This is a genomic window from Virgibacillus sp. CM-4 (assembly GCF_000445495.1).
In the GTDB taxonomy this organism is placed as follows: domain Bacteria; phylum Bacillota; class Bacilli; order Bacillales; family Amphibacillaceae; genus Virgibacillus; species Virgibacillus salexigens.
The window spans coordinates 115,344-230,686 of sequence record NZ_AUQA01000005.1; the positions used below are offsets into that span (position 1 = coordinate 115,344).

At 37.8% G+C, this 115,343-nt stretch carries 99 protein-coding genes, 2 pseudogenes and 3 riboswitches (2 of these 104 cut by a window edge); of the genes and pseudogenes, 26 read left to right on the plus strand and 75 right to left on the minus strand.

Annotation, left to right across the window (positions count from 1 at the left end; all coding sequences use genetic code 11):
* Positions 1–3,391, minus strand: partial view of a GH92 family glycosyl hydrolase gene (locus M948_RS32725; RefSeq protein ID WP_021290688.1) — the 5' portion only. 794 nt of this gene lie to the left of the window's left edge; only the first 3,391 of its 4,185 coding nucleotides appear in the window; the start codon lies at positions 3,389–3,391; its stop codon lies off the left edge, out of view.
* 357 nt (positions 3,392–3,748) lie between these two features.
* On the opposite strand from M948_RS32725, the gene M948_RS32730 reads away from it, so the two are divergent.
* Entirely contained in the window at positions 3,749–4,930 is a 1,182-nt protein-coding gene (locus M948_RS32730) for an MFS transporter (protein WP_051170061.1), read from the plus strand.
* Between the two features lie 66 nt (positions 4,931–4,996).
* On the opposite strand, the gene M948_RS32735 is transcribed toward M948_RS32730, so the two are convergent.
* The 3 genes from M948_RS32735 to M948_RS32745 form a co-directional block, all read right to left on the minus strand.
* On the minus strand, positions 4,997–6,178 hold the full coding sequence (locus tag M948_RS32735; RefSeq protein ID WP_308436505.1) for a bis-aminopropyl spermidine synthase family protein: 1,182 nt from the start codon (positions 6,176–6,178) through the stop codon (positions 4,997–4,999).
* Between the two features lie 477 nt (positions 6,179–6,655).
* Positions 6,656–7,342: a DUF421 domain-containing protein gene (locus tag M948_RS32740; protein ID WP_021290692.1), complete on the minus strand. Its 687-nt coding sequence runs from the start codon at positions 7,340–7,342 to the stop codon at positions 6,656–6,658.
* A 69-nt stretch (positions 7,343–7,411) separates the two neighbouring features.
* Positions 7,412–8,353, minus strand: a complete 942-nt coding sequence (locus M948_RS32745; RefSeq protein ID WP_021290693.1) for an aminoglycoside phosphotransferase family protein — start codon at positions 8,351–8,353, stop codon at positions 7,412–7,414.
* A 480-nt stretch (positions 8,354–8,833) separates the two neighbouring features.
* On the opposite strand from M948_RS32745, the pseudogene M948_RS43630 reads away from it, so the two are divergent.
* Positions 8,834–8,986: pseudogene (locus M948_RS43630) on the plus strand (helix-turn-helix transcriptional regulator); the annotation flags it as partial.
* Between the two features lie 213 nt (positions 8,987–9,199).
* On the opposite strand, the gene M948_RS32750 reads toward M948_RS43630, so the two are convergent.
* From M948_RS32750 to M948_RS32800, 11 genes are all read right to left on the minus strand, one after another.
* Positions 9,200–9,847: a peptidylprolyl isomerase gene (locus tag M948_RS32750; protein ID WP_031335413.1), complete on the minus strand. Its 648-nt coding sequence runs from the start codon at positions 9,845–9,847 to the stop codon at positions 9,200–9,202.
* 103 nt (positions 9,848–9,950) lie between these two features.
* Positions 9,951–10,202: a GlsB/YeaQ/YmgE family stress response membrane protein gene (locus M948_RS32755; protein ID WP_021290695.1), complete on the minus strand. Its 252-nt coding sequence runs from the start codon at positions 10,200–10,202 to the stop codon at positions 9,951–9,953.
* A gap of 94 nt (positions 10,203–10,296) precedes the next feature.
* Positions 10,297–11,265 carry an LLM class flavin-dependent oxidoreductase gene (locus M948_RS32760; RefSeq protein WP_021290696.1) on the minus strand — a complete coding sequence of 323 codons (969 nt, stop codon included), beginning with the start codon at positions 11,263–11,265 and terminating at the stop codon, positions 10,297–10,299.
* A gap of 101 nt (positions 11,266–11,366) precedes the next feature.
* Positions 11,367–11,834 (minus strand): nucleoside deaminase, encoded by a 468-nt coding sequence (locus tag M948_RS32765; protein ID WP_021290697.1) that lies wholly within the window; start codon positions 11,832–11,834, stop codon positions 11,367–11,369.
* A gap of 256 nt (positions 11,835–12,090) precedes the next feature.
* Positions 12,091–12,972, minus strand: coding sequence for a helix-turn-helix transcriptional regulator (locus M948_RS32770; RefSeq protein ID WP_021290698.1), 882 nt, complete (start codon positions 12,970–12,972; stop codon positions 12,091–12,093).
* A 135-nt stretch (positions 12,973–13,107) separates the two neighbouring features.
* Positions 13,108–14,874 (minus strand): L-lactate permease, encoded by a 1,767-nt coding sequence (locus tag M948_RS32775; RefSeq protein ID WP_031335414.1) that lies wholly within the window; start codon positions 14,872–14,874, stop codon positions 13,108–13,110.
* 93 nt (positions 14,875–14,967) lie between these two features.
* Complete coding sequence (locus M948_RS32780) at positions 14,968–15,756, minus strand: fumarylacetoacetate hydrolase family protein (protein WP_021290700.1); 789 nt, start codon at positions 15,754–15,756, stop codon at positions 14,968–14,970.
* Between the two features lie 24 nt (positions 15,757–15,780).
* Positions 15,781–17,241, minus strand: a complete 1,461-nt coding sequence (locus M948_RS32785) for an FAD-linked oxidase C-terminal domain-containing protein (protein ID WP_021290701.1) — start codon at positions 17,239–17,241, stop codon at positions 15,781–15,783.
* Between the two features lie 12 nt (positions 17,242–17,253).
* Positions 17,254–18,630: a (Fe-S)-binding protein gene (locus M948_RS32790; protein WP_021290702.1), complete on the minus strand. Its 1,377-nt coding sequence runs from the start codon at positions 18,628–18,630 to the stop codon at positions 17,254–17,256.
* Positions 18,631–19,950, minus strand: a complete 1,320-nt coding sequence (locus M948_RS32795; protein ID WP_021290703.1) for an FAD-binding oxidoreductase — start codon at positions 19,948–19,950, stop codon at positions 18,631–18,633. It abuts the gene before it with no gap.
* Positions 19,951–20,213: 263 nt separating this feature from the next.
* Complete coding sequence (locus M948_RS32800; RefSeq protein WP_021290704.1) at positions 20,214–22,391, minus strand: malate synthase G; 2,178 nt, start codon at positions 22,389–22,391, stop codon at positions 20,214–20,216.
* Between the two features lie 154 nt (positions 22,392–22,545).
* On the opposite strand from M948_RS32800, the gene M948_RS32805 reads away from it, so the two are divergent.
* Entirely contained in the window at positions 22,546–23,439 is an 894-nt protein-coding gene (locus M948_RS32805; protein WP_021290705.1) for a LysR family transcriptional regulator, read from the plus strand.
* A gap of 115 nt (positions 23,440–23,554) precedes the next feature.
* Positions 23,555–23,863: a hypothetical protein gene (locus M948_RS32810; RefSeq protein WP_021290706.1), complete on the plus strand. Its 309-nt coding sequence runs from the start codon at positions 23,555–23,557 to the stop codon at positions 23,861–23,863.
* Positions 23,864–23,963: 100 nt separating this feature from the next.
* On the opposite strand, the gene M948_RS32815 is transcribed toward M948_RS32810, so the two are convergent.
* The 7 genes from M948_RS32815 to M948_RS32845 form a co-directional block, all read right to left on the minus strand.
* Positions 23,964–24,179 carry a hypothetical protein gene (locus M948_RS32815; protein ID WP_021290707.1) on the minus strand — a complete coding sequence of 72 codons (216 nt, stop codon included), beginning with the start codon at positions 24,177–24,179 and terminating at the stop codon, positions 23,964–23,966.
* The gene (locus tag M948_RS43205) at positions 24,172–24,333 is read right to left on the minus strand and encodes a hypothetical protein (protein ID WP_155974793.1); all 162 of its coding nucleotides are present in this window, start codon (positions 24,331–24,333) and stop codon (positions 24,172–24,174) included. Before M948_RS43205 ends, M948_RS32815 begins: the two co-directional genes overlap by 8 nt.
* A gap of 416 nt (positions 24,334–24,749) precedes the next feature.
* Complete coding sequence (locus M948_RS32825) at positions 24,750–25,517, minus strand: hypothetical protein (RefSeq protein ID WP_021290709.1); 768 nt, start codon at positions 25,515–25,517, stop codon at positions 24,750–24,752.
* The gene (locus tag M948_RS32830; protein ID WP_021290710.1) at positions 25,450–25,842 is read right to left on the minus strand and encodes a hypothetical protein; all 393 of its coding nucleotides are present in this window, start codon (positions 25,840–25,842) and stop codon (positions 25,450–25,452) included. The genes M948_RS32825 and M948_RS32830 overlap by 68 nt, the downstream gene beginning before the upstream one ends.
* Before the next feature lie 313 nt (positions 25,843–26,155).
* Entirely contained in the window at positions 26,156–26,410 is a 255-nt protein-coding gene (locus M948_RS32835) for a hypothetical protein (protein WP_021290712.1), read from the minus strand.
* Between the two features lie 382 nt (positions 26,411–26,792).
* Positions 26,793–28,619, minus strand: coding sequence for a hypothetical protein (locus tag M948_RS32840; protein WP_021290713.1), 1,827 nt, complete (start codon positions 28,617–28,619; stop codon positions 26,793–26,795).
* A 4-nt stretch (positions 28,620–28,623) separates the two neighbouring features.
* The gene (locus M948_RS32845; RefSeq protein ID WP_021290714.1) at positions 28,624–30,567 is read right to left on the minus strand and encodes an efflux RND transporter permease subunit; all 1,944 of its coding nucleotides are present in this window, start codon (positions 30,565–30,567) and stop codon (positions 28,624–28,626) included.
* Between the two features lie 268 nt (positions 30,568–30,835).
* On the opposite strand from M948_RS32845, the gene M948_RS32850 reads away from it, so the two are divergent.
* A complete protein-coding gene (locus M948_RS32850; protein WP_021290715.1) occupies positions 30,836–31,408 on the plus strand; it encodes a TetR/AcrR family transcriptional regulator in 573 nt (190 codons plus the stop codon).
* Between the two features lie 44 nt (positions 31,409–31,452).
* Here M948_RS32850 and M948_RS32855 read toward each other — a convergent pair whose 3' ends face one another.
* A complete protein-coding gene (locus M948_RS32855) occupies positions 31,453–31,929 on the minus strand; it encodes a DUF4181 domain-containing protein (protein ID WP_306465039.1) in 477 nt (158 codons plus the stop codon).
* Positions 31,930–32,034: 105 nt separating this feature from the next.
* Here M948_RS32855 and M948_RS43210 point away from each other — a divergent pair, with 105 nt between their 5' ends.
* A complete protein-coding gene (locus M948_RS43210) occupies positions 32,035–32,469 on the plus strand; it encodes a hypothetical protein (protein WP_155974795.1) in 435 nt (144 codons plus the stop codon).
* 28 nt (positions 32,470–32,497) lie between these two features.
* Positions 32,498–32,803 (plus strand): RNA polymerase alpha subunit C-terminal domain-containing protein, encoded by a 306-nt coding sequence (locus tag M948_RS32860; protein WP_021290717.1) that lies wholly within the window; start codon positions 32,498–32,500, stop codon positions 32,801–32,803.
* Positions 32,804–33,009: 206 nt separating this feature from the next.
* Here M948_RS32860 and lhgO read toward each other — a convergent pair whose 3' ends face one another.
* The 3 genes from lhgO to M948_RS32875 are packed head-to-tail and all read right to left on the minus strand — an operon-like array spanning position 33,010 to position 36,207.
* Positions 33,010–34,191, minus strand: coding sequence for an L-2-hydroxyglutarate oxidase (lhgO, locus tag M948_RS32865; protein ID WP_021290718.1), 1,182 nt, complete (start codon positions 34,189–34,191; stop codon positions 33,010–33,012).
* Positions 34,192–34,205: 14 nt separating this feature from the next.
* Entirely contained in the window at positions 34,206–35,495 is a 1,290-nt protein-coding gene (locus M948_RS32870; RefSeq protein ID WP_021290719.1) for an Nramp family divalent metal transporter, read from the minus strand.
* A gap of 16 nt (positions 35,496–35,511) precedes the next feature.
* Positions 35,512–36,207, minus strand: coding sequence for a FadR/GntR family transcriptional regulator (locus M948_RS32875; protein WP_021290720.1), 696 nt, complete (start codon positions 36,205–36,207; stop codon positions 35,512–35,514).
* Positions 36,208–36,737: 530 nt separating this feature from the next.
* Between M948_RS32875 and M948_RS32880 the strand changes: the two genes are divergently transcribed.
* The 4 genes from M948_RS32880 to M948_RS32895 all read left to right on the plus strand — a co-directional run bounded on the left by M948_RS32880 (position 36,738) and on the right by M948_RS32895 (position 40,531).
* On the plus strand, positions 36,738–38,486 hold the full coding sequence (locus tag M948_RS32880; protein WP_021290721.1) for an alkaline phosphatase D family protein: 1,749 nt from the start codon (positions 36,738–36,740) through the stop codon (positions 38,484–38,486).
* Positions 38,487–38,595: 109 nt separating this feature from the next.
* Entirely contained in the window at positions 38,596–38,790 is a 195-nt protein-coding gene (gene tatA, locus M948_RS32885; protein ID WP_021290722.1) for a twin-arginine translocase TatA/TatE family subunit, read from the plus strand.
* Positions 38,791–38,894: 104 nt separating this feature from the next.
* Entirely contained in the window at positions 38,895–39,596 is a 702-nt protein-coding gene (gene tatC / locus M948_RS32890; protein ID WP_369759874.1) for a twin-arginine translocase subunit TatC, read from the plus strand.
* A 368-nt stretch (positions 39,597–39,964) separates the two neighbouring features.
* Positions 39,965–40,531 carry a DUF4256 domain-containing protein gene (locus M948_RS32895; protein WP_031335421.1) on the plus strand — a complete coding sequence of 189 codons (567 nt, stop codon included), beginning with the start codon at positions 39,965–39,967 and terminating at the stop codon, positions 40,529–40,531.
* A 216-nt stretch (positions 40,532–40,747) separates the two neighbouring features.
* Here the strand turns inward: M948_RS32895 and M948_RS0121860 are convergent, their stop codons facing one another.
* The 3 genes from M948_RS0121860 to M948_RS32905 form a co-directional block, all read right to left on the minus strand.
* The gene (locus tag M948_RS0121860) at positions 40,748–41,113 is read right to left on the minus strand and encodes a cupin domain-containing protein (protein ID WP_031335422.1); all 366 of its coding nucleotides are present in this window, start codon (positions 41,111–41,113) and stop codon (positions 40,748–40,750) included.
* A 239-nt stretch (positions 41,114–41,352) separates the two neighbouring features.
* On the minus strand, positions 41,353–41,673 hold the full coding sequence (locus M948_RS32900) for a hypothetical protein (protein ID WP_021290726.1): 321 nt from the start codon (positions 41,671–41,673) through the stop codon (positions 41,353–41,355).
* 32 nt (positions 41,674–41,705) lie between these two features.
* Positions 41,706–43,103 carry an alpha/beta fold hydrolase gene (locus M948_RS32905; RefSeq protein WP_021290727.1) on the minus strand — a complete coding sequence of 466 codons (1,398 nt, stop codon included), beginning with the start codon at positions 43,101–43,103 and terminating at the stop codon, positions 41,706–41,708.
* A gap of 112 nt (positions 43,104–43,215) precedes the next feature.
* Here M948_RS32905 and M948_RS32910 point away from each other — a divergent pair, with 112 nt between their 5' ends.
* The 3 genes and pseudogenes from M948_RS32910 to M948_RS32920 all read left to right on the plus strand — a co-directional run bounded on the left by M948_RS32910 (position 43,216) and on the right by M948_RS32920 (position 45,145).
* A complete protein-coding gene (locus tag M948_RS32910) occupies positions 43,216–43,494 on the plus strand; it encodes a hypothetical protein (RefSeq protein WP_031335424.1) in 279 nt (92 codons plus the stop codon).
* A 75-nt stretch (positions 43,495–43,569) separates the two neighbouring features.
* Entirely contained in the window at positions 43,570–43,839 is a 270-nt protein-coding gene (locus M948_RS32915) for a DUF1433 domain-containing protein (RefSeq protein ID WP_196806072.1), read from the plus strand.
* Between the two features lie 358 nt (positions 43,840–44,197).
* Positions 44,198–45,145, plus strand: a pseudogene (locus M948_RS32920) (L-lactate dehydrogenase).
* A 938-nt stretch (positions 45,146–46,083) separates the two neighbouring features.
* On the opposite strand, the gene rlmD reads toward M948_RS32920, so the two are convergent.
* The 29 genes from rlmD to M948_RS33060 all read right to left on the minus strand — a co-directional run bounded on the left by rlmD (position 46,084) and on the right by M948_RS33060 (position 80,338).
* Positions 46,084–47,466, minus strand: coding sequence for a 23S rRNA (uracil(1939)-C(5))-methyltransferase RlmD (gene rlmD, locus M948_RS32925; RefSeq protein WP_021290736.1), 1,383 nt, complete (start codon positions 47,464–47,466; stop codon positions 46,084–46,086).
* 74 nt (positions 47,467–47,540) lie between these two features.
* Positions 47,541–48,395: an SDR family oxidoreductase gene (locus tag M948_RS32930; RefSeq protein WP_021290737.1), complete on the minus strand. Its 855-nt coding sequence runs from the start codon at positions 48,393–48,395 to the stop codon at positions 47,541–47,543.
* Between the two features lie 109 nt (positions 48,396–48,504).
* The gene (locus M948_RS32935) at positions 48,505–49,419 is read right to left on the minus strand and encodes a diacylglycerol kinase (protein WP_021290738.1); all 915 of its coding nucleotides are present in this window, start codon (positions 49,417–49,419) and stop codon (positions 48,505–48,507) included.
* A gap of 204 nt (positions 49,420–49,623) precedes the next feature.
* Positions 49,624–51,054: an Asp-tRNA(Asn)/Glu-tRNA(Gln) amidotransferase subunit GatB gene (gene gatB / locus M948_RS32940; protein ID WP_021290739.1), complete on the minus strand. Its 1,431-nt coding sequence runs from the start codon at positions 51,052–51,054 to the stop codon at positions 49,624–49,626.
* The gene (gene gatA / locus M948_RS32945; protein ID WP_021290740.1) at positions 51,051–52,520 is read right to left on the minus strand and encodes an Asp-tRNA(Asn)/Glu-tRNA(Gln) amidotransferase subunit GatA; all 1,470 of its coding nucleotides are present in this window, start codon (positions 52,518–52,520) and stop codon (positions 51,051–51,053) included. Before gatA ends, gatB begins: the two co-directional genes overlap by 4 nt.
* A gap of 11 nt (positions 52,521–52,531) precedes the next feature.
* Positions 52,532–52,822, minus strand: coding sequence for an Asp-tRNA(Asn)/Glu-tRNA(Gln) amidotransferase subunit GatC (gene gatC / locus M948_RS32950; RefSeq protein WP_021290741.1), 291 nt, complete (start codon positions 52,820–52,822; stop codon positions 52,532–52,534).
* Positions 52,823–53,036: 214 nt separating this feature from the next.
* Positions 53,037–54,557, minus strand: a complete 1,521-nt coding sequence (gene putP / locus M948_RS32955; RefSeq protein WP_021290742.1) for a sodium/proline symporter PutP — start codon at positions 54,555–54,557, stop codon at positions 53,037–53,039.
* Between the two features lie 512 nt (positions 54,558–55,069).
* On the minus strand, positions 55,070–55,210 hold the full coding sequence (locus M948_RS43215) for a hypothetical protein (RefSeq protein ID WP_021290744.1): 141 nt from the start codon (positions 55,208–55,210) through the stop codon (positions 55,070–55,072).
* 13 nt (positions 55,211–55,223) lie between these two features.
* Positions 55,224–56,504, minus strand: coding sequence for a helix-turn-helix domain-containing protein (locus M948_RS32960; RefSeq protein WP_021290745.1), 1,281 nt, complete (start codon positions 56,502–56,504; stop codon positions 55,224–55,226).
* Positions 56,505–56,854: 350 nt separating this feature from the next.
* Positions 56,855–57,973: a CamS family sex pheromone protein gene (locus M948_RS32965; protein ID WP_021290746.1), complete on the minus strand. Its 1,119-nt coding sequence runs from the start codon at positions 57,971–57,973 to the stop codon at positions 56,855–56,857.
* Between the two features lie 2 nt (positions 57,974–57,975).
* Positions 57,976–59,988, minus strand: a complete 2,013-nt coding sequence (ligA, locus tag M948_RS32970) for an NAD-dependent DNA ligase LigA (RefSeq protein ID WP_021290747.1) — start codon at positions 59,986–59,988, stop codon at positions 57,976–57,978.
* Positions 59,989–60,001: 13 nt separating this feature from the next.
* A complete protein-coding gene (gene pcrA, locus M948_RS32975; protein ID WP_021290748.1) occupies positions 60,002–62,236 on the minus strand; it encodes a DNA helicase PcrA in 2,235 nt (744 codons plus the stop codon).
* A 15-nt stretch (positions 62,237–62,251) separates the two neighbouring features.
* Positions 62,252–62,932, minus strand: a complete 681-nt coding sequence (locus M948_RS32980) for a heptaprenylglyceryl phosphate synthase (RefSeq protein ID WP_031335426.1) — start codon at positions 62,930–62,932, stop codon at positions 62,252–62,254.
* 302 nt (positions 62,933–63,234) lie between these two features.
* A complete protein-coding gene (locus tag M948_RS32985; RefSeq protein ID WP_021290750.1) occupies positions 63,235–63,537 on the minus strand; it encodes a YerC/YecD family TrpR-related protein in 303 nt (100 codons plus the stop codon).
* A gap of 21 nt (positions 63,538–63,558) precedes the next feature.
* Complete coding sequence (locus M948_RS32990) at positions 63,559–64,695, minus strand: DUF3048 domain-containing protein (protein WP_021290751.1); 1,137 nt, start codon at positions 64,693–64,695, stop codon at positions 63,559–63,561.
* A 46-nt stretch (positions 64,696–64,741) separates the two neighbouring features.
* A complete protein-coding gene (locus M948_RS32995; RefSeq protein ID WP_021290752.1) occupies positions 64,742–66,484 on the minus strand; it encodes an adenine deaminase C-terminal domain-containing protein in 1,743 nt (580 codons plus the stop codon).
* A 256-nt stretch (positions 66,485–66,740) separates the two neighbouring features.
* Entirely contained in the window at positions 66,741–67,997 is a 1,257-nt protein-coding gene (gene purD / locus M948_RS33000; RefSeq protein ID WP_021290753.1) for a phosphoribosylamine--glycine ligase, read from the minus strand.
* Between the two features lie 17 nt (positions 67,998–68,014).
* On the minus strand, positions 68,015–69,547 hold the full coding sequence (gene purH, locus M948_RS33005; RefSeq protein ID WP_021290754.1) for a bifunctional phosphoribosylaminoimidazolecarboxamide formyltransferase/IMP cyclohydrolase: 1,533 nt from the start codon (positions 69,545–69,547) through the stop codon (positions 68,015–68,017).
* A gap of 2 nt (positions 69,548–69,549) precedes the next feature.
* Positions 69,550–70,119: a phosphoribosylglycinamide formyltransferase gene (gene purN / locus M948_RS33010; RefSeq protein WP_021290755.1), complete on the minus strand. Its 570-nt coding sequence runs from the start codon at positions 70,117–70,119 to the stop codon at positions 69,550–69,552.
* Positions 70,116–71,132, minus strand: coding sequence for a phosphoribosylformylglycinamidine cyclo-ligase (gene purM, locus M948_RS33015; protein WP_021290756.1), 1,017 nt, complete (start codon positions 71,130–71,132; stop codon positions 70,116–70,118). Before purM ends, purN begins: the two co-directional genes overlap by 4 nt.
* A gap of 26 nt (positions 71,133–71,158) precedes the next feature.
* Entirely contained in the window at positions 71,159–72,568 is a 1,410-nt protein-coding gene (gene purF, locus M948_RS33020; RefSeq protein ID WP_021290757.1) for an amidophosphoribosyltransferase, read from the minus strand.
* Positions 72,544–74,772 (minus strand): phosphoribosylformylglycinamidine synthase subunit PurL, encoded by a 2,229-nt coding sequence (purL, locus tag M948_RS33025; RefSeq protein WP_021290758.1) that lies wholly within the window; start codon positions 74,770–74,772, stop codon positions 72,544–72,546. Before purL ends, purF begins: the two co-directional genes overlap by 25 nt.
* Entirely contained in the window at positions 74,756–75,439 is a 684-nt protein-coding gene (gene purQ, locus M948_RS33030; RefSeq protein WP_021290759.1) for a phosphoribosylformylglycinamidine synthase subunit PurQ, read from the minus strand. Before purQ ends, purL begins: the two co-directional genes overlap by 17 nt.
* Positions 75,436–75,687, minus strand: a complete 252-nt coding sequence (gene purS, locus M948_RS33035; protein ID WP_021290760.1) for a phosphoribosylformylglycinamidine synthase subunit PurS — start codon at positions 75,685–75,687, stop codon at positions 75,436–75,438. The genes purQ and purS overlap by 4 nt, the downstream gene beginning before the upstream one ends.
* Positions 75,684–76,397 carry a phosphoribosylaminoimidazolesuccinocarboxamide synthase gene (purC, locus tag M948_RS33040; RefSeq protein ID WP_021290761.1) on the minus strand — a complete coding sequence of 238 codons (714 nt, stop codon included), beginning with the start codon at positions 76,395–76,397 and terminating at the stop codon, positions 75,684–75,686. The genes purS and purC overlap by 4 nt, the downstream gene beginning before the upstream one ends.
* A 10-nt stretch (positions 76,398–76,407) precedes the next feature.
* Positions 76,408–77,703, minus strand: coding sequence for an adenylosuccinate lyase (purB, locus tag M948_RS33045; RefSeq protein WP_021290762.1), 1,296 nt, complete (start codon positions 77,701–77,703; stop codon positions 76,408–76,410).
* Entirely contained in the window at positions 77,700–78,833 is a 1,134-nt protein-coding gene (gene purK / locus M948_RS33050; RefSeq protein WP_021290763.1) for a 5-(carboxyamino)imidazole ribonucleotide synthase, read from the minus strand. Before purK ends, purB begins: the two co-directional genes overlap by 4 nt.
* Positions 78,817–79,305, minus strand: a complete 489-nt coding sequence (gene purE / locus M948_RS33055) for a 5-(carboxyamino)imidazole ribonucleotide mutase (RefSeq protein WP_021290764.1) — start codon at positions 79,303–79,305, stop codon at positions 78,817–78,819. The genes purK and purE overlap by 17 nt, the downstream gene beginning before the upstream one ends.
* A gap of 178 nt (positions 79,306–79,483) precedes the next feature.
* Positions 79,484–79,584, minus strand: a riboswitch (purine riboswitch).
* A 124-nt stretch (positions 79,585–79,708) separates the two neighbouring features.
* The gene (locus M948_RS33060; protein ID WP_021290765.1) at positions 79,709–80,338 is read right to left on the minus strand and encodes a DUF2179 domain-containing protein; all 630 of its coding nucleotides are present in this window, start codon (positions 80,336–80,338) and stop codon (positions 79,709–79,711) included.
* A 215-nt stretch (positions 80,339–80,553) separates the two neighbouring features.
* On the opposite strand from M948_RS33060, the gene M948_RS33065 reads away from it, so the two are divergent.
* A complete protein-coding gene (locus tag M948_RS33065; RefSeq protein ID WP_021290766.1) occupies positions 80,554–80,988 on the plus strand; it encodes an Hsp20/alpha crystallin family protein in 435 nt (144 codons plus the stop codon).
* Between the two features lie 45 nt (positions 80,989–81,033).
* Here M948_RS33065 and M948_RS33070 read toward each other — a convergent pair whose 3' ends face one another.
* On the minus strand, positions 81,034–81,603 hold the full coding sequence (locus M948_RS33070; RefSeq protein ID WP_231378675.1) for an MOSC domain-containing protein: 570 nt from the start codon (positions 81,601–81,603) through the stop codon (positions 81,034–81,036).
* Positions 81,604–81,816: 213 nt separating this feature from the next.
* Between M948_RS33070 and msrA the strand changes: the two genes are divergently transcribed.
* Together msrA and M948_RS33080 are read left to right on the plus strand one after the other, a co-directional pair.
* Positions 81,817–82,341, plus strand: a complete 525-nt coding sequence (msrA, locus tag M948_RS33075; protein WP_021290768.1) for a peptide-methionine (S)-S-oxide reductase MsrA — start codon at positions 81,817–81,819, stop codon at positions 82,339–82,341.
* Positions 82,342–82,421: 80 nt separating this feature from the next.
* Positions 82,422–83,597, plus strand: a complete 1,176-nt coding sequence (locus tag M948_RS33080; protein WP_021290769.1) for an MFS transporter — start codon at positions 82,422–82,424, stop codon at positions 83,595–83,597.
* Positions 83,598–83,674: 77 nt separating this feature from the next.
* Here the strand turns inward: M948_RS33080 and M948_RS33085 are convergent, their stop codons facing one another.
* The 9 genes from M948_RS33085 to M948_RS33125 all read right to left on the minus strand — a co-directional run bounded on the left by M948_RS33085 (position 83,675) and on the right by M948_RS33125 (position 95,547).
* Complete coding sequence (locus M948_RS33085) at positions 83,675–85,009, minus strand: NCS2 family permease (RefSeq protein ID WP_021290770.1); 1,335 nt, start codon at positions 85,007–85,009, stop codon at positions 83,675–83,677.
* A 189-nt stretch (positions 85,010–85,198) separates the two neighbouring features.
* A riboswitch (purine riboswitch) is annotated at positions 85,199–85,299 on the minus strand.
* A gap of 73 nt (positions 85,300–85,372) precedes the next feature.
* On the minus strand, positions 85,373–86,908 hold the full coding sequence (gene guaA, locus M948_RS33090) for a glutamine-hydrolyzing GMP synthase (protein ID WP_021290771.1): 1,536 nt from the start codon (positions 86,906–86,908) through the stop codon (positions 85,373–85,375).
* A gap of 138 nt (positions 86,909–87,046) precedes the next feature.
* Positions 87,047–87,148: riboswitch (purine riboswitch) on the minus strand.
* A gap of 41 nt (positions 87,149–87,189) precedes the next feature.
* Positions 87,190–89,379, minus strand: a complete 2,190-nt coding sequence (locus M948_RS33095) for a DUF4129 domain-containing transglutaminase family protein (RefSeq protein ID WP_021290772.1) — start codon at positions 89,377–89,379, stop codon at positions 87,190–87,192.
* On the minus strand, positions 89,376–90,641 hold the full coding sequence (locus tag M948_RS33100) for a DUF58 domain-containing protein (RefSeq protein ID WP_021290773.1): 1,266 nt from the start codon (positions 90,639–90,641) through the stop codon (positions 89,376–89,378). The genes M948_RS33095 and M948_RS33100 overlap by 4 nt, the downstream gene beginning before the upstream one ends.
* A complete protein-coding gene (locus M948_RS33105; protein WP_021290774.1) occupies positions 90,638–91,600 on the minus strand; it encodes an AAA family ATPase in 963 nt (320 codons plus the stop codon). Before M948_RS33105 ends, M948_RS33100 begins: the two co-directional genes overlap by 4 nt.
* A gap of 256 nt (positions 91,601–91,856) precedes the next feature.
* Positions 91,857–93,005: an alanine racemase gene (alr, locus tag M948_RS33110; protein ID WP_021290775.1), complete on the minus strand. Its 1,149-nt coding sequence runs from the start codon at positions 93,003–93,005 to the stop codon at positions 91,857–91,859.
* 28 nt (positions 93,006–93,033) lie between these two features.
* A complete protein-coding gene (gene dat / locus M948_RS33115; protein WP_021290776.1) occupies positions 93,034–93,882 on the minus strand; it encodes a D-amino-acid transaminase in 849 nt (282 codons plus the stop codon).
* An 11-nt stretch (positions 93,883–93,893) separates the two neighbouring features.
* Complete coding sequence (locus tag M948_RS33120) at positions 93,894–94,865, minus strand: pyridoxal-phosphate dependent enzyme (RefSeq protein ID WP_021290777.1); 972 nt, start codon at positions 94,863–94,865, stop codon at positions 93,894–93,896.
* A 28-nt stretch (positions 94,866–94,893) separates the two neighbouring features.
* Complete coding sequence (locus tag M948_RS33125; RefSeq protein ID WP_021290778.1) at positions 94,894–95,547, minus strand: GntR family transcriptional regulator; 654 nt, start codon at positions 95,545–95,547, stop codon at positions 94,894–94,896.
* Positions 95,548–95,753: 206 nt separating this feature from the next.
* Between M948_RS33125 and M948_RS33130 the strand changes: the two genes are divergently transcribed.
* Positions 95,754–96,728 carry a 2-hydroxyacid dehydrogenase gene (locus tag M948_RS33130; RefSeq protein ID WP_021290779.1) on the plus strand — a complete coding sequence of 325 codons (975 nt, stop codon included), beginning with the start codon at positions 95,754–95,756 and terminating at the stop codon, positions 96,726–96,728.
* Positions 96,729–96,844: 116 nt separating this feature from the next.
* On the opposite strand, the gene M948_RS33135 is transcribed toward M948_RS33130, so the two are convergent.
* Positions 96,845–98,032 (minus strand): M24 family metallopeptidase, encoded by a 1,188-nt coding sequence (locus M948_RS33135; RefSeq protein ID WP_021290780.1) that lies wholly within the window; start codon positions 98,030–98,032, stop codon positions 96,845–96,847.
* Between the two features lie 590 nt (positions 98,033–98,622).
* On the opposite strand from M948_RS33135, the gene M948_RS33140 reads away from it, so the two are divergent.
* Positions 98,623–99,975, plus strand: a complete 1,353-nt coding sequence (locus tag M948_RS33140; RefSeq protein ID WP_021290781.1) for an aspartate aminotransferase family protein — start codon at positions 98,623–98,625, stop codon at positions 99,973–99,975.
* A gap of 340 nt (positions 99,976–100,315) precedes the next feature.
* On the opposite strand, the gene M948_RS33145 is transcribed toward M948_RS33140, so the two are convergent.
* The 6 genes from M948_RS33145 to M948_RS33165 form a co-directional block, all read right to left on the minus strand.
* Positions 100,316–101,839, minus strand: coding sequence for an AbgT family transporter (locus M948_RS33145; RefSeq protein ID WP_021290782.1), 1,524 nt, complete (start codon positions 101,837–101,839; stop codon positions 100,316–100,318).
* Positions 101,840–102,118: 279 nt separating this feature from the next.
* Complete coding sequence (locus M948_RS33150; protein WP_021290783.1) at positions 102,119–103,615, minus strand: amidase; 1,497 nt, start codon at positions 103,613–103,615, stop codon at positions 102,119–102,121.
* A 61-nt stretch (positions 103,616–103,676) separates the two neighbouring features.
* Complete coding sequence (locus tag M948_RS43220; protein ID WP_021290784.1) at positions 103,677–103,850, minus strand: hypothetical protein; 174 nt, start codon at positions 103,848–103,850, stop codon at positions 103,677–103,679.
* 1 nt (position 103,851) lies between these two features.
* Positions 103,852–105,045, minus strand: coding sequence for a Ger(x)C family spore germination protein (locus M948_RS33155; protein ID WP_021290785.1), 1,194 nt, complete (start codon positions 105,043–105,045; stop codon positions 103,852–103,854).
* Positions 105,032–106,141 carry a GerAB/ArcD/ProY family transporter gene (locus M948_RS33160; RefSeq protein WP_021290786.1) on the minus strand — a complete coding sequence of 370 codons (1,110 nt, stop codon included), beginning with the start codon at positions 106,139–106,141 and terminating at the stop codon, positions 105,032–105,034. The genes M948_RS33155 and M948_RS33160 overlap by 14 nt, the downstream gene beginning before the upstream one ends.
* A complete protein-coding gene (locus M948_RS33165) occupies positions 106,138–107,700 on the minus strand; it encodes a spore germination protein (RefSeq protein ID WP_021290787.1) in 1,563 nt (520 codons plus the stop codon). The genes M948_RS33160 and M948_RS33165 overlap by 4 nt, the downstream gene beginning before the upstream one ends.
* 168 nt (positions 107,701–107,868) lie before the next feature.
* On the opposite strand from M948_RS33165, the gene M948_RS33170 reads away from it, so the two are divergent.
* From M948_RS33170 to opp4C, 7 genes are all read left to right on the plus strand, one after another.
* On the plus strand, positions 107,869–108,861 hold the full coding sequence (locus tag M948_RS33170) for a DUF3231 family protein (RefSeq protein ID WP_021290788.1): 993 nt from the start codon (positions 107,869–107,871) through the stop codon (positions 108,859–108,861).
* 8 nt (positions 108,862–108,869) lie between these two features.
* Positions 108,870–109,367 carry a hypothetical protein gene (locus tag M948_RS33175; protein WP_031335440.1) on the plus strand — a complete coding sequence of 166 codons (498 nt, stop codon included), beginning with the start codon at positions 108,870–108,872 and terminating at the stop codon, positions 109,365–109,367.
* A gap of 179 nt (positions 109,368–109,546) precedes the next feature.
* Positions 109,547–110,518 (plus strand): ABC transporter ATP-binding protein, encoded by a 972-nt coding sequence (locus tag M948_RS33180; protein WP_021290790.1) that lies wholly within the window; start codon positions 109,547–109,549, stop codon positions 110,516–110,518.
* 14 nt (positions 110,519–110,532) lie between these two features.
* Positions 110,533–111,570, plus strand: coding sequence for an ABC transporter ATP-binding protein (locus M948_RS33185; RefSeq protein WP_021290791.1), 1,038 nt, complete (start codon positions 110,533–110,535; stop codon positions 111,568–111,570).
* An 87-nt stretch (positions 111,571–111,657) separates the two neighbouring features.
* Positions 111,658–113,448 (plus strand): peptide-binding protein, encoded by a 1,791-nt coding sequence (locus M948_RS33190; RefSeq protein WP_021290792.1) that lies wholly within the window; start codon positions 111,658–111,660, stop codon positions 113,446–113,448.
* Between the two features lie 108 nt (positions 113,449–113,556).
* The gene (locus M948_RS33195; RefSeq protein WP_021290793.1) at positions 113,557–114,525 is read left to right on the plus strand and encodes an ABC transporter permease; all 969 of its coding nucleotides are present in this window, start codon (positions 113,557–113,559) and stop codon (positions 114,523–114,525) included.
* 10 nt (positions 114,526–114,535) lie between these two features.
* Positions 114,536–115,343: the 5' portion of an oligopeptide ABC transporter permease gene (gene opp4C, locus M948_RS33200; RefSeq protein WP_021290794.1), read on the plus strand. It continues 116 nt past the right edge of the window; only the first 808 of its 924 coding nucleotides appear in the window; the start codon lies at positions 114,536–114,538; the stop codon falls past the right edge of the window.

The following is a 115,343-nucleotide window of genomic DNA, read 5'->3' on the forward strand; positions in this document are numbered from 1 at the left end:
CACCTTCCAAAATTCTTTGATGGGAAATGGTTAATTTATTATGATCTTCCCCATTTATAGTGACATTTTGAATATATTTATTCGTATCACTAACCTCAGGAGCAAGAATTTCCAAATCTTTCCCATTCTCTAAATGAATCGTCATTTTTTCAAAGAAAGGCGCTCCTATGGCATACTCCCCTGTTCCCATCGTTAAAGGATAAATTCCTGCAGCACTTAATAAATACCAGGCAGACATTTCACCATTGTCTTCATCACCTGCATAACCTTGACCTATCTCACTACCGATATACTGTCTAGATAAGATTTCCCTTACTTTGCTTTGGGTCTTCCAAGGCTCTCCAGCATAATTATACATATATACAATATGATGAGCAGGTTGATTACTATGGCCATACATGCCCATCCTTACATCTCTTGCTTCACGCATTTCATGAATAACACCACCATAATGACCTGGATACGTAGCTGTCTCCTTGGTGGAAAAGAATGCGTCTAGTTTATTAGCAAGTCCTTCCCTGCCTCCATAAAGATTCGCTAAACCTTGTCCATCATGCGGAGCATGAAATGCCATATTCCAAGCATTTGTTTCTGTATAATCCCCTCCCCAACTTCGTGGATCGAAGGTTTCTTTTGTTTCACGCCATTTTCCATCTTCAGCTCTTCCCATGAAAAATTGAACTTGTTCATTAAAGAGGTACCGATACTGTCTGGAACGATTTAAGAAATACAGATAGTCATCATCCAGCTGATCATAATATGGATTCGTACCATTTTCTTGTTTCTTCATCGCTCGCGCGAAGTTTGCAATGCCAAAATCATTGATATAACCGTCCATGGACCAAGACATTCCTTCACTTATAGCCGTACTGGTATAACCATTAAAGATAGACGTTTCTAATCCCTTTCTTCCAGTAGCCTGACTCGGACTAACCACCGCGGCATTTTTTAATGCCGATTCATAAAATGACGTCACATCAAAATTCTTAACCCCTTTTGTATAGGCATCTGCAAATGCAATATCCGAACTTGTACCTACCATCAGATTTGCATAGCCAGGAGAAGACCATCTAGAAATCCATCCACCATCTTTGTAATGCTGAACAAATCCGTCGATCATTTCTCCGGTTTTCTGTGGAGTTAATAATGTATAAGCAGGCCAAGCTGTTCGATAAGTATCCCAGAACCCATTATTCACATATGGTTTACCATAATTCACCTTTGCACCAGTCTCTGTAGGTGTATCTTCACCAACTGGTTCAGAGAAAGGACTTGCATATTGATATACTGGTTCTGCCACCGAGCCAACATTTTCATATGCTATATTGGGATATAGGAATAAGCGATACATATTCGAATACAGGGTAGTTAGTTGATCATAATTTGCTCCTTCTACTTCAATTCGACGTAACTTGTCGTTCCATTGTTGATTTGCTTTTTCTTTTACATCTTCCAAGCTATCCTCTTGCGATATTTCCTGCTGTAGATTCTTCTTTGCTTGCTCCACACTAATTAGTGACGTAGCTATTTTCATATTAACTTCCTTGCTATTTCCAATATCAAATTTATAATAACCCGCCACATTATCTCGATCATTTCCTGGAAGCTTGCTCGACTCCGCTATCGGTTTATCAAAGGTTGCATAGATAAACATTCTTGTCGCTCCTGCTGAGAGGCCACTTTTAACATCAGAGTAACCAGAAAGACTCTGTGATTCGGGATGTAAGCTTAATCCACCATTATTATTTACATTATCGAAAATTAGCTTCGATTGATTATCTGGGAACGTAAAACGAAACATCGCTGCATGGTTCGTTGGGGCCATTTCTGTGACAATGCCATTTTCAAAGCTTACTTTATAATAATGTGGTTTGGCGATCTCATTTTTATGCTGAAAAGCTAATGCACGTTCTGATCGATCAGCTGTCGGTTCTCCTTCCGTACTTGAAGGCATCACTTGAAAGGTCTGCCTGTCTCCCATCCATGGGCTTGGTTCATGACTGACGGAGAATGCCTCTAGTTCTGGAAGATTTTCCTCATTATTATCTTGATGATAACTATACAGCCAACTGGTAGAGCCAGCATCTGTAACTGGTGTCCAAAAATTAAATCCATGCGGTACAGCTACTGCCGGTATATTATTCCCCCGAGAAAATGTACCATTTGATTGAGTGCCTCTTAAAATATTAACATAATCCGTAAAGTTATCTGCTTCCTCATCAATTGCATCGCCGATTTTTATATTATCAACAGATCCTTTAAAGGTTGTCGGTCCATTTGGGTTATCGTAAGCAACTAAAATTCTTTTGATTGTCTTCCCTTTAGCTACCTCCCCAATCATTGCTTCTTTATAATTCCATTGATTTGGGTAGAGTGTGTTGGAATTCCCTTGCTTGGTCGGATGGAGTACAACTCCATGCTGATCTTTCACTCCTAGTTCACTTAAATAAGAACCATCACTAAAGGCAAGATCGATGGAAGCATACGTACTTGAATAATCATTTTCCTTCGTATCCATAAATAATGGACTAATAAAGTACGAAAGCTTTGTCTCAGCAGTTACAGGAATATCAACATCATACACCTTATTATAGGAATACGCCCTTCCTTTAGAAAGATGTGTACCCTCATACGTAAATGCCTTTAATCCTTCCCAACCGACATTCGTTTTTGCTGTATAAGACCTTGGTGGTCCATCACTTTGATACGATTTCATATCGGTTGGTGGCTCTTCCGGAGTATCCTCCCCATTGGAAAGGGCAATATCGGCCAATTGTATAATATCACCACTATGATTTTCTCGTAATTCAAAACGATAATACTTGTACGCCCGATTATTTTCAAAGGTATAAATTTTCCGTTCAAATCGGTTCTCGAAAGATTGATTTTCTCGCGAATCAATTTCGACCCAATCTTCACCGTTCGAGGAACCAAAGACGCTCCATTGCTTCGGATCTCTTTCTGGAGAGTCATTTGCCGAAGTAAACGCATATTTTACAAGTTTCTCCTTCTCAGATAATTCCATCTCTATCCAACCATCGGATTCAAATGCCAACCATTTCGTATTTTGATCATTATCGATTAACTTTTCTTCGATTTCGTTTGGGGGATTATTCGCACTTGCTGTAATGCTTTGCACTTTATCTGTTATATCCCCTTGGATTCTATCTTCATCAATATTGCCATCAATACCTGATGCTTTTTCGTCCCCCTCTCTATCCACCTCAACTGTATTTTCCCACGTAGAGGTTCTGTCATTTTCTTCAAATGAAGTAAAAAAATCCATCTCTTGTCCATGAGTCACCATATTACTTGCTGATGTAAGAAGCAAAGTTAAGAGGATTGCAAAAAACGCATACCTACCATACTTCTTAAATTGATAAAACTTCAATGATTCATTCCCTCCCAGGTTTAAATAGTATGGTTACTCAAAATCTCTCCCCCTCCCATTATTGATAACGCTTACAAACATCATGTTATAATCTCCCTTCAGAATACAACTTATTTTTAGGATTTTCTTATGAAAAGCTGGATTTTTCTATGCTCATGGGCTATATAACTACAAGAATTTAGTAATGACTGACTAGGCTAGGAATTTGTAATGATAGCTTTAGCATGATTTACCATACATTTTCATTCGTATAGGAATTCAAATCAATTGGAATTATATGAAGTAGGAAAGAATGAGGTGTCTATTGTGATAAACGAAGAAAACAACCAACAAGTAAGCAAATGGTGCATTGTAAGCATGGCATCCATTCCGCTAGTAATGACGTTAGGTAATTCGATGCTAATTCCTGTTTTACCTATATTTGAAGACAAGGTCGGAATCACTTCTTTTCAATCCAGCATGGTCATTACCAGTTATTCGATTGCAGCCATCTTTCTTATTCCGGTAGCTGGTTACTTATCTGACCGTTATGGAAGAAAAATCGTGATTTTACCTAGTTTAATACTAGCCATGATTGGCGGCATTATTGCTGGTATGGCATCATGGAGAATGGCTGATCCGTTTTCATGGATCATCGTTGGTCGTATTTTGCAGGGCATTGGCGCTGCTGGAGCAGCACCGATCATTTTACCATTAGTTGGTGATCTCTATAAAGATGATGATGAAAAGACAAGCTCTTGTTTAGGAATCGTTGAAACATCAAATACTTTTGGAAAAGTACTAAGTCCTATTCTCGGAGCACTGTTTGCTTCATTTTTGTGGTTTTTACCGTTTTTCTCCATTTCTTTTTTCAGCCTAATTTCAATTGTTCTTGTTTTTTTCTTTATAAAGGTTCCAAAACAGAAGGAAGAACCACCGCGATTTAGAACGTTTTATGAAAAGACAAAAACAATCTTTAAAAATGATGGTAAATGGCTTTATACCGTCTTTTTCATTGGGATTCATTTAATGCTTGTTTTATTTGGGGTATTATTTTTCTTATCGGATATTTTTGAAAAACAACATAGCTTGTACGATGTAAAAAAAGGGTTTGTCTTAGCTATCCCTCTCTTTTGCCTTTGTGTTGCTTCTTATATTACAGGTAGAACAATTAAAGGTAATTTAAAGATTATGAAAAGCGTAATCATGCTAAGCTTAATCATTTCCTCTGTAAGCGTTATTTTTGTAGGCTACACAAGTAATAACTTAATCCTATTGCTTATCATTACCTCGTTACTAGGTACTGCCATTGGAGCAATACTCCCCACACTCGACGCAATGATAACTGAAGGAATTGAGAAAGAGGAACGTGGCACCATTACTTCATTTTACAGCTCTTGTAGATTCATCGGAGTTGCCTTAGGTCCTCCGGTTATATCGATGACGATGAATCATTTCTTAAACCTGACTTATATGGTCATGGGAATAATTGGGGTTTTCCTTCTCCTTTTGGTATGGAAATGTATCAAAACAGACAATAAGGAACAGTCGGTTCAATAACATAGCTTATTTATACTAATAAGACAGGATAGATACCGCTTTGTAAGCAAGTATCTATCCGCTTGATTATTTATTTCCTGTTCTTTTTTTGATTAAAAGAAACGTATTGTTACAACAAACTGGACAGGTACTTTCTTTTAACTGCTCGATTGTTTTAAACGGAAAGTTGGCCCCTACCTTCCTTTCTATCCCGCAACTTTTACATCGGTAAATACGAAACGACTGCTTCATTTCTCCAGTATATATTGGGTCTTGGTATTCTTGTAATAAATCAATTGGTATCTCGGTTGAAGTCGTTGTTTTCATAATCAACATCTGACTTTGGTTAGCAATCATCTGAGCACCAAGATAATGATTAAATTGAGGTAATGTAGCTGTTACACTCAATCCTAAACGAATGAATATTTGCTGCATTTTCAGCATAAATGCTGGTGATTTGTGTGCAAATGATAAGAAAATAGGCATGCCACTCTGCCTCTTTAAGGCATGAACTCCCCGTGAAACAAATAGTTCCATCCCTTGTAAAGTATAGGGCGGATCAGTAAGAAAGCAATCATATCTGCTGACATACGCACTAGCGACTGGTTTTCGCATATCATGCTCTATACATGTAATTGGTAAGTTTTTTTCCTTTGCAATTTTATTAATAAATGCAAGAAAACGAGTATCAATATCCATTACATCAATCCATGTATGAAACTCCGATTTCCTAGGAAATAATTTTTGTAGAAGTAAACCTATAGCTACACTTACAAGATCATCATCGCCCACACATAATATTCGCTTTCCAATAAGAGAACGTTCACTTAAACATAGAATAGCTCTCCGTAAGCTTGTTTCAGGAGTACACAAAGACTGATCTAATTGCACATTTACTTGGGGACGTTTGGAAAACAAATCATGAAGAATGATAAGAATACTGTCCAAATCAGCTTCCAAGTTATCTGGTCTTGATAATAACCGTTCATGGAGCTGTTTATCTAATCCTTTATAGTCCAACGATTGTTCAACAAGGGCTTTTCCTTTTTGTGTACACCGTACTCCTCTGTCCTGCTTTAATAATCCATTTTCAATTAACTCTTTTTTTATTGCAACTGTAACAGGCACTGGTAATAAAACCTTTCTGGCCAATATTTTCGTGGAAATTCCAGGAGTTAAAAAACATTCAATCATCAAGTGCTCAATTACAAGAGAACCTTCTTCTAAATCAAGGTTTCCATTTACCTGTTCTATCACCTTTATCATCATGATACCTCCATATAATCTCGTTATTTTCCTTCCATCGGCTAACTTGCTTTTCTACATTCATCATTCATTCCTCCTTTAAATTGTAAAAGGCGTAACTGTTGTACTGGATGTAACTTTCTACCATCCCTTGCTCCCTCTATAATTATCGCTTCCACTCGAATGTAAAAAAGACAGCAAATGAACATACGCCATTCGCCGTCTTTGACTTAGAGAACCCCTAAAAAGCAGAAAAATCCGTACTCGAACAGCACGGATTTGGGTTTCACGATAGAAATAAAGACAAATTAACCGTTGTTCTTGCTAATTCAGAAGGTTAAAAATTCATCACGAAAAAACATTTATATTTACTCAAATAAAATGAAGTGAATTTTAACCTTATTTAGTTACTGAATTAGTTGAAAACACCTGTTAACATGAAATTATCTCCTCTTCATATAGAGTTGTCGTAAGCATAACATAAATACATCAACAATACAATTAGCTTTGCTTCCTTTCATTTTTTGGCTTATTCTTTATCTGAATATAAAGAGAGCCCTTTGGTTCTACTTCTGCATGAGTGATTTCCGATATGGTAGCAATGCCAATTTCCTGAATCTGCCGGTCTAACCAAGGGATATCCAAATTTAATTTAGCTAAATTAGTTACATTTATTTTTCCACTTGAAATAACTTCTACTGGTTCAGGGCTATCTTTCGTTTTTGAGAGCTGCTGCTTCGAATGTTTTTGCAATACCGATAACTTTCCACTTGTTTCAAAAATCGCCTGGTCCACATCATTTATCGAAAAGATATTTTTCTCTCGCAATAAAGATTGCAGAGAGTCAATCGTTAATCTTGTCTTGCGCAAGGACTTTTCCAGCAGTACCCCATTTTTTATGACTGTGATAGGCTGGCCATTCACCACTTTTCTTACCTTCTTTGATTTAATATCCAAATATCCCATCAGTATTGTAAACAAAGCCCATGCAATAAGAGCTATCATTCCGATATGTAAATGAGTTTGTTGATTCATAATTGTATCTGCAGCTATGGAACCAATCGTCATCGCGGAAACAAAATTAAAAAATGTCATTTGACTAATTTCTTTTCTTCCCATCAATCTAGCTAAGCATAGCAATACGAGAAAAGATACCACGATCTTTAATAGTAATTCAAAGACACTCATTCGCTCAACCTCCATCTAGTACAAGTATTTCGAAGGGAGGTGATTTTTATACCGCGAAATATCCTTGTATTAAATTAAGGTACTTAATTCTTTTTTTAATATGTTTATCGTGTGTTGCCTTGCTCTTCCTTCCAGTCTATCAATCATCAACTGTTCGAGAAACTCCCAGATGTCTTCTAGTTTTCTGCGAAGTTGATAAAATTGAAGAGCGGATTCATTGATTTTAAACTGGTTATGCCTCTGTCGATAAACATCTAGAAACTGTTTAAAGTAAGGCTTATCAACAAAGAACATTAAATCTGCTTCGACAGGTGCTAGTTTTAACCCCTCCCAATCAATTAGAATAAGTTGATTAGATGTCTGCATTAAATTCCAATAATGGAGATCTGTATGACACAATCTCATCGTTAATTTGGCATTTTTTAATGACGAAGCTAACCTTTTCATTTCAGATAGTAACTGCTCCAAAGGATCCTGATAAAACCATAGCAGTTCTCTAATGTCAGTTGGAAGCTTTTCTATTGCTTTCAAACTTTTGGTTAGCTGACTTAAAAACGGAAGATCATACGATTCCTTGAGTGCATATAAGTTCATGGGTATTTCTTTTTCACCAAACGTATGCAATTTGGATAGTAATTTCGCAAGATGGATGATTTGGGATTGCGATAATTTTGTATCACCAATCGTATCCCCCTCAATATAGTTGTATACCATATATACGGCTTGATCATCTTCACAGGTATAACTGTCATTCTTTGTTAAAATAGGGACTGGAAGATGGCCATTTAATTCCGTATTTTCTTCTAACCATTTAAGGACTGGTGCATAATCGTTGATTAACTCTGTATACTTTGGCGTGGAAGCCCGTTGCTTTTCATAGACCTTTAGAAAGTAGGCCTCAGTTCCGATCGACACTTTATAAGCAAGCGAAGCCCAACCTCCTTTTTGTTCTTGTATCGTTGGTAATTCTAAATTATAGTATGTTTTTAACATAGAAGTTAGACGGTTCATTTCATTTCACCTTCTTTTGGAATTTCCTTTATTGCCGAATACACCTTTTTCACTCTCATAGAGTACGATATTTGATGTAAATGTCGTATATGAGAATGGAACCAATAAATGCTATCTCTGTGATTCAGAAACTATTTGCGAATATTATTCGTATCCAACATTCCATTTAGTGCAATGCCAAGATTGCGAATTAGTATTTCAAGCAAAAACGGACGATATAGATGTGAGTAAACTCATTACGGATATATATAACGAGGAATGGGTAGAAATGAGAAATACCTATACAAAAAGCACATTCGATAATTTATGAAGGCGTAATCTTACACGTTTTCGGTTATATTTATTTTGTTTACTATTAAGATTGGTAAAGTAAGCTATTGAATCAATCAACGAAGGAATGGTCTTCGTTTCTACATTGCTGTATTTCTATTATTTATTTACTTAGCTTACGTTTTTTTTAAAATAAGGTTTGGAGACTAAATGAAGAATCAAATGAAACGTTTACGTAAAGCGAAGCAATGTAGCGTTTCTCGACATACCATAAATGCAATTGAAAACAGTAAATATAACCCTACACTAAAATTAGCATTTCAAATTGCTTTTGTGCTAAATACTCGAGTGGACGCATTATTTTTTACGGTGGTGATTAATAATAAGTTGGTGAATCATCTTCGCTATATTTGTATGGGGCTTTTGAGGGAGTATCCAAGCACTCTCGCTAAACTAATTTTTCATTTTTTCCGCAAGTGTTGTTTTAGGTTGAGGTGCCCCATCCAAACGTACGTATTGTTTTAATTAGTGCATACAAGTTTAATTATCCTTCCTAGGATGATATCTCATCGTACCTTATTCTACTCTTTCTGGGCTTGGGTAATCGTAACCCATGGTATCGATAGTAACAGATTTCATCGTTGGGGATTCAGCAGCATCTATACTCATCTCCACCATTTTATCTACCGCATCCATTCCATCAATGACTTTTCCAAATGCAGCATAATCTCCATCTAAGTGAGGCGCATCTGCAACCATGATAAAAAATTGAGAACCTGCTGAGTTAGGAGCATTTGATCTTGCCATGGAAATAATACCACGCTCATGCTTTAGATCATTTGTAAAATCATTCGAGCTAAATTCTCCTTCTATTGAATATCCTGGTCCGCCAGTTCCGTTTCCTTGCGGGTCACCGCCCTGAATCATAAAATCAGGAATTATTCGATGAAAAGTGAGCCCGTCATAAAACGTATCATTCGCTAAGCTAATAAAATTTGCTACCGTATTCGGTGCTATTTCTGGATAGAGCTCAATCGAAATTTGTTGGTCATTCTCCATGGTTATGGTTGCAATCGGATTTTCGCTTACATCTTCTGGATAGTTTTGATTGTTTTCTTTCTTTCCTGCTTTCCCTTCTTCCGTCATATCGCTACATCCTACTAAAGCGAATACGATAAGAAGAATAAACAGAGGCCATTTCCACTTTTGTAACAGATGGTTCATCTTTTACTCTCCCCTCATAAATATTGCTTGTCTGTATTATAACATGAAAAAAAGCAACTACCTTTCCCTTATAGAGAAAAGAGCTGCCTTTGTTTGATAATATCTAATTATTACGCATACCTTTCATAATTAAACTCGCTATGAAAATTAATACAATCGCTCCGATTAAAGCTGGAACGATATAAAAACCACCAGTTTCTGGTCCCCATTCTCCTAAAATAAGAGAACCTAACCATGCTCCTACAAAACCAGCAACAATATTTCCTATTATTCCCCCAGGGACGTCACGACCAACAATTAGGCTCGCCAACCATCCAAGAATTCCTCCAATAATTAAAGACCAAATAAATCCCATTATTCATACCTCCGTATAATATAACAATTAGGTTTAAATTGCCCAGTAATTGTTTTTTTATACATATACCAATAAATAGATTTATTCGAATTAATTATGGAAACATCTCAATGATTCGTTGATAGGACATACACTTTTCATGGTTATCGTATATATTGGTAAGGATAAGCCAATCATCACATTGATACCGTTCAGATAAGACTTGTAGTTCCTCTTTTACTTTGGATGGGCCGCCAATAATCATCCGTTTCCGGTTGTTTTGTATCCGTTGTCTGTCTTTCTCATTCCAGCTTCTTGCTTTTACTTCTACTACACTAGGCACACGACTATCCAATCCTTTTTCTACTTGAAGTAACCAAGCGTCTTGGCTTATTGCTAATTCTTCTGCATGATCATCGGACTCACCGCAAACAATAAATATTGCTGAACGTGCAAGTGGATTGTTTAGATAACCAGTAGTAAATGTTTCTTGATACGTTTGAAGGGCAGCTTCTCCTCTGTACGGATTAATGAAATGTCCATAAACATAGCCAATTCCTAACTTAGCCGCAAGTTCTGCACTATTTTCTCCCAGACCTAATGAAAAAAGTTTCGGGGATTCTTTTGTACGTGGTGCTGCTCGGACACTCCCTTCTCTATTGAGATAACGTGCTAAGGCCGCTAATTTATCAGGATATTCCTCCTGTTGATTTGGCTTTCCATCAGCCAATAGGGCCCTAATGCGCTCACTACCACCTGGAGAGCGGCCGACACCTGCCTCTATTCTATCTGGAAACAGTGCTTGTAACTGTAATAATTGAGAAGCCACTTTATATGCACTATATTGAGGAAGAAGAATCCCACCACTCCCGACCGATAATTGCTTTGTATTGCTTGCTATAGCGGCCATCATAATCTCTGGTGAACTGGATACAAGCCCCTTCGTTCCATGGTGCTCTGCGAACCAATAACTATGATATCCCAATTGTTCAACATATTGAGCAACTTTGATCGTTTCTGCAGCTACTTCCTCTGCACTACTTTGTTTTGGCTGTGCCATTTGATCCAATATGCCAAACCTCATGATCGATTTCCCCTTTTCACCTCTATCATTAACTATTATGATAGCGAAATATCAAACCATTCACCAAAGCATATGCTTTCTAATAAAAAAGGTGGTTACCCCTAGTATTCCACTTTCTTATCCGTTTCCAACCAACTTACAAACGGAAGATTGTACTTTTCAAATTGCATTTGTTTGATTGTCAGTTTCCTTTTTTCAATGGGCTTATCTAATTCCTGATAAATAAATGCATCATCAAAACCTGCATCAGCTGCTTCTTTTTTAGTTGCAGCAAAATAAACAGCTTTCGGCCGTGCCCAATAAATTGCTCCCATACACATGGGACATGGTTCACAACTCGTATAGATTTCACAGTCTGCTAATTGAAAATCATTTACATGCTTACATGCATTGCGAATAGCTTGTACTTCGGCATGTGCTGTAGGATCGTTTATCACCGTTACTTGATTACATCCCTCTCCGATAACCTTCCCATCCCTTACAACGACTGCTCCAAATGGACCACCATTGTTTGTTTTCACATTATTGACTGCCAATTCAACTGCCATCTTCATGAATTCTAACTTCATCTACTTCCCCCTATTAAAAAGGTATTTTCCATATTCTATTCTAGAATAATTGAAGCTATTTTAATTATTCCTCGTTTTTATAAAGTTATAAATCATCTCTTCCATTTTACTATCGGATACCAACCTAGTAGAAGCATACTAAAAAGTTCGGATATTTATATTATAGAAAAAAAGGATTATCCTTTTTACTATATCTGTTTATTTCTTAATATAAAAAAGAAAGCTGCGATAAATTGCAGCTTATAAAAAGAGAACATTATATTTCATCTTCAAATGTTAAGTTGATTGGCTCATTAAGTAATTGTGGTTCGATTTCTAAATTAGTTGTTGGAACGTCTTTACCTACTTCATCAAAACAAACGTGATCAACCCAAACCTGCCCTTGACCCGATAAGATTATTCCAAATGCAATCATTTTACTTTCCTTCGGTATATCTAATACGATAGTGTATCGATTCCAACCTGTATCTCCTTTTATTGGCCGATTACTCATATTATCAAATTGTAAGACATCCTCAGCAGCATCATCAACTCTCATCCACATACCAGAAAAGGATTGAACACATGCTGTTCTAAGAAAACAGGATAATCTCATTCTTTTTCCTATAAATTTATCTGCTTTAAATTGCTGCATCATTGTCGCAAAATGAGTAGCATCCAATACCTTTGTTGATTTAATATAACCTGACGCTTTCCCTTGATGGACCACCTTATGGTCCTTTCCTATTTCATAATTAAATGGGTCTACTCCGCTTAAAAACCATCCCTTTAAACCATTGTTCATATTATTTTCCTCCTTTTGTTTTGTCACCCATGACATCACCTTTCTATATTGACCAGGCGGGATTTGATAATATCTTTTAAACGCTCTTGTAAAAGCTTCCTGAGACTCAAAGCAATAATCATAAGCAATATCAATAATTCGATCCTTTGTATATAGCAACCTAATCGCTGCATTTGCGAGACGCCTTTTACGGGTATATTCTGATACAGACAAACCGATTGTTTGTTTAAAAATTCGATGGAAATGAAATTCAGAGAGTCCTGCTAGCTGAGCAATTTTTTCAGTCCCTATTGATTGATGCAAATTTCCTTCTATATACTGAATAACTTCATTAATTATTTCCTCATATCTCATGGCCCCGCTCCCTTCCCATATATAAAGCATATCAAATAGGAACAGGTATGTTTTGATAATTTTTGCGATATTAAAAAAGAAGCTTTCGTCAGTCCGAAAGACGAAAGCTTCTTGAAAGATATTACGCGTATGTCTCTAAGCAATATGACGATTTTTTTCGAGTGCGTTCAGCCGCCTGTTGTTTGTTGCAATGATGTAAATGATAATTCCCCAAATAATCATAGCTAGAATTGAGCCAATATTAAATATGCCTTTTTCAGCTGTCCACATAATCGAATAACCTACGGACCCTAATAATAATGCGTAATAGCAAAATGGCAGTAATGTTTTACGTATGACATGCCCTTCCTTTCCAACTAAACCAACTACGGCAGATGCTGCAACGACATTATGCACACATATCATATTTCCGGCAGCACCACCAACTGCTTGCAAAGCAACCATCCAAGTCGGATTTCCACCGATTTGGTCTCCAACTCCATATTGGAATAGAGAGAACATCATATTACTAACTGTATTACTTCCAGCTACAAACGCACCAAGTCCTCCAATGAACGTTGCAAATATTGGGTAAACCGAACCAGCAAGATTTGCAACTCCTTCTGCAAGTACAAGCGGCATCTCCTGATACCCCGCTGCACCACCATCAGAATTGAGGAATACTTGCACCATCGGCACTGTAAAGACAAGCGCAGATCCCGCGAGAATCATCGTTCGGGCTGAATCCTTCCATGCTCTGGCAAAATCTTGTCCTTTCATTCCATGGATATAATAGGTAATAACGGCAACAACGATAAAGATAAAACCCGGGGAGAATAAAATTTCCCAACTTGACGATATTTCTGTACCAAATATATTTGGAAGTGTAAATGTAACGGATTTTAGCCAGTCTCCGACTTCTGTCAGTCTGGAAATTAGCAATAAAATTGCAATCAGTACGTAAGGTGTCCATGCACGCCACATACTTATTTTACCAGCATAAATATCACTTTGTTTGAGTTCAATTTTCCCTGTCCAGGTAGGATCCCAACGATCTTTTGCCTCAAACTCCCAAATTTCATCATTTTTAGGCATGAGAAAACCTTTTTTAGCTGCTGGAATAACAATTAATAATCCGATAAGCCCGCCAATCATTGCTGGAAATTCTGGACCTAAGACGTTTGCAACAATCACATACGGAATGGTCATTGCTAAAGATGCAAAGAGTGCAAACTTCCACACCTTTAAACCTTCGCTAAATGATCTGTTCTTCCCGAAGAATCTAGTTAGAATACTTACTAAAAATAAAGGAATAAATAGTCCCGCTATAGCATGCAGGAGGGCTACCTTCCCTGCGACACCAAATACGAAAGTAGAAACGTCTGTGATTTGTGTAAGTGGTTCAATACCGCTGCCCACGCCTACAATCATAGGAGTTCCGACAGCACCAAAAGAAACTGGTGTGCTTTGGATAATCATCCCTGATACAACGGCTGCCATTGCTGGAAACCCAAGCCCTACCAATAATGGAACGGCTACTGCTGCTGGTGTACCAAATCCTGCAGAGCCCTCAATAAATGAACCAAATAACCAAGCAATGATAATCACCTGAATACGTCGATCCGGGGTAATGTCGGTAAAACCTCTACGAATGGTGTGAAGACCGCCGCTTTCTTGTAATGTATTCAAAAGTAAAATAGCACCAAAGATAATAAATAAGAGCGTAATGGCAACAATCAGTCCATGCACGGAAGCAGCTGCGACCTTCGGAAAAGCTACATCCCAAACAAACAAAGCTAATAACACAGCACAAAGATAAGAAAGTGGCATTGCCTTGCTTGCTGGCCACTTTAGTCCTACTAGGAATACAGCAACAACAATTATCGGCAGAAATGCTAAAATTGCTAACAACCCATTACTCATGATCATATCCCCCTTAATAAAATTTTTTATAGAAAACAACAATATCACCTCCTATAACCAAGAAAGCAACATTGTTGTTAACGGATATTTTTATTAAGCTTTACTATTCATTTCAATAGCTTGATATTGTTTCACAGCGTTTCTAAGTATTCCAATTTCTGCTATCTCACAACTAATTTCATCGCCATCCTTCATCATCTCTGCTCCGACAGGGCTTCCGGTTAGAATGATATCTCCAGGTTGGAGTGTCATCACGTTTGATAAATAAGCAACCATTTGTCTCATCGAAAAAATCATCAATTTCGTAGAACTATCCTGCTTTTTTTGTCCGTTTAAATATGCTTCCACCTTTATTTCATCTGGATCTAACTCCGTCTCAATGTATGGCCCAAGGGGGGTAAACGAGTCGAACGACTTTCCAATCGTCCAGTGACCAGCTTCGTGAAAAAATTGCGGGGCAGTTACATCATTTGCAACCGTATAACCAAAAATATAATCTGTCACTTCATTTTCATTAATATTACTCGCTTGTTTTCCTATGACAACGGCAAGTTCTGCTTCGAATTTCACTTCTCCACAGTTTTTTGGAATAATAATAGACCGATTACTACCAATTACCGAGGAGATAGGTTTATAGAAAAAAACAGGCATATCGGGCAGCTGATCTGGCAAGTCAGTTGTCTGGCTAACATAATTTGCGCCAATTCCAATAATATGCTTTGGAGTAAGCGGTGCTAATAGTTCAATCTCTTCCATTTCATAGCTTTCTCCGGTATAACTCCATTCGGTAAATAAATCACCACTGATCTGTTGGACATAATCCTTGTCCACTATCCCTTGAAGAATTCTACGATCATTTGTTTTAAACCTTGCAAATTTCATCTATCTTCACCCTCCCTACTAAAATTACAATCCTTCTTTGCTCATTTCTTGCTTTACTTCCACACAACGACCAGGCTGTGGAAATAGTTTACCAGGGTTCAATCGATCATCTGGATTAAATACAGCACGTATCTTTGTTTGAGCCTCTATTTCATCATCATGAAAAATAAACCGCATTTCATCTGATTTTTCAATACCAACCCCATGCTCTCCTGTAATGGAACCACCAACATCTGCACAAACTTTTAAACACGCTGAGCCCGCGCTTGATGCACGTTCACTTTGTCCAGGAATACGGGCATCAAACAAAATCAGTGGATGTAAATTTCCATCTCCTGCATGAAATATATTAGCGATTCTAAGGTCATATTTCTTACTAATTTCGGCGATCTTTGTTAGTACTTCAGGTAAACGAGTTCTTGGAATAACACCATCCTGTACGAGGTAATCAGGAGAAATCGCTCCCATAGCACCAAATCCCATTTTACGGTTCGCCCACCAAAGTCCACGTTCCGCCTCATCTCTTGCTACCTTCACTTCCCGAACTTGATTATCTTTACAAACAGTAAGGATTTCATCTATCTGATCTTCGATTCCAGCAGCGACTCCATCTACCTCAATAAGTAAAAAAGCAGCAATATCTCTTGGGTGCCCAACTGGATAAGCAGCAGATTCAACCCCTTCGATGGCTATCTGATCCATCATTTCAAGTGCTGCAGGAATAATGCCAGCAGCAATAATCTCAGAAACTGCCTGACTTGCATCTGCTATGTCGTCGAAATATGCTAGAACCGTTTTTTTTGCCTCTGGATTCTTTAACACTTTAACGGTTATCTTTGTTACAATCCCTAGAGTCCCTTCTGACCCAGTCAATAGACCTAACAAGTCATATCCGGGACGGTCTGGCACACCATCCTCCCCAAGTTCAATAATTTCACCAGTAGGCAGTACAACTTCAAGTCCCAAAATATGATTGGTCGTTACGCCATACTTTAAACAATGCGCACCTCCTGAATTTTCAGCTACATTACCGCCAATCGTACAGGCATATTGACTGGAGGGATCTGGTGCATAATAATACCCTTTATCTGAAATGGACTGCGTCAGTTTCAGATTAATATAGCCTGGTTCCACAACCGCTTTCCTATTTTCTAAATCAAGGTGCAGCATTTTTTTCATACGAACTAAACTGATTAATACCTCCCCACCAAGTGGTGTTGCTCCTCCACTAAGCCCTGTCCCAGCACCGCGTGCAATATATGGAATTCCTTGCTTATTCAAATACTTCACAACATCAGAAACCTGTTTGGTATTGTTTACAAATACGACTGCTTTTGGCATTCCTTTGGACATGGTATATCCATCACACTCATAGGAAATAAGATCTTCTTGTAAATAAAGCACTTCTTTTTGACCAACGATACGCATTAATTGTTGGATAATTGCATCTGGCTTTGTTGCTTTTCGATCCTTTCCAAACAACATGATTCACATCCTTTATGAAGTAGTCGCTGATTTTTCTTTCTCATATGCCCAATCAAGCAATTGAACGGTGTGAACAACTTTTTCACTTCTTCCGTATTTCGTTACACCCATTGCAATCTGAAGCATACACCCCGGATTCCCCATCGATACCATCTCTACTTGCTCTGGAATGTCATCTATCTTGCGATCAAGCAATTTGCCAGCCATTTCTGGATGCGTTAAATTATAAATTCCAGCACTGCCACAACATCTATCTGCATCTGGTAAATCTACCATTTCCACTCCTGGTATTTCGCTTAAAATATGGCGTGGTTCAAAGCGTACACCTTGACCATGTGCTAAATGACAAGCATCATGATAAGTTATTTTTGTTTTAAGCTCGGCTGTAGGCCGTTTAAAATCATTGTCATATAAAAATTTCGATACATCTTCCACCTTACTTGAAAAAGCCTCTGCTAAAGGCAACATATCTGGGTCATCTTTAAATAATTCTGGATACTCCTGTAATGCGCAACCACACCCTGCAGCATTAACAAGTACCTTATCATACTCCTTAAATGCTTCGATGTTTTGTTTTGCAAGTTTCTTCCCAGTTTCCCGTTCACCAGCATGTACATGAAGTGCCCCACAACATCCCTGCCGTTTAGGAAGACCAACCTCAAATCCGTTATGGGTTAGTACGCGAATCGTCGCTTCATTCACATCACTAAACATTACATCCATAATACAACCTGTTAGAATAGCTACACGCTGCTTAGGTATCCCTTCTGCCGGAACTACATCAGGGAATCTCCCTTGTACAGGTTTGCCTACCTCAGGAAGAATCGCTTCCATGTCTTTCAAATGGGTTGGCATTATTCGAAGAACACCCGATTTTCTTGCCAATTGTTGCATACCGCTTTTCTGATAAAACCGCATCAATCCCCCAAGTGTGTTGATACGATTTTGATGTGGAAAAATACCTCTTAAAACCGTTCTACTAAAAACACCAGCGAACCCCGTTAATGGCAGCGCCTGACGAATTTGTCCCCTAGCTTCTTCAATTAAACCTCCCACTTGCACATCAGCAGGACATGCGGTTTCACAAGCTCGACAATCAAGGCAGTCAAAGACAGGTTTTGCAAAGGCATCATTTACATCAATTTTTCCTTCTGCAACTGCTTTAATTAAATAGACTCTTCCTCGAGGTGATTGTTGTTCTTCTCCTGTTTCTTGATAGGTTGGACAAGCTTCCAAACACATCCCACAATGTACACAATCTGCCCATTTATTTTCGTCAGGGGGATCATCCCATAAGTAATTACCTAGTCTTTTTGTTTCACAAGGTGCTCCCGACTCAACATTGTCTTTGCTTAATAAATCAACTAGTCTGCCTTTGTTATCAGCCATTTATAACCCTCCTACATAGCGTTTGCGATTGAGGATGCGCTTTGGGTCATTGACTTGCTTAATACCATCTAATAGGAAGAAATGTTCTGGTTTATCCCCCCAAACAGAAATTTTCTGTCTTAAGACGAATGGTAGATGGGTACATAAGACATATCCATGTCGCTCTTCCACTTTTTTCCGTAGTAATTCAACAAAGGAGATGAATGCTTCTGGAAACCCTTCCATAAAAATTTTTGTAATCCCATGCCCCACTCCCCCATGTCCTTCTACATATACACCAATATCATCTGCAAGCTGACAAGCTATTTGTAAATTATCAAGTACATCTAAATTATTGCTTCCTATTTTCAACGCTGCTTGGATTTTCACATCGTCTGTGGTGTTACATCGACTCGCGCCTAAATGGTAAAACTGCCCCCACCATTCGCTTGCCTCATGCTGATGGAATATTGTAAGCACAGCTTCCTTGGGAATATGCTCCTGTATCCATTTTTCTTGTTCACGGACTGCACGTTCACGGTCTTCAAATGCAATTACAAGGGCATATTGATTTTTTCCAGTCATTTTTTTAGCAACAGATGGTGTTAGGACCTCCAAGCAAACCGGTTCCAGCATAGAATCTAGCAGGTGAACGGCAAACTTCCGAATAGCCATCTCCTGACCATTCTGAAAGTGTAAAATGGAGACTCCCTCATATTTAGGTATTGGTCGTAATTTCAATGTTATTTCACTAATAACACCAAGTGTCCCCATTGAACCAATAAATAACTTATTCATATCGTATCCAGCTACATTCTTAACCACTTTCCCACCTGTACGAATAATCCTGCCGTCTGCATAAACAATCCGAGTTCCAATAACAAAATCTCTGGCAGACCCATAAAGCAATCTCTTGGGCCCGCTATCATTCGCAGCTATCACACCACCGATAGTTGCTTGTTCCGGCCATGGTGGATCCAGTGCGAGGCATTGCCCAAATGGACTTAATTCGTCCGTAATTTCTTTTATTGTGGTACCAGGTCGAACTGTCATCGTTAAATCTCCAACGGAATGTTCGACAATCCCCTTGTAATGTTTTAGTGATAATAAGATATCTGCTTGTTCAATTTGTCCTCCATATCCCCGTTTTGTTCCACCTGAAATAATGTTTACCGTTCGATTAGTTTCATAGGCATATGCTAATGTTTTTGAAATATCAGCTTCACTGTAACAGTCAACGAATTCCTCACCGCCATTACCAAGCGGATGTCCTAGTTCATTATTTGTTCTAAGCACTTCAGGTTCCGTGCACAAGTCAGTATCCTGATGAGAAGAAACCATGAATCTTCCTCCTTTACTGGAAATCATACTTGAGAGCAGCCATTCGCCTGTTTATAAGTAACCGTTTTCAAAGATAACTGTTCCATTATCATCAGATATCTGATGAATGATTTGTTACTAAGTAAACCACTGGTAGATATTAAAGTCAATTATAAATTCAAAATAATGAAAATTTTTAGGTTCTATTTAGACTTTATAATATAGAAAATTCAGTAAGGAAAAGGGGGACCGCTATTCCCCCTCTTCCAATATATATTATCTATTTAGCTCTTTACTTGGTGTTTTTCTTTTGCTTCCAACCGACGTTTATGAAGAATTGGTTCTGTATAACCACTTGGTTGTTCTTTACCTTTCAACACAAGATCGCAAGCAGCTTGAAAAGCAATCGATTCATGATAGTTTGGTACCATCGCACGATATGCTGAGTCTTTTTCATTTTGCTTATCTACGATTTTCGCCATCCGCTTCAATGTATCCATGATTTGTTGCTTGGTACAAATTCCATGATGAAGCCAATTCGCTAACATTTGACTGGAAATACGTAATGTTGCACGATCCTCCATTAATGCTACATCTTTGATATCAGGAACCTTCGAACAGCCAACCCCTTGATCTACCCAACGAACAACGTAACCTAGTAATGTTTGTGCGCTATTATCCAGCTCCTCTTGTATTTCTTCAGTTGACCAATTTCTATTGTGGGCTACAGGCAATTGTAATATATCCGTTTGGTAATTCACTGTCTCTTTCTCTAACTCCGATTGCACTTTCTTTACGTCTATTTCATGATAATGAAGGGCATGGAGCGTAGCAGCTGTCGGTGAAGGCACCCAAGCCGTATTTCCACCAGCCTGTAGATGACCACCTTTTTGGGCTAGCATCTCTGACATTAAGTCTGGCATCGCCCACATTCCTTTACCAATTTGTGCTTTTCCTTTCATTCCCGTTCCTAATCCAGTTAGTACATTGTTTTTTTCATACCCATTCAGCCATTTAGATGATTTCATCTCACCTTTACGAATCATCGGACCTGCTTCCATCGACGTATGGATTTCATCACCAGTACGATCTAAAAAGCCAGTGTTAATAAATACAATTCGATCTTTTACTTCATGAATGCAATTTTTCAAGTTTAACGTTGTCCGGCGTTCTTCATCCATGACACCAATTTTAATCGTGTGACGAGGCAGTTCCAGTATATCTTCAACCCGATTAAATAATTCATTCGCAAAAGCAACTTCCTTCGACCCATGCATTTTCGGTTTCACAATATAAATGGATGCTTTTTGTGAATTTTGAAATGGGCTATTCCCTAATACATCATGTTTGGCCATCAAGCTCGTAAACACACCATCCATTATCCCTTCAGGAATTTCTTCACCATGCTGATTGAGAATAGCATTGGTTGTCATTAAATGGCCAACGTTACGGATAAACATAAGTACGCGACCAGGTAGTGTTATGTTCTCTCCATTTGTTCCAGTGTAACTTCGATCGGGATTTAAAGTTCGATTGATTTCCTTCCCATTTTTGGTGAAAGCCGAAGTTAAATTACCACGGTTTAAACCCAACCAATTTCTATATACACGTGTTTTGTCCTCTGCATCAACGGCTGCCACCGAATCTTCACAATCCATAATACATGACGTTGCAGATTCGATAAGTACGTCTTTAACTCCTGCCTTATCTGATTGACCAATGGAGTCATTTTCATCAATTTGAATTTCTATATGGAGACCATTGTTCTTGAATAATACTGCTTCCAGGTTTCCAGGTACTCCTCGATAACCAATAAACTTGGATTCATCCAGCAGTCTAGCAGTCTCACCATTCTCAAGTGATACTTCCAACTTCCCGTTTATGACAACGTATTTCGTAACTGATTTGTGGGAAGAAGCCGACAGAGGTATGTGTTGATCTAAAAACGCTTTGGCAAATGAAATTACCTTCTCTCCTCGTATTGGATTATAAGCTGCTGTCTTTTCTGCTCCCCCTGCTTCAGTAATGACATCGGTTCCATATAATGCATCATAAAGTGAACCCCAGCGAGCATTTGCTGCATTAATTGCATAGCGAGCATTATCAATCGGTACAACCAATTGTGGCCCTGATTGCATAGTTATCACATCATCGACATTCTCTGTCATAATGGCAAAATCTTCAACTTTAGGCTCGATATATCCGATTTCTTCTAAAAATAATTGATATGCTTGAAAATCATATCCATCATGATCCTTATGCCACGCATCGACCTTTTTTTGGAACATCTTACGCTCTTCTATCAAAGCATGATTTTTTGGAGTTAAATCAGAAATGAGCCCTTCAACATCTGCCCAAAACTTTGATTCATTTAGGCCAGTTTCCGGTAATGCTTCTGCATGAACAAATTGATAAAGTTCGTTGGCAACTTGTAAATTCCCTACTGTTACATATTCCGTCATGCTATTCCTCCTTTTTCAGCTATCTAATTCTTATTTTAATCTGTAGAGAATAGAAACTAAAATATATGTTTTGCATGGACACTATTCCTTTTAGCTATACCTTGCAGTATAATAAGGTACAATTACACATTCTGTTTTATAAAAGAGGGATATGATGGATATTAGGCAAGTAGAATATTTTGCAGAAGTTGCGAAGCAAAGAAACTTTACCAAAGCCGCTTCCGTTCTTCATATATCTCAGCCTTCCTTAAGTAAAACGATTAAAAACTTGGAAAACGAACTCGGGGCAACTCTATTCTTTCGTGGTTCAAAGCAGCTGGAGCTCACGGATGCTGGTCAAGCTTTTCTAATCAATGCTATGAATGTGCTTGATGCTTTTAATAATTTAACCTCGGAATTAAACGATGTCATCCATCTCAAAAAAGGAGAAATTAAAATCGGAATTCCACCGATTATTGGTGCCGCCTTTTTTTCTAAACTCATTAGTAATTATAAGGAAGCCCACCCCTCCTTTGATATGACACTACATGAGGTGGGGAGTAATAAAATTAAACAAGGTGTTAATGAGGGAGAGCTTGATATTGGATTGATATGTAATATACCAATTAAGAACGAAAGCTTCGAAATCATTAAATTACTTAAAGATCCCCTTATGTTAATTGTACATGCCAATCATCCATTAGCGAAAAGAGAATCAATCGATTTTTTCGATATAAGGCAGGAATCGTTCATCTTATATCGACATGACTTTTCCCTTCATGACCGCATTATGGAAGCATGTCAACTGCACGGTTTCCAACCAACGATCGTCTGTGAAAGCTCACAAAAAGACTTCATGATTGAAATGGTAGAGGCAAAATTAGGAATAGCTTTATTGCCGAGTAAAATCTGTAAACAGATTCATACGAAGGCAATTAAAACAGTTCCATTTACAAATCCAACCGTACATTTAGAGTTAGGCATGATATGGAAAAGAAATAAATACTTATCATTTGCTGTTAGGGAATTTATTGGTTCAGCAGAACAGTATGTTACTTATGAATATTGATAGACAGGCGTTCTTAGGGACAATTCTTCCTAAGATCCAAAGGTAAATATTTAAGGAATGGTTTTCCCATCAATTACACATAACTAATGAGACCAACTGCTCTGAGGTGATGTGTATGAAACTCCTATTGATCCTAGGAAGTATCTTCATTCCTGCATGGATGTATTATATTCAACGGCGTTATAGAAAAACACATATTATGTTTACCTTTGCTGCACTATTTGCAGCACTTGTTTTCGGTAATATCGTTGCTACATCCATTTATCAGGTCATTAAAAACAATACCGTGTTAATGACAGATATTCATGCCATCTTATTAAATCCTTTTTTTCAAATCAGCGGCCTTTATTTAGGAGCTTACTTTCTATATTTACTGTTTATTGGGTTGTTAAAGAACCTTCATCATTATAATCATCCAGACTAGCACTACCAGCTTCTGGTTACGAAAATAGCAAAAATTACTTCAGTTGATACCAGCATAAGTTCGACAATTTGCGCTTTACTGTATAACGATGTCGTTTTCCTTAATTTTTACCTTTTGCATTCTTTCTAAATTCCACATACTTTTGTGTACAGATACCTGCATTAAAAACGGATGCTATCATGGCAACATAAAACATCACATAAGGAAGATGGAACGCATCTTCTTTTATGAAATCAGTAAAATTAGATGTGTTATAAATAAAAGCGATAGCCACAAACATGGATAAAATAAACTGTCCTTTTATCGATTTAACCATTCCCCTTCTCCTCCTCAATTTGATTCTGCTTTTCTAGGATAAGGTAATCCTTTGTTTTATCAACTTTTATTTGATGCTTATTTGCAACATCCAGTAAATAATCGAAAACCTCTTCTTTGCCAAAATCAGCAACTCTCCAATTCCATCCTTTCACTCTTTTTATCTCCGCTGCTTTCGTTTTCCAACGAATCCGGAAAAATTTAATCTGACTGATTTCAACAGGAGATAATTCTTTTCGATATATAGACAAATGGAGAAATGACATCTCATAACTTATAGAAGCTTCGTTAATCGTTAATGTAATCTTTATAGAAGTTAGTATCAAAATTAAAATAAAAGAGATAGGAATGCTGATTAACCATCCATAATGATCGGTTATATAGTTGTAGCATATAATTGTCAAAACTAACTGAAAAAATGGAAGCGATATGGTCTAAGTTGGTATGCCATTTTTACCTCCTGATTACAATAATAACTATATAAAATACTCTTTTACGTTGTCTTGCTATATAAAATGTTAGATCGAGTCAAACCTATCCTCATGCAGCATTAAAATTTATCGACGTAATCCTATTTATAATAAGGCGGATCTTCTCCTTCAAAGCCTTTAGATTTTTGCCCATTCCGATCTACTTCATAATAACGTGCAAAAGAGCCTGCTTCATCAGCCTTTTTCCATCGTTCTGTAAAAGAGACAATGTACTTCTCATTTCCTAACGGCTCTACGGCGGTTTCACGCTCTACATGATAATCTCGAATGTCACCTTCCCATACGCCAACTTCAGTGGGAAAAACATTGTTTTGGACAGTAAAGTTTTTGGTAACAGTTGCGACAGCGTCTTTCTCCGTAAAAGGCGCGAATGTTTCTGAAGGTTGTCTTTGAAGCTGTGAATGAGTGGAGAGCAATAGTACAAGTGCAACCGAAACTACATTGAACATCCAAATCTTTTTTCGCTTCCGTGTCCTTGCATGAAGCCATCTATCGATACTGCCATAAAGAATAGCAACGATCATACCAAGTAAACCAAGGATCCAAAGTTGAAATAATAATCCATTTGCTAACCCAAATAGGCCATGGAGAAGTATGTATAGCCATGTAAATTTGATAAATCCTCTTTTTTTCAGGTACTCAAGTCCTACCGATACTAGATTTCCATAAATAAAAACAATTGCTCCAATATATATGCCATATAAGATAAACATCCCAAAAAAACCTTCTAAGAAATGGGCGTCTTCACTAGAATTCAAAATAAAGGTACTAGCAAACAAACTAGAAATAAATACGGATGTAACGAAAGAAGTAGTTAATTTTCTTTCTGCGATCGTTTTTACTTCCACAAAATCCCCCTAACTCATTCGTCTTTTTTCTCTGTACTACTTTGATTTTTAATAACAGTACCATGTCATGGGAGTGAATTAGTTGTTGAATCGAACTTGTATCGATTGTTCGAATACTATCTTCGTTTGATTTAATAGAAGCAGCTAATGTTTTGACTTCTCCAAGTTGTAGAGATAATTTTTCTCTTTGATCAATAATATAATCAGCCCAATTTATTGAGTATTGATCCGTTGCTAAGTCTACATTCGTCGGTGTTTGATAACTATAGGGAGAATATAAAAAGATTGATACGCCTTGTTGATTATTGATGATACCAAAACCCAATTCTCCTTCATTCTTTTCATTGGGGCTATTTGCATAGGTTAATTGCTTGATCGGAAGTGCTGCCTTCTCGCCATTAACATATTTCTCTACTCAAAGGGAAACCTCTCGCTGATCTGCTTGCGGAAGTGTAAAATCAAAGTGAAATAGGTGTCCTAAGTTCAGGTCTTCAAATGTAGTTTCATAGTTTAAACCTTCTGCAGCTGCGATGGTAGGTAAATCTTCTTGGTTATCCGCACCCAATAATGACATAATACAATGAAAGATATAGATAACTACACGCTTCCATTTCCTCCCCCTTTTGATTTTAGGCAGGTTAAGGTGTATTCCAAAAGAAAGTGGTTACAAGAAAAGGAAAAATAAAAATCATAAACACCATAATTCCGTTCCCGATCACACCAATCCATTTATGTCTTCCCTTATCGGATATAAATGCCAAGATAAATCCTACGAACGTAATTATTCCTCCAGCAACATAAAAACGATCATTTCCTAACAAAAAAACGAAATACGTTATTAAGCCAACCAAAAATAATCCAGTTGAAATAAGACCGAACGTTCTTCTCTCCACCTTTCTTCCCCTCCTTCAAACGAATCAAATTACTTCTCTTCATATAAACGTGAATAACATGTAAATCTTTTCTCCTAATAGTTAACTATTATCAAGTATTCCTGTCAATATTTACTATAAAAAAATAGCAAATAGAGGAGAGAAAAAACCCTGGTAGAAGTCAGGCAGACCATCTGATAATTGGCCCTCCCTCATCAGAGCACATTCCTACGGGGTCTTCAGACGCTTGCTTTTCCCGCTGGAGTCAGTCACCTTTCGTTTCAGTCAGATGACTTATTGCATGTCTTAAGAAACCCAAACAAAAACGGGTTCGACCATCAAAACCGATGATTGAACCCGCTTTAGCTAATTGGGCTGATTTTTTCCCAGCTTCTAAGATCACTTACCGAAAGAGATCTAAGAATCGTTCCCAAATACCTTTTTCTTCTTCTTCTGTTTTTTCGGATGATTCTGGTTCGGGAATTTCAATACTTTCTGTTTGCAAAACAAACTGTACAACTTCCACATGTTTATTTTGATCGGACACAAAGGAACTAGGTTTGTAGTCAGAGTTATCGTATTCCTCCATCATTTCATCGGTTTGCTGTTGGACTTGACCCGGTAAGTTGCTAGTTGCTTCTTGCAATTCTTCTGTACCTGAATATAATTCATTCACTCCGTCACTGGTAGAAGCAGTTCCTTTAGCCAACTCTTGTATCCCAGCATCCAATTCTTGATACGATGAAGCTAACTCATCGACACCATCCGTGTAACTTACTAAACCATTATGGAACGATTGATAGTTCGAAGAGAAGGAAGAAAGTCCTTCCTGTATTTGTGAAATCACATCCACTTCTTCCATTGTTCTCATTGTCTTCTCTATTTCAGTAGCCATTTCATTTAGATTAGATGCCATCTCTCGAGTTACACTGGAAGATTGATCCAATGCCCCTGTCACACTGTCAAATGCTCCTTTGACAGCATTATACGTTTCTTTAGCTGTAGTTGCCGCTTGGTACGTTTCAATCAATTGCTCAATAACCTGTTGGTCTGCATTACTTTCCTTCAATTCATTGAATTGTGCTTCACTTATTTGATGAGACGGAATACCATTTATTGTTTCATTCAATTGTTGGTTAGCGGTGTTGTATTCCTGCTTCATACCATCAATTGCCTGCGCGGAATCTTCTAAACCACTTGCCACTTCACGCAGGCGATTTGGAAATTCCTTTAACTTATTCAAATCTACATTTCCAGTGCTCTCCTGAACGGTTTGATTAATCGTTGTTAATGCATCTCGTATGGATGCAGAACCATTAATTAATTCACTAGAAGATTGATTTAATTCATTCATTCCATTTCGATAATCAGTCGAACCATCACTTAACTCTTGCGCACCTTGGTTCAGTTCACTAACTCCATCGTTTAATTCTCCAACACCAGAATGAACGTCACTAATTGCATTTGAAAGTTCCTGCATTTCCCCAGTTACTCCACTGGTATCAGGACTTTCAATCGACATTGAATAAGGTGCTGCACTTATTTCAATCGGATCCATTTCAAAGTTAGAAACGTCTGCCGAGATAATATATTCTTCTTCCTGTTCAGGCATAACCGAGAAGTTTATTTGTTTATTTTGACCTGCGTTTGCTTTTGTCCCTTCAGGTGCCTGAATATTATCAAACTTCGTTGGATCCAATGTAACGGCAATCTGTAACAAGAAATTCTCAAAGAATTCTGGATCAACCTCATCATTCGCGGCTGTAGATATTTGTATTTCTAAAGATCCACTCTTACCAGCTAATTCTTGCGGCTCCATCTCCTTACCATCTAGTAAATACGTAATGGAAACATCCCAGGGTAAGGATTTATTCTTCATATTTCCCTGGTAATAAAACGCTTCTTCTTCAGCTTGGAATTGGACTTTGCCTTCCTTATTTTCCAAGTTTGCTAGATTAGTAAGATTTCGTACAGAAGCATAATTACCATAATCCACAACTTTTCCAGGTTCTGTCATACGGAAAGTATTGACTACATACATATCTTCTATTTTTCCAGCTGCATCCAAATTCCCATATACAACCTCATCTTTCGTGGTATAGTCTCCTGTCTTTTCTTGATTTTCAGAGCTTTTGGCTTCCTTATCTTCATTAGCTAAGGTAATAGAAGGAAAGGACGAAAACACCAACATAGTACTCAATATCAACAGGCCTATTTTTTTGGTTCGCAACTCATCACTTCCCCTTATAAAAATTTGGTTTCCACGTGGTTTTCTTAATTATTCGATCAAGTACAATCAGAAGGGCAGGCAGCACCAACACTACCATAATGAATGCTAATAATGCCCCTCTACCTAAGAGCAATCCAATAGATGAAACTACCTGATTGGAAGATGTCATCCATAAGATAAACCCGACACTTGATAAGATAGATGCAGAGACACCAATGGAAAAGATTTTTTCATCGATTGTTTTCTTAACTGCCTTTAAGGCAGGCATTTCTTTACGATTTTCTTTATACGCTTCGGTTAATAAAATTGCGTAATCAACCGTTGCTGCTAACTGTACCGTACTAATAATTAAATAACCTACATATACCAATGTCGTATTCGTGAAATATGGAATGGATAAATTAATCCAAACGGCAGATTGGATAGTAATTAATAATACGACTGGGAAGGAAATGGAACGGAACGTAACGAGTAGTACGATGGCAATAGTAATCACCGTTAACAGATTAACAACCGTGTTATCTTTCTCCACTACATTCTTCATATCATATAAGGTGACACTTTCCCCTAATAAATGATAGTTATCACCATAGTAATCAGCCGTTAGTGACCTTAGTTGATCAATGAACGCAAACGTTGCTTCTCCTTCTTTATCTACAGTTGAATTTACGATAATTCGACTATAATTCTCTGAGAAAAATTGTTCTGTTGCCGATTCTTCCAGGTATTCAGGTGGTATAGCAGGACTAACTGCATCAACGTAAGAAACGGTACTTTTCACTTGAGATATCCCTTTTAATTCTTGAACTAAGTTCTCTTCTTTCGCGATATCTCCTTTTGGAACTAATAATACCATTGGCGTATGCTTTTCAAATACGTCTTCAATGGCTGTTGCATCACTACCCGCTCTTGTGTCATCTGGTTGATCGCCAATCCCATACATAAAGTTAGTCTGACTTTGACCCAAGAATGCAGGTACAATCAAGATGAACAGAATAATTAGCGCTGGTATCCGGAATTTCAACAATGTTTTGCCGACATTGCGTATACTTGGTAATAATTGTTTATGTTGTGTCTTATCAATCCAATGATAGAACATTAATGTTAACGCTGGAAGAAATACCATAACACTTATAAAGCTAAGTACGATCCCTTTAACCAGATTAAGTCCTAAATCTGCACCAATTTCGAAATCCATAAATGTCAATGCGATAAAACCGAAGAAAGTCGTTGACGCACTAGCAGCAATTGCTGGAAATGATCGCTTCATCGCCATTTTCATCGCTTCTTCTGGCGTCTCTGTTTGCTTACGATAATCCGAAAAGCTATGCAATAAGAAGATGGCATAATCAAGCGAGACCGCAAGTTGCAATATCGGAGCAACGGATTGCGTTATAAATGATATTTCTCCGATAAAAATATTCGTGCCCAAGTTGATAAGTACAGAAACACCAATTGCCGTAAGGAAAAATACCGGTTCGGCCCAAGATCGAGTAGATAAAATCAAAATTAGAATAATAATTGGTATCAGCAGGGCAGCAGCATACATTGTTTCTGTCCCTGTCATTTTTTGAGATGTTGCTGTATCAAGTGCTTCTCCAGACATCGCATTGTCTTCACCAATTAATTGATAAATCGCCTCTGTCGTTTCAACTTCTTTTCCTTCTTCAATGTGGAAGGAGAATAATGCATTCCCATCTTTATAATAAGATTCCACGGTATCCGTATCGGCCATTTCGATTGGTGTTTTCATATCAATTGCATCATCAAGCCAGGTCACTTCTGAAACGCCGTCGGTAGCTTCTAATTCTTTTTTAAAGGCTAATGCCTCTTGAATGCTAATATCTCTCATCATCACGCGCGTATTAGCAATGGCACCATCAAATTCCTCATTCATTGTATCCATCGCCGTTGTCGATGGTGAATCTTCTGGAAGATAATCTACCATATTATAATTAATAGATACGGCAAATTGAGCAAAAACACTAATAATTGCCAGTGTGATAAATGTAATTACGACTGACTTTTTATGTTTTAAAATCTTTGTTGTCCAACCAATCGGAGCTCATCCTCTCTTGCACCCTTAATTGAAATCATTTATTATTATAATATACACAGTGTTGGATTAACAACAAACAGTTTGTTAAGTCACGTACAAAATCCAACATATTTAACAATCGTGTCGGATAATACTAGGAAGAAAGTGTGAATTTTTTATGAACGAAAAATTAGATCGACGAAAAAGATATACGCGAATGGTATTAAAGGATAGTTTAATGACATTATTAAAATCAAAAGCCCTATCTGGAATTACTGTCAAAGAACTCTGTGAACATGCTGACATTAATCGATCCACTTTTTATACGCATTACAAAGATCAATTTGATTTACTTAGACAAATAGAAGAAGAAATTATCGCGGACATGAATACGTATTTAAATCAGCATAACTTTGAAGAAAAAGAACAGGCTTTACAAACAACAGAGAGGTTATTAGAATATATCGTTTCAAAGTACGATATATTTTACACACTTTTAAATGAAAATGAGGATACATCTTTTGAGCGAAGAGTAATGGAGGTAGCTAGCAACTTCCTAATTAATAACTGGATGAATGATGATGAAATAGATCAAGCTAACTCTGAATACCTCAGTACATTTATTATAAGTGGCAGCATTCATGTTATTAAACTTTGGCTTGCTCGTAATATGGATAAAACTCCACATCAAATTGCTCAAATTATTAACCGTATTGCTTTAAATGGAATTAATAACTGTTACGTAGATTAATTTACTCTACTTACCTAGCTCTTCATCTTTTAATAGAATTAGACTTATATAAACCAATCGAAAAAATTAGTAATAAACAAGAAAAAAATGAAAAAATTGATGAATAGCAACTGACTAATGGTAAAAAGATAGGAATTTTCGTCCGAATCATATCTCCATTCCATTATCGACCGGGTTATTTCAACGGTATTAATAAAAATAATCATTAAAAAACTTGGCTCAAGATACCATTGACTATCTGGCAAACTTAGATTAATGATAGGAAGAAACAAAAAGATGAAAATAAATGAAATCCTTATGATCCAATCTATTCGTTCATGCTTCTCATTAACATGACTATAAGAAAAGAATTTCTTCCTCTTTACTTTAAGCCATTTACGAATTCCATAATTGAAAAGAAATAAACTTAAAAGGAAAATAACGATAATTAAAATTAGTTTTCCCAAAAATATAGCCCCTAAGCCATCGTTCATCATAACAACCAAATTCCTCCCAAATAAAAGAAGCTTTTCTTTTAGCATCTTTTATAAAATGAACAATAATGTGTTACCCTAATCATAAAGTAAGTGATGCTTTCCGTACATAAACATTTCTCATTACTTATACGAAAGAAAAGCGTTGGATAGATGGTTCTGTCAAAAACGAAGAAGATGCCATTACATCTATGGGTAATTGCACTATTTTTTATCTTTCTTTACATGATTGGAATATATGATTACATCATGTCGCTTAGTTTAAACACAGCCTATTTTGATTCACAGGATGATGGAAATGATCAATATCATTACTTTTCTAATTATCTACTTATATGCTGGACACTAAATCTTATCAGTGGAATGATTGCTCCCATTTTCCTCTTATTACGTATGAAACGATCGATTATATTAGCCCTCCTATCTACCGTAGCACTTTTCTTATTGAATGCCATTACCTTCATTTTTATGAACCGTTTAACGATTTTTGGTTTTACACAATCTCTCTTTGATCTATCTATTTTACTGTTAACTTTCGGATTATATTGGTATTGTAGGTATATGCTATTTCGCGGGTATTTACACTAATCTTGTCAGAATAAAGGAGGCCTTGCTAATGATCAATTCAAGGAAGACACTTAGAACATGTGAGCAAGGACATAGCTACTATAAAAGCAGCGACTGTCCAGTTTGTCCGATTTGTGAGCAAGAACACAAACCTAAAAACGGATTCCTTTCCCTATTATCCGCACCAGCCAGACGTGCGTTGGAAAACAATAATATTACTTCTTTGCAACAGTTATCTCAGTATAGTGAAGCTGAAATCTTACAGTTTCATGGAATAGGACCATCCTCCATACCTAAATTGAAACAATCATTAGAAGAGAATGGATTATCCTTTAAAAAGGTAGAAAGTAAGTAAGATTTTTCTTAAATTATAAACGAATATACAAATCCTTTATTTAAAATAGGACAAAATGCAAACGATATATAAATAAGGTCAAAACTACCATCAGTAAAGAGAATGGGAAATCTCCCATTCTCTACAATACAAAACAATTTTCCTCCGTATGAGATCGTTCTGCCACCTTTCCTGCGCTGCCATGATTTCACCATAAAGTACGTCCCTTACAGCGCTCCCACTATTTCTTTACCGATCTCAATTGAGGCTGTTGCAGCCGGCGAAGGTGCATTACAGACATGCACAGCCTTTTCTTGACGAATAATAACAAAGTCATCAAGCAATTTGCCTTCACTGTCTAGTGCCTGTGCACGGACTCCAGATGTAGCTGATGTAATATCATCTTCGTTAATTTCAGGAATAAACCGCTGAACTTCTTTGATAAACGCTCTCTTACTGTACGAACGGTACATTTCTTTTAATCCTTCTTTCATATTGCTTCTAGCTAGTTTTAAAAAGCCTGGATAGGTTGCTCCCTCTATAAAATCACGCCAATTAAAATCCCATTTTCGATAGCCTTCTCGCTTAAAACTATAGACAGCATTTGGCCCGATCAATACCCTTCCATCGGCCATTCTTGTAAAATGAACGCCAAGAAACGGGAAGTCTGGATTTGGGACTGGGTAAATGAGGTTATGGACTAAGTGTCGTTTATCCGGATTCAACTCATAATATTCTCCTCGGAATGGAATTATCTTCATATCTGTTTTAATGCCAGCCAGTTCCGTAACTTTGTCTGAAAATAGCCCAGAACAGTTAATTAAGAAACGACTACGAACCTTCCCCTTATTGGTCACCAAGTTCACATAATCCTCTTGATCATCAATATCCATCACTTCTGTTCCCAGCGCTATATTACCATTTCCTTGTACAATATAATCTGCAAATACTGCCGATACTTCACTGAAATCGACAATGCCAGTACTAGGAACGCGAATCGCAGCAATTGCATTCACATGCGGCTCCACTTCATAGAGCTCTTCCAATGATATTTTCTCAACCTTCAGTTGATTTTGAAGCCCTCGATGATAAAGATCTTCCAACAGTGGCAATTCTGATTCCTTTGTTGCTACAATCACTTTCCCGCATTGTTCAAATGTGATCCCATGCTTTTTGCAAAATGCTGTCATCTGTCTATTTCCTTGCCGTGCAAGTTTGGACTTCAAACTGCCTGGTGGATAATAAATCCCAGAATGAATGACACCACTATTATTACCAGTTTGATGCTGGGACAATGCTTCTTCCTTCTCCAAAATAATAATGGACGCATCCGGATGTTTTTTACAGAGTTCCATTCCTACAGAAAGACCAATTATTCCGCCACCAATTATTGCATAGTCATAAACCATGTTGTCCACTCCCTTTAAAACATGTTGATTAGTTCAACGATACTAAGATATCCAAACATTAAAACACAGCATATCAATACAATGTTTGCGAGCCATCCATTCTTATAGGCGCTTTCTACTCGATTAGAATTTAATAACCACAAAAGCGTAATTGCCAAAAATGGCATGAATAATGCGCCAAGGGCACCGTATAAAATAACAAGAAATACTGGCTTGTCAAAGAACAGCAGCAGCATTGGAGGAAAAGTCAACCAAAGTAGATAAGCTCGGTATGCTGGATCTTTTTCAGATATTGGTTTTACTGTTTTTTCCGCTTTTCCGCGCAGCATCCTTACAAAATCTGCGAACAAATAAGGTACACCATTCCAAACACCCAGTAAGGAAGAAAATGCCGCACTCCAAGCACCAATTAAGAACATCCAACGCGCCACTTCACCAAACTCATTACTGAACATGGAAGAAAGTGTGACAAGACCCTCTTCCCCGTTAATTTCAATTTCACTTCCATATAAAAACTCTGCCCCTATTACGAGCAATGACACGGTAAAAATCCCTGTGATCACGTAACCAATCGCTGAATCAAGTTTCATCATTGGAATCCACTTACTACCTTGCCATTTGTTTTCTCGAATCCAGTAACCATATGAAGCCATTGTAATAGTACCACCAACACCTCCAAGGAGACCCATAACCAGTAATAATGATCCGTCTCCAGTGCGAGGTACAAACCCACTTAGAATATCGCCAATATTGGGTAAAAGAATAACTGCTGAACCAACAACAGTGATGAACATAATACCTATCATGACTGTCATAATACGTTCGAACAGCTTATATTTTCCTGTTAATACAAGGGCCATACCTGCAAGTCCATGTATGATCGCCCAAGCCCATAACGGCATAATCGGAAACATCGTTACCATCATTATTGCACTCGTAGACATAGCAGCTGCTCCATAGCTTAAACCCCACAGTATAGCATAGACGCCGAAATAACCGGTGGCCCATTTCCCCAGCGAGTGGAATCCCTCAAGAATTGTTCTACCTGTTGCTAAATGCCATCGCCCCATTCCTTCTGTGAAAAAATACTTAAAAATAGCTCCAACTACAATTGCCCATATCAACGTCATGCCAAACCCTGCACCTGCAACTAACGCAGCAATCAAGTCGCCAGTTCCAACACCGGTTGCCGCTGTAACAAAACCAGGCCCTACCATCTTCAGCTTGCCTTTCCATGTTGTCGGCGGTGCTAATGATTCATCCGTATAATCTACCGCTCTTTCTTCCACTGTTTCAGCACGCATTTATTTTCCCCCTTTGCTATAAATAACGTTTTCGAACGCCTTCTAGATGAACAGCCATTGCTTCCCTCGCTATGTTAGCGCTTCCATTTTTGATCGCATCATATATTGCTTTATGTTCCTTAAGCACCATACTGGATCTTGCTGGTACATGTAATGTGCTTTCCCTGCTTTCCTTCAATCCTTCTCGAACTTCACTAGATAACATATACATGACTCTCTCAACAATTGAATTGCCCGCGGCTCTTGCTATTGCCATATGGAAGGCTAAATCTTCTTCCGCTCCATTCTCATTCTGTTCTGCGGCCATTTCTAAATTACGATATGCGCTTGCAATATTGCTGATTTCTTCCCTGTTCCCACGAATTGCCGCATAATACGCAGTATCTCGCTCTAAAGCTAGTCTAAACTCCATTAACTCTACAATATCAACAGAAACCCCATGAATAATCGCATTGATTTTTGCAATCACATCGTTATGGTTGTTATTACGCAGGTAAACTCCACTGCCTTGTTTAATCTCCACTACACCTACAGATTCCAATACGCTAAAGGCTTCCTTAACAGAACTTCTCGACACCGAAAGACTTTCTGCTAGATTACGTTCGGATGGTAATTGTTCTCCTAAAGCAATCTCTCCCTCCTCTATCTTTTTTCTTAGCTGGCGAACAATCTCCCGATAGACCCGCTGCTTCTTTACCGGCGAAAAATCCATATCACCATTCCTCTTTTCACATACTGGTAAATTGGGTGGTCCAGTTTGATACAGTATAGAATAAAATAATTATTTAAGCAAGAATATTTTGTTAATTGTAATGAAAAAGAACAACGTTTTAATTATATTCAAAGCCTCCCATGTTTTTTTGATGATTAGGCAAGCTTCAATATTTTTTATAGTTGGAACACTAATATTAAGAAATGATGTAGATAATATGAATAATTAACATTAATCAAAAATTAGATTATGAATAACTATCAAATTTTTAGGTAGATTTTGTTAGATATTGTTACCTAGAAAAAGAATGAAATATAGCTTCCATTGCAAGAACATCTTAAGCACAAAACTAGATTTCGACTAGGAGGGCACATGGAACCAGCACCTTGCTCATGCTTATATATTCCTAATTTCTTTTACAGAATCTTTTATTTCCATTTAAATACAGTTTATATTCCTTTTTTATACTGAAGGTGATTTCAAATATTTTATATTTTTCATGCAAATCATGTAAGAAAGGAGAAATTGAAATGAGTAAAGAACGAAATTTGGAGAAAATGCTCAAATCGGAGTCCGAACGTCTGCTCAATCATTCGATGGATCGGAGGAATTTTTTATCCCAGACTACAAAGGTAGCTGGTATTGCTCTAGGAATGACTTTAGCAAGTCAATTTAATGGATTAAAAGTAGAGGCTTCTCCACAATTTACTGGCTATCCATTTAAATTAGGTGTTGCTTCCGGAGATCCGCTATCTGATAGTGTTGTACTGTGGACAAGACTGGCTCCTGAGCCTTTAAACAATGGAGGAATGCCAAGCTATAATGTCCCTGTGGAATGGGAAATTTCGGAAGACAAGCATTTTAAACATATCATTAATCATGGTACAGAACTTGCTCGTCCCGAACTGGCTCACTCCGTACATGTGGAAGTTTTTGACCTTGAGCCGAACCGTGATTATTATTACCGTTTCAAGGCAGGGTATGAAGTAAGCCCAATTGGAAAAACAAAAACATTGCCTGCACCTGGTGAAAACCTAGGAAAATTAAGCTTTGCTTTTGCCTCTTGCCAACAATTCGAACATGGATTCTATACTGCTTATAAGCATATGGCCGAAGAAAAGCTAGATTTCGTCATACATCTTGGAGACTATATTTATGAATATGGGCCAAACGAATATGTTGCAACTACAGGGAACGTTCGCACACATAGCAGCCCGGAAATTATGTCATTAGACGATTATCGAAACAGACATGCGCAATATAAAACAGACAAATACCTTCAGTCAGCTCATGCAGCATTTCCATGGATCGTTACCTGGGATGACCATGAAGTAGAAAATAATTATGCCGATGATATTCCGGAAAGAGATCAATCTGTTGAAGAATTCATCCGAAGACGAATCCACGCCTATCAAGCTTACTACGAACACATGCCTTTACGAGAGTCCAGCCTTCCGCAAGGAGCAGATATGAATTTATATCGCCGTTTTACTTATGGGGATTTAATTGAATTTAATGTTCTAGATACCCGTCAATACCGCGATAATCAAGCAAACGGAGATGGCATCAAACCTCCAAACGAGGAATCTACTGACCCGAATCGTACCTTACTTGGAAATGAACAGGAGAACTGGTTGTTAGAAGGTCTTGGACGCTCGAATGCCCGTTGGAATGTGTTAGCTCAACAAATCTTCTTTAATCAACTTAATAATGATATTGATGGTGAAGTTCTTTACAATATGGATGCTTGGGATGGTTATTCTGCCAATCGTGATCGTATACTCGAATACGTACAAGAAAATGATGTCAAGAACTTAGTTGTTTTGACAGGAGATGTCCATGCAAACTGGGCTGGAGATATTAAGACCGACTTTGACGACCCGGATTCAGCAACGCTTGGGTCAGAATTTGTCGGAACTTCAATCACTTCAGGTGGGGATGGAAGTGAAAAGCGTCAGGATACCGATGCGATTTTAGAAGAAAATCCACATATCAAATTTTTCAATGACTTCCGAGGATATGTGCGGTGTCAGGTAACACCTGAGAAATGGACGGCAGATTACCGTGTCGTATCCTATGTAAGCCAACCTGGCGCACCAATCCATACAAGGGCATCGTTTGAGATAAAACACGACCAGCCTGGTTTAGTTTCCAAACAGGACAAGCCATTGTCTACACATAAGAAGCAATCGAGTGAGGTGGAAGAAGACCGCATTAAAGCGCAAGATAAAGCACATGACAAACAAGTACAGAAACAAGGCAATGGAACGGGAAATTGATTTGTGAAAAGGTCCCTTAGATGAGGACCTTTTTGCTAACGTATCAGTAGGAGTGGATAGGGGTCTTTAGACATACAACTTGTATAAATGGATGAAGGAAGGTGTATCAATGTTATCCTCAATCGGTATACCAGGGTTAATCTTGATCTTAATCATTGCTTTGGTAATTTTTGGACCAAAAAAGCTACCAGAAATCGGAAAAGCAACTGGGCAAACGTTGAAAGAATTTAAGAAAGCTACGAATGATTTAACAAGAGACACAGATAATGAAGAAAAAACCAGTGTTAATAAAAATGTTGAATAATTATTGGACAGGTGAAGATGTGGGAACCCCTGCATCTTCCTGTATGTTATAAGAAAGGAGTTACCAATTTGGAGAATGAAATCCAATGGAAGGTCAAAAATGAAATGGATATCGTTGGTCATCTGTCGGAATTAAGAAATCGAATCTTTGTAACCGTTGGCTGGTTTGTTTTATTTTTTTTAACAGGTTTTCTTTTTGTGGATTATATTTACACATTTTTTATCAATGATATTGATATCGATTTAATGGTAATCAGCCCTTCGGAAATCATCTGGATTTACTTCCGCATGGCCGGATTAGTGGGACTGACGGGCATCATTCCTGTCATCGCATATGAGATTTGGGCGTTTGTGAAGCCAGGGTTAACTGCAAAAGAAAGAAAGGTTTCTTTATCATACATCCCTTTCTTATTTTTATTATTTATTGGTGGTCTTGTATTTGGTTATGCAGTTTTTGTAAAGCTGATATTCCCTTTTATTCTTTCCTTATCTGAAGGTATGTTTGAAGTTATGTTAACCGTGGACCGCTACTTTAAATTTTTATTTGGAATGACGATACCATTTGCCTTTTTATTTGAACTTCCAATCATTGTCATGTTCCTAACAACACTTGGAATTCTAACTCCAGATTTTATGAAGAAAATCAGGAAGTATGCCTATTTTGTATTAATTATTATATGTACCATGTTAACTCCACCGGATCTTGTCATGCCATTAATTGTAGCATTACCTCTCATCCTGCTATACGAGATTAGTATTCAATTATCGAAATGGGTATTAACCAGGCAACGTGTATCCGAATCTTAACACATGAGGAACGATGTGACTGGTAGCATTCATTCAGAAAAAACTGTACATAAGCCGCGATTTCGAATGAAAATTGCGGCTATTTAACATCCGTTCAATAGGAATAAATAGAATGACAGCATATAGCATACTGACAACATGTAATTCCAAAACGAACCTCACTACATACCTCCGTTTTACTTCTTCATTCTTCTACTCTATTACTTATTATGAATGGGTTGAATGGTTGATAAGGGTGAAGAAGGCATTTACTTTATCCTAAGATTTATTGTAAACTGAATTCAACCACTTATTGAAACGATTTTATTATCAAGCTACATTTATATATACTTAAACTATTACGGAATAAAAACAATAAGGAGGAAACGATCGTGACGAATAAACAGGAATTATCAAAGGAACAGCGTGAAGCGTTATTACATGCATTGAGAGATCGTTTTGAAAAAAACATGCACCGCCATAAAGGACTGGAATGGGATAACGTTCAAGCAAAGTTGGCTAATAACACTGAAAAACTATGGTCACTCAACGAAATGGAACGAACTGGCGGCGAACCAGATGTCGTTATTTATGATAAAAAGAAGAACGAATTTATTTTTTATGATTGTTCAAAAGAAAGCCCAAAAGGTCGTAGAAGTGTTTGTTATGACCGAGAAGCGCTGGAGTCAAGGAAAAAACACAAACCGGAAAATAATGCTTTTGATATGGCAACTGACATGGGCATTGAAATTTTAACGGAAGAACAATATCGAGCATTGCAGCAACTTGAAGATTTCGATTTAAAAACATCAAGTTGGGTACAAACCCCCTCTGATATCAGAGAACTCGGCGGTGCCCTTTTTTGCGATTACCGCTTCGGGCATGTCTTCGTCTATCACAACGGCGCATCCTCTTACTATGGTGCCAGAGGATTCCGTGGCTCGTTAAGCGTGTGAATGATTCCATGATCGAACGCTTTTCTTGGACCAGAAAAGCGTTCGATAGTTCATTTCGACCTCGGAAATCTTGTTGAATCATTTGCCTCTAATCTATCACTAGTTAAATTAGTAATATTAAGCTGATGCGTTTAAAACTTGTCTTTTTCAAATGTACCAATGAAAAATATATACCTATCGTTTTTCTATTCAATATAAGTAATAGAATAATATTCCTTAAATCCAAACATCATTTTCGGCAGTTAATCCAGATTCAACCTCACCAGTGTTGACTACACCTTTAGGTTCAACTATCATGGCATGACATTCCGTTTCGGAAAAAGTCTTATGCTCTATCCCTTTTGGTACCACAAACATCTCTCCTTGAGAGAGTTTAACTTTCCCATCTCGAAATAGGATCGACATTTCACCTTGTAACACAATAAATACTTCATCCGTATGCTTGTGATCATGCCACACAAAATCACCTTGTATTTTGACTAACTTAAATTGATAGTCATTTATTTCACTAATAATTTTGGGAGACCAGTGATCACTGAATTTTGATAATTTTTCCCTTAGATTAATGGCTTGGTATATGATATTTATCCCTCCATCTTTTAACTTCCTGTCAATACTAATTTTTATTACCTACTAATAACTAATTTCTATTCTTTACATTTATAATACAGTCATGTTAATAATCATTTTAATTTTAAAAAGAACTATCCCGTCAACTTTTACAATGTCGTCCATAAATAAAATAGCATGAATCTAATGAATGTTGCCCCAAAAGTAAGTATGCTTACTTATACAGTTAATATTACACTCCTTGGTCCACACTACCCAAACCAAGATTTCAGCTTTATATTTTCATAGATATCTCTGTACATGAGATTAATTTCCATAAGGTTAAACTGGTTCTTTTCGAATCGTTGTAATAGTGCTTGGTTTGCCTTCCCATCAAAGTTATGTTCTAATTTATTTATGATATCTCGATGCTTTTCCGAAAGCGGTTGAACCGCATAACAATGGGTAAGGTATTGCTTGAAGTATTCCACATTTGATTCTAAATCAGTTCTTATTTGTTTTTTCAACTCTTTTTCTTGCCTATTCGTTTCTAAATAGTTTTGCCACCAGTCAGTAATATCCTTATCCTCCATTCAACCCACCACTTTTCTACTTCAAAACTGCATTATTTAAGTTGTAACCATTGAGCAAGTAATTGATCCATATGGGCAAAGTCCTTGCTCATCTTATCCATATTGTAAGCAATGTCTCCTGTATCTAAATGAGATTTTTGGAGTTTGGCCAATAGGTCTTCCAATTCACCGATATCCAATAGCATGGGCAACCCTTCTGGCCCAATATCTGTTAGATCATGGAAAATTTCCTCTACATGAGAAGCATGTAACTTATCATACTTGCCAACACCGACAGCACTCATGTATTTATTTTTCAATTCGGTCATCGTGGTTATGTAGTCATCGAGAAAATGCGTCAATGCCTTTCTTGTGGCTGCAATTTGTTCCTCACTTTCCTTCATCTCGGTAACGTAACCATCCATTAAACTGGACTGGATACGAATATGAAAGTCAGAAACACCACTATTTTTCAAAACTAGAGGAGACATCGTTAATTGATCTTGTATCTTTTCATCGTATAATAGCCCCGGCAAGAAATAGCCTTCCTCATCATACATGCTATTAGCCATATAATTCTTAATGCCGTGGCTACTTAATCCCCAGCCTCCTTCTGCCGGATTACCCATATAGTAAACAGAACCAATCGAATCTTTATAGAAAGTTCCTACAGCATCATCCGGATAGGTGTAAGAAATGACATTATCCTTAAACTCACCACTTAATGCTCGCTTTTGATTTTCTTCAGATAATAAATCAAAGACATCCGCTGCAGCAAAGGTAACGGCATTCGAATCATACTCAACTGCATAATATTGAGCAAGGCCACCGCCTAATGAGTGACCAACAAAGGTAATATTATTGGCTCCATATTTCTGCACATATTTATTTACAACATGATCCGCTTCGGTAAATTGATTTTTATTGGTATACGTGATGGTTTGATCGTTGGGGTTTAACTTAGCCTTACCAGTAGCGAGAGCTGCATCTTGAGATGGAGTGGCCAAATAATCTGTTTTTCCATATTCTTTTTTGCTATAATTGGAATCACCAAGGACGATTCCCTCTACATCTTCCTGAACATCTTTTACGAATTCGGAAAAGTCCGTGTCTTTCGTTTCATAAATCAGATTACCATCTTTTAGTATTGCTCCTCCTCCAGCTCCGGCTAAGCGAGCATCTTGGGAGGGTGAACCAACATACTTTTGTTCTACTTGTTTCGTCGACGTTTTTGGGGTTTCCGTCCCACGAAAACTGATAACAACTTCCTCTGTATTGGGGTTCTGTAGAACATAGCCATGAAGGCCGGTATCTTTATCTTTGATGGTTTCGATTGATTTCCAGATGATTTTATCACCGTTACTGTTTGAAAAGTTGATTTCTTTTTTGTTATCTTTGTAAGTTTCGTTTGAAATAAAACTTGCTTCAAAATCGGTAACGCCCTTACCCATAGAAAATTCTCCTTTCTCTTTTAAACTTTTTAAAGAGGTGTTTTTATTGAAAAAGAAGAAGAACTTATTAATTTTTATTATAATTACCATTATACTATTAGGGGGTTGTAATTTGAACCAAAATAATGATAAGTACGATAAAGAAACAATCTCTAAAGCTAATGAAGTCACTAAGAGTTTCATTGAAAATAACTACAAAGGGGTTCAATCTATTGAACTAGAAGAACCTTATCAAAGTCCAATGGGAGCCATGACTGTTGATGGTAAGGTGAATAGTAAAGGCGGTTTCTCAATAACTATAAATGAAGACTTTACGGTAGCCGGCATTAGCATTGAAGAAGGTTTTCCAGATGAAAAAGATGAGTGTAAGGAAAAATTTTGTGATTATTAAATAGGGCTGATATTCACCATGTGGAAATATCTTATGTTTTTTATAGTTACCACTATAATGCTTACTGGATGTAATGTGAGTTCAAGTATCGAAACCTATGATGATACAAAAGCTACAGAAGCCGTCAAGCAGTATTTAAAAAATAATTTTGAGGGGATCGAATCCGTTAAGGTCGATGATATCTATCAAAGTCCAATGGGAGGATTAACCGTTGATGGCAATGTTAATGAAGGAGTTGCTGACTTTTCGGCAGGGGTTGAAAATGATTATACTTTAGGGAGTATAGGGTTGAGTGAAGGGTTCCCCGAAAGGAAGGAAGAATGTAAAGAACAATCGTGTAAATAATAAGCAGGACGGTATTCAGCATGTGGAAATACCTTATGTTTTTTATAGTTTTTTCTAGAATTCAACTCATCAATTACCATTGATACGCTTCTAACGATAAAGCTCCTCAGCAAATTGTTTTTTTGTTAAAGGTCTTTCACTGTCGACATTTATAATACTTGAATGTTGAAGACTCTATACCGAAATATAATTTTCTTTGCAACAGTCTCGATTGATGGTGGTGGGGTAATTTTTTCTCTGACATTACTAAGAATTTTTGAATGAGTTGTAAAAACAAGAAAGCGCTCGCTGTTATCGAGGGGGAATTCATGTGAATTTTTTCACATATATTGGTTACTATCCTTGGGGAGGAATTCATATGTCAAAAGAGCATGGGAACCGCGTTGCACTTATTGAGCAGGAGCTGTAGGAAATAGTTATGCATTTGCTATGCTGAACCAATCCCTTACTGAAGAATTTGTAATCATCGATACAAATGAAGATAAAGCCATGGGAGATGCCATGGACTTGAACCACGGAAAAGTATTCGCTCCAAATCCAACGAAAACATGGGACGGTCACTATGAAGATTGTAAAGATGCCGACATCGTATGTATTTGTGCAGGGGCTAACCAAAAACCTGGGGAAACTCGATTAGATCTTGTGAAAAAGAACTTGCCATTTTTAAAACAATTGTAGACAATGTATGAATAGTGGATTCGACGGGATCTTTTTAGTTGCTACGAACCCAGTAGACATTCTTACGTACGCGACTTGGAAATTCAGTGGATTGCCAAAAGAGCATTTCATCGGAAGTGGCACAATTCTGGACTCTGGTCGATTCCGCTTCTTATTAGGAGAATATTTTGACGTGACATCTTCTAACGTTCATGCCAATATAATTGGGAACATGGAGACACTGAACTACCCGTATGGGACTCATGCAAATATAGGCAGTTGTGCTGCCTATATTGGAGTTAATAGAACATCATAAAGAATACAACATGGAAGATCTGGATGACATTTTTACAAATGTTCGTGATGCAGCTTACCATATCATCGAGAAAAAAGGTGCAACCTATTATGGTTTGCTATGGGACTGACTCGTATAACCAAAGCTATTCTTAACAACGAAAACAGTATCTTGACTGTGAGTGCTTATTTAAATAAAGAATATAACACACAGGACGTTTATATCGAAGTACCTGCAGTTGTGAATCGTACAGGAATACGTAATATCGTAGGAATCAGCTTAAACCAACAAGAACAATTCGGGCACAGTGCTCAAGTACTTAAAGCGATCCTAACCGTTAATTTTGAAAATTAACCAAGGTCTTAGTTTAATAGTCGAAAAGAGTTAGTGCACTAATAGCTACTTTGTTTTTTACCGCTGACACGATTCGACATTGTCATTGTACTTGATCGAAAATATGACCAGGGCGTGCTTGGTCACAAGAGTATTAAAACGACTGGTGATATATATGCTCACGTAAAGAAAAACCGAGAGTGCATCAACTAAAAAGCAGGAAATTACTTCGAGAAAAATACGAGTGGTCACTATATGACCACTCACCTGCTATTCTCTTATAAAAACTATAATTTATGTACACCTAAAATAACTCCTCAGAACTCACGCTACGCAACCTCATCTTCCTCCGTTCAAGTTAAAATAAACCCTTTGCAATGAACCCCCCTACTCTATCATGTCCAGTTAAAAACATGCCGTTATTCCGCTTTTTTTCGCCTTTTCTGAGTTAACAAAGAAATTTTCCGAGAATGTTGCGTAATGGAAACACACGAGAAAACTGAGACAAGACAAGGGATGGGCATGAAAAAGACCCTGAAATCGGAAATGTTTATTTTCACGAAATCGAGGTCTTAATCGGAAATGTTTATTTTGGTTCGGTGATTTATATTTTAATTAGACAAATTTGTACCATTAAAATAAACATCCCTCAAATCACCCATCTCAATCCCCCATTCCACCGTTCGAGTAAAAATAAAGTTTTCCGACCGAACCCCCATTTTGAAGGATTTTTGATTCAAAAACACTCTATTTCTCCCCTCAAATACGCCTGTTTTTTCACCTTTTTTTCTGTTTTAAAATAAAGTTCTCCGAGAATGTTGCATAATGGAAACACGAGAAAAACCGAGACAAGACAAGGGATGAGCATGAAAAAGACCCGGAAATCGGAAATGTTTATTTTCACGAAATCGGGGTCTTAATCGGAAATGTTTATTTTGATTGAGAGATGTTAGTTTTAATTAGACAAAATTCCTTTCCAACCACGCTACGCACTCGACGTGATTTGTCTGTGGGAACATATCAACGGGTTGGACTTCTTTCGTTTCATAGCCACCTTCATCTAATATTTTCAAATCACGTGCTAGGGTTGACGGGTTGCAGGAAACATACACAATTCGCTTTGGTTCCATTTCAATCATGGCGTTTAAGAAATCTACCTCACAGCCTTTTCGAGGTGGATCAACAACAATTACATCTGGACGCAGGCCCTGGGCTTTCCACCATGGCATGACTTTTTCTGCTTCACCCACAACGAATTCTGCATTCGTTATTCCATTTAATTTAGCATTCTTCTTGGCATCGCTAATGGCCTCTGGAACAACTTCGATACCGTAAACCTTTTTCGCTTGTTGTGCTAAGAATAATGAAATGGTTCCAATTCCACAATAGGCATCAACAACAATATCATTCGCTCCGATGTTTGCATATTCTAATGCTTTGTCATATAGAACCTTTGTTTGAGGTGGATTTACTTGATAAAAGGATTTGGCCGAAATAGCGAAACGTACCTCGCCAATTGTATCGTATATGTACTCGTCTCCCCAAATAACCTTTGTTTTCTTACCCATTATGACATTGGTACGTTCGTTGTTGACATTATGAATAATTGATTTCACATGCGGATACGTTTCCGTTAATTCATTTATTAATTTGTCTTGATACGGTATTTTTTGTGTACGGGTAACAATAACAATCATCGCGTCATTGGTTTCTCTTCCAGTACGAACCATGATATGGCGCAATACCCCTCGATTATGCTGCTCATCATATGCTTCGATATCTAATCGATCTGCAATTCGGCGAACCGCTTCTACAAGTCGATCATTGCTGTCATCTTGTATTACACACGTATCCATATCGTCTATAATATGGTGACTTCGTTTTTGGTAAAATCCAGTAATTAATTCACCATTCTTTTTACCGACGGGAATTTGGATCTTATTTCGATATCTCCAAGGATCATTCATTCCTAACGTAGAATGTACAGGAACTTCTTCCATATGAGCAATTTTTCGCATCACATTTTTCACTTGATTTCGTTTCATTTCTAATTGCATATCATAACTCATGTGCTGAAGCTGACATCCACCACATTTATAATAAACATCACATGGTGGTTCTACGCGATCATCACTCGCCTGATTTACCTCTAATAATTTGCCAAAACCAAAATTCTTGTTTACTTTGACAACTTTTACAACCGCCTCTTCACCTGGTAAACCATGTGGTACAAAAAGAGGATAGCCATTTACTTTCCCAACCCCATTTCCTTCATGGGTAAGATCTTCGAAAGTGAGTGTGATCGTCTGATTCTTTTTTACTGGTGCTGCTTGTTTAGCCATGTCTATCTTCCTTTACGTGCTAGTTTCTGCTTTAATCTTAACATATCTTATAAAGAATAAGCAGCATGATACAGTTACCTAAAACAGTTGATATTTTCTATTGCGAATTCCTTAAACGTACGTGGATATTTCTTGGTTAAATGATAGAAATCATTTGTTACTGCCTTTGCTGTCCCTAGTCTAGTCATCAGATAAAGTGCTACTGTCACATTTACATAATCTTTGGGTAATCCTCGACGTTTTATATAATAGTGACGGTAATGAAAAAGACTTGGTGATACATAGGTTATGGTTCTCCCTGTCACTTCAGATAATATTGCTGCGATTTGGGAATAATTCAAGGCTTCTTTACCTGTAATTGTATGTGCAGTATGTTTAAATTTAATTGGGTTATGAAGTAATGTCGCAGCTGCTAAACCGATATCTGCTGTATCGATAAAGCTTGTCTTACTTTTTCCTGCAGGTATAAAAATCTCATCTCTATCTCTTATTTCTACTGAATGAATCCCAGATATATTTTGCATGAAGAAACCTGGGCGAACATGCGCATAAGGGATTCCTACTTCTTCTATTTGTTTTTCAATCTTATGGTGAGGTGGAAATGGATTCTTCTCCACTCCCATTAATGAAAGAAAAGAGACAAGTCGAATATCCTTATCCTTCATAGCTTGAATAAATGGGTATAAATCATCTGGCTTACCGAGATGAGGAGGTCGCATAAGAAAGACTCTGTCTATATTTTCTAATGCTTTGGAAAACGTCTGGTTATCCGTTAAATCGAGAATTACCTTATCTATCGTATTTCCAAACATCGCTCGTAATTTGCTCTTATTTGTTCCGGCCGCTACAACATCCTCTCCCATATGTAAGAGTTCCTTCACCACAAACTTGCCGACATTTCCAGTGGCTCCTGTAACTAGTATTTTCATTGTTATATTTCCTCGCTTAAAAATAATTAAGATATGACGTATTATCTTCTATTCTTTCCCTAACTACCTTGCTTATAATCGATACATTACAAAAAGAAGACTACTGTACTCAGTAATCTTCTCCACCCTTATCAGGAAATTCATTTGGCACAAAAAATTCGATATGCTGCTGCAGGTTTCGGAATTCTCCTGGCAGTAGACCGCCAAATTCCCCGTCTATATTTAATTGCATTTTTTCATCTGTTGTTATTTTAATATGTTTCGCTTTGTGGTAAATCACATGTTTATCTTCTAAATGTGCTCCCCGCAATGCAAGCGTGGCAATTCGTATGAATTCAGCTAAGTTTGTTTTCTTCAAAATTAACAGATCAAAATAACCGTCCTGCAAATTGGCTTCTGGGGCTAATTTTTCAAATCCAGCAACTGAGTTTGTATTTGAAATAAGGAATAACATGATATCCTCATCGATCACATGATCATCATACTCAATCTTTGCTCTAGTTGGTTTTAAAGATGGCAGCATTTCAATGCCCTTTATATAATATGCTAATTGTCCCAGCATTGTCTTTAGCTTACTAGGCACCTCATAGGTTAGCTCTGTTAATTTCCCTCCACCTGCAATATTAATAAAGTAATGATCGTTTACTTTTCCAATATCTAAAGAGATCGATCGACCATCAATGATAACATCGAGCGCTCTGTTTATATCTCGTGGAATATGCAAGGCTCTAGCGAAATCATTTGTTGTACCCACTGGAATTATTCCTAGCTTGGGGCGATGTTCTTGTTCAGCAACTCCATTAATAACTTCATTAATTGTGCCATCACCACCAGCTGCAATAACTAGATCATATCCTCGATCAACAGCAGCTCTTGCGGCCGTTGTTGCATCTCCTTCACAAGTCGTTGCATGGGTAGATGTTTCATAACCGGCTATTTCTAATCGTTCTAAGACAGTTGGTAGCTCTTTTTTAAATGCTTCTCTGCCAGATGTAGGGTTATAGATAATACGTGCTTTGTTCATTTTATTCCCTCCGCATTGCATCAATTATGCAGGGTATTACCATATAATTAATGTTACTAGGTCGTTTATTGAAGTCAGTCCAACATCTATCATAGACCTTTTTGATCATTTTGAAAAGAGGTATGCATCGAAAAACACATCGCTTTTTTCAAAACGTAGACTACCAAATCCGCATAAGATTGGTAGCCTTTGGTTTCAGCTTACTTATCGCTTGTCTATTTCTTCTAACAGGATTTTATTTACCATCGGCGGATTTGCCTGACCTTTCGTGGCTTTCATCACTTGACCGACTAGGAAGCCAACTGCTTTATTCTTCCCATTTTTATAGTCGATAATCGATTGTTCATTTTGATCTAGTACACCTGTGATAATCTCTCTTAACTGACCTTCATCAGAGATTTGAACAAGTCCTTTATCTTTAACGATCTGCTCTGGATCTCCGCCTTTTTCCACTAACTCAGCAAAGACTTTTTTAGCAATCTTTGAAGAAATGGTCCCATCATCAATTAGCTTAATCATCTTTGCTAAACCTTCTGGAGTAATAGCTAACTCATTTAATTCTTTATAATGCTTATTCATATATGCTGAAATTTCACCCATTAACCAGTTAGATACTTGTTTCATATCTGCTTCCTTAGTAATAGCATCTTCAAAGAAATCTGCCATTTGCTTGGAATTGGTTAAAACAGAAGCATCGTATTCTGGTAAACCTAATTCTTCAATATACCGTTCTTTACGGGCATCAGGAAGTTCAGGAATATCTTGACGAATCCGTTCCTTCCATGCTTCGTCAATATAAAGCGGAACTAAATCTGGTTCAGGGAAATAACGATAATCGTCCGAACCTTCTTTGACACGCATTAAAATGGTTTCTTTTGTTTTTTCATCATAGCGACGGGTTTCTTGCAGAATCTCTCCACCTGCTAGCAATTCTTTTTCTTGACGTTTCTCTTCAAATTCTAACCCTTTTTGAACAAAACTAAACGAATTTAGATTTTTCAATTCCGTTTTTGTTCCGAATGCTTCTTGCCCAATTGGACGAAGGGAAATATTCGCATCACAGCGAAGCGAACCTTCTTCCATTTTCACATCCGAAACACCAGTATATTGAATAATATTTTTTAGTTTCTCTAAATACGCATATGCTTCTTCTGGAGAACGCATATCTGGCTCAGATACAATTTCAATTAATGGTGTACCTTGACGGTTAAAGTCAACATAAGAATAACCGTCATCTCCGTGTGTTAACTTCCCAGCATCTTCTTCTAAGTGTAGACGAGTGATGCCAATTCGTTTCTTTTCACCATTTACCTCAATTTCAATCCAGCCATTCTCTCCAATTGGTTGATCAAATTGCGAAATTTGGTAAGCCTTTGGATTATCTGGATAGAAATAGTTCTTACGATCAAATTTGGTATTTGTAGCAATATCACAATTTAAGGCCATTGCAGCCTTCATTGCAAAATTAACTGCTTCTTCATTTAATACAGGTAATACACCAGGATATCCTAGATCAATTGGATTTACATTCGTATTCGGCTCTGTACCAAATGCATTTGTACTCGGGCTAAAAATCTTCGAGTTTGTTTTTAATTCAACGTGTACCTCTAAACCAATGATTGTTTCAAAATTCATGCGTTGGCACCTCCTAATTGAGGGCGTTGTTTATGATGATCTGTTGCTTGTTCATAAGCATGTGCTGCACGAAAAACCGTATTCTCATCAAAATGCTTCCCAATAATTTGTAAGCCGATTGGCAGTCCTTTTTCAGAAAAACCACAAGGAACAGAAATACCTGGCACGCCCGCCAAGTTAACTGGGATGGTGATAATATCGTTCGCATACATGGTTAATGGATCATCTACTTTTTCCCCTATTTTAAACGCTGGTGTTGGTGTGGTTGGTCCAATAACAACATCATATGTTTCAAAAATGCTATCAAAGTCATTTTTAATTAGCGTCCGTACTTTTTGAGCTTTTTTATAATATGCATCATAGTAACCAGAGCTAAGCGCGAATGTTCCTAGCATAATACGACGCTTTACCTCTTCGCCAAATCCTTCGCTTCGTGATTTCTTAAACATATCGATCATATTATCTGCATTCTCGGAACGAACACCATAACGAACACCGTCAAATCGGGCAAGGTTTGCTGAAGCTTCAGATGAAGATAGTAGGTAATAAGCAGCAACAGCATATTTTGAATGTGGTAAGGAAACTTCTTCCCATGTCGCGCCTAACGATTCATAAACTTTTAACGCTTCTAACACGGATTGTTTAACTTCAGGGTCTACACCTTCAGCCAAATATTCTTTTGGTACCGCAATTTTAAGTCCTCTTACGTCACCTGTTAGAGCTTCCGTATAGGCTGGAACTTCAACATCCGCACTGGTTGAATCCATTGGATCGTGACCAGCAATTACTTCTAATACACGTGCATTATCTTCAACATTACGGGTAATTGGGCCAATTTGATCTAAGGATGACGCAAAGGCAACTAGACCAAATCGTGATACTCGGCCATATGTTGGTTTTAATCCTACAACACCACAAAATGCAGCTGGCTGACGGATCGAACCACCAGTATCAGAACCTAATGAAAATAATACTTCCCCAGCAGCTACCGAAGCAGCTGAACCACCACTAGACCCACCAGGTACATAATCGGTATTCCATGGATTTCGAGTTGGTTCATAGCTTGAGTTTTCATTCGAAGAACCCATAGCGAATTCATCCATATTCAATTTTCCGATGGTAACGACTTGCTCGTTGTTTAACTTTTCCACGACGGTTGCGTTATACAATGGATCATTAAAATTATCGAGGAATTGGCTAGCACATGTAGTACGTAGTGCCTTCGTAACAATATTATCTTTGACCCCTGCAGGCATTCCGAACAAGGATTTATTTCGTTCCGATGACTCGTCTAATTGTTTTGCATATGCGATAGCTTGTTCTTCATTTAATGTAAGAAATGCATGAACATCTCCATCGACTTCTTTAATTCGTTGATATGAAGTTTCTACTAATTCTTGAACGGTTATTTCATTAATATGTAGTTTCGCTTCTAATTCTTTAATCGTATAATCAAATAACGACATACTTTTCCCTCCTACTCCAATATAGATGGCACACGGTACTGCCCATCTTTTTGATCAGGAGCATTTTTCATTGCTTCCTCTTGTGTAATCCATTTCTTTGGCTCATCTTTACGTAGCACATTTTTAATATCCAATACATGCGTTGTTGGTTCTACATCCGTCGTATCTAATTCATTAAGCTGTTCCGCATATGTAATGATAGAGCTTAATTGATCCGTGAACATTTCCGCTTCTTCTTCCGTTATATCTAAGCGAGCCAAATGAGCAACGTGCTTTACTTGATCTTTTGAAATATCGGCCACTATCTTTCCCTCCAAACGTATTTCATCTATATTATATACATTTATTGCCTGTCCATAAACTTTGGTAACACTATTGATAATAGCAGACTAACCCAACAATAATCAACTAAGAAAGAAAAGCGAAAGTAACTCTCCACAAGCAGCTTCGTATTATTTATCCATCTCATTATAAAACCCACCCTGTTTACGAGGTGGGTCATGGCTATTGTAGCTTTTATTCTTTCATTTTTTCTACGGTTTCATCAAAGTCAGCTTCTAAATCTGGATTCGGTTTATCGATAAGACTCACAATAACGGTGACAATCATATTTAAGATAAAGCCTGGAACAATTTCGTAGAGGTCAAAGATACCTCCAGATAGAAAGTCTCCCCATACAATTACCGTAATGGCACCTACAATGATACCCGCTAGTGCACCATTTCTTGTGATTCTCTTCCAGAATAATGACAAGATGATAATTGGTCCAAATGCTGCACCAAATCCAGCCCATGCATAACTAACTAGATCCAATACAGAGCTATCTGGGTTCATTGCAATAATTAAAGCAACAATCGCAATTATCACTGTAGCAATACGTCCAACCCAAACAAGCTCTTTACCAGTAGCTTTTTTACGGAAAATAGCTTTATAGAAATCTTCTGCAACCGCTGAAGATGATACAAGTAACTGTGAATCAACGGTACTCATAATTGCAGACAAGATTGCCGCTAGTAAGATACCGGCAACTACTGGATGGAATAGTATTTGGGAGAAAGCAATAAATATCTTTTCAGGATCGGCTAACATTTGTAAACCATTCTCATTAACTACTTGAATCCCGAATTCAGACAGAATCGGTACTTCTTGTGTACTGATAAATGCTAGTCCTACAAAACCAGTAAAGATTGCTCCATAAAGTCCTAAAATCATCCAAGCTGTTCCAATAAATTTCGCTTTCGGAACATCTTTCGCCGAACGTAATGCCATAAAACGAACAATAATATGTGGCTGTCCAAAATAACCTAAGCCCCAGGCAAGTGATGAAATAATTGCCATTATTCCAACACCTTCAACCATATTGAGGTGGGAAGGATTAATTTCACCAACAGCTTGTACCGCTTGATTCCAGCCACCCATTTGATCTAATGCGACGATTGGAACAACAATTAGTGCAAGGAACATAAGAATACCTTGAATAAAGTCTGTCCATGCAACCGCTAGAAATCCTCCAAGTAACGTATAAGATACAACTACAACCGCACCAATCCACAGAGCAGTTTCGTATTGGAGACCGAATGATGCCTCAAATAATTTTGCTCCTGCAACCATTCCTGAAGATGTATAAAAAGTGAAGAATAACAAAATTACGATAGCAGATATAACACGAAGAATATGTGAGTTATCTTTAAACCGATTTTCAAAATAATCTGGGATCGTAATGGAATTATTTGATACCTCGGTATAAACGCGTAATCGCTTAGCTACAAATTGCCAATTTAAATAAGCACCTACAGCTAACCCGATCCCCATCCAAGCTTCAGACATACCAGATGCATAAATCGCTCCAGGTAAACCTAATAAGAGCCAACCACTCATATCCGATGCACCAGCACTCAATGCAGCTACGCCTGGACCAAGATCACGTCCACCAAGAACATAATCTGATAAATTATTGGTTCGATAATACATGATGAGGCCAATCGCCAACATCCCTAGTAGATATACTATAAAAGTTATTAATGTCGTAAGATCCACGTACTATTTTCTCCTCTCGGTAAATAAAGTAATCAACGATAATAAAAGTACAATTGGCATTGGCACAAATAGCCAAAACCAGGTGGCACCTTGAATCGCATAATCCATAAAGTTAAATAACCCCTCTCTGATAAGGTCCGTTTTTGTTAGAAATTCTAACAATTAAAAGAAGCACATCGACTATGAAATCATATATTCGTCTTTTTTTCAAGCTCAGGAGACAGCTCAAAACAGCGGTGCATCAACATTTCGCTTCAAAAATCAATCATATATAGTCATATGTTATGATGAATTATGATTTTCATACATGAAACAGATTTGTCTCACATTTAAGACAATATTGTCCTATTCCTTCTGAATACCTCGCTTAAACTCCAAATTTATAAATGCAAAAAATTTTTTCTAAAAAATGCTTTTAAGCAAAAAAAACCTGGAACAGGTTCCACGCCATTCCAGGAAATTCCATCATATAGTAATAGGGTAAAAAATTAAAACCAGTTTAAAGAAATTAATTAAAGCTGACTAGTTGGAAGCTCAACAGAATAAACTTCTGGTTCCATGTTCATTGCTGAATCAGTTGATTGGTCACTTACAAACACAAAACCTGCAACTAGTACTGCACTAAAAGATAAAGTAGCAAATAATTTTTTCATGTTTATCCCCCCTTTACAGGTTAATTAACTCGTTATAAGTGGAGTTTGCAAGTTTATAATATTTAACAGATTCTTTATACTTACCGTTTTCCTCAAAATAGTTGCCCAGCATCTTAGCATAAAGTACTAGATTTCCATAATCTTCATGATGTTTTAGGTAAGGTATAAATTCATCTGTTACAAACGATTTAAATTTCTCTTCTTCATTATTTAATGCATACGTATATGTTTGTATTAAGTATGAATAAAGTTGATAATAGTGATTATCTTTATCATATGCTTTATTTAATATGATCTTTGCCTTTTCTGCCATTTCACTCGCACGTTCATAATTTTTAAGATTATAATACTCCTGTATTAATGAAGTAATTGCTGTAAGCCTACCATTTATATTTATAGATTCTTCCTCATCCTCAACTACAAATAAATAATATTTAATGGCCTCTTTTGCATTTCCAACTGTTGAATACAAATAACCTAGATTGTGATTGGTTAATTGTATAACTTGATTATTTTTTTCTAGTTCGCCAAGATGTTTTGCTAAATTATAATTCTTAATCGCTTTATCATACATTTTAATCCGATGATACGAAATTCCAAGTAGTATATGACATTGAGCGCAACGAATAAAATTATAGTTCTTCTGAAAAATATCCATTGCTTTATTCGCATAATCAATTACTTCTAAAGTGTTTCTTAATTTACTATTCGTAACGGAAATGGTGTAGTGCAAATCGGCTATCTCTGTTTCATCAATATCAATTTGGTTGATTTTGTCCTCAGCGATTTTATATAAGTGCATTGCCTGGTTAAACTCACCTGTATGAGAATAATAATTCCCTTTAAACTTACACCAATAATAGTGCTGAGTTATATTAAATGAACTAGCCATTTCATTTAATTCATTTATCTTTGATAGAGCTTTATCTATTTGACGTAGTACTAAATAATATCTAATTTTGTGAATTTCAAACATTAATAGGCTATCATTTAGACTTTTATCCATCATGCCTTGTAGTTCTTTGTATGTAGCTATTATTTTAGTTTTATCATAGACATCATAAAGCATTTCATACCATTGCTTACATTTTTCTTCAAGATTACTATCTACACCGTCACTCAGTTCAATTCCTAAACGATTGCATAACAATTGAATGATTTCTGGACTAGCCTCGGTTTTCTTATTTTCAATCTTAGATAAATAGGATAGTGAAACGATGCCTTCTGCTAGGTCTCCTTGTGTCATTTCTTGCTTCGTTCGTTGTAATTTGATAAACGGGCCAATTTCTATCAAACTTCCCACCCACCATCTACTATATTTAGATTTTATTTCTTGTATAGTGCTATTATAACATAAATTCAGATAATTCATATTGGGAAAATTATCACTCATTCAGGCAATTTTTTTATGAAAAACGGTTAAAAAAGTTCCTAATTTTCCTCAGACAGGAAAATTTTCATTTCAACCTTGAAAATCAGTGAAAAAAGCACCGTTTTTACATGTGACTAAGGTTTTATAAAATTACAACTTTTACGGTAATTAACTTGACTTGAAGATAATAGATTAGGTATTCTGAACTGCAAAAAAGATCCATGAAAAAAGGATGGACCATTCTGTTCCATCCTTTTTTATCCTTTAACCCTCTAATGAAAAACATGAACGGTTGGTTTATCTGAACCAGCTTCACGATAGATAATGCTTTCCAATTTATCGCTAGAGGTGATCTTTATTTCTAGATCATAATAATCAGCGAACATATCTTGAACCAACCCATAGGCATATTGAGTGAACCCTACTACTTCACCTTTCCCATAGAATTCAATTGGAATTTCTATGGTCATTTTTTGGAGCTCTTCATTTACATAGAAGCCTTCTCCAATTACACCAACGTAATTAGGGAAATAGTTTGCAATTTCTTTCCCAAAACTATTGACGATCTCCTGATCCTCGTAGTATTTTTCTTTTCCTTCATCAGACGGAAACAATATAAACTCCTCATCTATTGAATCCCATTCTCCGATAGAAGCACTGTCTCCAGCAACATTTGTTTTTGCTACAAAATTGCCTGGGATTGGTGACGATTGATCTTCCTCACGGTAGACTCCCAACATAATTGGTACATCTTCCAATCCTTCAATTTCTCGAGCACTTTTAACGATTTTCTGTGCGATTTTATTTGCTTGCTCCATCATTTCAGATTTCGATATAGAACGGTAATAATATGGTCCGCCAACTTCTGTTTGGTAACGATATACTGATTTCATAGCAATTCCTATGGAAATACCAGCTAATTTAACCGAATTATCTTCCTGCTTAACGAGATAATTTTGTTCTAAGACATGAGAAAGATAACGTGGGTTTTCCTCATAGTATTCTTTCCCTGCTCCCTCTTTCTTAGGTGGGTTTAATTCATCAATCCACTGCAGGACAGTCTCCTCCGTTATATATTGACCCTCTTGAAATAAATACTTCTCTGGATCATATACTTCCTTGGAATGACGGCGAAGACCTTCTTCCATCTCATCAATATCTAATCGGTTAGCTACTTGGCCAACGATAACACCTCTTGCTTTACCTGGTTCAAATGGCAGAATCATTTTATAATTTTCATCTGAGAGCTGGTAGCTAGGTACAATCGCTTTCTCTTCCTTTGAATTAGATGACTCTTCATCATTCTGAACAACTTCTTCTTCATTTACATCAGGTGCACAACTCGTAAGCAATAATAGTGTGCCGATGAGCCATATTGTTGTTTTTTTCACGATTACACGCTCCCGTTTTCAATGGCTTGCTGGAATTGCCGCTCGTTCCAAACTTCTACGTCTAGTTTTTCAGCTTTTGCTAGCTTTGAACCTGCATCTTCCCCAGCAATTAAAATATCGGTCTTCTTACTTACACTTCCAGTGACAGTTCCACCTAACCCCTCAATTAATTCCTTGGCTTCTGATCGTGTATATATTTCCATCTTTCCAGTTAACACGATTGTCTTATCGTTAAACATACTTTCTTCCGACTGAGCCGTTGGTTTAATGCCCAAGTAAGTCATGTTAATTCCAAGTTCTCTTAATTCATTTAAAAGATCAACTACTTGTTGTTCTTGAAAATATTGAGCAATGGAATCTGCCATTTTATCACCGATTTCATTAATTTCAAGTAAGTCTTCATAGGTTGCTTGTTGAAGTTTCTCCATTGTTTCAAATTCCATCGCTAATGTCTTAGCCGCTTTGGAGCCAACAAATCGAATTCCTAACCCAAATAATAAACGCTCTAATGAATTATCTTTGGAAACTTCAATTGCATGAAGTAAATTATCTACGGATTTCTCACCCATCCGTTCTAATTTTAATAATTCCTCTCTATCCAAGCGATAAATATCTGCAATAGTTTTTACCAAGTTTGCTTGGAATAACTGAATAATTACTTTCTCACCAAGTCCGTCAATATTCATGGCATTCCGAGATACGAAGTGGATAAGCCCTTCTTTTAACTGAGCTGGACAATTGGGGTTAATGCAACGCAGGGCCACTTCTTCTTCTAATCGTACTAATTCGCTATGACAAGCTGGACATTCCTCCGGCATATGAAATTCTTTTTCATTCCCTGTTCGTTCTTCCGTCATTGCTCGAACAACCTTTGGAATGATGTCACCAGCTTTCTTGATAACCACTGTATCTCCAATACGAATATCCTGTTCACGAATTAGATCCTCATTATGCAAGGATGCACGTTGTACAGTCGTACCAGCAACTTTCACAGGGTTCAAAATAGCAGTAGGGGTCACAACGCCAGTTCTTCCTACATTTAGTTCAATGTCAGTGAGTTTCGTCACTGCTTCTTCTGCCGGAAATTTATAAGCAATTGCCCAACGTGGACTCTTTGCAGTAAAACCAAGTTCCTCTTGTTGTGCTAAATCATCTACTTTAATAACGATGCCGTCAATCTCATAGTTTAAATTGGGACGTTCGGTTGTCCAATAATCTACATATTCCAATACTTCTTCAATTGATTTACATTTTTTCCACTCTGGGTTGGTCTTCAACCCTAATTCCTTTAAACGCTCCAACCGTTCACTATGTTTTGTTAAATTGCTATTATTCCATTCGCCAACACCGTAAAGAAAAATATCTAGATTTCGTTTTGCTGCAATCTTAGGGTCCAATTGACGTAGCGATCCTGCAGCAGCATTACGTGGGTTAGCAAACGGTTCTTCGTCGTTAGCCTCTTTTGCTTCGTTTAAGGCAAGGAACGATCGATGTGGCATAAATGCCTCTCCACGGATTTCTAAGGTTTCTTTTTCTGTAATCGACAAAGGGATGCTCCGAATCGTACGCAGATTACTAGTTATATCCTCTCCAGTCGTACCATCACCACGAGTAGCACCACGAACGAATTTTCCATTTTCATAAGTCAGCGATACAGCTAAGCCATCAATTTTGAGCTCACAAACAAACGCTATGGATTCATCTGTTCCTTGACTAGCGCGACGAGCAAAATCTCGTAAGTCCTGTTCATTAAATGCGTTTCCCAGACTAAGCATAGGTACATTATGTTGGACTTTTTGGAATGCATCTAATGGCTCGCCTCCTACCCGTTGGGTAGGTGAGTCTGGACTTATCAATTCAGGATACGCCTCTTCTAGCTTTCTAAGCTCCTGCATTTTTTGATCATATATCGCATCAGGAACAGAAGGTTTATCCAAAACATGGTACTCATAATTATATTGATTTAAAACTTCGGTTAATTGTTTTATATCTTCTTGTGCTTGTTGGCGATCCATGCAAGCACCTCCCTTATTCCTTCGTAATTGGCGCAAATTTAGCCAACACTCGTTTTATACCAATTGGTGCTGGAAAGGCAATATCCAATTCCATTGCCTCTCCCTCTCCTTGAACTTTTACGACCGTTCCAATGCCCCATTTTTTATGACTGGCTTTGTCCCCAGGTCCCCATGTTTGATTCTCCGCACCAGTTGTTTTTTGCATTCGTTCTGCTTTTCGTTTCATCGGTGCAGGAGTTGGTTTAGTTGTTGACTTGGCCGGCTGTCCAAAACCACCGCCAAACATAGTTGTTTTCGCATCTTGTATTCCCTCCATTAATTCTTCAGGAATTTCATTGACAAAACGGCTAATTGGATTCATATTGGTTCGACCAAATAATGTTCTCATTTTCGCATGTGTTATATAGAGCTCTTTTTCTGCCCGAGTAATACCTACATAAGCAAGACGACGTTCTTCTTCCATTTCTTCCTCATCAAACATCGATCGACTATGTGGAAAAACATTCTCCTCCAACCCTATTAAGAAAACGATCGGGAATTCCAGCCCTTTGGCAGCATGCAGCGTCATTAATGTGATTTTTTCTTCTCCTTCCGCCTCCTCTTCGTCAACTTGATCAATATCTGCAATTAAAGCAAGATCTGTTAGAAAGGCAACAAGCGTTTTATCTTCACTGACTTTTTCAAAATCTTTTGTAACTGTCATAAATTCTTCCAAGTTCTCTAGCCGACTTTGTGCTTCTAAGGTCCGTTCATTTTTCAACATGGTTTCATAGCCTGTTCGCTCTAATACAGCTTCTACCATATCCGTTGCTGTTAAAAATTCTTGTTGTTGGGATAACGATTGAATCAGCTTGCCAAATTCAGCTAAAGCATTTGCAGCCTTTTTGGATACTCCGGTAAAATCAACTTCTTTAACGGCTTCATTAAAGGAAATATCATGAAGTGCAGCATATTCTCGTAAACGTTCAATGGATGTCTTGCCTACCCCTCTTTTTGGAACATTTACGACGCGTTCAAAACTTAAATCGTCATCCGGATTCATTATCAGTCGCAAATAAGCCACCATGTCTTTGATCTCTTTACGCTCATAGAATTTTGTTCCACCAACCATTTGATAAGCGATATTAGACTTTACCAAAGTATCCTCAATGGCCCGTGATTGAGCATTTGTTCTGTACAGTATCGCCACATCATTTGGTGAATATCCACTACTGTGAGTAAGCTCTTGTATTTTATCTGTAACAAATAAAGCCTCTTCTTGTTCGGTAGATCCTTGGAAGTAATGAATATGTTTTCCATCTGGATTTTCCGTCCAAAGATTCTTTGGTTTTCTACCACTATTATGTTCAATTACTTTATTAGCAGCAGTAAGAATGGACTTCGTAGAACGATAATTCTGCTCAAGTAAAATCGTACGCGATGCCGGATAATCCTTTTCAAAAGTGAGGATATTGGTAATATCCGCACCTCGCCAACGATAAATAGACTGATCTGAATCACCTACAACGCATAAATTCTGATACCGACTAGCAAGTTGCTTCACTAATTGGTATTGTGCATGGTTTGTATCCTGGTATTCATCAACATGAATATATTGAAATCTTCGCTGATAATATTCCAACACCTTAGGTACACGTTTAAATAGATGAATGGTCTGCATAATTAAATCATCAAAATCTAATGATTGATTTTTCTGGAGTACCTTTTGATACTTTTCATATATTTGACCAACTTGACGTTCATAGAAGTTACCTACATTTTTGTTGTATTCTTCTGCTGTTATCAGTTCATTTTTTGCCGCACTAATTTGCCCAAGCATTGCTCTTGGTTCAAATTTCTTCGGATCAATATTTAAATCTTTTAGGATCTGCTTGATAGCAGACAACTGGTCACCACTATCCAAAATTGTAAAATTACCGCTATAACCTATTCTGTCAATATCCCTACGTAAAATCCGTACACACATAGAGTGAAAAGTAGAAACCCACATTTGATCACTCTCTGATCCAACTAATCTGCGAACACGTTCTTTCATCTCACGGGCAGCCTTATTTGTAAATGTAATCGCTAGAATATTACGAGCTGCAACATCTTTCTCCTCTAATAAGTAAGCAATCCGATGGGTTAACACGCGCGTCTTGCCACTCCCAGCACCCGCCATAATAAGCAAAGGACCATCGGTATGAGTAACAGCCTCTTTCTGCTGTTTATTCAAGCCTTTGATTAAGTCATCTTTCGTCTTACTCATTTTTTCACCGCCTCATTAATAACTATCTTTTACTGCTTTCACCGTTTTTAATGCCTGTTTTATATCTGTATAGATGGAATTACCGACAATCACTACATCGGCATGCTGTTTCATCTCACGGGCTTGTCCAGCTGTTTCAATTCCACCACCGTAAAATAACAGCGAATGATCCAATTGTGTTTTTACTTTTTCAACTAGAGCTGGATCCCCATACATCCCACTGTATTCCATATAAAAAACTGGTAAATGAAATACTTTATCTGCCATATACGCATAGGCAATAACATCTTCTTCATCCGGTAAATAACTGTTCGTATGTACGAAAGCTTTTGCGTCTTTATTTAAAATACAATATCCTTCAAATAATATTTCACTATACTCAAGCATATCAACAAACTCTTTAATTGCTTGATGCTGGATATCCATCATCCATTTTTTCTCCTTCGAATTAAGAACCATTGGAATGTAATAATAATCAAAGCCAGGAGTAATAGCTTCCATGGATGATATTTCTAAAATACAAGGCACCGTATACCTGCGAATGCGAGAAAGCAAATCCAACACGCCATCTAACGTTATGTTATCTGTCCCGCCAACAATAATTGCATCTGTATCTGATTCACATATCATCTCCAAATGGTCATCCGATATTTCCTTAGCAGGGTCCAGTTTAAAAATATGTTTCCAGTCCTTCATCTTGTTATCCAAAATTATAATCCTCCATTATCATAATCCATTCATTTATTATACCAAAAATCATGTTGGGAATTTAGAGATAAGGGTATTCTTTTTGAGTTGATTAAACTAACTTTATTTTGGTAAAGTAAATCCTCCAGTAGTATGGAGATTTCCTTCTCACTGATTGTTAGTACTGTATGGATGTAAACAAGGCCACCTATGCTTACTTATAAGCATTTTCTTATTACTGCCCCATTAACTGGTGAAAAAAAGAGAGGTTAACAAACAAAAATCGCCATCCATAGATGACGAATAAATCATTATTCCTTTTTATTATCTAAAATTCGATCCAAAACTAATTGATACCCTTCACTTCCATAGTTAATACATCTTCGAACTCTGGAAATAGTAGCTGTCGAGGCATTTGTTTCTTCCTCAATTGCATTATACGTACTTCCATCCATAAGCATTTTAGCCACTTGTAACCGTTGGGATATCGAATGGACCTCTGACATAGTAGCAATATCATCAAAAAAACGATAGCACTCTTCTCTATCCTTTAAAGACAGAATCGCATCAAATAGTTGATCTAATTGTTCTCCACGTAGTTTATCTATTTGCACAGCAAAGCCCTCCTGCTTCCATTACTCGTTTGATATCGTGACAGACTCCTCAAGTCCCGGGGTAGCTGGAATTACATTTATCCATGTTTTACCTGGAGCAAATGCTACTGTTTTTCCATCTTTAACTGGAACAATTCTTCCATCTTTGTTTTTCCATTGCAGCTTTTGGACTACACCTTTTTGAATTAAGTATGCATTGCCTCCTGATTCCATATCTACCGCACGACGACCAGCATCGTCAATAACTTGATGTGGAGTTTCTATAATAAATACATTACTGGGTTGAATCGGTTTGTCAGACTCTAATTCCACGGTCTTTTTCCGATCATTATATCTCGTATAGGTTTCGGAACGCTTATCATATTTATATTCAACGATTTCCATTGGACTGTTGTTGGAATAGACAATTTCTACATGTTCGGCTGTATCGCCTGTTACATCTTCGTCTTCTGATAGAAAAGGTAAGGCCTCATAATCCGCAGTGACATCATAACCCTTTTCTTTCGCTTTATCATAAACCGCTCCCAGCTGTAAATATGAATTATGAGGAGCATCTCTAAAAGATTCTCTATTAAATAATACCCCATCATTATCATAAAGTGAACCATTGAGATGGTCAATTTCTCTATCTTGTATCATTTGATCAACAAAAGTAGCAGCACCATGATATAGGTACAGCGCATTATAAGCATTAGCTAACTCAAAATAGTATTCCCTCGCACTCCTGACCGGACCGGCTACCTCTGGCATTTCACTCTGATAAAGGGCTAGGAATCGGGTTATTCTTCCTTCAGCAAGAATCTCAAAGACAATATCCGCCTGGGATAATCCCGTCTGCGGTCTTGCCTTTGAATGATTATTGATCATCACGCCAATGATTCTGTTATCAACAGCATCATTGGATTCTATTCCAGTCAAAGGATAAATATCTTCAGCTACAGCTGAAGAATCGGACTTATCTTCAAGCTGGTTATCCTTCGATTCATTATCTCGGGCTTGCTTTTCATCGCTACAGGCTGAAAGAAGAAGTAATAATACAAGCATTATTAAAAATAGTTGGCTTGTCGCCTTGTTCTTAATGGCGGAATCCTTCCTCTTGCTTATACTATTTACCATACGACTTGTCATTTGCGACAGTACAATAAATACGTTTTTCATATTTCACCAGCACCTTTTGAGATAAAGTTTTGTGTTATATTATACGCTAACACATTGTTGCTGGAAATAGTACCTCTTTTTTCTTTACATCAATAATACCCTGTGGCGTAATTCGTACATAAGGTAAGTGGGTGGAAGACAAGAAAAATATGGAATAGACTGGATCGCTAAAGGGATAGCCAAATTTCGTTAAATGCTCTTTCAACTCAGTTTCTTTACGAATGAGCTCTTTCATTTCGCCATGAAACATCATTCCGCTTAAAGCGAGCGGCAGTTCAAAAATAATTTCCCCATTGTGAGCTAAGACGATTCCTCCACCTAATTCTCTTAGACGTTTCCCTGCTAATTTAATATCGCGTTTATCTTTTCCGATAAACACAAGGTCTCCGGTTGTTGAATAAGAGCTTGCTACTGCCCCAAGATCTTTTGTAAACCCACGAACTGTAGTATTGACTCGCCATTCGCCATTACGATCAATCATTAATAAAAAAGCATCGCTTGTATTATCCGGCAGCTTTTCAACAGTAATATCAATCTCAATTGGATATGGCTTCATAATGACATCACTTACCATTTCAAGCCCAATTGGAACGGAGAATTGTAATTCTCTACTTCCAATTTCCCAATCTAAATCCAATGGTTCAAGCCCATATTCCTTCCAATTAATAGTTTGTTCTATTGGTTGTTCTATTCCATTTTTTACAATCCACTTTCCCTTAGCAAGTACACTGCTGGGATGTGGGTTATCTTTTTCATCTAATATATTTATATGAGCAAACCTTCCTGGCGCAATACTACCAAGCTGTTCCTCCATTCGGAAATGCTTCGCTGCATTGTAGCTACCCATCAAATAAGCTTCTTCAAGCGGTATTCCCCTTTTTATTGCAATATCAATACATATATTGATTAACCCATCCTTATAAAATCCAGGAGTAGCCCCGTCGGTAGTCAACGTTATATTCTCATATGTTTTAAGATCGGCAGCAATAATATCATCCAGTAGCTTTGGTAAGTCTGGTCGAATCGATGAATGCCGCAGACCCACTTGAAATCCCAACCTCAGACGTCGAATAACTTCTTCTCCCGTTATCGATTCATGGTCCGCATTTACCCCAAGCAGTTTCATCTTAGTTAATGTTCGTTCTGAAGCACCTGGGAAATGACCTTCTACCGGTTTACCCTTTCGCTTCGTTTCTTGAATCCAATAAAGCAAACGATCGTCTCCAGCTAATAATTCGGGCCAAGCAGTTAATTCACCACCTTGAACTACTGCTGGGTGCTTAATCCATGCCAATACATCTTCTGTATGAAATAGTTGATCCCCTTCTTGTAATTCTGTTTGTCCATCAAACCTTGCCCACCAATACATGGACACAGGATGCTTGCTAAAATCATCCAATATAGAAAACGCTTTCTTTTTGCGCAACAAAAATAACCAAGGCAAGTTATCATTTATTAATGTTGTTGTTCCCGTTTTTGCAGCATGGTTTGCTAATTGTTCCGGATTATATAATTGAAAAGGATGGGCATGCGGTTCAATATAGCCAGGTACTGCATATTTCCCTTGATAATCAATTACTTCCGTGCCACTCATATTCAATGGCATGTTATCACCAACATATACGATACGATCCTCGTCTATCCAAATGTTTGCTTGCAGCCATTGTTTGGTATACGTGTTTAAATACGTACCATTTTTTAGTACTAGAGTAGGTGCAGCATTTCCATCAATAATCCGTACATGTTGTCTAATCTCACGATTTCTCCAATAATATCCGTTTCTTTGCATGGCTCAACAACTCTCCATCATCTTTATATTTCCTTTATTTTACCATATTTTTTCCTTTCATACTGTTATGATTTTGTAAATGGAGATGAAACTTTTGTGAAGACAAACTGGGATGTAATTATACGACTCAGACCCGTGCTGTTCCTAAAATAAGTCACCCATATCATTTGTTACGGTTATAGGTTATTTACTGTACATAAAAAGCTCCCCTGTCTATTATGAGGGGAGCCATTCGGAGCATATACGGAGTTATATGCTAGGCTTGCTTCATTTCGGTTTTTGCAATATCTGTACGATAAAAGAACCCACTATCCTTATCGATTTCAGAAAAAGTAGCATATGCTTGATTAGCCGCTTCTTCCAATGTATTCGCAACAGATGCTGCTAGAAGAACACGACCTCCATCCGAAACAAGTTTATCATTGACATATTTTGTTCCAGCATGGGTAATGATTGCACCATCACGTAGCGACGGAATTTCCACTTCTTTTTGATACACGCCTGGATATCCACTAGACGCCAATACGATACCAACACATGCTTGATTATACCAACGTAGCTCTGGATCCTCGCCATTAAGGACATCTTGTATAACTTGTACTAGATCGTTCTTTAATAAAGGGAGAATTACCTGGGTTTCTGGATCACCAAACCGCGTATTAAATTCAATCACTTTCGGTCCTTGAGGTGTATTCATTAAACCGGCATAAAGAATACCTGTAAATGGCCTTCCTTCTTTGATCAGACCATTGACCGTTTTTTGTAAGATATTTTTATATGCAAATTCAATGTGCTCATCGGTTAAATCAGGTACGGGAGAGAAAGCGCCCATTCCCCCTGTATTTGGCCCTTGATCATGATCAAAGGCACGCTTGTGATCCCTAGCAGGTACCATTGGGTACACCTTATCCTCATGTACAAATGCCATTAATGAAAATTCGTTTCCCGTTAAACATTCTTCAATGACAACGGTCGCCCCTGCTTCAGCAAATGTCTTTTCGACAAGTATACGATCAACAGCTGCAAATGCCTCTTTCTTCGTCTGCGCCACGATTACCCCTTTACCAGCGGCAAGCCCATCTGCTTTCACAACGATCGGTGCACCTTTATCATTAATGTATGCTTTTGCTGCTGCCACAGATGAGAAAGCGTGATAATTTGCTGTAGGAATATCATATCTTTCCATAAATTGTTTGGCAAACTGTTTACTGCCTTCTAATAAGGCAGCTTCTTTAGTAGGTGCAAAAATAGGTAAACCTTCTTGTTGAAATCTATTAGCGATTCCTTCATTCAATGGGGTTTCTGGGCCAACAATAGTTAAATCGATTGCCTCTGTTTTCACAAAAGAAACTAAACCTTCGATATCCATTTCATCAATCAGTGTACAGATTGCTTGTTGCGACATCCCACCATTTCCAGGAGCTGCGAATATCTTAGAGACTGCTTTGCTTTCAGCTAATTTCATTATAATACTATGCTCGCGTCCTCCACGACCTACAACTAAGATTTTCATGAAATGTCCCCTTTTCCTTAATGTTTAAAATGACGCATACCTGTATAAACCATCGCAATTCCATACTCATTACATACATCGATTGAGTCTTGATCACGTTTCGATCCACCTGGTTGAATAATCGCAGTTATACCAGCTTTTGCAGCAGCTTCTACAGTATCAGGCATTGGAAAGAATGCGTCTGAGGCAAGAACAGCATCATTTGCTTGTTCAGCTGCCTGCTCAATCGCAATATTTGCTGCGCCTATCCGGTTCATTTGTCCAGCCCCAACGCCAACTGTACGTTTATCTTTAGCTAAGACAATTGCATTGGACTTCACATGTTTTACAGCCTTCCAGGCAAATAATAAGTCTTCAAGTTCCTGGTCTGTTGGTTTACGGGTTGTAGCCACTGTTAAGTCATCAATGTCAATACGACCATGATCCTTCGTTTGGATCAGCATACCGCCATTTACAGAAGTGTACGTGTGCCCTTGTTTTGCTTCATTGGCTACATCTAGTTTTAATAGACGAATATTTTTCTTTACTGTTAGTCGTTCCAATGCCTCATCAGAGAATCCAGGAGCAATCACAATTTCTAAAAATATGTCACTAAGGCTTTCAGCTGTGGGCAAATCGATTACTTGATTACATGCCACGATACCACCAAAGATAGAAATTGGATCCGCATCATAAGCACGTTGAAAAGCTGTTTCGATCGAATCAGCCACTCCGATGCCGCACGGGTTCATATGTTTTACTGCAACAGCCGCAGGTTCTTGGTATTCTGCCAAAATTTCTAAAGCAGCATTTGCATCTTGAATATTATTATATGACAATTCCTTTCCATGCAGCTGTTCCGCCAAAGCTAAGCTACCTTGTTCCGGGATCGAACGTTTGTAGAAAGCAGCTGATTGATGGGGATTCTCTCCATAACGAAGGGATTGGGTTTTTTCATATGTAATTGTATACGTTTCTGGAAAATCTTCGCCCGTTTGTCCCGCAAAATAGCTTGCAATGAGGGCATCATAATCTGCAGTATGACGAAATACTTTTGCAGCTAGCCGTTGTTTTTGCTCTATAGATAATTCACCATATTGAAGGGAAGAAAGTACATGCTGATAATCAGCTGGATCAACAATAACAGCTACATCTTGATAATTTTTGGCTGCTGAACGAAGCATTGTAGGTCCACCGATATCGATATTTTCAATAATATCTTCTTTCGATACGTCTGGCTTTTGTAACGTTTGTTTAAACGGGTAAAGATTAACAACAACCATATCAATTGGGGTAATTTTATTTACTGCTAACTGACTTTGGTGCTCCTTATTATCACGTTTCGCTAGTAATCCACTATGGATGAATGGATGTAATGTCTTTACTCGACCATCCAATATTTCTGGAAACCCGGTAATCTCATCAACTGCAATAGCAGGTATATGAGCGTCTTGCAAAACGCGTAAAGTCCCTCCTGTTGAGATAATTTCAAAATCTGCCTCAATTAAGCCTTTTGCAAATTCTGTGATCCCTTGTTTATTTGATACACTGACTAATGCACGTTTCTTCATTGTTATCCCTCACTCTGAATTAATTGATTAATGACTTTCGGATATAATTGATGTTCTACTCGATGGATTCGCTGTGCTAATCCTTCTTTAGAGACAGCTGGTGGAATCGAAACTTCCTCCTGTGCGATAATTGGTCCTGTATCAATACCTTCATCAATAAAGTGAATGGTCACTCCAGTTTTCTTAACTCCTGCCTCTATTGCTTGGCCAATTGCATCCTTTCCAGGAAATGCTGGAAGCAGCGACGGATGAATGTTAACAATTCTACCTTCAAATGCTTTTAGTAATGTTGGACCAACAATACGCATATAACCAGCTAGAAATATCCAGCGAATCGATTTCACTCGAAGCTTCTCGATAAGCATAGATTCATAGTCTTGTTTGGAAGGAAAGCCTTTAGGATCAAACACCAACGTCGCAATCCCATGTGCTTTTGCTTTATTAATCGCTGGAGCATTGGGCTTGTCGGATACAAGGAGAACAATGTCACAAGCTAAATTCTCCGCATCTAACATAGCTTGAAAATTACTACCAGTTCCAGAGGCAAAAACGGCTACTCTCACTTGATTCATGATCGAACATGCACTCCCTCTTGATCCATAACGGTCCCAATCACTGAAGCGGCTTCTCCCTGCTGTTCCAATAAACGAATCATGTCATTTGCATGTTGTTTAGATACTACGATAGTCATGCCTATTCCCATATTAAAAATACCATACATTTCTTGCTCACTTATATTTCCATGTTGTTTTAGGAAAGGAAAAATCTCTGGAACTTCCCATGATGATGTATCTATCTCAACTCCCAATCCAACAGGTAACATTCGAGGGAGATTTTCATAAAATCCGCCTCCTGTTATATGAGAAATGCCCTTTATTTTATCGGTTTCTAAGGCTTTACTCATCGATTTTGCATAGATTTTTGTTGGGGTTAATAATGTTTCTAGCAAAGACTGAGAAAGACTATAAGATTTTGCTAGGTCAAGGTCAGCAACGAGCTTTCGCACTAATGAGTAACCATTGGAATGGATGCCACTAGAAGGAAGTCCGATAAGAACATCTCCTGGTTGGATGGCATCGCCAGTTATCAATTTTGATTTTTCTGCAATACCTACTGCAAACCCCGCTAAATCATAATCGCCATTCTGGTACATCCTAGGCATTTCCGCTGTTTCTCCACCAATCAAAGCAGCTCCTGCTTGAACACATCCCTCGGCAATCCCCGAGACAACCTGTTCAATTTGCGCAGGGTTATTGTTTCCACAAGCAATGTAATCAAGAAAGAATAATGGCTTTGCTCCTTGAGCAATAATATCATTGACACACATTGCTACAAGATCAATACCTACTGTTTGATGCTTATTCCATTCAATTGCCAGCTTCAGCTTTGTCCCTACCCCGTCCGTACCAGAAACGAGCACAGGCTCCCGATATTGGAAGGAAGTTAGGTCAAACAAGCCGCCAAAGGAACCTATATCCCCAAGTACTTCCGATCTGGCAGTTCGTTGTATATGTTTTTTCATCCGTTCCACTGCTTCATATCCTCTTTCTACATCTACTCCTGCATCTCTATACATGTTTGACATGGACGCCACTTCCTCTACGTATTCGATTAGCAGCTTGTATAAGCAATTTCTTTTGCTCCTTCTTCCTTCACAGGATATTTTCCCGTCATACAAGCTGTACATATCCCCTGATGAATGGTTTTATCTTTTAAAATTGCCTTCTCTAAACCTTCTTCCGATAAATAAGCAATACTATCTGCTCCAATGATTTCACTAATCTCTTCAAGAGTATGGTTCGCAGCAATCAATTCATCTCTCGTCGACATATCAATCCCATAATAACAAGGGTTTTTAATGGAAGGAGAGGCAATTCTTACATGAACTTCTTTCGCCCCCGCATCTTTTAGCATCTGCACAATCCGCTTACTTGTTGTTCCTCTAACAATTGAATCGTCGATCATGATTACCCGCTGCCCTTCTATGATGCTTCGAACCGGTGAAAGTTTAAGCTTCACTCCCTGTTCTCTTAATTCTTGGGATGGTTGAATAAATGTTCTGCCGACATAGCGATTTTTAATAATCCCCATCTCATATGGCAAGCCACTTTCCTCTGCATAACCAATTGCTGCAGAAATACTTGAATCGGGTACGCCAACGACAATATCAGCGGAGACATTCGATTCTTTGGCAAGTTCCTTCCCCATGTTTTTCCTGGATGCATGGACATTGACATGATTCACATCGCTATCTGGTCTAGATAAATAAACGTATTCCATTGCACACATTTTTCGCTGCTCTCTCATTGCAAATCTTGTAGATGTCATACCTTCCTTACTAATTGTTATTAACTCGCCTGGTAGAACCTCACGTTCAAAGGTTGCTCCAATTTGATCAAAGGCACAGGTTTCCGACGCAACCACATAAGCTTCCCCTAATCGACCGATCGATAATGGACGAATCCCTGTAGGATCTAAAGCTACAAACATTTTATTTTCTTTTAAAATTAAATAAGCATATGCACCCACTACTTGATTTAGTGCTTTGGCTATTGTTTCTTCCGTAATTTTATTCCCACTACGTTTAATCAAATGCGCGAGTACCTCGGTATCAGAGGATGTTTGTAATATACTCCCCTCTTCTTCCAATTCGCCTCGTAATTTATAAGCGTTCATGATATTGCCATTATGAGCCAATGCTATACTTTCGGTTTGTGACCGGAAGAGAAGTGGCTGTACATTCTCGAGTACTTTACCACCCTGTGTAGAATAACGTACATGACCTACTGCTACATTCCCAGATAGTGCAGAGAAATCAGCATTTTTAAAAACATCATTAACAAGTCCTAGTCCCTTATGTGCTTTCAATTGGTTTCCATCACTGACAACTACTCCAGCACCTTCTTGCCCACGATGCTGCATGGAATGCAATCCATAATACGTTAACTCAGCTGCTTTTTCATGACCCCAAATTCCGAATACACCACATTCCTCATTTATGCCCTTGATTTCAGCAAGCATGGAATAGCTCCCTTCCATAATTCTCGTAGTTGATGAACATCTTCCTTGATTATATTGCTGCCATTCACACCAATTGATAATGTCTGATCATTTGTAACCTTACCGATTTCATATGCATCTTCAACCAATTCTAAGAATCTTGCTTCCTTCCCCTTCTTTACAGTAACGATAAAACGTGATTGCGTTTCACTAAATAATGCTACGGTCGGTTCCCCAGTTAGTTGAATCGATGCACCTAGATTCGCAACCTGGAAAAGACTCTCTGCAAGACCAACAGCCAATCCACCTTCTGCTAAATCATGAGCAGATGAAATAACTCCATGATGAATCGCAGTTAATACTTGCTGTTGCCTCTTTCTTTCTAACTGTAAGTTAATAGATGGCGCTTTTCCTTCATATTTTCCTAGAATCAGGTTTTGAACCTCACTCCCGCCAAATGCTTTATCCGTATCTCCAATAACATAAATGGTATCTCCTGCTGCCTGAAAGTGATTCGGTGTGATATGCTCTAATGATTCATGTAAACCAACCATGCCAACCACTGGAGTAGGAAATATTGCTTTTCCTTTGGATTGATTATAAAGGGAAACATTTCCACTTATTACTGGTGTGTCTAAAACAGTACAAGCAGCACTCATTCCCTCTATACTTTTCTCCATTTGCCAAAATACTTCCGGATTCGTTGGGTTTCCAAAATTCAAACCATCGGTAAGCCCAAGTGGTTTCGCCCCAGAACAAATAATATTACGAGCAGCTTCTGCTACGGCGATTTTGCCACCCGTCTCCGGATCTAAATAGATATAACGAGAATTACAATCTGTCGTCATTGCTAAAGCCTTATTTGTTCCTTTTATACGTATGACAGCAGCATCTGAACCTGGTGAAACTACTGTATTTGTTTGTACCATCGAATCATACTGGTCATAAACCCATTCCTTCGACGCAATGGTTGGCTGCTGTAATAACTGCTTTAACACATCTGCATGATCTTCGACTAACGGAGTCGTGTTTTCCATCTGTTGAAAGGTTTTATAGTAATAAGCTTCTTGTGAAGGCAAATGATTAACTGGTGCTTCTTCAGCAAGTGCATCAACCGGGATATTTGCCATGATTGTTCCATGTTGTTTAATTCGGAAAACTTTCTCTTGAATTACCGAACCTACAGCTACCGCCTGAAGACCGTATTTTTGGAATACTTCGATAATTTCTTGTTCACGTCCCTTTTTAACCACTAGTAGCATACGCTCTTGTGATTCAGACAACATCAATTCATAAGCTGACATCTTTTGTTCTCGTTGTGGCACTAGATCCAAGTCCATTTCTAGCCCAGTTCCTGCTTTACTAGCCATTTCACTTGCTGATGAAGTTAACCCAGCTGCCCCCATATCCTGCATTCCTACAAGTGCATCTGAATGAATGACTTCAAGACAGGCCTCTATTAATAATTTTTCCATAAATGGATCACCGACTTGTACGGCAGGACGATCTTTTGCTGCATCTTCACCTAAATCACCTGAAGCAAAGGTTGCACCATGGATGCCATCTCTACCTGTTGGAGCGCCAGCGTACAACACGGTATTACCTATTCCCTCGGCAATCCCCTTTTGTATTTCATCATGATTAATTAACCCCACACACATCGCATTAACAAGCGGGTTATCTTCATAACAATCATCGAATTGCACTTCTCCTCCCACTGTTGGAACACCAACACAATTACCATATCCAGCTATTCCATTAACGACTTCGGAAAACAAATACTTGACATGATCCGTGGTCATGTTACCAAAACGTAATGAATTTAACAGCGCAATTGGACGAGCTCCCATAGAGAAAACATCTCGAATAATGCCGCCAACTCCGGTAGCTGCTCCTTGATATGGTTCTACAGCTGAAGGATGATTATGGCTTTCAATCTTAAACACAACTGCTTGATTATCACCAATATCGATGACCCCAGCGCCTTCTCCTGGTCCTTGTAAGACTTGTGGAGCTTTTGTTGGGAACTTTTTAAGTAATGGTTTCGATGTCTTATAACTACAATGCTCCGACCACATGACAGAAAAAATTCCTGTTTCAGTGAAATTCGGACGACGATTTAAAATCGATTTAACCAATTGAAATTCTTCATCACTTAACCCCATATCTCTGTATATTGCATCTTTTTCAATGATCTCTGGGCTAATTTCATGCGTTAGCAACATACGTTTCCCTCCAATTCCGTACCAATGACTTAAATAAACGCAGTCCATCATCACTACCTAACATTGCTTCTACAGCTCGCTCCGGATGTGGCATCATACCAAGAATATTTCCAGACTCGTTAATAATTCCTGCTATATCTGCTACGGAACCATTTGGATTCTGTTGATAGGTAAATACAATTTGGTTATTGGCTTTTAATGATTGCAAGGTGTTATTATCGCAGAAATAATTTCCTTCACCATGCGCAATAGGGAAACGAACCACTTCACCAGGATTATATTCAGAAGTAAATAATGTTTGATCGTTCTCTACATATAACGATTCATAATGGCACATAAAAGATAGGTTCTGATTTCGTAACAGAGCACCTGGTAATAAACCGGCTTCCGTTAAAACTTGAAATCCATTACATACGCCCAAAATCGGCTTTCCTTTAGCTGCATGCTCCTTTATTTGGTTCATTACTTTAGATGTTGCGGCTACAGCACCAGATCGTAAATAATCTCCATATGAAAACCCACCTGGAAGAAGAATCGCATCATAGGTTGAAAGATTACTATTTTCATACCATACTAGATCTGCGTCTTTCCCCAGTATTTCCTTTACTGCATAATACATATCATAATCACAATTGGACCCCGGAAACATGATCACAGCAAATCTCACGAACGAACAGCCTCCCCCACTTCAATTCGATAGTCTTCAATTACTGGATTGGCAAGCAATTTTTCGCACATTTCCCGTACATTCGCTTCGAGATGAGGACTATCTTGAACATGTAGTTCGATGACTTTTCCAACACGCGCATCTTCAACTTCTTGAAATCCTAGTGAATGCAAGGACGCTTGAATCGCTTTTCCCTGTGGATCTAGAACACCCTGCTTTAATGTAATATGCACATATACTTTTTTCATACTTTCTCCTCCAAACGGTCTAGAATCTCTTCATAAACTTGAATTAAATCCCCAATACCTTGGCGAAAGACATCCTTATCTAGTTTTTCACTTGTGTTTATATCCCATAAGCGGCACGTATCAGGAGAGACTTCGTCTGCAAGTACAATACTGCCATCTGTTAATCTTCCAAATTCTAATTTAAAATCAACTAATGTGATACCAATACACTGAAAGATACGAGTTAAATGCTGATTTATTTCTAATGCCTTGTCTTTTATTTCTTGTAATTCATCTTGCGTAATGGAGGATAAAAATAATGCATGCTGGTCATTAATTAATGGATCACCAAGTTCATCGTCCTTAAAGAATAATTCCACAAGCGGTGGATGAAACGGTGTCTTTTCTTCAATTCCTAGTCGTTTCGTAATGCTGCCTGCAGCAACATTACGAACAACTACTTCCAGTGGGATAATTTCTGTTTGATAGACGAGCTGCTCGGTTTCACTTAACCGATCAATAAAATGGGTTTTCACTCCAGCTTCGTGAAGCAAGTTGAAAATTTTTGAAGAAATTTCATTATTAAGTCGTCCCTTTCCGTTAAAGCTAGATTTTTTCTCCCCATTAAACGCTGTAGCATCATTTTTATAGGCCAAAACCAGTTGATTTTGTTTTCCTTTTGCCTGATACACTTTCTTTGCTTTTCCTTCATATAACAACACGTCTTTCACAAGAAACACCTCACTTTAATCCAATTCGATCAAAAATAACATCGACATTCTTCAAATGGTACGTATAGTCAAAACAATCTTCAATTTCTGCTGGTGATAATTGGCTGGTAATTTGTTCATCTGCTTCTACTAATTGTTTGAAATGGGTACCTGATTCCCAGGCTTGCATCGCTTTTGGCTGAACAATGTCATATGCCTCCTCGCGAACCATTCCTTTATCGATTAACGCAAGCAGCACGCGTTGTGAGAAAATAACGCCATATGTTTTATCGATGTTTTTCTTCATATTCTCTGGAAAAACAGTTAAATTCTTAATGATATTAGCGAAGCGATTCAACATGTAGTTAAGGGCAATGGTTGCATCAGGTAATATGACTCGTTCTGCTGAGGAATGAGAAATGTCCCGTTCATGCCATAAGGAAACATTCTCATATGCTGTAGTCATATAACCACGAATTACTCGTGCCATTCCTGTCATATTTTCCGAACCAATTGGATTACGTTTATGGGGCATGGCTGATGAACCCTTTTGTCCTTTTGCAAACCGTTCTTCGACCTCGCGTGATTCCGTCTTCTGCAATCCCCTAATTTCGGTGGCGAACTTTTCGATTGATGTCGCAATCAATGCTAATGTCGACATATAAGCAGCATGACGATCACGTTGTAACGTCTGTGTAGATACTGGAGCAGGCGTTAGCCCTAACTTGCCGCATACATATTGCTCAACATATGGATCAATATTTGCATACGTACCAACAGCTCCAGATAATTTACCGAACTCAATATTCGCTGCCGCCGCTTCAAAACGCTCCAAATTCCGCTGCATTTCTTCATACCAAAGTGCTAACTTTAATCCAAATGTTGTCGGCTCTGCATGAACGCCGTGGGTTCTTCCCATCATTACCGTATGCTTATGTTCACTTGCTTTATCTTTTAAGATGTCAATAAATTGAAGTAAGTCTTTACGAAGAATTTCGTTTGCTTGCTTTATTACATAAGAAAGGGCTGTATCAACTACATCCGTTGAAGTTAGTCCGTAATGAACCCATTTACGTTCTTCTCCTAACGTCTCTGAGACAGCACGGGTAAATGCAACTACATCATGCCTTGTTTCTTGTTCAATCTCATAAATACGCGGCATATCAAATGATGCTTTTGCACGGAGCTTTTCTACGTCTTCTTTAGGGATAACACCTAGTTCACTCCAGGCTTCACAAGCTAGAATTTCTACTTCAAGCCATGCATTAAATTTATTTTCTTCTTTCCAAATCGATCCCATTTCTTCTCTGGTATAACGTTCAATCAATGTTTGGCCTCCTCGAATGTCTGAATTTGCTCGTTTACTTTATCCATTGTAGCCCCAATGAATGTAATATGTCCCATTTTTCGTTTTGATTTTGCTTCATCTTTCCCATATAAATGAACAAAACCAGAAGACGCCTTGGTCATTGCTTGAAGTATAGCTTCTAGATCTTCGCCTAAGATATTTATCATCACGGCAGGCTCTAACAATCTAACTTCTGTTAAAGGCAGATTACAAATGGCTCGAATATGTTGAGTGAACTGGGAAACCGTACAAGCTTCAATTGTATAGTGACCAGAATTATGTGGTCTTGGAGCCATTTCATTCAAGTAAATCCCATCGCCTTTGACAAATAATTCGACCGCGAAAGTTCCCACAATATCCATATGCTCAGCAAGCTGCTCAACTGCTTCATACGCTTGCTTTTCCACATCATTGGTAATATTAGCTGGAACGGTAGTCTGGTATAAAATATGGTTTTTATGATCATTTTCAGCAACTGGAAAGAAGGTAATTTCTCCTTTTAATGATCGGGTAAAGACTACGGAGATCTCTTTGTCGAAAGGAATCCACTGTTCAACAATACAATAAGCATGTTGCTCAGCAAATTCGATTGCTGCAGCTATATGTTCCCTATTTTCTATTTTTAGCTGCCCCTTCCCATCATAACCACCACGACATGTTTTAATTACAGCTGGAAATGGAAAGTCGGCTAAAGCCTGTTCACATTCAGCTCCATTCTTAACAATTGAAAATGGAGGGACTGGAAGGTTTGCTTCCTCCATTAATGTCTTTTCTTTCTCTCTATTTTGTGTAACTTCTAATGCAAACGAGCCTTGAGGTAACTTCCCTTGTTGTTCAATATAAGCTGCAGCATGTAAATCAACATTCTCGAACTCATACGTTATGACATCACTTAATGCTGTTAATTCTTGAATAGCATCTAAATCCGCATAATCAGCAATGATTTGATGATCCGCTACTTGCGCTGCAGGACATGCAGCAGTAGGGTCTAACACATTTACGCGATATCCCATATATTTTGCTGCAATTGCCATCATTCGTCCTAACTGTCCTCCGCCAATAATCCCGATTGTTTGTCCAGGTAAAATGATATTAGTTGTGTTTCGCAAGATCTTCCCTCATTTCTGATACATTCGCCTTCATTTCCTCACGATATGTAGCTAGTTTTGCAGCAACATAGTCATCAAAAGCACCAATAATTTCCGCGGCTAGTATACCAGCATTCTTTGCTCCTGCTTTTCCAATTGCCACTGTTGCAGTCGGTACGCCACCTGGCATTTGCACGATCGATAACAGTGAATCTAAACCGTTTAATGCCTTGCTTTGCACAGGCACACCAATTACTGGTAATGTCGTTTGCGAGGCAACCATACCTGGCAAGTGAGCTGCTCCCCCAGCTCCAGCAATGATCACTTTAAGTCCACGTTCCCGAGCCGATTTCGCATAGGTAAACATCGTATCAGGCGTTCGATGAGCGGAAATGATATCTTCCTCATACGGAATTTGTAACTCATCTAATATTTGGCAAGCGTGTTTCATTGTTTCCCAATCTGAAATACTTCCCATAATCACTCCAACCATATGACAATCCCCCTATTAGTCTTTCTGGTATAATCGTTGCAATTAATTTAACAACACATTTACGTAACTTATATCAATTTTTTAGAAAAACAAAAAAGTCTATTCTTCTACCCTCAGGGCTAATGAGAGAAGAGAATAGACCTGTCTTTCATCCATTCAAACAAATCATTGTTTAGCACAACGATTCTACTTCCCTCATAGTCCAGTCATTTACGGTGCTGGGTAGAAACTTCTGAGCCGTATTCTCAGTTTTATATGAGGATCTATATTTTGTTCGATCGACTTAAGAATAACAAGGAAACAAGGCTATGTCAATAAAATAACGAACAATTTATTGTTTTTTTTCGTTAATGTTCGGTTTTTATGCAATTAACCAAATATAAAAGAGCAAGCCATCAGTGGCCTACTCTTGATCGTCTAATGATTGCGTTGAAGCAGCATCGACCTGTTGTCGCTTATTACCTGCTACATCCTCTTCTGCCCGTTTCTTAGGGTTCATTAATCTACCTTTTCGAACTTGCTTGACCCAGAAACCACCATATATTTGTTTTGGTTCATAAGCAATAATAAACGCCTTCGGATCAATTTCTTTAATCGTTTCATAAAGGTTTAATTCATATTTTCGAGGTGTGAGAATCTGCATCGATAACCGGTCTCCATCCATTCCATATGCATACCAGCTTGTCACACCATACCCTTTGTCACGTAACATTCTAGTAAATTTAATATCTGGATCAGAAGAAATGACGTTAACGGTTATATATCCCAATGCCAATTTCTCCTCAATTTTCGAACCACAAATAACACCGATCCCAAAACCAATGGCATAGGCTATTAAATTTTGTATTTCATTAAGATTATCTAATACAAGCCCTAGCCCTAACACATAGATAACTATCTCAAACATACTCACTATGGAGGCGATATACCGTCTGCCCTTCAAGGTTAAAATCATTCGTACAGTGGATAAAGAAACATAGACAATGTTAATCACAAGAATAATTGCAACCATTATAAATGCATTACTTAACAAGCGAAACCCTCCTATATTTATAAGCTAAGCATACCTTATTTTTCAATCATATGAAATCATTTTATATTCATGCTCATTTCCTATTCACCATCCACACAAATGGGCATAGGCTAATGTAAGGATAATATGAAAAACCTTAACCTGGAACAATGATTCCCTATGCTTTCTAAGTCCCCTTTTCATATATCAGGTTAAATCTAAAATGAGGTGATCATTTGGACCCGTTTCAGCAAATGTCCGATTGGAAAAAGAATATGGACCATTTCTTTGGCGACAGCTTTTGGAATGAATTTGAAGGCATTATAAAACCTAACATTCCACAAATAAACCTATATCAAACGGATAATGAACTTTTCTGTGTAGTTAATATACCCGGATTAACAGATCTTGATAAACTTAATGTATATGTTGACTACGCGACTTTAGAGCTCAAGGGGTCAATTGACATTGACAATGCCCGAGGGTTTGTCGTACAAGAGGAAATTCTGCAAGGAGTTTTCGAAAGAAGCATATCGCTACCATTCCCCGTTCGTTCTGATAAAATTAAGGCTACTTACAAAAATGGCCTTGTCTATATTCAACTACATCGTTTAATCTCAGATACAAGTCGGAAAAATAGAATCAATGTTCATGTATTAGAGGATAGCTAAAGCAGATATGCCACGGGTAACCTAAGTTCGTGGCATATCTGCTTTTTAAATACCATATAAACGTTTCTTTTCATTCGACGGTAATCCCAATAACCTTTTTTTCAATGCTTGTTTCCATGTTTTTGCAAGTGCCGGACAATGCATAAGCTCTTCAGCTAATCGTAAATCCTCCTTGAATAGATGCATGATTTCATTACAAGCTGCAATGGACCATCTCGGATTTGGTCGTTCCATTAAATCTATATCTGTTCCAGCCTGAATAAACCCTTCTTTCAGCACTCGAAAATACCAGCCGGTACGTCCCGTACGTTGCATCCGTACTGCTAAATCCTCAACCCGCAAACGCTCAGCTATATGCCACGTTGGTAGACGGGGCTGCGCTACCTGTATAACCGCATCTCCAATACGGTATATATCTCCAATAAATACAGAATACTCATCCATTTCTAGTACCGAAAAATCTTCGCCCATGGAGCCAACCTCGATATTCTCTAGCTGTAACTCTTCTTGCCATCTATAATAATGTTTTATTGGATAAGCCAAAACTGCTTGTTCAACCTGCTTATTTTGGTTTTCCTCTGTCAATGCATCTGTCATGAACCCGCGCTCACTCAACCAAAGCTTCTCCTGTATAGGGTTTTTATTTCTGCTCTTACTCGAAGGTGAATCCAGCCTATCCGAATTTCCCGTTTTTTTCTCCTTTTCTATAAATACTTTATGAATAAATGGCTCTTCCATCATGTCACGCCCTTATTAAATATGATATAGTATCTTTATTCTATATAAATTAATGGCAAATGAAAATATGTACGGCGAAAGAGGGATAAAATGACGAAACAACGAGCTACATTCGCTGGAGGATGCTTCTGGTGTATGGTAAAACCGTTTGACCAATGGGATGGCGTCGAACAGGTCGTATCCGGATATACAGGCGGCCATCTATCCAACCCGACTTATGAAGATGTTAAAACTGGTGATTCAGGGCATTATGAGGCGGTTGAGATTATTTATGATCCTTCCATCCTATCCTATCAAACTATTTTAGATGTGTACTGGCAACAAATTGATCCTACAGATGATGGCGGTCAATTCCAAGATCGTGGAGATTCTTATCGTACTGCTATTTTTTATTATAATGAAGAGCAAAAAACAGCTGCAGAAGCATCAAAGGAAAACCTAGCCGCTAGCGGCAAATTCACAAAGCCAATCGTAACCAAGATACTTCCTGCTTCTACTTTTTATCCAGCTGAAGCGTATCATCAAGATTTCTACAAAAAAAATGAAACAGCGTATAAGGAAGATCGTGCTAAATCTGGAAGAGATGAATTTATAGAAAAATTTTGGAATAATTAACGCCTAAATTAACCCTCTCGCTGCAGAGGTTAATTTATGCCATAAAATGATAACGTTTTATAAAGTCAGGAGCGAGATATTTGTCTAATCAACAATCCTTAACACCCTTGAAGATGTTGTTGTTTGCCTTTCATGCCACAAACACCATTATTCTTAGTTATTTACCCTTGTATTTAAAATACAAAGGCTTAGACGGTAATGAAATTGGATACGTGTTAGCGGTTGGTCCACTTGCCGCGATTTTTGCACAGCCATTCTGGGGCTACATGAGTGATAAATATAAAACGGTAAAACGGGTCATCCAAGTCTGTATCATCGGCTTACTCATCACAAGCATTATTTTCTTCCAAATGGAAACCTTAATTGCAATTATTTTAATGGGGGCTATTTTTTATTTCTTCGTCACACCCATTGGTGCATTAGGAGATAGCCTTGCGCAACGAAGAGCGGATGAATTAGGTGTGTCCTTCGGAAAAATTCGTTGGTGGGGATCTGTCGGCTTTGCAACGTCATCCTTAATCATTGGTGAAATCCTTACTAGAGTTGGGATTCAGTATATGATTATTCCTTATTTATTCTTCGGAGCACTTGCATTACTTGTGACATTCCGACTCACTGACGTCAAAGTAGAGTCAGATCCAATTCAATTAAAGGATGTCAGCGCAATTGTTAAAAGTAAACCGTTTGTTATCTTTTTACTTTTTATTATGTTTTTAAGTATTACGCATCGTGCAAATGACAGTTTCATTGGGTTATATATTGAACAACTTGGTGGGAGCGAAGGTTTAGTTGGTTCTGCATGGTTTGTAGGCGTTGTGACAGAGGCGATTGTATTCGCTAGTGCAGGGTTTTGGTTCAGAAAGTATCATCCACTTGTTTTTGTTATTATTGCAGGAGTACTTTACAGCATTCGGTGGTTTATCTATGGAGCTGCTGATAGCCCCTACCAGATTATTGGCTTACAATTCCTACACGGCTTAACATTTGGAGTATTTTATTTAGCGTCTTTTAACTATATTTCTCGATTGATTCCTAAGCTATTGCAATCTACGGGGCATCTTGTTTTCTTTGCAACTTTTTTTGGATTATCAGGTATAATTGGTTCATTGGTAGGAGGAGCACTCATTGATTCTTATGGTGGTGGCACACTTTACACTGGTATGGGAATCGTTTCTTCAATAGGAACCGTATTAATATTCATCTACCATATCCTCCCTTATGGAAAAGAAGCCTATGTTCATGACCAAGAAAGATAAACGAGAAAAAATCTGAACTACTATCCGAATAGAATGGATAATCGTTCAGATTCTTCTTTACCAAGACTATCTTGTTACTAACTTAGGAAGATAAAATATAAAATAAAGATAATAAATAAAGCATACATGACAGGGTGAATCTCTTTGCCTCTCCCTTTTAATAACATGGTGATTGGATAAAAGATAAACCCAATTGCGATCCCTGTTGCAATACTGTAGGTAAGCGGCATGGTTATAACAATCAAGAAAGCAGGTACTGCGATTTCAAAATGATTCCATTCAATATCTTTCAATGCAGAACACATGAGAACCCCAACAATGATCAAAGCTGGCGCCGTCACTTCGGCAGTTATAATATTTAGTAATGGCGAGAAAAATAATGCTAACAAGAAGAACAAGGCAGTTACAACAGATGTAAAGCCAGAACGCCCGCCAGCCCCAACACCTGCTGTTGATTCCACATAAGATGTTGTTGTTGACGTACCAAGGGAAGCCCCAACTACTGTTGCTGCTGAATCAGCAAATAACGCTCTATTCGCACGTGGTAACTTGTTATTTTTAATAAATCCTGCTTGATTAGCAACTGCAACAATCGTACCTGCTGTATCAAAGAAGTCAACGAATAAAAAGGTTAAAATGACAACAAGCATTTGTATGGTGAAGATATCTCCGAAATGAGCGAACGCTTGTCCAAACGTCGGAGCAAGACTTGGTACTTCCCCAACAATACCATTCATTCCAGATGGCGGATCAATTAATCCAACAATCATACCCGCAATTGCCGTCAAAATCATTCCATAAAAGATCCCACCACGAATACCGATCGCCATTAAGATAACCGATACTACGAGCCCAAATACCGAAAGCAGGACAGATGGCGATGTAATGTCCCCAAGTGCTAACAAGGTAGCATCATCCGCAACAATGATTCCGGAGTTCTGAAAACCGATAAATGCGATAAAAAATCCTATCCCTGCTCCTACAGCAAGTTTAAGGTTCGCTGGAATAGCATTAATAATTTTCTCGCGGAATCCAGTTAATGTGAGAATAACAAAGATTATCCCTGATGCCAGTACGCCAGCTAACGCTGTTTCCCAAGGAATTCCGTAACCTAATACGACCGTATAAGCAAAAAATGCATTTAATCCCATACCTGGTGCTAAAGCAATTGGATATCTTGCAATAACTCCCATAAATAACGTACCGACCGCTGCCGCAATAGCTGTTGCAGCAAATACAGCCTCTTGATCCATACGAGTAACGCCGTCCGGTAATTCTTCAATACCTACTAGCGCTAAAGTGGATGGGTTAACAAATAAAATATAAGCCATAGCTAGAAATGTGGTTAATCCAGCCATAAATTCAGTTCGATAGTTCGTACCTAATTCTTTAAAGCGAAAATACTTCTTCATTTTTCTTCCCCTTTCAAATAGCAGATATCCAGGCTTTCTTGCTATATAAATAACCTATCTTTCTGCATTTCCCAATAAAAAACATAGGACATAAAAAAACACCCTAAGGTTCTCCCCTAGAGTGTTCTTCTATGCAAAAAATATTAAAGGCCGTATTTGTCATATACAGAGAAAATCCCATGACATCCTTGACCTATCTATTTTTTGCGTAGTCAGACCATTTACGGTAGTCTGGTAGAAACTCTGGGCCATATCCCCGAAATTATACGCATTATTTTTTATTTATAGGATTATCATACGATTTTTTTCTACATAAGTCAACAAAACACGAACGTTGAATATTTTTTTATTGTTTTTGTTCGATTATTCCCACTCAATGGTTGCTGGTGGCTTAGAAGTAATATCATACACAACGCGGTTGATATGCTGTACATCATTAACCAGTCTTGTAGACACTCGTTCTAATACATCCCAAGGAATACGAGCCCAATCCGACGTCATGCCGTCAATGGAGGTAACAGCTCGAATACCAATCGTATAGTCATATGTTCTTGCATCGCCCATTACTCCCACACTTTTAATATTAGGGAGTACGGTGAAGTATTGCCAAATATCTCTTTCTAATCCAGCTTTAGCAATTTCTTCTCTTAGAATGGCATCCGATTCTCGAACAATTTCCAGTTTTTCTTCTGTTACTGCGCCCAATACACGAATAGCAAGTCCTGGACCAGGGAAAGGTTGTCTCCAGATGATATGATCAGGAATTCCCAGTTGGGAACCTAACTCTCGGACTTCATCCTTAAAGAGGGTGTTTAATGGTTCAATCAATTGAAACTGCATATCTTCTGGAAGCCCGCCAACATTATGATGTGACTTTATCGTTTGAGCTGTTTCCGTTCCACTTTCAATAATATCTGTATACAGTGTTCCTTGTGCAAGGAAGTCGATATCTTTCAATTTCGCTGCTTCATCATCGAATACATAGATGAATTCATTTCCAATAATCTTACGTTTCTGCTCCGGATCATCGACCCCTTCAAGTTTTGAAAGAAAACGATCCTTTGCATCTACTTTGATAATATTCATATGGAAATCATCAGCAAACACTTTCATAACGTCATCGGCTTCATTTTTACGAAGCAGGCCATGATCAACGAAGATACATGTGAGTTGATCGCCAATTGCTTTATGAATTAAAGCAGCCACAACAGATGAATCAACACCACCACTTAATGCACATAAGACGTTACGATCGCCAACCTTTTGTTGGATTTTCTCTACTTCCATGTCAATGAAGTTCTCAATCGTCCAGTCCCCTGCACATTGACATACATCAAATACAAACTGTTTTAGTAAATGATTCCCGTATTCAGAATGGCGCACTTCTGGATGGTACTGTACTCCATAAAGGCCTTTTTCTGGAAGGCTCATTGCAGCAATTGGCGTAGATTGACTCGTTGCATCGATTTGGAAATTTGCCGGTTCCTGTATTACCTTATCTCCATGACTCATCCAAACCGTTTGCTGCTTCGGTGTACCTTTATATAAAATTGGATCTTCATTTAGGTCAATAAGCGCTTTTCCATATTCACGGTTTTTCGCTTTTTCTACTTTCCCACCATAATGAAGCGACATTAGCTGCATACCATAGCATATCCCTAAAACCGGAATACCTAAGTCAAAGATTTCTGGGTCACAACGAAAACTATTCTCATCATAGACACTATGTGGCCCACCTGAAAGAATAATTCCTTTTGGGTTCATTCGCTTTATATCTTCAGCAGTGAGCTTATGTGAATGCAATTCACTATATACACCAAGTTCTCTAATTCGACGAGTGATTAGTTGATTATATTGACTGCCAAAATCCAATACTAAAACCAATTCATTGTTGTTCATCTGCATAGCTCCTATCTATATTTAATCCGCCGCTTCGCCCATCATTGTTCTTTTAAAACAAAAACTGGATTCCTACCTTCTGCGATTAAGAGAACGAAATTCGCACTCTCTTAAATGCAAAAAGGCAGAAATCCAGATATACTGATCTTCTGCCTTCATAGTCAGAGCATTTACGGTGCTCCGGTAGAAACTTTCGACCCATATTATCGAGGATATACGAACGGCATGTCTGATTAATTTGTTGGATTATGTCCCTATTCTACTAACCAACGTTAGGAAGGTCAAGCCAATATCCGTTTAATTAAATTTTGCCATAATTGCGCAATCTCCGTTCTAGGAACTTCTCTGATTTCTTGGCGATATAATAGCTGCTCATAATGCTGCGTTAACTTTTTCATTTCATCTGTAGAATATTTTCGATCTATCTTAACAGCATACTCTCTTAAGGTCTCATCTGGCAATTTGCCATCCCCTCGATGTCGTAATAGTTTCATTACGTAATGATATGCTTCCTGATAGTTCTCCGCATTCCAATTAGCCATAAACTTTCTTTTTATTATTATTGTTTTCCACCTGAATCTGGTTCGATAACCAATAAATACCAACAACGCAAGGATAACAAGTAGGATAACGAGATATAACCAATGGAATGAGCTATTTCCCTCAGACGGTGAAGCCATTGCAGCCTCAGCTTCTTGATTTTCTTCTTCCTGTGAAGGTTGAGGAGTTTCTTCCGGTGTCTGTTGCTCATCTTGGTCTTGCTGGGCTAATACATCATCCTGTTCAGCACCTGTATCCGCCATGGAAGTTTGAAAATCGGAAAGATTAGAAAATCCTTGTGTGGGTTCAAATGGAACCCAGCCTATTTCAGGAAAGAAAACTTCTACCCATGAATGGGCATTTGCATTGGTAACCTCATATACATTATAGTCTGATGTCGAATCGATCTCTTCTCCGCCAGTAAATCCTTTAGCCCATCTAGCTGGAATGTCTATGGAGCGTAATAAAACCACCATAGCAGTCGAGTAATTATCACAATAACCTACTTTTGAATCAAATAAGAATTGATCGACATAATCCTGACCTTCCTTAGGTACGGGAACATCTGTTGTTTGATAAGTAAAACCGTTCGTTGAGAAATACTGCTCAATTGCTTTCACCTTATCATAAGCTGTTTCCTCTCCTGCCGTTATTTCTTTGGCTAATTCTTTTACACGTTCTGGTAAAGTCTCTGGCAACTGTGTATAGCTATCTAATGACTCTCTAATTGTTGGGGTTTCCCGTAACTTATCAATATTAAATGTGGGGTAATCATAATCAACGGTAAATGTATTCAAATCATTTATAACTTCAAACCCCTCATCACGCAGTTGTATTGCTTCCGAATTCAAGTCAACATATGCATTTCCTCTATGTGTCGAAATTTCTTTGAAACCATATGGATGCAAAATTTTATCAAACGACGTATTGCCTTGAAATTCAATGGTTGCTTCTAATTCTTCCGTATCCACCGTATTATCATACATTGGAGGAATTCTATTTGTTGGTACATAATTTGCCTCTGAGCTATTCGTCCATCCTTTCCCTGTATAAACATCCTTCGTTTCTATTCTCCAATAATGGTTTTCCTCTGCTTTTGCCTGAAATACCGGTGTATAGTCTTGAACAAAAGAGCCACCTAATCTCGTATCATCTTCACCATAACCAACCTTTTGCACAACCGATCCTTCTCCTGCAATACCAGCATTTTCTGCTGAACTTTGAATAAACGGGACTGGATCCGGCCATTGTGGATCATATTTTGGAGCTGCAAATCCTATAGCAGAAGAAAAGGCAACTATCGCAACGATAGGAATCATCCACGCAGCAGATTTTTTCATCCATGGAAACGAAATAGCTTCACGATCCATTTCTTTACTAAAATTCGCAACTCCTAACGCAATAAACGATATAATAAACGCTCGAATAATCGCCAAAGCTCCATTATATACGGTAAACGTATCTAAGATGGCCAAATACACGAATGTAAGCAAGACAAATAACAAAATCTTCTTCATGACAACAAACCAGTAATGCAGAAGATAGCTCATAAGCCAAATGAGTAATAAAAATAAAACACTACGAAACATTGGAGTTAATTGATACCAAGCTTGTGATAATACGGCATCCATATTAAAACCAATATCAAGAAATAGCTGCTCCATCCAAATAGGACTTAAAAAAGTTGTCTCAAAAAATAAATGATTTACAATAAATAGAAGCGCGACACCTTTTAGAATAAACGATAGCCACCACTTTATTTGAAAAAGTGAAATAACAAAACAGAAAGCACTGTAAATAACAAATACAGTTAAATTATGCGTATCCGTAACCTGCTCCAAAGGATACAACCATTCTAAAAAAAGGATGTATCCACAAATATACAATAAAGAAGTGAAAAAAATCGGTCTACTTTGTTCATATTTCATCATATTCCTTTCACCTCTAATTGATTTTGTATTAGATGTTGTTCTGTCAATATATGGATATGAATACCTTCAAACTGCAACTGATGAATGAAAAGACGATTTTTCTCACGATGCTTGGCTGATTGAATTAAAATAAGTACAATACGTTTCGTTCGTTGATTCATCTTCTTCACGATTTCAATAAACGCAATATCGATATGACTCGTTACTAAGATGATTACATTTCCAGCTCCTGCTTTGGCAAATTCACTTTCAACACGAATCGAAAAAGGCTTAATCCCATCTGGCTGAATACGTGTTAAATGATTTTTCACCATATCTAACTTGACTGGGTCATGATGTACAGGAAAATATACTGTTTTCTCTCCAATAGTTACTAAACCAACTTGACTAGCTTGTTTTTTCAACCCCTCCATTAGGGAAAGGACCACTTCCACCATCGCTTCATAGACGACATAATTCGTTTCTGGGTAAATGCCATTATCTAACATGAGCAGAATGTCCGTACTTTTTTCTTGTTCAAATTCTTTGGTCATCACCGTATTTTTTTTAGCTGTCTGTTTCCAATCGATCCACGAAAAACGATCTCCAGGCATGTATTCCCGAATTCCGGTCGCAACATTGGAATTATTTAATTGAAATGCTGAAGTCGAAGCAGTACCTTGTTGGAAGCTGCTAATTTGTTCCTTCGTTACAATCGGCCTGGCATTAGGATAAGCTATAATTACATCAGTTACGTGAAAAGTATATTCTTTTTTAACTAATCCAAAAAAATCTCCCGTCCGTATTCGAACCGTTTGTAAGAGATGTTCACCCCTAGGCAATTGTTCAAGCCGATAGGTCATCGTGAATGTTCGCTTCCATAACGGAAAGAACACCTTTTTTAAATTTCGATTCGTGTATAGTTCACCTGGATCATCCATCAATGAATATTTTTGATGCTTGGTATCTATCTTTCTTAATGTTTCTGGTACCACCTCTTCACAGATACAATAGTACAAAGGAAATGGTAATTTTCGTTTTATCACTAATTTTACGTCTATACCATCACCAGCTCTAATTACATAATGAGATAATTGTCTTGAAACCTTCCATGTTTTCATGCTATGCAATAAAAATCCCAATTCATATAAAAAAATAGGTAGAAAACTAAAAAATAGAAACCAGCTGACAAATCCACCTTGAAACATTGCATACGAAAATAAAAGTAAAAAAAAGGAGACGACTACTATACCACTGGCTATTACACGGAACCTAGACGTCATGATTGGAATTCCTTTCGAATCGGTACATGCGTATGTTTAATAATAGAGGCAATTACATCATCTGTAGACATACCTTCATATTTTGCTTCAGAATGAAGAATAAGCCGGTGAGATAATACAAATGGCGCTAGATACTTAACATCGTCAGGTAATACATAATCCCGTTCCATAATATACGCATACGCCTTCGCAGCTTTCATTAAAGCGATTGACCCTCTTGGGCTTACTCCTAAATAGACCGCTGGATTTGATCTTGTACTAGCAATTAAATTGATGATATACTGTTGCACATTTGTATCAATATAGACAGCTTTCACTTCTTCCTGAATTACTATTAGTTCATCTTTACTTATAACAGCATCAATGGTTTCGATTGGATGATCTCCAGAAGTACGTTCCAGCATTTCAAGTTCTTCAGCAAACGTTGGGTAGCCCATCTTTAATTTCAAAATAAATCGGTCTAATTGTGCTTCCGGCAATGGATAGGTACCTTCATATTCAATCGGATTTTGTGTGGCCATCACAAAGAACGGATTTGCTAAAGAGAGTGTCCTCCCATCTACTGTCACGTTTTTTTCTTCCATTGACTCTAATAAGGAAGATTGTGTTTTTGGAGAGGTTCGATTTATTTCATCCGCTAGAATAATATTTCCTAATATAGGCCCTCCCCGAAACTCAAATTCCAGCGTTTTTGGGTTATATATGGAAACACCTGTTACATCAGAAGGTAGTAAATCTGGTGTGAATTGGATGCGGCGAAAATCACAATCTAGTGATTTGGCTAACGTTTTTACTAACATCGTTTTTCCAACACCCGGCACATCCTCTAAAAGCACATGTCCTTTTGCTAATAGAGCAACAAGACTTAAAACCGCTGCATGTTCTTTCCCAATCATTACTTTATTAATATTATGGATGACATTACTTATTTTTGGATTGTAAACCTTTGTACCTTCCATATACGAACCCCTCTCAACAAACAAATTTAAAACTATGTAAATTTTCAATTATTTTTCAGTTCATATCTACCTATTATAGCTATATACTATATACTATACTAAAAAAGACCTACTAGTGAAAGGCAGACATCATGTCTAATCGTTACCTAGCATGATCAAATCGATAGATTTTTATACTACTAGTCTGTAAATAAACATAAAAAAACACCTATGGCCCACAGGTATTTATAAGACACTTATAATTGGACTAACACAACTATCCTTTTTCTCTATACACATAGACACGCTTAATTCTACTCATTAAGCTAGCTAATACTTCATCTATATTACTGTTAATCCAAGTTGCGATATCTCTTGCAGTAATTGTTTGGTTTTCTTGATCGCCGATAATAACCGCTTCAGCTCCTTCCTCTACATGGGGGATATCTGTCAAATTAACAAATGTTTGATCTAAAGAAATGGTACCGATTATTTCTGACTTCTTTCCTTCTACCAACACAAAGCCATTATTCGATAGTAACCGTTTAAAGCCGTCTCCGTGTCCAATAGGCAGTATGCCGATACGTTCCTCTTTTTTTGTTACATATTCTCCCCCGTAGCCAACCTTAGATTGTGGTGGTAGACTTCGAATATGAATGACTTTTGTTTTTAAGGTCATGACCCTTTTCAAATGAATATCATTCACTTGTCTTTCATCTGGATGATACCCATAGAGTGCGATACCTGGACGTACCATATCCAAATGCAAATCCTTTCTTTCAAGTGCAATAGTGGATGCGCCAACATGTTTGATCGGAAATTCAAAATCATTGGCCTTTAGTATTTGTACTACATCTTTAAATAAATCATATTGATCGTTTGTAGTTTTCCAGTCCCCCTCATCCGCATTAGAAAAATGGGTATATATCCCTTCCCAGTATAGCCCTTCTAACTGGTAACATGACCTGCAAAATGAAAGCACGTCACTTGGTTCAACACCAAATCGTTGTAATCCAGTATTTAACTTTAAATGAACGGCCATAACCTTTCCGTGTTGAACAGCAACTTCACTAATTGCATGGGCAGCTGCTTTGGAACTAATTGTTGCCGTTAAATGGTAATAAACAACATCTTCTGCTTGAGAAGGGGTAATTGGCGGGAGAATATGAATAGGAACAGGGATGCCACATTGCCTGAGTATAACACCTTCCTCTAAGCTCGTAACTCCCAACCTATCCACCCCTGCTTTCACCGCTTGTTGAGCAATTGGAACAATTCCATGTCCATATGCATTTGTTTTAACAACTGCCATCATCATCGCATTTGCCAATCTTGTTTTTACTTCACGGACATTATGATGAAATGCGGATAGATTGATTTCAGCTATGGTATTACTCTCTACTAACATATTCGCATACTGGAACATGAATAAACCTCCTCATGTTTCACTTCATTTACGAGATACGCAATGCTTGAAGAGATGAATGAAAGGCTTGAATAATTTTCTTCGTAGTTTCTCCGGGAATTTCGGAACCAATGGGCTGGTTATCTACCTGAATAATGGGAACAATATCTAATTTAGTAGCCGTAATAAACAATTCATCTGCTGCTAATAAATCATGTATTGTAAAAGCTTCTTCTTGCACAGTTATTTGTAGCTTATCACATAATTCCAATACTTTCTGGCGTGTTATCCCATTTAATATATAATTATTTGCAGGATGGGTGAAAACCTTTCCGTCTTTAACCATAAAGACATTAGATGCGCTTGCCTCGGTAATCACATCACCTCGATGAAGAATAGCTTCTACTGCGTTGTTTTCTACTGCTTTTTGCTTCGCTATTACATTTGGTAATAAGTTCAGCGTTTTAATATCGCACCGGAGCCAACGGATATCTTCTGTCAATACGGCTGACGCTCCATTCTTGCTAGCTTCATCTAAGGTTTCTTCTATTTTGGTATAGGCAATAAGTATAGGTGTTACTGACTCGCGAGGAAAATGATGCCATCTTTCAGCTTCACCCCTCGTAATTTGTAAATAAACCACCCCGTCTGTTAATTCATTTAGAGACACAAGTTCCACTAATTTTTCTTTTAACTCCGTTAATTCATATGGTAAAGATAACTGAATTTCCTTTGCACTTCGTTTTAATCGCTGTAAGTGTTCATCCAATAAAAAGAAAGCCCCATCATAAACTCCAATAACTTCATAAATTCCATCACCAAATTGGTATCCTCTGTCTTCAATATCAATTAGTTTACTTCTTTCGACAAACTGTTGATTATATAAGACTTTACCCATGAACGTTCCCCCTAACCAAATTTATCCTTCATAAGCTTTAAAATAGTCGATGTATCTACACTACTTCCACTAATTACAATAACCACATGATTACCTAGATGTACTTGCTGATGAAGGATGGCACCAATGCCTGAAGCGGCTGCCCCCTCAATAATAACGCGATGCTTATCAAGCATATATGTCATCCCATCTGCAAATAATTGCTCATCTAATACTTTGATTTCATCAACATAAGCTTGAACAAGCGAAAATGTATACTGATTATTTTTACCAATTCCTCCAAGCAGGCTATCCGCTAATGTATCCTTTTCTTGAAGCTCAATTGGATAACCAGCTTGTAAACTCTCATACATCGTAGCTCCTCGTGCAGTAGATAAACCTATTAATCTTAGATCTGGATGCATTGTTTTCAATGTTACCCCAAGACCTGAATGCAATCCGCCCCCTGATAAACCTGCTAGAACAGTATCAACTTCAGGTAAATCATATAAGATCTCTAACCCCATGGTCCCATATCCAGCAATCACTTTCGGATCATCAAATGGATGTATAACAGAAAGACCGTGTTTCTGTTCTAATTCACGACTATATCGCTCAGCATCATCTTGAGATGAACCAATGACCTTTATTTCTGCACCCGTAGCTTCCAATACATTAACCTTAGCTTGTGGGACTCGATTTGATATGCAAATAACAGCTTTGATGCCCAGTTGCTTTGCAACATATCCAACACTAATTCCAAAATTACCCGTGGAAAAAGTTGTAATGCCTCTAGAGCGTTGTTCAGGCGACAAACTTAATATCTTATTTGCTGCACCTCTAATTTTAAATGAATGGGTTGTATTCCAATTTTCCATTTTCAAATGAACAGATTTGTTTGTTAAAGCAGATAGATTTTCTGAATAAATCAGAGGTGTTGGCTGGGTAATTGCAGAAATCCGTTTTCGCGCCTGCCAAATTTCCCTAAAAAGAACGGATTCCATCAAACACCACTCCTCTCTTTATCCCGGTTTAGCTATTCCTTAATAGCTTATCTTCTACATATTCGATATGCTTCTCCACTTGTTTTTGTACGATTGCAGCATCCTTTTGAAGTAAAGCTTCATATAAAGCTTTATGCTCCTTATAATAGGATTGAGGACTAGAATAATATTGATCTAAATGTGCCATATATACTCTAATTTGAACGGCAATGGATTCATATATTTTAATAATTCGAGAATTCCCACATCTATTAATTACATATTGGTGAAATTGTAAGTCTAGACCAAACAATTGGTCCCAATTTCCATTGTTTGCTTGTATTTCCATTTCGTCGATAATAGCAGACAATTCAATGAAATGCTTTTTATCCAGGTAATCTAAAGCTTTTATAAAAGCTTTTGTTTCAATCATCAAACGTAATTCCGTCATTTCATCTAAATCCACATTCGTAAATTTGGAAACGAACGTCCCTTTTCTATTCTTATTCATTACTAATTCTTCTTGCTCTAAAATTTTCAAAGCCTCTCGTATTGTGCTGCGGCTCACATCAAAACGCTCAGCAATGTCGGCTTCAATCAAACGTTCGCCAAATTCAATCTTTCGAATCAGGATATCCTTTTTTAATTGTTCTGCGATTAATTCTCCTAAAGATTTCTTTAACAATACGCCATTTTCATCCATGAATATAACCCCTTTGTAAAGCGCTACTAAGATTTTGTCGACTGTCGACTTCTAACTATAGGTTCATTCTAGAAGGTAATATTTTTATTGTCAATGAAATATGAATTATCAAATATTTCTATTCGCAGCTTGACTTCTTCCTATTATCAGTCTATGTTGAAAATACATTTTTATGGATAAGGAATATAGATTGGGGGAAACCTTTGATGAACATTCTGGCCTTTCAGCGTGTTGAAAAACCGGTACTTGACCAGTTAAAACAAAATCATACCGTCCGTTTCTTTAAAAACGTGGACACAACAAAAGATCCTGAATTTCTAAGCTTTCTAAACAAAGCTGATGGGATTATTGGACTTGACCTAAATGTTGACCAACCATTAATTAACCAAGCACCAAATTTAAAAATTGTCAGCAATGTCTCGGTTGGTTACAACAATTTAGACATAGAAACCTTAACCAAAAGAAATATAATGGCAACAAATACACCTGGTATTTTAACGGATACCGTTGCTGATATGGTGTTTGGGTTGATTCTATCCACCGCAAGAAGACTTCCTGAGCTTGATCACTATGTAAAATCTGGAAATTGGGTAGAATCATTAGACAGCACCCATTATGGAACTGATGTACACCATAAAACGGTTGGTATTATAGGCATGGGAAGAATCGGCCTTGCCATTGCCCAAAGAGCACATCATGGCTTCGATATGAAGGTTATTTATCATAGTCGAACAAAAAAACCAGAAGCTGAGGAAAGATTTCAAGCAAGATATGCTAGCCTCGACGAATTATTAAGGGAATCTGATTTTGTTTGTTTAATAACCCCATTAACGAAGGAAACAGAACGATTAATTGGCAAACGAGAGTTTAGCTTAATGAAAAATTCAGCGATCTTTATTAATGGGTCACGTGGAAGAACTGTCGTAGAAGAAGATCTCATTCAAGCTTTAAATCATAATGAAATAGCGGGTGCTGGACTGGATGTATTTGAAAATGAGCCCATTCAGTTGGATAATCCATTACTACAGATGAAAAATGTGGTTACACTCCCACATATCGGATCTTCTACACTTGAAACAGAACTTGCTATGTCAACACTAGCTGCCAAAAACTTACAAACAGGTTTAGAGGGAAAAAAACCACCTAACTTAATTAATTCTGCTGTTTGGGATAACAAGTAACTAAATTCGGAGGATAAAGGCAGATGAATCAAGTTCTGCCTTTATCCTTTTTGAGCAACTTTACCCAATTTGTGCCTATTGTTATGACCTCTATTAAGCTTTTCCTTAATTGTTATTCATGCTAACCGGATATTTGGCTTAACTAGTAATTCTCGTGGAAATTCAGCCAATACCTCACAACCCTTTTCAGTTACACGGAAAGATTCACTTATTTCCACTCCCATATGATCAAGCCAGATCCCAGGTATCATATGAAAAGTCATATTCTCTTGTAACACTGTTTTATCACCCGCTCTTAAGCTAGCTGTATGTTCTCCCCAATCAGGCGGATAATTTAATCCCATGGAATACCCTAACCTGGAATCTTTTTTAATGCCACTTCTTTCAACTGTTTTTCTCCACACCGCTTCAACTTCTTCACAAGTAATCCCTGGCTTAATTGCATCTAGCGTATAATTAATTCCTTCTACAACGACATCAGCAATATATTGGATATTCTCATCAGGTATACCTAGAAAAATGGTTCTCGCAAGTGGCGAATGGTATCGTTTATAACAGCCAGATAGTTCAATAATTACAGGATCTCCTTGGACAAACGGATCATCTGTCCAAGTTAAATGACATGCAGATGTTTTATCCCCTGTCGGTAACAAGGGAACAATCGCTGGATAATCTCCACCAAAATTATCTGTTCCCCGAATCTGTGCATGGGCAATTGCAGCAGCAGCATCTGATTGTTTTACACCTGGTTCAATCGATTCAAATGCTGCTGTCATCGCGCCCTCCGCAATTTTGGCAGCATTTTTAATAAACGCAATCTCTTGTTCAGATTTTATAATCCTTATCCAGTTTACTAAATTCGTGCCGTCTTTAAAGATGGCGTTAGGCAAATTATCTTTCAATTTAATAAAATTTTGTGCAGTGAAATAATAAGCATCGAATTCAGCGGCTATGGTTTGATTATCATATTTTTTTGCTTTTATAAAGTCACTAACAAACTCCATAGGGTGCTTATCGGATGATTGTATATAATCATCTGTATATGGGTAGATATGATCCTTATCCAACCATGATGTATGCATAGCAGCACTTGCATCCTGTCCCCTACCTATCCAATATGGTTGATCCTCATCTAAGAAGACAATGAGCACCTGATGTACATAAAAGGACCAAGCATCATATCCACTTAAATAATTCATATTCGCAGGATCAGTAATAAGCAAAACGTCGATACCCTCTTTTGCCATACGGTGTTTTGTTTTTACCAACCTATCATAAAATTCTGAAACAGAAAAAAACACCATACAAACCCCTCCATTCATAGGTTGAAATTGTACCTTCACTTACATTCACCCATCAATTTAAACAATGAATCAATACAAAGCATAATAATTCGATATAAAAAAGCACTAACTCCCTTTTCTCCAATTAGATATAGATACGAAACATACTTCTATTAATGTATGGAGGAAGTGATTAGTGCTTCAATTATTCATCGTCGATTGTCGGCATTAAAATAACTATATTTCACTTGAAGATGAAAGTAAATAACTTCGTAATATAATCTAACATGTTTAATCGTATTATATGTTCGACAACAAAAAAAGATGAAATAATCAGTCAAAATGGGCATAATCGTAATTTTACTGATTATTTCCTATAGTATATCAACCATTAAGGTAAGGCGTCTAGATTATTTTTACTTTTTTCTAAATATATTGACTTGTCAAATAAAATGTGTTTCTATAATTAGTAACTGATCTGTTTTGTCGACAAACGACATACTTTCTAGGTGAATAAGCAGATATTGTTCATGAACATCCATTATTGCACATAAACTCATCGAAGATAGGAATTCAAGAAATAATCGCTCATATGGGAAAGGAGATTTTATATGGATACTAAAGTGGAGAAGAAAGCGCTACTGGAAAAAGATGAGAAATACCTTTGGCATGCCATGAGAAAATATAACCCTGAAGGTACCATGATTAGTACACATGCAGATGGTGTGTGGGTAACGGATATTGAAGGGAATAAATATTTAGATGCACAAGCTGGCTTATGGTGCGTAAATGTTGGTTATGGCAGAGATGAGTTAGCTGATGTATGTGCAGAGCAATTAAAGCAAATGCCCTATTACCCTTTAACTCAAAGTCACATTCCAGGTATACAGCTAAGCGAAAAACTTAATCAATGGTTAGAAGATGATTATGTTATTTTTTATTCAAATAGCGGTTCAGAGGCAAATGAGACAGCGTTTAAAATTGCGAGGCAATATTACCAACAGGCAAACCAACCGAATCGTTATAAGTTTGTCTCACGTTATCGTTCCTATCATGGTAGTTCATTAGCAACGCTAGCTGCCGGGGGCCAAAATCAAAGAGCTTATAAATATGAACCACTAGCATCAGGGTTTGTACACATTTCCCCACCAGACTGTTATCGAAGCCCCTTCCCACAAGACACTATGGCATGTTGTCTGCATGCAGCTGATGAACTAGATCGCACTCTGACTTGGGAAATTAGTGATACGGTTGCAGGATTTATTATGGAGCCAATTATCACAGGCGGTGGTGTACTTGTCCCACATGATAATTATATGAAACGTGTACGGGAAATTTGTGATAAACATGGTGTCTTATTAATTGCAGATGAAGTTATTAACGGTTTCGGCAGGACTGGAAAACCCTTTGGATTTATGCATTATGATGTCAAACCAGATATCATTACAATGGCTAAGGGATTAACTAGTGGATATATGCCGTTAGCAGCTACTGCTGTAAAACGGGAAATTTACGAAGAATTTACAGCATCAGCAACTCCCTACGACCACTTTCGTCATGTAAATACATTTGGTGGTAGTCCGGCAGCCTGCGCAGTAGCAATCAGAAACTTAGAAATTATGGAAGAAGAACAACTGATTTCTAATTCCAAACAACTAGGAGTATATTTGTTGGAAGAATTACAAGATCTGCTTCAGCATCCACATGTAGGAGATATACGAGGAAAAGGGTTATTAGCAGGAATTGAACTAGTCAAAGATAAACAAACAAAAGAGCCGATTGAAGAGAAGTTGGCTGCTCAAGTCGTAAACGAGTGTAAGCAAAAAGGAGTTATCATTGGCAAAACCAGCGATACGGTTGATGGTTATAATAATATTATTACGATGTCACCCCCGCTCTCGATTACTAAAGCTGAAATAAGTCATTTAACATCGGTTCTAAAAGAAGCAATTATAAAACTATAAGAAAAATCAAGAAGTGCCATTGGTCTAACTAAGACTCTCCTTCACCTAACTCACCTTGGGTAGGTGAAGGAAAACCTTCGTCATGTTCTGGCAGGCAGCCGTCAGTAATGCTTGTTCGCGGACAATTCAGTGATAAGGAAGAAATGGCTGTAGAGGTCAATCTTCCGGAGTAAGTGGTCTTCAGGAACAAGTTCTTCAATCGTCATCATTTTCATTTTGTCGTCTTTTCTTGATTGAAACAAAATCATCACCGCCTTTAGGAATTCTACCTTAAGAATAGTAAAAGAAAAAAATGGAATTACAGCAAAAAAGCATCATCCGAGCGGATGATGCTTTTTTCTTATTCATATAGGATTGGAGCTCCAGGACCAAGTTCGATTCCTAATAACATCCATACAATTAGCATGATTGTCCAGCCAACTAAGAAGAACATCGAATAAGGGATCATCGTTGATACAAGCGTTCCTATTCCCATTTTTTTATCGTATTTCTGTGCAAAGGCAATAATAATCGCAAAATATGTCATTAATGGAGATATAATATTTGTTGAAGAATCTGCAATACGATATGCCATTTGAGTTAATTCCGGAGAGTATCCTAATTGCATCATTATTGGTACAAAGACTGGCGCCATCATAGCCCATTTCGCTGAAGCACTTCCAATAAATATATTGATAAATGCAGCGATAATAATAAATACAAGAACCAATGGAATACCTGTTAGGTTAATACTTTGCAAGAACTCTGCACCATAAACTCCTAACACTAAGCCCATATTTGATTCATTAAAGTAAGCCACAAATTGACCAGCTGTAAATGCTAGTACAATAAACATCCCCATGGATGCCATGGTATCTGATAATTGATTAGCTACATCCTTATCATTTTTAATAGCTTTCGTAACCATTCCATATGCTAGTCCTGGGATAAAGAATAGAATAGCGATAATTGGTACTAATGAATCCATAAATGGTGAGTCAATGATCGGTTGATCACCAGTACCACGCATTGGTGCACCTTCAGGTAAGATTAACAATGCGGCCAAAATAAGCCCAACAACGACAGAAATACCTGACCAAATTAAGCCTTTCTTCTCTATAGCCGTTAAATTCTCAACTTTTTCACGGTATTCCCCTTTATATTCACCTAATCGAGGCTCTACTATTTTCTCAGTCACCCATGTACCAATTAACGTCAAGATAAAGACAGAGACAATAATAAACCAATAGTTCATCGCAATGCTCATACCTTCAGCATAAGCAGGATCGATGACAGCAGCTCCTGCTATTGTCAATTCTCCCAATAATGCATCAGTACCAGAAAGTAATAAGTTTGCACTAAATCCACCCGAAACACCTGCAAATGCAGCTGCTAGACCAGCTAAGGGGTGACGGCCGACTGCTGCGAATAATAAGGCCCCAAGTGGAGGTAACACAACATATCCTGCATCAGAAGCTACACTGGACATAATCCCAGCAAATACTAACCCTAACGTAATAAAACGTTTTGGTACGGATAATACGAAACCTCTTAAAAGGGCACTAATTAATCCCGAACGTTCTGCTATCCCGATACCAAGCATCGTAACAAGAACTACTCCTAAAGGAGCAAATCCGATAAAGTTATCTGTCATGCTAGAAAATATATATTGGATCCCCTCGGCATTTAATAAGTTTTTAATTTCAACCATTTCTCCCTCTTCACCTGGATGTTCAACACTGATTCCAAGTTGTGAGAGACCTGCAGATAATAGCAATACAATTAATGCTAATATTGCGAATAATGTGACGGGATGTGGTAATTTATTTCCAACTACTTCAATCCCATCCAATGATCTTTGGAATAGACCTTTTTTCTTCCCCATGTATCTTTCTCCTTCCTTGTTGTATTAAATGAGTAATATTCTGAAAATAATGCTAAATTGTAAGCGCATGTCACTCATTATATAATGCTAATCCATTTATGGAAATAGAAAGTAAATAAGTAAAAATAATGATATTTTTCTTAAGATTTATCCTAGTTAAAAAATAATATTGATTTTTTTAACAGATAAAAGGCGAGAATTTGCTGTATAACTGGTTCGAAAACAAATTGTCGCCTTTTGATATTAGTGATATTTGATTATAATATGGTATAAATTGGTTTATTTAAAATAGGGATTACCTGTCATTCCGATCCATAAGTCAGATTGTTCCACTTGGTATGCAAATTGTAATAATCGATGCTCTTCCCCTTTTCCAGCCACCACTTGCACACCAATTGGCATCCCCTCTTCAGATACATGAATGGGTAAAGACATTGCTGGTTGTCCAGTCAAATTTGCCAGCTGTGTAAATGGCGTATACGTTAAACTCGGCAAAAACATTTCATAAATTAGTTCTTGTTGTTCCCTTTTTTTAGCAGCTTCCATTTGACTTATCCATTTCTCCTGTTCTGCTTCATTCCAAGATAACTCTCCCACTTTGGGTGCTGTAAATGCAGAAGCAGGAGTAATAAAAAAATCATATGTCTGATGAAATCGTGCCATTTGCTCTGCTACACTATCCCATGAAGCAATACTTTGTGAAAACTCTGCTGCAGATACAGCTTGTCCAGCATAATTTAGCAGCCAGGTTTCCAGTTCTACATCGTCTTTCGTTATTTGGCGACCAATCAGATGTTGTAAATTGGTTAACAATGAAGCTATTTCCCCACTATTCATTAGATAGTAATTTCGCATGAGTTGCTTACCATCAATAGCTGCTTCCGTTTCTTCAACGATATGACCTTCTTCGGAAAGCCACTTTACCAATTTATCAACAGCCCATTTAGCATCCTTTGATACTGGCGTATCTACTGGTGATGTCTTGGTAAAGGCAATACGTAATGGTTTAGATAAAGAATTTTGCATATAGTTTTTATATTCTTCTAGAAATAATTGGGCTTGGAATGCTGCTTCCGGTTGAGATGTTTGTAATACATCTAGCATCGCTGCACTATCTCGCACCGTTCTAGATAAAACAAAATCAATTGCCGCTCCATGCCACTGCCTACCTACACCTGGACCAACAGGAGTTCTTCCCCTTGTCGGCTTCAAACCAAAGAGCCCCGTAAATGATGCAGGTATTCGAATGGAACCTCCACCATCACTTGCCCCTGCCAGTGGAACAATACCTGACGCAATAGCTGCAGCAGATCCACCACTCGATCCACCTGGTGAATACGTTAGATTCCAAGGGTTTTTGGTTGCTCCGTGTATTTCTGGCTCCGTTATGTTTTTTAATCCAAACTCAGGCGTATTCGTATGACCAATGAATTGGTATCCTGCATCGCAGAATGCTGTTGTAAAATGAGAATTTTCCTTGGCAACCGTATGCTCTAAGAGTTTAGACCCTGAGGTAATTCTTTCACCAGCTAGACGTTGCGAGATATTTTTAAGCAAAACAGGTACTCCTGCAAAAGGACGATCAATGGATACACCTTCTTTAGATTCTATAAGCGCCTTCTCTTTTCGCGTATTCACAACTGCATTTAAGCTAGGATTTACGTTTTCTAATTGTTGGATGCTAAATGCTACGAGTTCTGTTGGAGTTGTTTCTCTTTTTCTAATTTTTTCAGCTAAAGCCGTGGCATCACATTTTAAATAATCATGAACGTTCATATTTACACCTCATACCCGATCATTTGCCATTAGTGTATCATTGAATCGTAATACGTACCAACTACCTTCCCTTATTTTTATAATTTTTAGCCCCATCTTTTTTTTTCCAAGACGGATCGCCTAACTTATGAAGCTTCATATTGATAAAAGTAACCATTAATGGGATGACAAAAGCAAATGCCATATACACAAATGTTTTTAAATCCGGCAGATAGTTCGTCCATTCTCGCCACACATTATTCAACTCCAGTCGTTTTTACTTTATCTGAGGAACCAATGATATGAATTTTAGCCTTAGCTGATATATTAATATTTGCTTGAGAGAAATAATTTTCTCCGGATTCCCAATCATCTTTTACCGTATTCCAAAAATCATAATGACGTTGATGAAGGGTATGACCAATTCCAATTGCATCCAGCTTCAAGTCCTCTTGCATTTTATCCTTCGTTCCTTTTGCTAATTCTTCTACTTTAGTCGAAAGCCCCTCTTCTATTTCTTTGATATAAGATGCGTTAAAGACGCTTCTTTTCCCAAATCGTTCCGCTAGATTGGCTTCAATGTTAATATCAATATTCACATCAATATCATCTTTTGCTTTTGGATTGACTTTCATATCTCTAGTAACCTGCGTTAATTCAACGGTAGCCGTTTCCCCACCGGATTTGATTTCTAGTGCTCCTTCCGAACTATCCTCTGTTAAAAAAACATATCCTTTTGTTTCCGGCTCAGATAACGAATCAATCAACTGATTCGTACTTCCATCAAATACTGCCGCACCTTTATACTGAAGCATCTTATTCGCAATATGGATTTCTGGGAGAACGTAACTTAACTTACTTAATAGTAATTCCTGTACATCACCAATATGAACGGGCTTTAGTGAACCAGCATTTTTATAATTGTTTTCCATTAATGCATCAATATATAATGCAGGAATATTTTCATTATCCGGCTTTATATCCAAAGCTTTTTTCGCTTCCCCTTCAACGATTACTAATCGTATACCTCTTCGCATCTCATGATCTCGAATGAAAATATCTAAAATATCCCCAAACAGCTTTGGCTCTTTCACAATATCTTTTGATATTACTAAAACCTTCAGATGTTGATAAAATGGTACCTGACTAGTAAGCGTTGCAAGTTCACGATTAATTTCAAAAATACTTTCACCTGTGGCAGAGATATTCATATATGCCTTCTGACCTCCGCTTCCTCTTCCTTGAGTTGGCGCCCCTAACCCAGAAGGTACGACAAACTGTCCAGTAAACATTAACTTATAGTTGCCATTGGCTTTTTTTTCGACGAGATCGATAGCAGCACCAACGGCAAATCCACGATCTTCGATTTCTACCCGATCCCAACAGCCGCTTAGTAAAACCACCATAGAAAAACTAAGGAAAAGGAGGAAAATCAGCTTATGCTTTGGCATTTGTTTTCCTCCTTTTTATCGTTGAAATAATGTACAGACCTATCGTTACGAAGAAGGTTACCGAAATGCCGTAATAGCTAACAAATTCACCAAAACGGACAACCGCTATTAGATCCTGAGGGAACATCCCCATTAAATAGACGATTGGTGTCAAAACAAGGATAAGTTGTATTTTTTTCCATTTAAAAATGGACTCAAATGCAAAGACAGAAACATCAAAAGCCATCACCATCGTATTAAAAATCGACATAATCCAAATTACAAAAAAGATCGAGTCAAAGCGTTCAAAAAATCCACCAGGTATTTCTATCTCTTTTGCCAATTCAATAATCGGATAGCTAAGATTTGCTGTAGCTAAATTACCAAATACCCCTATACACATAAGGTAGATAACGATGTACAACCCCGGTACGATAGACATACCAAGGGCTGCCATTTTTGGTACTTTTTTTGGTTTTCGGACGAGACATGTATAAAACAAGATAATACCTGAACCTATGAACGAGAAGGAACTTGATTTAAAGGAGGACAGATATCCTGAAAAATCTGTTTTAAATACTGGTAAATAATTCTTCGGATCGAACCAGGCAATCGCAAAGAGTCCAACTGCTCCTGTAATAAAAATGATAATTGGAAAGAACATCATATTTAATCGGAATAAACCTGCTCGTGATCCAGAAATTGCATAAACGACCACTAATAGAAAACTAAGCGCGATTACCTCTACGGGAGTGCGATCAAACAAGTATTCTTTTGCAATATCTGCAATTACCCGCATCACATATGCGCCAAGAATCAATCCATGAACAGCTAATAAAAAAGTCAGAATAACTGCAATTGGTTTGGTAACTAAAGAGCCTGCATATTCTACAAACGTCTGATTCGGATAACTAGAAGCAAGTTTCGCTATCAACCAGGCTAAGCCAATAAAAAGAATTCCAGAAATCGCCAACGTGATCCAGCCATCTGAAGATACAGTATCCTTAGCGATGAATCTTGGCAAAGAAAGAATCCCTACACCAATCGTAATGGAGGGAACAGCAATCATTAACTCTTTATCACTAATTGTCTCATCACCGTATTCAAACCACTTCACACCTGTTTTCCCTCCCTGTCACCAGCTTTATTATCTTCTGGTTGCAAATACTTTGGACGACGGTTCAACATTGGAACTGGAACGCGCAATAACAAGTCGTTCCAATCCTTGAAAAAGGTTGGAGCAAATGGAGCAGAATAAGGAACTCCAAAGCTTTTCAAGTTGACAATATGAATGTTTACCATAATATAAGCTAGAATGATCCCATATAATCCTAAAAATGCCGCGGCAAGCATAAAGCCAAATCGAATTAACCGAAAGGATATCGCCACACTGTATTGAGGAATGGTAAAGGATGCCACTGCCGTTAGTGCTACTACAATGACCATAACTGGACTTACTATACCAGCTGAAACGGCTGCTTCGCCAATTACTAAACCGCCAACAATCCCAATAGTTTGGCCAATGGTTTTTGGCAGCCTGGCCCCTGCCTCTCGTAGTAATTCCATCGTTGTCGCCATTAATAATGCTTCAATAAACGCCGGGAATGGCACCCCCTGTCTCGTCGCTGCAATGGAGAAGGCTAATTGGGAAGGAATCATACCCTGATGATACGAAACTAAGGCAATATATAAAGCCGGTAAAAACATCGTAAGAAATGCTGCTAAGTATCGCAGCCCTCTTAATAACGTCCCAATTAACCAGCGCTCATAATAATCCTCTGGGGACTGAAATGTCCCGCCTATTGTTGCAGGAGCAATCAGTACAAATGGTGTTCCATCTAAAATGATGGCAAACTTCCCTTGCGTCAGCGCCGAAGCGGCCTTATCTGGCCTTTCACTATTTTCTATTTGTGGAAAAGGCGAGAGAAAACTATCTTCAATCCATTGTTCAATAAACCCAGATTCCGGTGCATCATCTGTATCAATTGCTTCCAGTCTACGATTCACTTCTTTCAAGATGTCTGGGTGAATGATACCTGAAATATAAGCAACAACTAGTTTTTTCTTTGATCTCCTTCCAATTTCATGGGTTTTAAAATGTAAATTGGGATCACGAAGTTGTCTGCGGATCATTACCATATTCGTACGAAGGTTTTCAACAAATCCTTCTCTTGGACCACGGATTAACGATTCTGAAACAGGCTCTTCAATGGATCGGCTTTCCCATTTCTTTGTATCCAATAGTAAAACTCGGTCAACCCCGTCTAATAAAAATACGGATCCGCCAGATAATAGAGATAGTGATAGTTCATCCATTGTATCGACATTTTGTATTCCTGTTATACTGATAAGTTCTTCATGAATTAGCGCAAGGAGATTTGAATTCTCTTCTTCTGCTAATTGATCCTTTCTTTCGATAACTTCTAAGTTTTTTAATACATTTTCTTCAATCGTAGTAGTGTCACTGAGACCTTCTATGTAGACAATTGCACAAGCGTGCTCATTAATATGAAACTCCCTAATAACCAAGTCGTTAGGAGAATCAAGCATCGTTCGTATATCGTTTAAGTTTTCACTTAAATCTTTCTTTAAATTCCGCGAGAAATTTTCATTGTTTTCATGAATTGCTTGTTCTTTTTGGTTCTTCTTTTTATTTTTAAATAGGCGCCGAGCCAAGAGGATCACATCCCATCCTACTTTTGAATTCTTCTTCCCCTTTTTTTGCCCTATATGGATAATTTTTATACACATCATGGTTTTCTATGTAAAACTGTATAAGAATTGAAATTCCGAAAAAACTAGAAAGAAGTATAAAAGATCCATGGATGGAAAGGAGTAATACATTTGAGCAATAATTTTTCAGCAGCAGATATTTCACCTTTGTGGACGTCCTACCAATATGACACCGTATCGAAATGTGGGTTACACTTTTTCTTAAATCATGTAGACGATCCAGATATTAAACAGATTCTTGAGCAGACATTAGCTTTAGTGGAAGAGCATATCGAACATATTAAAGAATTATTTCATCGTGCAAATCATCCTCTTCCACATGCATTTACAACCGAGGATGTTAATGTTCAAGCTCCACGCCTATTTTCTGACCAGCTATATTTAAAATACGTTTATAACATGACGGATTTTATGATGAATTCCTATGGCTTGGGGTTAACTGTTTCCGACCGTGAAGATGTTATTAGCTATTATTCGACCAATATCGAAGCAGCAAATAAATTAAATAAACAGGCAAAAAAGTTAGAGAAACAAAAAGGATTATATATAGGAAGTCCACAAATCCCAAAACAAACCAAAATTGAATTTGTTAATAAACAAAATTTTATTAATGGTTGGATAGGCGAACGCAGACCACTGCTTGGAGTCGAGATTACAAACTTGGTATTCCATGCCAAAAGAAATGCAATTGGTCATGCGTTAATTACGGGATTTAGTCAGGTGGCAGCCTCAAAAGAAGTAAGAAAGTTTTTTGAAAGAGGGAGAGATATTTCTGGAAAGCACTTCGAAATCTTTACTTCGATCTTACATGAAGAATTCTTATCTGAATCAGCCTTATTATTAACATCTGAAGTTACAGATTCCACCGTGGCACCTTTTTCTGATCGATTAATGATGACATTTGTGTCTAACCTCATCGCTTCTAGTATGGGGCAATACGGTGTAGCTCTATCGTCAAGCCCAAGACATGACCTAAGCGTCCATTATTCAAGACTAATCGCCGAAGTAGGAAAGTATGCAAATGAGGGGAATAAGATTTTGATAAAAAATGGATGGCTTGAACAACCTCCAATGGCTGCTGATCGAAGAGATCTGGCAAAATAGGATCATCTATGCAGAAGTCAAAACTACCAAAGAGAAGCAGAAAATTAGAGGTCCTCTTATGGAGTATTGCATTGCCAGGCTTTGGTCAATTACTTAATCAAAAATATGTTAAGGGCTTAGTATTAATAGGGTTAGAATTTATCATTAATATTATGGGAAATTTTAATCGTTTAATTATGTTAAGTTTTCAATTTAAAATTGATGAGGCTATTGAAGCTACCAACTATTTATGGCTCATGTTCTATCCTTGTTTATATTTTTTCGGAATTTGGGATGCTTATAAAGATGCTGGAGGCGGAGAAAAACCTTTTTCCTACTTGCCGTTAGTATTTTCCGCCTATTTTGTAACGGTTGGTTTAATGTTTTCTACAAAGTTAACATTGTTTGGATACTTAATTGGGCCGGTATGGCTGCCAATTCTCTTTTTACCAATCGGGTTAAGTATTGGTGCTTGCATTCAGTGGATTCTTTTAAAAATTTATAATAAAGATGTGAAAAAAACATAAGAACTCTCGAGAAATAGCAATAAAACTCGAGAGTTTTACATTATCAAAGAAAAAATATTGGCTAAATATTTTATTTTTTAAAAATTCTTTTTTAAATAACTATTGAAATAATTCGTATTTATTATATAATTTACCTAATCATTAGTACATATTACTTACAATACGTTGAGGTGAAATCAATGACTCAAAATCCATTATTAGAAGTAGAAGGATTAAAGACCTACTTTTATTTGGACAATGACTTAGTTGCTAAAGCTGTTGATGGCGTTGACTTTTCCATAGCACCAGGAGAAACATTAGCAATTGTCGGGGAATCTGGAAGTGGCAAAAGTATTACTTCCCTCTCCATCATGCAATTGATAAATAAACCGGGGAGAATCATAGAAGGTACCATTCATCTTCATAATGAAAACTTGTTAACTAAATCCGGTAAACAGATGACCAAAATTCGTGGAAATGATATTGCTATGATATTTCAAGAACCAATGACTGCGCTAAATCCGGTGTACACCATTGGAAATCAAATTATTGAAACCTTAAGAAAACATAAGAAATACACGAAACAAGTAGCTAGGGAAAAAGCGATCGAGTTATTAAAGCTGGTTGGTTTTCCACGCGCAGAACAGATTATGAATGAATATCCCCATCAATTATCTGGAGGCATGCGACAGCGAGCAATGATCGCCATGGCGATATCATGTGAACCAAAACTACTAATAGCAGATGAGCCTTCTACTGCACTGGATGTCACCATACAAGCACAAATTTTAGACTTATTACAAGAAATGAAAGAAAGACTAGATATGTCGATTCTCTTAATTACGCATGATTTAGGTGTCGTAGCCGAATATGCAGATCGTGTGCTCGTTATGTATGGCGGTCAAGTAGTTGAAGAAACATCGGTAGAAAATCTATTTGAACATACGAAACATCCATATACAAATGGTTTATTAGATAGTCTTCCAAGCTTAGAAAAAGAGGTTAAAAGATTGGGAGCAATTAGAGGTACCGTTCCACCAGCCCATAGCTTTCCCAAGGGATGTCGGTTTTCAGATCGCTGTCCACATGTAATGGATCAATGTTACGGATCAAATCCCGATTTGCTATCTATTGAACCTAACCATAAGGTTCGCTGTTATCTTTATGACTAAGGGGGAAGAAAACAATGGCATTGGAACAGCAATTAACCAATAACGAAACAAGTCAGTTACATAATCAAAATCAAGGGAATGAAATCCTTGTTGAAGCAAAGAATATCAAAAAATATTTTCCAATAAAAGGCGGCATTCTAAAACATACTGTTGGTCATGTTAAAGCAGTAGATGATGTATCATTATCGATAAAACAAGGGGAAACACTCGGACTTGTTGGGGAATCTGGTTCTGGAAAATCCACATTGGGAAGAGTGATCCTTCGTCTATTAGAACCAACAGAAGGAGAAATTATATTTGATAAAGAGGATATCTCTCATTTAAGTAATCGTAAACTACGAAACTACCGAAAAAATATGCAAATCGTCTTTCAAGATCCGTTTGCTTCTCTCAATTCCAAAATGAGCGTTGGAGAATTAATTGAGGAGCCCTTGCTCGTCCAATCCTCTGCAACAAAACCAGAACGGAAACAAAAATGTATCGATTTATTAGAAAAAGTTGGCTTACGTGCAAGTGATCGAACAAAATATCCGCATGAGTTTTCTGGCGGGCAACGGCAGCGAATTAGTATTGCACGAGCCTTGGCATTAAATCCTAAGTTTATCATCTGTGATGAACCAGTTTCTGCATTGGATGTTTCCATTCAGGCACAAGTGTTAAACTTAATGGCTGATCTACAGGATGAATTTAACCTTACTTACCTCTTTATTGCGCATGACTTAAGTGTCGTAAAACATATTAGTGACCGGGTCGCGGTAATGTACCTTGGTCGCATTGCAGAAATCGCACCGAAGAAACCTCTCTACGATAATCCGCTTCACCCTTACACTAAAGCATTACTTTCGTCTGTTCCTTCAACTGATGTGAAACACCGTCGCGAAAAAATTCATTTAACTGGAGATCTTCCAAGTCCTGCTGATCCTCCATCAGGTTGCGCATTTCGAACACGCTGTATACATGCTCACGAAAAATGTGCACTTGAAAGGCCTGAATTAACAGATATGGGAGATGGGCATTATGTTGCTTGTCATTTGTATGATCAAGGAAGATAAACCCATCGCTTCATTACGTATTGGGGGTGATGAATAAGAGGTATGTAGTGGTTTTGAGCTATATCCAAAAAGATAAGGGGGATTGTAATGATGAAAAAGAATTGGTTATTCGTATTAGCACTCGTATTAACGTTTGGGATTGTCTTAGCTGCTTGCAGTGAAGGATCTTCTGGAGACCAGCCAAATGAGTCAGAAGCAGAAGGTTCAGATGAAGGTGAGGATGAAGCAGCAAGTGGCGAGCCGCAAATGGGTGGAACGTTGACAGGAGCAATGGATACTGCACCTGCTGGAGTATTTAACCCTATATTTTATGAGGAAGCATATGAAGATAATATTCTATCCTTTACACATGAGAGCTTACTAAGCCAGAACAAACAATTGGAATTCGAACCTAATTTGGCGAAAGAATGGGAAATTAATGAAGACCAAACCGAGATTACACTTACACTTGAAGAAGGTGTGACTTGGCATGATGGAGAACCATTTACAGCAGAAGATGTCGTGTATACGTACAAAGCAATATCAAGTCCCGGTTATGTTGAAGCGGGTGGTATCCGAACAGATTATGTTGTCCGTTTACAAGGTTATGAAGCATTTAATAGTGGCGAAACCGATGAATTCGAAGGTGTTGTTGCTGAAGATGACCACACAGTTACGTTTAAATTCGCTGAGCCGAACGTAACCATTTTGAAAGACGTGTCTTTCCCAATTATACCTGAACATATCTTTGGAGATGTGCCGATAGCAGAAATACCCGAACACCCAGCCACGTTAAATGCTGGTGAAGTAATAGGAACAGGTCCATTTAAATTCACAGAGATGCTTGATCGTGAACAATATGTATTAGAGAAGAATGCAGACTATTGGAAGTCAGAGCCTTATTTGGATAAGATCGTTTGGCGCATTGTAGAACAATCTGTCATGTTAGGACTATTAGAAAATGGCGAAATTGACTTTATCGCTGATCCCAACGGCGTCCCTGCTGCAGACTATGAAAGTGTAGCTGGTGTCGAACATATCGAGTTAATTGAACAAACAGATTTCGGTTATCAATTAATGGGCTTTAAGGTAAATCATCGTTCAGATGCGGATGTTGAAGCAGGAAAGTTAGAACCAGAAAATTGGGAAGCAAATGAAGATATGGGTGAGCAAAAAATCCGTCAGGCTATGGCGTATGCAATTGATCGCCAAGCCATTGTTGATAACTTATTATATGGACATGGTTCTGTCATCAATGCACCAATCGCACAGCAATTCTGGGCATATGACGAGAACGCTGTTACCCAATACACCTATGATCCTGAAAAAGCAAAATCACTGCTTGACGAAGCTGGGTATGTGGATACAAATGATGATGGATTCCGCGAGACCCCAGATGGAGAAGAATGGGTTGTCAACCTTAATTACCCTACTGGTAACAAGCTTCGTGAAGACTCAGCACCAATTTTGCAGAAATTCTTAGAAGATGTTGGCATTAAAATTGAATTACGCCAACCAAAAGAAATGACCGCCTATGTAGAAGAATTAACGAATGATAATACGGATTGGGATTTATATTTATTAGGCTGGAGCTTAGGAAGCGGTGATCCAGATCCATCCGGTTTATGGGGAGCAGATGCTGCTTATAACTATTCACGTTGGAATAACGAACAATCAGAAACATTAATGCAAGAAGCAATGCAGGCTCCTGAGGCATTTGATCAAGCTTATCGTGAAGAGAAATATAGTGAATGGCAATCTGTTTTTTCTGAAGATCTTCCAGCTCTTCTATTGTATGCACAAAATAAAATTTACGGTTTTAACAAACGTTTACAAGGAGTCGACCCGATGCCTTACTCCTTTATTAATGATCCAGAGAAATGGTGGGTTACCGAATAATGTAAACAAATGGAGGAAGGAGCGTGCGCATACGCATGCTCTTTCTTTTAAAGAAAAACCAAAGCATGTTAGATGGTTAACCTGCCAAAGAATGAAAGGGGGAATAGGATGTATAAATATATTATTCGCCGAATTTTGGTATTTATCCCTATGCTATTCGCATTGACAATTATTGTCTTCGGGCTTTCTCAGCTAGCTCCAGGCGATGCTTTAACTGGGAAATCATTAGCCGATCCAAATGTTGACCCAGAAGTGTACGAGCAGCAGCGAGAAGCTTTAGGATTAAATGATCCAATTTATGTTCAATACTGGCGCTGGATTAGTTCTGCAGCGCAGGGCGATTTTGGTGATTCATTAATTTTTAACGGCCGCACCGTAGCACAATTAATTGAGGATAGAATTGCAAATACATTATATTTAGGATTATTTTCTTTAGCCATAACCATTATCGTCGCTATCCCTATTGGCATTTATTCTGCAAGAAAACCTTATTCTCTATTGGATTATGGTGCTACTGGCTTTGGATTTCTAGGCTTGGCCATTCCAAACTTCTTCTTCGGATTAATTGCTATTTACGTTTTGTCGATTAATTTAGGGTGGTTCCCATCCCAAGGTACTTTGTCCACCCCTGGTATTACTGGATTTGAAGCATTTGTGGATCGAATCCATCATATGGTATTACCAGGAATCACACTAGGGTTAGCTGGAACAGCTACTTATATGCGATATATGCGATCTGAAGTACTTGACGTACTGGGAAGTGATTATATACGAACAGCAAGGGCAAAGGGGATGTCAGATAGTAATGTCCTCTATAAGCATACACTTCGGAATGCACTTATCCCCATCATTACCTTAATGGGATTTGAAATAGGGGTATTGTTAAGTGGAGCGGTAATTACGGAACAAGTTTTTCAATATCCTGGTCTTGGAACATTGTTCTTAAGCTCTGTAGTAAATCGTGATTTTCCGGTAGTTATGGCAATAGCTATGATTCTTGGCGTTCTCATATTAGTTGGTAATTTAATCGCTGATATCTTATATAGTATTGTCGATCCACGAATTCGATACGATTGAGGTGAATAAAATGCAATCGAACACAGAAAGTACCTTACCTACAGAACCGGAAAATTTACCAGAAACGAATGCAAAGAAACATAAAAGTCCATTACAGCTAGCTTTCCAACGGTTTATTAAAAATAAATTAGCAGTGATTAGCGTATTTGTGTTATTACTCATCATCATCACCTGTACAGCAGCCCCTTTATTCACGGATCAGGACCCTGTTGCAACAGATTTATTTCAAATTGAAAAAAGCCCTACTGACGAACATATATTAGGAACAAATGGACAGGGACAAGATAACTTTGCTCGTTTACTCTATGGTGGCCGTATTTCTCTGATTGTCGGATTTAGTGCGATGTTCTTCACATTGGCTATCGGCGTATTACTAGGATCCATTGCTGGCTATTATGGAGGCAAAGTTGATAGTGTAATTATGCGTGCAGCTGATATTATGCTTATGCTTCCTTTTCTTGTACTCGTTTTAACCATTATGGCGATTATTGGGGAAGTTACGATTGGGCTATTTGTAACAATTATCGCTATCACTTCTTGGCCTAATCTCACACGAATTATTCGGGCTACATATCTATCTTTACGTGAACAAGAATTTGTACTCGGTGCACGTGCAATCGGAGCAAGTGATTTACGTATTATATTAAAACATTTTATACCTAACGCAATTGGACCAATTATCGTGAATGCTACGTTAATGATGGCAACATATATTATTGTTGAATCAGGTCTAAGCTTTATCGGCTTCGGTATTCCCCAACCTACACCGACGTGGGGAAATATGATATCTGAAGCTCAGAATATACGTATCTTAAGAG

What these genes read in the sequence shown, in the direction of transcription:
- M948_RS33175 (WP_031335440.1), top strand. Translation starts at nt 108,870, where the DNA reads ATGCAGAAGTCAAAACTACCAAAGAGAAGCAGAAAATTAGAGGTCCTC.
- M948_RS32980 (WP_031335426.1), bottom strand. Translation starts at nt 62,932, where the DNA reads ATGAAGGACTGGAAACATATTTTTAAACTGGACCCTGCTAAGGAAATA.
- M948_RS43215 (WP_021290744.1), bottom strand. Translation starts at nt 55,210, where the DNA reads ATGAAAAAATTATTTGCTACTTTATCTTTTAGTGCAGTACTAGTTGCA.
- M948_RS32740 (WP_021290692.1), bottom strand. Translation starts at nt 7,342, where the DNA reads ATGAGTGTCTTTGAATTACTATTAAAGATCGTGGTATCTTTTCTCGTA.
- M948_RS33180 (WP_021290790.1), top strand. Translation starts at nt 109,547, where the DNA reads ATGACTCAAAATCCATTATTAGAAGTAGAAGGATTAAAGACCTACTTT.
- tatC (WP_369759874.1), top strand. Translation starts at nt 38,895, where the DNA reads ATGGATATCGTTGGTCATCTGTCGGAATTAAGAAATCGAATCTTTGTA.
- M948_RS32935 (WP_021290738.1), bottom strand. Translation starts at nt 49,419, where the DNA reads ATGAACAAAGCACGTATTATCTATAACCCTACATCTGGCAGAGAAGCA.
- M948_RS33135 (WP_021290780.1), bottom strand. Translation starts at nt 98,032, where the DNA reads ATGGTGTTTTTTTCTGTTTCAGAATTTTATGATAGGTTGGTAAAAACA.
- M948_RS32790 (WP_021290702.1), bottom strand. Translation starts at nt 18,630, where the DNA reads ATGGCTGATAACAAAGGCAGACTAGTTGATTTATTAAGCAAAGACAAT.
- M948_RS32735 (WP_308436505.1), bottom strand. Translation starts at nt 6,178, where the DNA reads ATGATGATAAAGGTGATAGAACAGGTAAATGGAAACCTTGATTTAGAA.
- M948_RS32880 (WP_021290721.1), top strand. Translation starts at nt 36,738, where the DNA reads ATGAGTAAAGAACGAAATTTGGAGAAAATGCTCAAATCGGAGTCCGAA.
- M948_RS33100 (WP_021290773.1), bottom strand. Translation starts at nt 90,641, where the DNA reads ATGACGTCTAGGTTCCGTGTAATAGCCAGTGGTATAGTAGTCGTCTCC.
- M948_RS32780 (WP_021290700.1), bottom strand. Translation starts at nt 15,756, where the DNA reads ATGAAATTTGCAAGGTTTAAAACAAATGATCGTAGAATTCTTCAAGGG.
- M948_RS32815 (WP_021290707.1), bottom strand. Translation starts at nt 24,179, where the DNA reads ATGGTTAAATCGATAAAAGGACAGTTTATTTTATCCATGTTTGTGGCT.
- guaA (WP_021290771.1), bottom strand. Translation starts at nt 86,908, where the DNA reads ATGAACAACAATGAATTGGTTTTAGTATTGGATTTTGGCAGTCAATAT.
- purL (WP_021290758.1), bottom strand. Translation starts at nt 74,772, where the DNA reads ATGTTGCTAACGCATGAAATTAGCCCAGAGATCATTGAAAAAGATGCA.
- M948_RS32730 (WP_051170061.1), top strand. Translation starts at nt 3,749, where the DNA reads ATGGCATCCATTCCGCTAGTAATGACGTTAGGTAATTCGATGCTAATT.
- M948_RS32805 (WP_021290705.1), top strand. Translation starts at nt 22,546, where the DNA reads ATGGATATTAGGCAAGTAGAATATTTTGCAGAAGTTGCGAAGCAAAGA.
- M948_RS32800 (WP_021290704.1), bottom strand. Translation starts at nt 22,391, where the DNA reads ATGACGGAATATGTAACAGTAGGGAATTTACAAGTTGCCAACGAACTT.
- M948_RS33155 (WP_021290785.1), bottom strand. Translation starts at nt 105,045, where the DNA reads ATGCCAAAGCATAAGCTGATTTTCCTCCTTTTCCTTAGTTTTTCTATG.
- M948_RS32850 (WP_021290715.1), top strand. Translation starts at nt 30,836, where the DNA reads ATGAACGAAAAATTAGATCGACGAAAAAGATATACGCGAATGGTATTA.
- M948_RS32745 (WP_021290693.1), bottom strand. Translation starts at nt 8,353, where the DNA reads ATGAACCGTCTAACTTCTATGTTAAAAACATACTATAATTTAGAATTA.
- msrA (WP_021290768.1), top strand. Translation starts at nt 81,817, where the DNA reads ATGACGAAACAACGAGCTACATTCGCTGGAGGATGCTTCTGGTGTATG.
- M948_RS43210 (WP_155974795.1), top strand. Translation starts at nt 32,035, where the DNA reads ATGGTTCTGTCAAAAACGAAGAAGATGCCATTACATCTATGGGTAATT.
- M948_RS32870 (WP_021290719.1), bottom strand. Translation starts at nt 35,495, where the DNA reads ATGCGTGCTGAAACAGTGGAAGAAAGAGCGGTAGATTATACGGATGAA.
- M948_RS32875 (WP_021290720.1), bottom strand. Translation starts at nt 36,207, where the DNA reads ATGGATTTTTCGCCGGTAAAGAAGCAGCGGGTCTATCGGGAGATTGTT.
- rlmD (WP_021290736.1), bottom strand. Translation starts at nt 47,466, where the DNA reads ATGGCTAAACAAGCAGCACCAGTAAAAAAGAATCAGACGATCACACTC.
- M948_RS32860 (WP_021290717.1), top strand. Translation starts at nt 32,498, where the DNA reads ATGATCAATTCAAGGAAGACACTTAGAACATGTGAGCAAGGACATAGC.
- M948_RS32905 (WP_021290727.1), bottom strand. Translation starts at nt 43,103, where the DNA reads ATGGGTAAGGGCGTTACCGATTTTGAAGCAAGTTTTATTTCAAACGAA.
- dat (WP_021290776.1), bottom strand. Translation starts at nt 93,882, where the DNA reads ATGGGTAAAGTCTTATATAATCAACAGTTTGTCGAAAGAAGTAAACTA.
- M948_RS32765 (WP_021290697.1), bottom strand. Translation starts at nt 11,834, where the DNA reads ATGAAGTTAGAATTCATGAAGATGGCAGTTGAATTGGCAGTCAATAAT.
- purS (WP_021290760.1), bottom strand. Translation starts at nt 75,687, where the DNA reads ATGAAAAAAGTATATGTGCATATTACATTAAAGCAGGGTGTTCTAGAT.
- M948_RS32775 (WP_031335414.1), bottom strand. Translation starts at nt 14,874, where the DNA reads ATGAGTAATGGGTTGTTAGCAATTTTAGCATTTCTGCCGATAATTGTT.
- M948_RS32750 (WP_031335413.1), bottom strand. Translation starts at nt 9,847, where the DNA reads ATGAACCATCTGTTACAAAAGTGGAAATGGCCTCTGTTTATTCTTCTT.
- M948_RS32845 (WP_021290714.1), bottom strand. Translation starts at nt 30,567, where the DNA reads ATGGTAGATTATCTTCCAGAAGATTCACCATCGACAACGGCGATGGAT.
- M948_RS33120 (WP_021290777.1), bottom strand. Translation starts at nt 94,865, where the DNA reads ATGGAATCCGTTCTTTTTAGGGAAATTTGGCAGGCGCGAAAACGGATT.
- purH (WP_021290754.1), bottom strand. Translation starts at nt 69,547, where the DNA reads ATGAAGAAACGTGCATTAGTCAGTGTATCAAATAAACAAGGGATCACA.
- M948_RS33140 (WP_021290781.1), top strand. Translation starts at nt 98,623, where the DNA reads ATGGATACTAAAGTGGAGAAGAAAGCGCTACTGGAAAAAGATGAGAAA.
- M948_RS33190 (WP_021290792.1), top strand. Translation starts at nt 111,658, where the DNA reads ATGATGAAAAAGAATTGGTTATTCGTATTAGCACTCGTATTAACGTTT.
- M948_RS32990 (WP_021290751.1), bottom strand. Translation starts at nt 64,695, where the DNA reads ATGAAAAACGTATTTATTGTACTGTCGCAAATGACAAGTCGTATGGTA.
- M948_RS32760 (WP_021290696.1), bottom strand. Translation starts at nt 11,265, where the DNA reads ATGAGGTTTGGCATATTGGATCAAATGGCACAGCCAAAACAAAGTAGT.
- M948_RS33130 (WP_021290779.1), top strand. Translation starts at nt 95,754, where the DNA reads ATGAACATTCTGGCCTTTCAGCGTGTTGAAAAACCGGTACTTGACCAG.
- M948_RS32810 (WP_021290706.1), top strand. Translation starts at nt 23,555, where the DNA reads ATGAAACTCCTATTGATCCTAGGAAGTATCTTCATTCCTGCATGGATG.
- tatA (WP_021290722.1), top strand. Translation starts at nt 38,596, where the DNA reads ATGTTATCCTCAATCGGTATACCAGGGTTAATCTTGATCTTAATCATT.
- ligA (WP_021290747.1), bottom strand. Translation starts at nt 59,988, where the DNA reads ATGGATCGCCAACAAGCACAAGAAGATATAAAACAATTAACCGAAGTT.
- purN (WP_021290755.1), bottom strand. Translation starts at nt 70,119, where the DNA reads ATGAATCAAGTGAGAGTAGCCGTTTTTGCCTCTGGAACTGGTAGTAAT.
- M948_RS33195 (WP_021290793.1), top strand. Translation starts at nt 113,557, where the DNA reads ATGTATAAATATATTATTCGCCGAATTTTGGTATTTATCCCTATGCTA.
- M948_RS32770 (WP_021290698.1), bottom strand. Translation starts at nt 12,972, where the DNA reads ATGAGATATGAGGAAATAATTAATGAAGTTATTCAGTATATAGAAGGA.
- purD (WP_021290753.1), bottom strand. Translation starts at nt 67,997, where the DNA reads ATGAAAATCTTAGTTGTAGGTCGTGGAGGACGCGAGCATAGTATTATA.
- M948_RS33185 (WP_021290791.1), top strand. Translation starts at nt 110,533, where the DNA reads ATGGCATTGGAACAGCAATTAACCAATAACGAAACAAGTCAGTTACAT.
- M948_RS32755 (WP_021290695.1), bottom strand. Translation starts at nt 10,202, where the DNA reads ATGGGATTTATTTGGTCTTTAATTATTGGAGGAATTCTTGGATGGTTG.
- M948_RS32995 (WP_021290752.1), bottom strand. Translation starts at nt 66,484, where the DNA reads ATGCAAAGAAACGGATATTATTGGAGAAATCGTGAGATTAGACAACAT.
- M948_RS33150 (WP_021290783.1), bottom strand. Translation starts at nt 103,615, where the DNA reads ATGAACGTTCATGATTATTTAAAATGTGATGCCACGGCTTTAGCTGAA.
- pcrA (WP_021290748.1), bottom strand. Translation starts at nt 62,236, where the DNA reads ATGAGTAAGACGAAAGATGACTTAATCAAAGGCTTGAATAAACAGCAG.
- purM (WP_021290756.1), bottom strand. Translation starts at nt 71,132, where the DNA reads ATGTCAAACATGTATAGAGATGCAGGAGTAGATGTAGAAAGAGGATAT.
- lhgO (WP_021290718.1), bottom strand. Translation starts at nt 34,191, where the DNA reads ATGGTTTATGACTATGCAATAATTGGTGGCGGAATAATTGGTCTTTCT.
- M948_RS33105 (WP_021290774.1), bottom strand. Translation starts at nt 91,600, where the DNA reads ATGGAAGGTACAAAGGTTTACAATCCAAAAATAAGTAATGTCATCCAT.
- alr (WP_021290775.1), bottom strand. Translation starts at nt 93,005, where the DNA reads ATGTTCCAGTATGCGAATATGTTAGTAGAGAGTAATACCATAGCTGAA.
- gatB (WP_021290739.1), bottom strand. Translation starts at nt 51,054, where the DNA reads ATGAATTTTGAAACAATCATTGGTTTAGAGGTACACGTTGAATTAAAA.
- M948_RS32855 (WP_306465039.1), bottom strand. Translation starts at nt 31,929, where the DNA reads ATGCTAAAAGAAAAGCTTCTTTTATTTGGGAGGAATTTGGTTGTTATG.
- purE (WP_021290764.1), bottom strand. Translation starts at nt 79,305, where the DNA reads ATGGTTGGAGTGATTATGGGAAGTATTTCAGATTGGGAAACAATGAAA.
- gatA (WP_021290740.1), bottom strand. Translation starts at nt 52,520, where the DNA reads ATGTCGTTATTTGATTATACGATTAAAGAATTAGAAGCGAAACTACAT.
- M948_RS32785 (WP_021290701.1), bottom strand. Translation starts at nt 17,241, where the DNA reads ATGTTGTTTGGAAAGGATCGAAAAGCAACAAAGCCAGATGCAATTATC.
- M948_RS33095 (WP_021290772.1), bottom strand. Translation starts at nt 89,379, where the DNA reads ATGATGAAATATGAACAAAGTAGACCGATTTTTTTCACTTCTTTATTG.
- M948_RS33145 (WP_021290782.1), bottom strand. Translation starts at nt 101,839, where the DNA reads ATGGGGAAGAAAAAAGGTCTATTCCAAAGATCATTGGATGGGATTGAA.
- M948_RS33085 (WP_021290770.1), bottom strand. Translation starts at nt 85,009, where the DNA reads ATGAAGAAGTATTTTCGCTTTAAAGAATTAGGTACGAACTATCGAACT.
- M948_RS33125 (WP_021290778.1), bottom strand. Translation starts at nt 95,547, where the DNA reads ATGGATGAAAATGGCGTATTGTTAAAGAAATCTTTAGGAGAATTAATC.
- purF (WP_021290757.1), bottom strand. Translation starts at nt 72,568, where the DNA reads ATGCTTGCTGAAATCAAGGGCATAAATGAGGAATGTGGTGTATTCGGA.
- M948_RS32900 (WP_021290726.1), bottom strand. Translation starts at nt 41,673, where the DNA reads ATGGAGGATAAGGATATTACTGACTGGTGGCAAAACTATTTAGAAACG.
- M948_RS32930 (WP_021290737.1), bottom strand. Translation starts at nt 48,395, where the DNA reads ATGAAAATACTAGTTACAGGAGCCACTGGAAATGTCGGCAAGTTTGTG.
- M948_RS32795 (WP_021290703.1), bottom strand. Translation starts at nt 19,950, where the DNA reads ATGGTTTCTTCTCATCAGGATACTGACTTGTGCACGGAACCTGAAGTG.